Origin of the sequence: uncultured Campylobacter sp. (assembly GCF_938039245.1) — a bacterium.
Lineage (GTDB): Bacteria > Campylobacterota > Campylobacteria > Campylobacterales > Campylobacteraceae > Campylobacter_A.
Window position 1 is genome coordinate 1 of sequence record NZ_CALHVN010000002.1, and the last position, 113862, is coordinate 113862.

At 45.5% G+C, this 113862-nt stretch carries 113 protein-coding genes and 1 other RNA gene (1 of these 114 only partly in view); 77 read left to right on the forward strand and 37 right to left on the reverse strand.

Annotated features, from left to right (window positions below; genetic code table 11):
- Window positions 1–72: 72 nt before the first annotated feature.
- Genes Q0218_RS00295 through Q0218_RS00310 form a run of 4 tightly spaced genes read left to right on the forward strand, consistent with a single transcriptional unit; the run spans window position 73 to window position 3826 of the window.
- Window positions 73–1098 carry a hypothetical protein gene (locus Q0218_RS00295; protein ID WP_297965211.1) on the forward strand — a complete coding sequence of 342 codons (1026 nt, stop codon included), beginning with the start codon at window positions 73–75 and terminating at the stop codon, window positions 1096–1098.
- A gap of 9 nt (window positions 1099–1107) precedes the next feature.
- The gene (locus Q0218_RS00300) at window positions 1108–2310 is read left to right on the forward strand and encodes a Cj0814 family flagellar-dependent secreted protein (protein WP_297965213.1); all 1203 of its coding nucleotides are present in this window, start codon (window positions 1108–1110) and stop codon (window positions 2308–2310) included.
- 10 nt (window positions 2311–2320) lie between these two features.
- Window positions 2321–3418, forward strand: a complete 1098-nt coding sequence (locus Q0218_RS00305; protein ID WP_297965214.1) for a hypothetical protein — start codon at window positions 2321–2323, stop codon at window positions 3416–3418.
- A 9-nt stretch (window positions 3419–3427) separates the two neighbouring features.
- Entirely contained in the window at window positions 3428–3826 is a 399-nt protein-coding gene (locus Q0218_RS00310; protein ID WP_297965216.1) for a YbgC/FadM family acyl-CoA thioesterase, read from the forward strand.
- Here Q0218_RS00310 and Q0218_RS00315 read toward each other — a convergent pair.
- From Q0218_RS00315 to Q0218_RS00325, 3 genes are read right to left on the reverse strand one after another with little or no spacing between them, the layout of a single operon-like run.
- Entirely contained in the window at window positions 3814–5013 is a 1200-nt protein-coding gene (locus tag Q0218_RS00315) for a hypothetical protein (protein WP_297965217.1), read from the reverse strand. The genes Q0218_RS00310 and Q0218_RS00315 overlap by 13 nt on opposite strands.
- Entirely contained in the window at window positions 5010–5639 is a 630-nt protein-coding gene (locus Q0218_RS00320; protein WP_297965218.1) for a uracil-DNA glycosylase, read from the reverse strand. Before Q0218_RS00320 ends, Q0218_RS00315 begins: the two co-directional genes overlap by 4 nt.
- A gap of 39 nt (window positions 5640–5678) precedes the next feature.
- The gene (locus tag Q0218_RS00325; RefSeq protein WP_297965219.1) at window positions 5679–6155 is read right to left on the reverse strand and encodes a GNAT family N-acetyltransferase; all 477 of its coding nucleotides are present in this window, start codon (window positions 6153–6155) and stop codon (window positions 5679–5681) included.
- Window positions 6156–6291: 136 nt separating this feature from the next.
- Here Q0218_RS00325 and rpmH point away from each other — a divergent pair, with 136 nt between their 5' ends.
- From rpmH to Q0218_RS00415, 18 genes are all read left to right on the forward strand, one after another.
- A complete protein-coding gene (gene rpmH, locus Q0218_RS00330) occupies window positions 6292–6426 on the forward strand; it encodes a 50S ribosomal protein L34 (RefSeq protein ID WP_002946826.1) in 135 nt (44 codons plus the stop codon).
- Window positions 6414–6758 carry a ribonuclease P protein component gene (rnpA, locus tag Q0218_RS00335; protein ID WP_297965402.1) on the forward strand — a complete coding sequence of 115 codons (345 nt, stop codon included), beginning with the start codon at window positions 6414–6416 and terminating at the stop codon, window positions 6756–6758. The genes rpmH and rnpA overlap by 13 nt, the downstream gene beginning before the upstream one ends.
- A complete protein-coding gene (yidD, locus tag Q0218_RS00340; protein ID WP_122863591.1) occupies window positions 6737–7102 on the forward strand; it encodes a membrane protein insertion efficiency factor YidD in 366 nt (121 codons plus the stop codon). The genes rnpA and yidD overlap by 22 nt, the downstream gene beginning before the upstream one ends.
- An 11-nt stretch (window positions 7103–7113) precedes the next feature.
- Window positions 7114–8664: a membrane protein insertase YidC gene (gene yidC / locus Q0218_RS00345; RefSeq protein ID WP_297965403.1), complete on the forward strand. Its 1551-nt coding sequence runs from the start codon at window positions 7114–7116 to the stop codon at window positions 8662–8664.
- Entirely contained in the window at window positions 8664–9788 is a 1125-nt protein-coding gene (locus Q0218_RS00350) for a Jag N-terminal domain-containing protein (RefSeq protein ID WP_297965221.1), read from the forward strand. Before yidC ends, Q0218_RS00350 begins: the two co-directional genes overlap by 1 nt.
- Window positions 9785–11104: a tRNA uridine-5-carboxymethylaminomethyl(34) synthesis GTPase MnmE gene (mnmE, locus tag Q0218_RS00355; RefSeq protein WP_297965223.1), complete on the forward strand. Its 1320-nt coding sequence runs from the start codon at window positions 9785–9787 to the stop codon at window positions 11102–11104. Before Q0218_RS00350 ends, mnmE begins: the two co-directional genes overlap by 4 nt.
- Before the next feature lie 285 nt (window positions 11105–11389).
- Window positions 11390–11959 (forward strand): hypothetical protein, encoded by a 570-nt coding sequence (locus Q0218_RS00360; RefSeq protein WP_297965225.1) that lies wholly within the window; start codon window positions 11390–11392, stop codon window positions 11957–11959.
- A gap of 311 nt (window positions 11960–12270) precedes the next feature.
- Window positions 12271–14460, forward strand: a complete 2190-nt coding sequence (gene purL / locus Q0218_RS00365; RefSeq protein ID WP_297965227.1) for a phosphoribosylformylglycinamidine synthase subunit PurL — start codon at window positions 12271–12273, stop codon at window positions 14458–14460.
- On the forward strand, window positions 14461–15420 hold the full coding sequence (locus Q0218_RS00370) for a hypothetical protein (protein WP_297965229.1): 960 nt from the start codon (window positions 14461–14463) through the stop codon (window positions 15418–15420).
- A gap of 101 nt (window positions 15421–15521) precedes the next feature.
- A complete protein-coding gene (locus Q0218_RS00375; RefSeq protein WP_297965231.1) occupies window positions 15522–16313 on the forward strand; it encodes a hypothetical protein in 792 nt (263 codons plus the stop codon).
- Window positions 16314–16320: 7 nt separating this feature from the next.
- Window positions 16321–16629: a hypothetical protein gene (locus Q0218_RS00380; RefSeq protein WP_297965233.1), complete on the forward strand. Its 309-nt coding sequence runs from the start codon at window positions 16321–16323 to the stop codon at window positions 16627–16629.
- A 230-nt stretch (window positions 16630–16859) separates the two neighbouring features.
- Window positions 16860–17918 carry a hypothetical protein gene (locus Q0218_RS00385; RefSeq protein WP_297965235.1) on the forward strand — a complete coding sequence of 353 codons (1059 nt, stop codon included), beginning with the start codon at window positions 16860–16862 and terminating at the stop codon, window positions 17916–17918.
- 4 nt (window positions 17919–17922) lie between these two features.
- Window positions 17923–18678, forward strand: coding sequence for a TerB family tellurite resistance protein (locus tag Q0218_RS00390; protein ID WP_295143579.1), 756 nt, complete (start codon window positions 17923–17925; stop codon window positions 18676–18678).
- Between the two features lie 622 nt (window positions 18679–19300).
- The gene (gene purH / locus Q0218_RS00395) at window positions 19301–20839 is read left to right on the forward strand and encodes a bifunctional phosphoribosylaminoimidazolecarboxamide formyltransferase/IMP cyclohydrolase (protein WP_297965237.1); all 1539 of its coding nucleotides are present in this window, start codon (window positions 19301–19303) and stop codon (window positions 20837–20839) included.
- Window positions 20840–21229: 390 nt separating this feature from the next.
- Entirely contained in the window at window positions 21230–21406 is a 177-nt protein-coding gene (locus Q0218_RS00400) for a hypothetical protein (RefSeq protein ID WP_297965239.1), read from the forward strand.
- Window positions 21407–21619: 213 nt separating this feature from the next.
- Window positions 21620–22534, forward strand: coding sequence for an NTF2 fold immunity protein (locus Q0218_RS00405; protein WP_297965241.1), 915 nt, complete (start codon window positions 21620–21622; stop codon window positions 22532–22534).
- A 2-nt stretch (window positions 22535–22536) separates the two neighbouring features.
- Window positions 22537–22872 carry a hypothetical protein gene (locus tag Q0218_RS00410; protein ID WP_297965243.1) on the forward strand — a complete coding sequence of 112 codons (336 nt, stop codon included), beginning with the start codon at window positions 22537–22539 and terminating at the stop codon, window positions 22870–22872.
- Between the two features lie 264 nt (window positions 22873–23136).
- Window positions 23137–23418, forward strand: a complete 282-nt coding sequence (locus tag Q0218_RS00415; protein ID WP_297965245.1) for a hypothetical protein — start codon at window positions 23137–23139, stop codon at window positions 23416–23418.
- Between the two features lie 191 nt (window positions 23419–23609).
- Here the strand turns inward: Q0218_RS00415 and Q0218_RS00420 are convergent, their stop codons facing one another.
- Genes Q0218_RS00420 through Q0218_RS00430 form a run of 3 tightly spaced genes read right to left on the reverse strand, consistent with a single transcriptional unit; the run spans window position 23610 to window position 25449 of the window.
- Complete coding sequence (locus Q0218_RS00420) at window positions 23610–23903, reverse strand: metal-sulfur cluster assembly factor (protein ID WP_295142421.1); 294 nt, start codon at window positions 23901–23903, stop codon at window positions 23610–23612.
- Entirely contained in the window at window positions 23900–25102 is a 1203-nt protein-coding gene (locus tag Q0218_RS00425; protein ID WP_297965247.1) for a peptidase M50, read from the reverse strand. Before Q0218_RS00425 ends, Q0218_RS00420 begins: the two co-directional genes overlap by 4 nt.
- Before the next feature lie 8 nt (window positions 25103–25110).
- On the reverse strand, window positions 25111–25449 hold the full coding sequence (locus tag Q0218_RS00430) for a hypothetical protein (protein WP_297965249.1): 339 nt from the start codon (window positions 25447–25449) through the stop codon (window positions 25111–25113).
- Between the two features lie 172 nt (window positions 25450–25621).
- Here Q0218_RS00430 and Q0218_RS00435 point away from each other — a divergent pair, with 172 nt between their 5' ends.
- From Q0218_RS00435 to Q0218_RS00445, 3 genes are read left to right on the forward strand one after another with little or no spacing between them, the layout of a single operon-like run.
- Window positions 25622–25939 carry a TM2 domain-containing protein gene (locus tag Q0218_RS00435; protein ID WP_297965251.1) on the forward strand — a complete coding sequence of 106 codons (318 nt, stop codon included), beginning with the start codon at window positions 25622–25624 and terminating at the stop codon, window positions 25937–25939.
- A gap of 3 nt (window positions 25940–25942) precedes the next feature.
- Complete coding sequence (locus Q0218_RS00440; RefSeq protein WP_297965253.1) at window positions 25943–26353, forward strand: TM2 domain-containing protein; 411 nt, start codon at window positions 25943–25945, stop codon at window positions 26351–26353.
- Window positions 26343–26771 (forward strand): TM2 domain-containing protein, encoded by a 429-nt coding sequence (locus Q0218_RS00445; protein WP_297965255.1) that lies wholly within the window; start codon window positions 26343–26345, stop codon window positions 26769–26771. Before Q0218_RS00440 ends, Q0218_RS00445 begins: the two co-directional genes overlap by 11 nt.
- Window positions 26772–26896: 125 nt before the next feature.
- On the opposite strand, the gene Q0218_RS00450 is transcribed toward Q0218_RS00445, so the two are convergent.
- The 5 genes from Q0218_RS00450 to Q0218_RS00470 form a co-directional block, all read right to left on the reverse strand.
- A complete protein-coding gene (locus Q0218_RS00450) occupies window positions 26897–27079 on the reverse strand; it encodes a hypothetical protein (protein ID WP_297965257.1) in 183 nt (60 codons plus the stop codon).
- Between the two features lie 633 nt (window positions 27080–27712).
- A complete protein-coding gene (gene ftsZ / locus Q0218_RS00455) occupies window positions 27713–28867 on the reverse strand; it encodes a cell division protein FtsZ (RefSeq protein ID WP_297965259.1) in 1155 nt (384 codons plus the stop codon).
- Between the two features lie 15 nt (window positions 28868–28882).
- Complete coding sequence (ftsA, locus tag Q0218_RS00460) at window positions 28883–30313, reverse strand: cell division protein FtsA (protein WP_297965261.1); 1431 nt, start codon at window positions 30311–30313, stop codon at window positions 28883–28885.
- Window positions 30314–30325: 12 nt separating this feature from the next.
- The gene (locus tag Q0218_RS00465; protein WP_297965262.1) at window positions 30326–31789 is read right to left on the reverse strand and encodes a peptidylprolyl isomerase; all 1464 of its coding nucleotides are present in this window, start codon (window positions 31787–31789) and stop codon (window positions 30326–30328) included.
- A gap of 127 nt (window positions 31790–31916) precedes the next feature.
- Window positions 31917–32504: a class II aldolase and adducin N-terminal domain-containing protein gene (locus tag Q0218_RS00470; protein ID WP_295142398.1), complete on the reverse strand. Its 588-nt coding sequence runs from the start codon at window positions 32502–32504 to the stop codon at window positions 31917–31919.
- A 54-nt stretch (window positions 32505–32558) separates the two neighbouring features.
- Between Q0218_RS00470 and rsmH the strand changes: the two genes are divergently transcribed.
- Together rsmH and Q0218_RS00480 are read left to right on the forward strand one after the other, a co-directional pair.
- Window positions 32559–33491: a 16S rRNA (cytosine(1402)-N(4))-methyltransferase RsmH gene (rsmH, locus tag Q0218_RS00475; protein ID WP_297965264.1), complete on the forward strand. Its 933-nt coding sequence runs from the start codon at window positions 32559–32561 to the stop codon at window positions 33489–33491.
- Window positions 33481–33765 (forward strand): hypothetical protein, encoded by a 285-nt coding sequence (locus Q0218_RS00480; protein ID WP_297965266.1) that lies wholly within the window; start codon window positions 33481–33483, stop codon window positions 33763–33765. Before rsmH ends, Q0218_RS00480 begins: the two co-directional genes overlap by 11 nt.
- Here Q0218_RS00480 and Q0218_RS00485 read toward each other — a convergent pair whose 3' ends face one another.
- Entirely contained in the window at window positions 33766–34275 is a 510-nt protein-coding gene (locus Q0218_RS00485; RefSeq protein WP_297965267.1) for a hypothetical protein, read from the reverse strand. It lies immediately after the preceding gene.
- 130 nt (window positions 34276–34405) lie between these two features.
- On the opposite strand from Q0218_RS00485, the gene Q0218_RS00490 reads away from it, so the two are divergent.
- From Q0218_RS00490 to Q0218_RS00500, 3 genes are all read left to right on the forward strand, one after another.
- Window positions 34406–35260 carry an aminotransferase class IV gene (locus tag Q0218_RS00490; protein WP_297965269.1) on the forward strand — a complete coding sequence of 285 codons (855 nt, stop codon included), beginning with the start codon at window positions 34406–34408 and terminating at the stop codon, window positions 35258–35260.
- 151 nt (window positions 35261–35411) lie between these two features.
- Window positions 35412–35885: a DUF523 domain-containing protein gene (locus Q0218_RS00495; protein ID WP_297965404.1), complete on the forward strand. Its 474-nt coding sequence runs from the start codon at window positions 35412–35414 to the stop codon at window positions 35883–35885.
- A gap of 7 nt (window positions 35886–35892) precedes the next feature.
- The gene (locus Q0218_RS00500) at window positions 35893–36210 is read left to right on the forward strand and encodes a hypothetical protein (RefSeq protein WP_297965271.1); all 318 of its coding nucleotides are present in this window, start codon (window positions 35893–35895) and stop codon (window positions 36208–36210) included.
- Window positions 36211–36986: 776 nt separating this feature from the next.
- Here the strand turns inward: Q0218_RS00500 and Q0218_RS00505 are convergent.
- Window positions 36987–39056 carry a M15 family metallopeptidase gene (locus Q0218_RS00505; protein WP_297965273.1) on the reverse strand — a complete coding sequence of 690 codons (2070 nt, stop codon included), beginning with the start codon at window positions 39054–39056 and terminating at the stop codon, window positions 36987–36989.
- 50 nt (window positions 39057–39106) lie between these two features.
- Between Q0218_RS00505 and Q0218_RS00510 the strand changes: the two genes are divergently transcribed.
- The gene (locus Q0218_RS00510) at window positions 39107–40429 is read left to right on the forward strand and encodes an AAA family ATPase (RefSeq protein WP_297965275.1); all 1323 of its coding nucleotides are present in this window, start codon (window positions 39107–39109) and stop codon (window positions 40427–40429) included.
- Entirely contained in the window at window positions 40426–40929 is a 504-nt protein-coding gene (locus Q0218_RS00515; protein ID WP_297965277.1) for a hypothetical protein, read from the forward strand. The genes Q0218_RS00510 and Q0218_RS00515 overlap by 4 nt, the downstream gene beginning before the upstream one ends.
- Before the next feature lie 427 nt (window positions 40930–41356).
- Here the strand turns inward: Q0218_RS00515 and lolA are convergent, their stop codons facing one another.
- On the reverse strand, window positions 41357–41869 hold the full coding sequence (gene lolA, locus Q0218_RS00520; RefSeq protein ID WP_295142355.1) for a LolA-like outer membrane lipoprotein chaperone: 513 nt from the start codon (window positions 41867–41869) through the stop codon (window positions 41357–41359).
- A gap of 87 nt (window positions 41870–41956) precedes the next feature.
- On the opposite strand from lolA, the gene secA reads away from it, so the two are divergent.
- Together secA and Q0218_RS00530 are read left to right on the forward strand one after the other, a co-directional pair.
- Window positions 41957–44542 carry a preprotein translocase subunit SecA gene (secA, locus tag Q0218_RS00525; protein ID WP_297965279.1) on the forward strand — a complete coding sequence of 862 codons (2586 nt, stop codon included), beginning with the start codon at window positions 41957–41959 and terminating at the stop codon, window positions 44540–44542.
- Window positions 44543–44783: 241 nt separating this feature from the next.
- Window positions 44784–45980: an ABC transporter permease gene (locus Q0218_RS00530; RefSeq protein ID WP_297965281.1), complete on the forward strand. Its 1197-nt coding sequence runs from the start codon at window positions 44784–44786 to the stop codon at window positions 45978–45980.
- A gap of 492 nt (window positions 45981–46472) precedes the next feature.
- Here Q0218_RS00530 and Q0218_RS00535 read toward each other — a convergent pair whose 3' ends face one another.
- The 5 genes from Q0218_RS00535 to Q0218_RS00555 form a co-directional block, all read right to left on the reverse strand.
- On the reverse strand, window positions 46473–46904 hold the full coding sequence (locus Q0218_RS00535) for a hypothetical protein (protein WP_297965282.1): 432 nt from the start codon (window positions 46902–46904) through the stop codon (window positions 46473–46475).
- 319 nt (window positions 46905–47223) lie between these two features.
- Window positions 47224–48462, reverse strand: coding sequence for an ArsS family sensor histidine kinase (locus Q0218_RS00540; RefSeq protein ID WP_297965284.1), 1239 nt, complete (start codon window positions 48460–48462; stop codon window positions 47224–47226).
- Between the two features lie 16 nt (window positions 48463–48478).
- A complete protein-coding gene (locus Q0218_RS00545; RefSeq protein WP_295142339.1) occupies window positions 48479–49171 on the reverse strand; it encodes a response regulator transcription factor in 693 nt (230 codons plus the stop codon).
- A gap of 292 nt (window positions 49172–49463) precedes the next feature.
- Complete coding sequence (locus Q0218_RS00550; protein ID WP_297965286.1) at window positions 49464–51050, reverse strand: DUF6138 family protein; 1587 nt, start codon at window positions 51048–51050, stop codon at window positions 49464–49466.
- Window positions 51051–51369: 319 nt separating this feature from the next.
- Window positions 51370–52788 carry a Do family serine endopeptidase gene (locus Q0218_RS00555; protein ID WP_297965288.1) on the reverse strand — a complete coding sequence of 473 codons (1419 nt, stop codon included), beginning with the start codon at window positions 52786–52788 and terminating at the stop codon, window positions 51370–51372.
- 174 nt (window positions 52789–52962) lie between these two features.
- Between Q0218_RS00555 and Q0218_RS00560 the strand changes: the two genes are divergently transcribed.
- The 4 genes from Q0218_RS00560 (at window position 52963) to Q0218_RS00575 (ending at window position 56471) form a co-directional block, all read left to right on the forward strand.
- Entirely contained in the window at window positions 52963–53853 is an 891-nt protein-coding gene (locus Q0218_RS00560; protein ID WP_297965290.1) for a DnaJ C-terminal domain-containing protein, read from the forward strand.
- Between the two features lies 1 nt (window position 53854).
- The gene (locus Q0218_RS00565) at window positions 53855–54232 is read left to right on the forward strand and encodes a helix-turn-helix transcriptional regulator (RefSeq protein ID WP_297965292.1); all 378 of its coding nucleotides are present in this window, start codon (window positions 53855–53857) and stop codon (window positions 54230–54232) included.
- 124 nt (window positions 54233–54356) lie between these two features.
- Window positions 54357–55802: a potassium/proton antiporter gene (locus Q0218_RS00570; RefSeq protein WP_297965294.1), complete on the forward strand. Its 1446-nt coding sequence runs from the start codon at window positions 54357–54359 to the stop codon at window positions 55800–55802.
- A 156-nt stretch (window positions 55803–55958) separates the two neighbouring features.
- A complete protein-coding gene (locus Q0218_RS00575; RefSeq protein WP_297965295.1) occupies window positions 55959–56471 on the forward strand; it encodes a hypothetical protein in 513 nt (170 codons plus the stop codon).
- 162 nt (window positions 56472–56633) lie between these two features.
- Here the strand turns inward: Q0218_RS00575 and Q0218_RS00580 are convergent, their stop codons facing one another.
- On the reverse strand, window positions 56634–57905 hold the full coding sequence (locus Q0218_RS00580; protein ID WP_297965297.1) for an aminotransferase class I/II-fold pyridoxal phosphate-dependent enzyme: 1272 nt from the start codon (window positions 57903–57905) through the stop codon (window positions 56634–56636).
- Window positions 57906–57985: 80 nt separating this feature from the next.
- Here Q0218_RS00580 and Q0218_RS00585 point away from each other — a divergent pair, with 80 nt between their 5' ends.
- The 18 genes from Q0218_RS00585 to rnpB all read left to right on the forward strand — a co-directional run bounded on the left by Q0218_RS00585 (window position 57986) and on the right by rnpB (window position 72221).
- Window positions 57986–58318, forward strand: coding sequence for a hypothetical protein (locus tag Q0218_RS00585; protein WP_297965299.1), 333 nt, complete (start codon window positions 57986–57988; stop codon window positions 58316–58318).
- On the forward strand, window positions 58315–58938 hold the full coding sequence (locus Q0218_RS00590; RefSeq protein WP_297965301.1) for an HAD family hydrolase: 624 nt from the start codon (window positions 58315–58317) through the stop codon (window positions 58936–58938). Before Q0218_RS00585 ends, Q0218_RS00590 begins: the two co-directional genes overlap by 4 nt.
- A gap of 66 nt (window positions 58939–59004) precedes the next feature.
- Window positions 59005–59262, forward strand: coding sequence for a DUF2018 family protein (locus tag Q0218_RS00595; protein WP_297965303.1), 258 nt, complete (start codon window positions 59005–59007; stop codon window positions 59260–59262).
- Window positions 59255–59710: a hypothetical protein gene (locus Q0218_RS00600; RefSeq protein WP_297965305.1), complete on the forward strand. Its 456-nt coding sequence runs from the start codon at window positions 59255–59257 to the stop codon at window positions 59708–59710. Before Q0218_RS00595 ends, Q0218_RS00600 begins: the two co-directional genes overlap by 8 nt.
- Window positions 59711–59732: 22 nt before the next feature.
- The gene (locus Q0218_RS00605) at window positions 59733–60626 is read left to right on the forward strand and encodes a polyprenyl synthetase family protein (RefSeq protein ID WP_297965306.1); all 894 of its coding nucleotides are present in this window, start codon (window positions 59733–59735) and stop codon (window positions 60624–60626) included.
- Window positions 60626–61918, forward strand: coding sequence for a glutamyl-tRNA reductase (gene hemA / locus Q0218_RS00610; RefSeq protein ID WP_297965308.1), 1293 nt, complete (start codon window positions 60626–60628; stop codon window positions 61916–61918). Before Q0218_RS00605 ends, hemA begins: the two co-directional genes overlap by 1 nt.
- A complete protein-coding gene (locus Q0218_RS00615; RefSeq protein WP_297965405.1) occupies window positions 61915–63627 on the forward strand; it encodes a proline--tRNA ligase in 1713 nt (570 codons plus the stop codon). The genes hemA and Q0218_RS00615 overlap by 4 nt, the downstream gene beginning before the upstream one ends.
- Entirely contained in the window at window positions 63624–64061 is a 438-nt protein-coding gene (locus Q0218_RS00620) for an FxsA family protein (protein ID WP_297965310.1), read from the forward strand. Before Q0218_RS00615 ends, Q0218_RS00620 begins: the two co-directional genes overlap by 4 nt.
- Entirely contained in the window at window positions 64049–64984 is a 936-nt protein-coding gene (gene hemC / locus Q0218_RS00625; RefSeq protein ID WP_297965313.1) for a hydroxymethylbilane synthase, read from the forward strand. Before Q0218_RS00620 ends, hemC begins: the two co-directional genes overlap by 13 nt.
- Window positions 64981–65703 carry a hypothetical protein gene (locus Q0218_RS00630; RefSeq protein WP_297965315.1) on the forward strand — a complete coding sequence of 241 codons (723 nt, stop codon included), beginning with the start codon at window positions 64981–64983 and terminating at the stop codon, window positions 65701–65703. Before hemC ends, Q0218_RS00630 begins: the two co-directional genes overlap by 4 nt.
- 281 nt (window positions 65704–65984) lie before the next feature.
- Entirely contained in the window at window positions 65985–67793 is a 1809-nt protein-coding gene (locus Q0218_RS00635) for a menaquinone biosynthesis decarboxylase (RefSeq protein WP_297965317.1), read from the forward strand.
- 103 nt (window positions 67794–67896) lie between these two features.
- Window positions 67897–68730: a thiamine-phosphate kinase gene (locus tag Q0218_RS00640; protein WP_297965319.1), complete on the forward strand. Its 834-nt coding sequence runs from the start codon at window positions 67897–67899 to the stop codon at window positions 68728–68730.
- Window positions 68708–69832 (forward strand): tRNA pseudouridine(13) synthase TruD, encoded by a 1125-nt coding sequence (gene truD, locus Q0218_RS00645; RefSeq protein WP_297965320.1) that lies wholly within the window; start codon window positions 68708–68710, stop codon window positions 69830–69832. The genes Q0218_RS00640 and truD overlap by 23 nt, the downstream gene beginning before the upstream one ends.
- A gap of 185 nt (window positions 69833–70017) precedes the next feature.
- Window positions 70018–70173 carry a hypothetical protein gene (locus Q0218_RS00650; RefSeq protein WP_297965322.1) on the forward strand — a complete coding sequence of 52 codons (156 nt, stop codon included), beginning with the start codon at window positions 70018–70020 and terminating at the stop codon, window positions 70171–70173.
- Between the two features lie 51 nt (window positions 70174–70224).
- On the forward strand, window positions 70225–70842 hold the full coding sequence (locus Q0218_RS00655) for a Type 1 glutamine amidotransferase-like domain-containing protein (RefSeq protein ID WP_297965324.1): 618 nt from the start codon (window positions 70225–70227) through the stop codon (window positions 70840–70842).
- Window positions 70843–70914: 72 nt separating this feature from the next.
- Window positions 70915–71232, forward strand: coding sequence for a hypothetical protein (locus Q0218_RS00660; RefSeq protein ID WP_297965326.1), 318 nt, complete (start codon window positions 70915–70917; stop codon window positions 71230–71232).
- Between the two features lie 306 nt (window positions 71233–71538).
- Complete coding sequence (locus Q0218_RS00665; protein WP_185898507.1) at window positions 71539–71748, forward strand: alkylphosphonate utilization protein; 210 nt, start codon at window positions 71539–71541, stop codon at window positions 71746–71748.
- Window positions 71749–71895: 147 nt separating this feature from the next.
- Window positions 71896–72221, forward strand: an RNA gene (gene rnpB, locus Q0218_RS00670) — RNase P RNA component class A.
- 563 nt (window positions 72222–72784) lie between these two features.
- On the opposite strand, the gene Q0218_RS00675 is transcribed toward rnpB, so the two are convergent.
- From Q0218_RS00675 to Q0218_RS00695, 5 genes are all read right to left on the reverse strand, one after another.
- The gene (locus tag Q0218_RS00675; protein ID WP_297965327.1) at window positions 72785–73201 is read right to left on the reverse strand and encodes a hypothetical protein; all 417 of its coding nucleotides are present in this window, start codon (window positions 73199–73201) and stop codon (window positions 72785–72787) included.
- A 66-nt stretch (window positions 73202–73267) separates the two neighbouring features.
- On the reverse strand, window positions 73268–73486 hold the full coding sequence (locus tag Q0218_RS00680; protein ID WP_297965329.1) for a hypothetical protein: 219 nt from the start codon (window positions 73484–73486) through the stop codon (window positions 73268–73270).
- Window positions 73473–73859, reverse strand: a complete 387-nt coding sequence (gene fliS, locus Q0218_RS00685; protein WP_297965331.1) for a flagellar export chaperone FliS — start codon at window positions 73857–73859, stop codon at window positions 73473–73475. The genes Q0218_RS00680 and fliS overlap by 14 nt, the downstream gene beginning before the upstream one ends.
- 10 nt (window positions 73860–73869) lie before the next feature.
- Window positions 73870–75606: a flagellar filament capping protein FliD gene (gene fliD, locus Q0218_RS00690; RefSeq protein WP_297965333.1), complete on the reverse strand. Its 1737-nt coding sequence runs from the start codon at window positions 75604–75606 to the stop codon at window positions 73870–73872.
- 1 nt (window position 75607) lies between these two features.
- A complete protein-coding gene (locus tag Q0218_RS00695) occupies window positions 75608–75979 on the reverse strand; it encodes a FlaG family protein (protein WP_297965335.1) in 372 nt (123 codons plus the stop codon).
- Window positions 75980–76121: 142 nt separating this feature from the next.
- Between Q0218_RS00695 and Q0218_RS00700 the strand changes: the two genes are divergently transcribed.
- The 13 genes from Q0218_RS00700 to Q0218_RS00760 all read left to right on the forward strand — a co-directional run bounded on the left by Q0218_RS00700 (window position 76122) and on the right by Q0218_RS00760 (window position 87794).
- Complete coding sequence (locus Q0218_RS00700; RefSeq protein ID WP_297965337.1) at window positions 76122–76499, forward strand: hypothetical protein; 378 nt, start codon at window positions 76122–76124, stop codon at window positions 76497–76499.
- Window positions 76496–77062: a 16S rRNA (guanine(966)-N(2))-methyltransferase RsmD gene (gene rsmD / locus Q0218_RS00705; protein ID WP_297965339.1), complete on the forward strand. Its 567-nt coding sequence runs from the start codon at window positions 76496–76498 to the stop codon at window positions 77060–77062. The genes Q0218_RS00700 and rsmD overlap by 4 nt, the downstream gene beginning before the upstream one ends.
- A gap of 67 nt (window positions 77063–77129) precedes the next feature.
- A complete protein-coding gene (locus Q0218_RS00710; RefSeq protein WP_297965341.1) occupies window positions 77130–78191 on the forward strand; it encodes a flagellar basal body P-ring protein FlgI in 1062 nt (353 codons plus the stop codon).
- Complete coding sequence (locus Q0218_RS00715; RefSeq protein ID WP_297965343.1) at window positions 78191–78502, forward strand: rod-binding protein; 312 nt, start codon at window positions 78191–78193, stop codon at window positions 78500–78502. Before Q0218_RS00710 ends, Q0218_RS00715 begins: the two co-directional genes overlap by 1 nt.
- Before the next feature lie 53 nt (window positions 78503–78555).
- Window positions 78556–78759: a flagellar biosynthesis anti-sigma factor FlgM gene (locus tag Q0218_RS00720; RefSeq protein ID WP_122873807.1), complete on the forward strand. Its 204-nt coding sequence runs from the start codon at window positions 78556–78558 to the stop codon at window positions 78757–78759.
- A 35-nt stretch (window positions 78760–78794) separates the two neighbouring features.
- Window positions 78795–79223, forward strand: coding sequence for a flagellar export chaperone FlgN (flgN, locus tag Q0218_RS00725; RefSeq protein WP_297965345.1), 429 nt, complete (start codon window positions 78795–78797; stop codon window positions 79221–79223).
- Between the two features lie 2 nt (window positions 79224–79225).
- Window positions 79226–81079: a flagellar hook-associated protein FlgK gene (flgK, locus tag Q0218_RS00730; protein ID WP_297965346.1), complete on the forward strand. Its 1854-nt coding sequence runs from the start codon at window positions 79226–79228 to the stop codon at window positions 81077–81079.
- A 54-nt stretch (window positions 81080–81133) separates the two neighbouring features.
- Entirely contained in the window at window positions 81134–81895 is a 762-nt protein-coding gene (locus Q0218_RS00735) for a TIGR02757 family protein (RefSeq protein WP_297965348.1), read from the forward strand.
- Between the two features lie 284 nt (window positions 81896–82179).
- Complete coding sequence (locus tag Q0218_RS00740) at window positions 82180–82728, forward strand: superoxide dismutase family protein (protein WP_297965350.1); 549 nt, start codon at window positions 82180–82182, stop codon at window positions 82726–82728.
- 432 nt (window positions 82729–83160) lie between these two features.
- Complete coding sequence (locus tag Q0218_RS00745; protein ID WP_297965352.1) at window positions 83161–83928, forward strand: TSUP family transporter; 768 nt, start codon at window positions 83161–83163, stop codon at window positions 83926–83928.
- A 147-nt stretch (window positions 83929–84075) separates the two neighbouring features.
- Window positions 84076–84786 (forward strand): F0F1 ATP synthase subunit A, encoded by a 711-nt coding sequence (locus Q0218_RS00750; RefSeq protein WP_297965354.1) that lies wholly within the window; start codon window positions 84076–84078, stop codon window positions 84784–84786.
- 126 nt (window positions 84787–84912) lie between these two features.
- Window positions 84913–86334, forward strand: coding sequence for an Asp-tRNA(Asn)/Glu-tRNA(Gln) amidotransferase subunit GatB (gatB, locus tag Q0218_RS00755; RefSeq protein ID WP_297965356.1), 1422 nt, complete (start codon window positions 84913–84915; stop codon window positions 86332–86334).
- 569 nt (window positions 86335–86903) lie between these two features.
- On the forward strand, window positions 86904–87794 hold the full coding sequence (locus Q0218_RS00760) for an NAD(P)H-dependent glycerol-3-phosphate dehydrogenase (protein WP_297965358.1): 891 nt from the start codon (window positions 86904–86906) through the stop codon (window positions 87792–87794).
- Between the two features lie 1176 nt (window positions 87795–88970).
- Here the strand turns inward: Q0218_RS00760 and Q0218_RS00765 are convergent.
- The 10 genes from Q0218_RS00765 to Q0218_RS00810 form a co-directional block, all read right to left on the reverse strand.
- Entirely contained in the window at window positions 88971–89855 is an 885-nt protein-coding gene (locus tag Q0218_RS00765) for a Gfo/Idh/MocA family oxidoreductase (protein ID WP_297965360.1), read from the reverse strand.
- Window positions 89848–90936, reverse strand: a complete 1089-nt coding sequence (locus tag Q0218_RS00770) for a DegT/DnrJ/EryC1/StrS family aminotransferase (protein WP_297965362.1) — start codon at window positions 90934–90936, stop codon at window positions 89848–89850. The genes Q0218_RS00765 and Q0218_RS00770 overlap by 8 nt, the downstream gene beginning before the upstream one ends.
- Before the next feature lie 120 nt (window positions 90937–91056).
- The gene (locus Q0218_RS00775; RefSeq protein WP_297965364.1) at window positions 91057–93090 is read right to left on the reverse strand and encodes an ATP-dependent helicase; all 2034 of its coding nucleotides are present in this window, start codon (window positions 93088–93090) and stop codon (window positions 91057–91059) included.
- A 124-nt stretch (window positions 93091–93214) separates the two neighbouring features.
- Window positions 93215–94219: an ABC transporter substrate-binding protein gene (locus tag Q0218_RS00780; RefSeq protein WP_297965366.1), complete on the reverse strand. Its 1005-nt coding sequence runs from the start codon at window positions 94217–94219 to the stop codon at window positions 93215–93217.
- A gap of 9 nt (window positions 94220–94228) precedes the next feature.
- On the reverse strand, window positions 94229–95005 hold the full coding sequence (locus tag Q0218_RS00785) for an ABC transporter ATP-binding protein (protein ID WP_297965367.1): 777 nt from the start codon (window positions 95003–95005) through the stop codon (window positions 94229–94231).
- Window positions 95002–96012, reverse strand: a complete 1011-nt coding sequence (locus tag Q0218_RS00790; protein WP_297965369.1) for an iron ABC transporter permease — start codon at window positions 96010–96012, stop codon at window positions 95002–95004. Before Q0218_RS00790 ends, Q0218_RS00785 begins: the two co-directional genes overlap by 4 nt.
- Window positions 96005–96856, reverse strand: a complete 852-nt coding sequence (locus Q0218_RS00795; RefSeq protein ID WP_297965371.1) for a class I SAM-dependent methyltransferase — start codon at window positions 96854–96856, stop codon at window positions 96005–96007. The genes Q0218_RS00790 and Q0218_RS00795 overlap by 8 nt, the downstream gene beginning before the upstream one ends.
- 83 nt (window positions 96857–96939) lie before the next feature.
- Window positions 96940–99102: a TonB-dependent receptor gene (locus Q0218_RS00800; protein WP_297965373.1), complete on the reverse strand. Its 2163-nt coding sequence runs from the start codon at window positions 99100–99102 to the stop codon at window positions 96940–96942.
- 258 nt (window positions 99103–99360) lie between these two features.
- Window positions 99361–100380 (reverse strand): ABC transporter substrate-binding protein, encoded by a 1020-nt coding sequence (locus Q0218_RS00805; RefSeq protein ID WP_297965375.1) that lies wholly within the window; start codon window positions 100378–100380, stop codon window positions 99361–99363.
- Window positions 100381–100627: 247 nt separating this feature from the next.
- The gene (locus tag Q0218_RS00810) at window positions 100628–102913 is read right to left on the reverse strand and encodes a TonB-dependent siderophore receptor (RefSeq protein ID WP_297965377.1); all 2286 of its coding nucleotides are present in this window, start codon (window positions 102911–102913) and stop codon (window positions 100628–100630) included.
- Between the two features lie 276 nt (window positions 102914–103189).
- Between Q0218_RS00810 and Q0218_RS00815 the strand changes: the two genes are divergently transcribed.
- Both Q0218_RS00815 and Q0218_RS00820 read left to right on the forward strand, forming a co-directional pair.
- The gene (locus Q0218_RS00815) at window positions 103190–104350 is read left to right on the forward strand and encodes a putative peptidoglycan glycosyltransferase FtsW (protein WP_297965379.1); all 1161 of its coding nucleotides are present in this window, start codon (window positions 103190–103192) and stop codon (window positions 104348–104350) included.
- A gap of 438 nt (window positions 104351–104788) precedes the next feature.
- Window positions 104789–105865, forward strand: a complete 1077-nt coding sequence (locus tag Q0218_RS00820; RefSeq protein ID WP_297965381.1) for a UDP-N-acetylglucosamine--N-acetylmuramyl-(pentapeptide) pyrophosphoryl-undecaprenol N-acetylglucosamine transferase — start codon at window positions 104789–104791, stop codon at window positions 105863–105865.
- A 933-nt stretch (window positions 105866–106798) separates the two neighbouring features.
- Here Q0218_RS00820 and Q0218_RS00825 read toward each other — a convergent pair.
- Together Q0218_RS00825 and htpG are read right to left on the reverse strand one after the other, a co-directional pair.
- On the reverse strand, window positions 106799–107305 hold the full coding sequence (locus Q0218_RS00825; protein WP_297965383.1) for a PAS domain-containing protein: 507 nt from the start codon (window positions 107303–107305) through the stop codon (window positions 106799–106801).
- Between the two features lie 243 nt (window positions 107306–107548).
- Window positions 107549–109402: a molecular chaperone HtpG gene (htpG, locus tag Q0218_RS00830; RefSeq protein WP_297965385.1), complete on the reverse strand. Its 1854-nt coding sequence runs from the start codon at window positions 109400–109402 to the stop codon at window positions 107549–107551.
- Between the two features lie 366 nt (window positions 109403–109768).
- Between htpG and Q0218_RS00835 the strand changes: the two genes are divergently transcribed.
- From Q0218_RS00835 to Q0218_RS00860, 6 genes are all read left to right on the forward strand, one after another.
- Complete coding sequence (locus Q0218_RS00835) at window positions 109769–110581, forward strand: flagellar hook-basal body protein (RefSeq protein WP_297965387.1); 813 nt, start codon at window positions 109769–109771, stop codon at window positions 110579–110581.
- A gap of 359 nt (window positions 110582–110940) precedes the next feature.
- Window positions 110941–111063 (forward strand): hypothetical protein, encoded by a 123-nt coding sequence (locus Q0218_RS00840; RefSeq protein ID WP_297965389.1) that lies wholly within the window; start codon window positions 110941–110943, stop codon window positions 111061–111063.
- A gap of 58 nt (window positions 111064–111121) precedes the next feature.
- Window positions 111122–111910, forward strand: a complete 789-nt coding sequence (flgG, locus tag Q0218_RS00845) for a flagellar basal-body rod protein FlgG (protein ID WP_002948143.1) — start codon at window positions 111122–111124, stop codon at window positions 111908–111910.
- Between the two features lie 339 nt (window positions 111911–112249).
- Entirely contained in the window at window positions 112250–112912 is a 663-nt protein-coding gene (locus tag Q0218_RS00850) for an AzlC family ABC transporter permease (protein WP_297965391.1), read from the forward strand.
- A complete protein-coding gene (locus tag Q0218_RS00855) occupies window positions 112909–113247 on the forward strand; it encodes an AzlD domain-containing protein (protein ID WP_297965392.1) in 339 nt (112 codons plus the stop codon). The genes Q0218_RS00850 and Q0218_RS00855 overlap by 4 nt, the downstream gene beginning before the upstream one ends.
- An 11-nt stretch (window positions 113248–113258) precedes the next feature.
- Window positions 113259–113862, forward strand: partial view of a type II asparaginase gene (locus Q0218_RS00860; RefSeq protein ID WP_297965394.1) — the 5' portion only. The gene runs 383 nt beyond the window's last position; only the first 604 of its 987 coding nucleotides appear in the window; its start codon is at window positions 113259–113261; its stop codon lies off the right edge, out of view.

Sequence of the window (113862 nt, forward strand, 5' to 3'; positions counted from 1 at the left end):
ACGGATATAACTGAAATTTTAAATCAACTAGCAAAGCTAGGTAAATTTGACGTAAAAGCATAAAGGATTAATATGATAAGCGGCGTAAACGGATTTGGCGCAAACGTAAATTATGATTTTAGTAGCGCTCGCGGGCAAAATTTAAAAGCACGCGAGGAAAAAGAGGCTATAAATTTAACCTCAAATCAGGCTTCGAATATGGCGGTCGCGCAGCCGAATTCGACAAATCAAACGAATCCAAAAAATAGCGAAAACGTATCAAGCCTAAAAGGTGTCGACGTAGACTTTAACATCAAAGAGATGCAAGCGGCCGTTAGGGAGATAAAAAAGCTCCCGCCCGGCGCACCGGCTAATATACGAGGCGTTTTTTCTCTGAGCGGATATACTCTGGACGAAAAGATAAGCGTATGGGGTAAGATAAGCGGGTTAGACGGCTCTTTTAGTAGGAGCGAAGCTGAAAATCTGAAGAAATTTATAAATAGTAGCGGGGCGTTTGGTTTTGATAAACTTACTCGAGATTTGGCGGGATACGATACGACCGACGTCGATGAATTTGCGAAAAAATACATAAACCGCGATTATCCGTTTTTGGGCATAGAATATAATGCGGGGAATAAGGGGATGGAAATCCTCGACTCCGATATGAGCGTGGACGAGTTTAAGGATAGGTGGGCTGAATATACCGTGCTAAAGCGTTTGGGCGAGAGAGGCGCGGAAAGAATATACGTAGACGGCGAAAATATCGCGATAGTCATGAATAAAAACAAGGCTCCCGTGGAGTTTAGGGAGCTTGAGAGTATCGAGTATAAGGACGAGCAGAGTAAAAAGGCGTTTATAAAATTCGTACGAGATGCGATAGAAAAGGGTTTGGATATACAAAATCTGCTTGAGGGCAGGGCTGAATTTAAGGAAAATACAAGCGAGGCGACGGCGTTTAAACCCATCCAAGCCACAAGTGAAAGCAAAACATACGTAGATAAAGACATTAGACGCGAGTTTTTCGAGAATTTCCTGAAAGCCGAACGCGAAAAAGGAACGGATATAACTGAAATTTTAAATCAACTAGCAAAGCTAGGTAAATTTGACGTAAAAGCATAAAGGATTAATATGATAAACGCTCTTAACAACTATTCCGCTTTTTCTAGACAAAGTTTTTCCCTAAACGTAAATGTTAAGCATGGCTCAAAAACTGAGATTTTAAAACAAAATGAAATCTCGCAGCCGGATACGGTCGGGCACAAATTTAACGAAGTTTTAGGCTATAAAGTAGGTGCGGACGGATATTTTACGTCCGAATTTAACAAAGCTGCAGGTATTCCAAAGGACTACAAAATCCACTCAGATACCTTAAAATCGCTCGTGAACGTAAATGATAAAGCGATCGCATTTAATAAAATGTTTTCAAAAATCGACATAGCAAAAACAGTCGGCAATGCATATAAAATTTTATCCCAAGTAGTCGGCGAGGACGTTTTAAATTCTAAAGAAAGTTTTAACAAAGAAGACCTTGCCAAATTCCCTCAAGGATACGAGTACGAGAAATCAAGTCTAAAAGTAACTAAAGTAAATAAAAACATCTACGACTATGCGTCGGCACGTAGCGCCTTTGACGATAAGTCTGGGAAAACCAATATGGAAACGCTATTTTTTAATAGCTCATATCATGAGTTAACAACAACGCCGCAATATAAGCCGTCAACCAATATCTTTGATAACAATAACGGCGGCAAAGAGAGCGAAAATGTGAGCGTGTTTATAAATCCTCACGGCGAAAGATACACTAACCCTGACGGTAGTATAACCAAAGGAGGCTTGATAGCAGCCGTAATAAACTCAAATTTAGACGTACGAGAGGGCGAAACTACGGTTTGGGGCAAGATGCAAGGTTATGACAAAAGCATAAGTGGCAAAGAATACAGACAAAAGCTGGACGCCTTTATTGATTCGCGCAACATCTACGGCATCAAAGGAAGCGAGCTTGACGGGCTTAGCAAGGATTACCGAGAATATGTACTAACGTTTCAAAAAATGCAAGAGTCGCTTTTACCCGGTAGCACTGCCTTGGGCGGCAACTCTAACATAACTTCTGACGGCAAAGAATCAAAAAGCCTCTTTGAAATAATGCAAGAGGATATGAAAGAGGCGCAAAAACGCCTAGAAAAGCTAATAGAGCAAGAAAAGCGAATGCAAAAGATGCTGGATAAAAACAGAAAATACGACAAAGAGCTAGAGCAAAATACTAGAAAAAATTTAGAAGAACTTGAGGCGATGATTAAATTTAACGCTAAGAGCATGGATATAAAGGCTTAAAAGGATTAATATGATAAGCGGCGTAAACGGATTTAACGCAAACGTAAATTATGATTTTAGTAGCGCTCACGGGCAAAATTTAAAGATACATGAGGAAAAAGAGGCGGCAAATCAAGCTTTAAATTTGACTATCGCACAGCCGAATTTAACAGCACATATTGATTATGACGCTCTTGATCCAGGAAAACTAGACCGAGATCAGCTCAAAATTTGGGCGGAAAATGTTGATCCCGAGAAACTGACCGGTAAAAATTTAAGTATGTGGTTGGGTGCGAAAATGGGGTTTGAAAAGCTTGAAGATAGCTGGCGTAAAGAGCTTGGTCTAAATCCGAACGAGCCAGTAGCCGTAAGGAGGATATTTTCGCTAAGCGGCTACACGAGAGACGATAAAATAAGCGTCTGGGGCAAGATAAACGGGCTTGATCCAAGCGTGAATAAGAGCGAGATCGCCGAGCTAAAAAAGTTCATAGACAGCACTAAAGCTTTGGCGGCAAACGAGGGGCTAGCCGGATATAAAAACTTAAACGTCGACGATATTCGCACGGATTTAGGCGGCGTAGGAACTGGATTTATGCCGGGATTTGTTATGCTGCGTGAGATCACCGACTTGCTCGACTCCGATATGGACATAGATAAATTTAAAGATAAATGGCTAGAATTTGCCGCCGAAAAGATACTAGGGGATCACGCAAATGTCAAGATCTTACTCAAAGATGGAAAGTTAAATTTTGATCAAACGCCCGAAAAAGTCAGGTTAAGATCTCTTAATCGGCCGCTTGAAAAAAGAGTGAGCTACGCAGATGAAGCAACTAAAGAAGAGTTTTTAAATTTCTTAAAAGATGCGTTTAACAAAGGCGAGAGCATCGCAGACGTACTACAAAATATAGCTCTAAAAGAGGGCACGGTAAGCGATCAAGCTCCTAAAGAAACGCCCGAAGATAATAAATTTAAGCCTATCCAAGCCGTTAGCAAAAGCCAAACCTATGTTTATAAGGATATAAAGCGCGAGTTTTTCGAGAATTTCCTAAAAGCCGAACAGGAAAAGGGGACGGATATAATGGAGCTTTTAAGAAAACTAGGTAAAATGGGGCTTGATCTAAAAGCCTAAGGAGTGGCCGTGAAAATACGAATCTACTACGAAGACACCGACGCGGGCGGCATAGTCTATCACGCAAACTATATAAAATACTGCGAAAGGGCGCGCAGCCAGATATTTTTTGACTCTGAGGTTAAGCCTTTTAGCAAGGACGGATATTTTGTCGTGAGCGAGATTCGGGCGAAATTTAAAAAGCCCGCCGTCCTGGGCGATCTGCTCGAGGTAAAAACGAGCGTGGCAAGCCTAAAAAAAGCCTCCGCGCTCATAAATCAAAAAATTTATAAAATCGCAAATTTAAGCGGCGAATGCCAGCCTGAGCTCGTCTTTGAAGCCGATGTCGAAGTTGCGTTCGTTAGCAACCTAAGGCCGGCTAAGATGAGCGAGGAGATAGTGGATTTTCTCTCCTCTTATTGCTCGTAAAAGCCGTATTCGCCGGCTTTTAAAACCTTCGTATCATAGATAATCTGCGAGTCCTCGACGCTCTCGTTAAAAAGCCTCTGCGCGCCGCGGTTTAGGTAGGTCGCGTAGATGTAGTCAAGCCCAGCGCTAGCGGAGTACCCCACCCAGTTGAAGTTTAAATTTTGCCCCAAAATTTCGTTATTTGAGTCCAGCGCGCCGTCGGTTTTAGAAATCGAGTTGGCTATGTAGAGCTTTTCTCTATCTTGCGGTTGCGTGAGTTTAAAGATGCTCGGCGCGTAGTTTATCTGCGTGCTTAAAAGGGCGTTAAATTTGACGTCGTAAAGGCGCATTTGAGAGCTCACCATCGAGGCTTTTACGAGCGGAACGTTTAGGAAAACTGTCGCGCCGCTTAGCCTTGAGTTACCGGATAACATCGGCTTTAGGTCGGTAACGCCGCTTGCGATCTCGTTTTCGTAGACTAGCCCGCCGCTAAGCTCGTCCGCGTAGCGATTTAGCGCCGCTCCTAGCGCGCTGCCGTCAGAAAACGCCGCGACTTGGCCGTTTGAGAAATTTAGCAGCTTCTCGACTTGTCCTTTGTAGTCTATACCGCCGAATATCAAATTCTCCTGCGGCGAATCGACGCTAGAGATGTGCAGGGTCGGCACGAAAGCCGTCATGGCGGGGTCTAAAACCTCGTTTAGATATTTTGCGCCAACAGGCGTAAACGGCGCGATGATATAGGAGATATTTTCGCTTTTAGCGCGCGCTAGGGCGCCGTCGATAGCGTTCGGAGCTTCGTTGCCGATGTTGTAAAATTTAACGTCGATAGGGGCGTTTTGTCTGACGACATAGGCGATAACCGCGTTTGAGACGACGCCGGCATAGCTTTTTATGCTATCTTGAGGGATGATGACGGCGATTTTAAACTCGGCATTAGAATTTGACGTCAGACTTTCGTTGCCGGCGTTTGCGTAGGAGCCGCTTAGGGCGTTAATGGCTTGTAAAATTTCTTGGTTCGAGCTGTTTTCGTAGCGAGCCAACAAGCTGTGCAAAAGACCCTCTTTAACGAGATCAAGCAAGCAAGCATCGTCGCATTTTGCCGGTTCTAAATTTATATAAACTTCGCTGGCGGGCGGTATATCGGAGGCCTTTTCGCTCCTGGCAAACAGCGCCGAGCAGATCAGTAATGCGGTTAAAATTTTTCTCATAGGTACTCTTTTATCTTTTTTAAATCGCTGAAAAACAGCTCTTTTTTGCTTGGATTTTTCGCTACGACGCTTGGCGAATAAGTCGCCAGCAGAGCCGAGTGTTTAAATTTCATTATATTTCCCCTTATTGCCTCAAAGCTTTGCGCGCTTTGTTTTATCATTTTGTAAAAGACCTCTTCGCCTAGCGCTACGATGAGTTTTGGCGCGACTAGGCGGGTTTCCGCGCTAAAATACGGCTCGCAAAGCTCGTATGCGCTTGCCGGAGCTTTGGCGGCGGGTTTGCATTTTAGCAGGCTAGTGACGTAAATTTCGTTTTTTTCAAGACCCACTAAATCCTTTAAATTTTGCAAAAACTTATCGTCGCCAGCCAAAAACTCTCCGCTCGCGTCCTCGGCGGCGTTTGGCGCGTCAAATACGAAAACTACTTTAGCGCTTTTATCTCCAAGGCCCGTTAGCGCGTGGTTTGCGCTCTTGCAAAGCTCGCATAGATTGCACTCTTTGATGCTTGCGTTTAGCTCTGCAAGGCTACTTGGCAAGGCCGCGGACGAAGGCGAAAAATCGGCGAATTTATACCCGAACGCCCTCAGATAGTAAAGCTCTCTTAAAATTTCGTTTGCGTAACTCATCGCGCGATGATATCCAAAAGGGCGTTAAAAACAGATAAATCAAAGCGCTAGTTTGCTTAAATTTTCGCCGTCCAAGCGGTAGTTTCGCCACTGCTCGGACTGGTTTTTCGCGCCCATTTTTTCGTAAAATTTAATGCCGGGCTCGTTCCAGTGCAGGCACGCCCACTCGAGGCGTTGGAGGTTTTCGTCCTTGCAAATTTGAGCTAGATGCCTAAAAAACTCTTTTCCTACGCCTTTGTTACGATACTCTTTTTGGACGTACAAATCCTCCAAATACATCCCGCCAAGCCCCAAAAACGTGGAAAAGGTGTAAAAATATATCGCGTAGGCTATGATTTTGCCCTCTGCTATGCAGACTAAAATCTCGGCGTAGTTTTTCTCAAAAACAGACTCGGCAAAAATTCCCGGCGTAAATTTTACATCATCGCTCATTTTTTCGTATGCGGCCAGCTCTTTAACCAGCTCGCAAACGGCCGGGATGTCGGCCCTGGATGCTTTTCTAATAACGTAAGACAAAATTTTCTCCTAAATTTTAATGAGCGATTATATTTTTATTATTTTAAAACGAAGTTTAAAAATTTATTAAAAGGATTTTAAGCGATTTGTTGATAAAATCACCGACTTATATCAAAATCACCATAAGGAAAAATTTATGAAAAGAACATACCAACCTCATAAAACCCCTAGAAAACGCACTCACGGGTTTCGCGTCCGCATGAAAACTAAAAACGGTCGCAAAGTGCTAAACGCAAGACGCGCAAAAGGTAGAGCAAGATTGGCCGTTTAAGCAAATTTAGCTCTATAAGCAGCCAAAAGGAGTTTTCAAGCGTCTACAAAGAGGCCGTCAAATGGCACTGCGAGGAGGCGATAGTCTTTTTTAAGCCTTGCAATGAAAACAAATTAGCCGTCGTAGCCAGCAAAAAGGTGGGCAAAGCCGTCGTTCGCAACCGATGTAAAAGGCTTTTGCGAGCGGTCGTAGTCGAGGTTGCAAATGAGCTTGCAGACGGCATTTACGTGATAGTCGTTAAAAACGGGCTAGAGAAAAGCTCGTTTTTAAAGCTCAAAAAAAATATCTCTTGGGCTATGAAAAAACTCGGATGTATAAAATCAGGCATATGAAAATGATAAAACAAGCTATTTTATTTTTGATAAAAGCATATCAAGATTATATCTCCAAATTTACTCCGAAGTCTTGCAGATACTATCCCTCATGCTCGGAATTTGCCGTTTGGCAGTTTAAATTTAACGGCTTTTTCTCAGCGCTTTTTGCGGTTATTTTTAGAATTTTACGCTGTAATCAGCTCTTTAAAGGCGGCATCGACTACCCCGTCATCAGTAAAAATTTCGACTCTTTTTTTATATCCAATCAAAATTTAAAATCGCACATCGCATTTTGGTTCGTCCCGTATAAAAAAAATAAATTCTACGTTATTAAAAATTTAGACTTTCAAAAGGAAAAATAGTGTTAGACAATATGTCAGTTCAAAAACGCGTGATATTAGCGACCGTTTTATCTTTTATCTTTTTTATCGCTTACGATCATTTTTTTATTCCTAAAAATTTGCCGCTAGATCAAAACCAAACCGTGACGGCACGGCAATCGAGCCGAGCAAACGCCGCTCCGAGTGCAAATACCGCATCAGGCGCTAGCGCTCCGCAAGCCGTAGCGACGCAAAGCCGCGAGATCGCCGTGATAAAGGGCGAGCACTTTGAGGCGCGCATCGACGAGCTAGGCAGGATTTCTAAATTTTATCTAAACGACGAAAAATACAAAAACGCCGATGGCAATCGCATCGAGCTAGCCGGCGCCCAGCCGCTACCGCTTGAAGTACGCTTTAGCGACAAGGCCTTAAATGAGCAAGCTTTTAAAGTAGCCTACGCGAGCGACGTTAGCGAGATAAATTTAACTAGCGAGCCAAAAAGCATAGTTTTAACACAAAATTTGGAAGGCTCTAGCGTAACCAAGAAAATCACGTTTTATCCAAACGGAAGCTATGATCTAGACCTTAGCGTGAGCGCGGGCGAATATTACGTGACTCCGGGCTTTCGTCCAAGCGTCGCTATCGACAGCTACACCGTCCACGGTGCGTTACTTAAGCATAATGACGGCAAGCTAACTATCATCGAGGACGGCGACGTAGATGCAACCGAAAGCTTTAACAACGTAAACATAGCCGCAGCTAGCGACAGATACTACACGGCTTTGTTTTTTAAATTTGACGGACTTTTAAATCCCGTAGTTTCAAAAGACGGTGCGGGAAATGCGGTGATATTTGTAAAAGGCGAGCAAAATTTTAAAGCTAAAGGCTACATCGGTGCCAAAGACCACGCGACTCTAAGCCAGATAAACGAGGAGCTCGTGGACGTCATAGAGTATGGCTGGTTTACCTTTATTGCAAAACCGATGTTCGCGTTTTTAAATTGGCTTTACGGCTACATCGGCAACTGGGGCTGGGCGATCGTCGTGCTAACGCTAGCTATCAGGATCGTGCTTTTCCCTCTTACCTACAAAGGCATGCTATCGATGAATAAGCTAAAAGATCTGGCGCCAAAAGTAAAAGAGCTGCAAGCCAAATACAAAGGCGATCCGCAAAAGCTAAATATGCACATGATGGAGCTATATAAGAAAAACGGCGCAAATCCGATGGGCGGCTGCTTGCCGATACTTATGCAGATACCGATTTTCTTTGCGATTTACCGCGTTTTGCTAAACGCGATCGAGCTAAAAGCGGCGCCGTGGATACTATGGATACACGACCTTTCGGTGATGGATCCGTATTTCGTGCTGCCTATTTTGATGGGTGCGACGATGTTCCTTCAGCAAAAGCTCACGCCGACCACGTTTAGCGACCCGACGCAAGAAAAGATAATGAAATTTTTACCGCTTATCTTTACGTTTTTCTTCGTGACATTCCCTGCGGGACTTACGCTTTACTGGTTTGTAAACAACCTCTGCTCGGTCGTTCAACAAATTTTCGTAAATAAACTCTTTGAAAAGCATAAAAAAGCGGAGGTAAAGGTCTGATGCGAATAGAAGCCGAAAATTTGCAAGAAGCTTTTAAGAAGGCTGCCGAGGAGCTGAACTGCTCCGTTACCGAGCTTGATATCAAAATTTTGCAAAACCCGAGTGCCGGCTTTTTGGGATTTTTCAAAAAAACGGCGATCATCGAAGCCGTAAAAGAAGGAGCGCAAAAAGAAGCAAAAAAGGCTCCTCAAGCCGCTCGCAAAGAAAACGTAAATGAAAAAAAGAAGGAGTTTAAGAAAAAGGAAAGCTTAGGCGAGGAGCAAGGTTGTCAAGACGATAAAGAGAAGAAAAAAAATCATAAAAATCGGCACGAACATCACAAGCCCCAGACGATCAAACAAAATGAAACAAGTGTGGCAGACGAGCCGAAATTTGTCGAGCCGCACGTTGAACCGCAAGTAAATGAGCCTCACAAAAAAGAGCGACCAAAAAAAGAAAGCGGTAAAAATATCCTTGATCACTCAATCATTGATACCTTTAATAAAAACGATTTTTACGAGGGTGAGGATAAAGCGGGAAGCAGCGAAAAATTTGACTCGCCGGCTTCCGGCGGCGAGGCGAATTTGATGCAAAACGCGTCAAATTTAACCAAAAAAGAAAAACAAGACTCTCGCGCGGATCGTGGCTTGGCTCAAAAACAAAAAGAGCAAAAACAAAAAGCCGACATCGATAAAGCGCTACCTGAGATAAAGCAGGGCATAGAAAAGCTCTTTGGCGGAAATTTTTTTACGATAGATAAAATAGACGTGCGTAAATTTGACGACGATACCGTAATAGTCGAGCTTGACGGCGAGGATGCGGCGCTACTTATAGGCAAAGAGGGCTACCGCTACAAGGCGATCTCGTATCTGCTTTATAACTGGATAGGCTCTAAATACGGTCTTAGCGTACGCCTTGAGATAGCTCAGTTTTTGCAAAATCAAGAGGCCGCAATCGAGCAATATCTAAAAAGCGTAATCGAGCGCATCGAGGAGACGGGCAAGGCAAAAACAAAGCATCTAGACGGCGTTTTGGTTAAGATTGCCCTAGAAAAACTGCGCGAGAAATTCCCCGACAAGTACGTCGGCGTCAAGTCAAACAGCGACGGACAATACGTGGTCGTAAACGATTTTATAAAAAAATGAACGACACCATAGCCGCCGTTGCTACCGCACACGGCGTAGGCGCGATCTCTATCATCAGGCTAAGCGGCGCAAACGCCCTTAGCCTGGCTCTAAAACTCACTAAAATTTCTGCTCTCGTCCCGCGTTACGCGACCCTAACTAAAATTTACGCCGAAGACGAACTCATAGATGAAGCCTTGCTTATTTACTTCAAGGCTCCGCATAGCTTCACGGGCGAGGACGTGGTGGAGTTTCAACTCCACGGCGGGCTAGTGGTGGCAAATTTGATCCTAGGCGAACTTATCAAAAAAGGCGCCAGACTCGCGCGCGCAGGCGAGTTTAGCAAACGAGCGCTCATAAACGGTAAGATGGATTTTAGCAAGATTGAGGCGATAAACTCGCTCATAAACGCAAAAAGCGAGGACGGCGCAAAGATTATGGCTCGCACGATGAGGGGAGATTTGGCTAAATTTACGAACGAGATTCGCCGCGAACTCGTAAAAACTCTGGCATTCGTGGAGACTAGCATTGATTATGCCGACGATGATCTGCCCGCTGATCTGCTAGAGAGCATCAACCAAATGCTAAAACAAAACAGCGCCAAACTAGATAAAATCGTCGCTATAAGCCAGAGCAGAAAAGGGCTGCTCGAGGGCTTTAAAATCGCGATAGTAGGCAAGCCAAACGTCGGCAAAAGCTCGATCTTAAACTCGCTTTTGTCTTACGAGCGCGCGATCATCAGCGACGAGGCGGGCACGACTAGAGATAGTATCGAAGAAGCCCTAAAAATCGGCACTCATCTAGTACGTATCATAGATACCGCAGGTATCCGCAAAAACGCGGGTAAGATCGAGCAAATCGGCATTTCGTATTCTCTGCGAGCTATCGAGGAGGCCGACGTCATCTTGGCTGTTTTTGACGCTTCGCAGGAGGCTGATGAGCAGGATAACGAGATTCTGGAGCTTTTAAAAAACTCGCAAAAAAAGATTTTTTACGTTTTAAATAAATGCGACCTCGGCGTTAAATTTAGCGCTCCCGCAGGCGCGATACAAATTTGCGCCAAGCAAGGAACGGACGAGATAATAAATAGTCTAAAAACCTATCTAGATGCTCAGGAGACGAGCGAGATATTGCTAAACTCCGCTCGTCAAATTTCATGCTGCGAGGCGGCGAGCGAGGCGATAAAAAGAGCGTTAAATTTACTCGCCCAGTCCGAGCTTGAGCTTTTTGCTTATGAGCTAAATACGGCAATAGAGCAAATCTCGTCGATCACGAAGCCGTTTGAGAGAAGCGAAATTTTAGACGAAATGTTTAGCAACTTTTGTCTGGGCAAGTAGCGAGCTTATTTTGCAAAATCCGTAGCTTGCTAGAGCTTATCTAGCTTTAGCAGAGCCCGCGTTTCAGCCAAATACCAATCTTGCTAAAATGAAAGAGCGTAGCACGCCTAACGAATAAAATTAAGAAAAAGTAAAACGAAAAATGCGGTAAATTTGCTCGCCAAACTCGTCCTAAAACTACGGCTAATTTACCCTACGCTCATTTTTCGATTAAATTTGGCCGAGTGTCCGGCGCGAAACTCGTTAAAACTACTAAGCGCGAATAAGCGTATAAAAAGGAAAAATATGAATCCGTTTAAAATTTTGATTTTTGCGGTTGTCGTAAATTCGGCTTTTGCCGGCGACGCATCAAAGGATGTAAATTTGACCGCAAATGCCTCTCGCAACCAAAAAGAGGTAAAAATACTAGAGACGCTTTGCGGATCGATTTTGCCCTTTAGCATAGCTTCATGCGAGCAACTAGCGGACAAGCGTTTGGACGAAAGCAGCGCATTTTACGATAGACAAAAGGGTCTAGCGGCGCTGCAAAAAGTCTGCGACTCGAAGGACGAACGCGACTCAAAGTTGGCCTGCGCGGAGCTAGCGTGCGAGTCTGGCGATGGGCGCAAATGCCTAAACGCCGCTAAATACTATCAAACGCTACTTAGCGTTGACGAAAAAATGTCGGCGCTTTTTAAAAAAGACTGCGACGAGCGCGGCGGGACGGATTGTTTGTATGCTAAATTTTTTGATAAGGCGGACGAAATGGGTGTAACCAAAACGTATTCTTGCAAGATAAAAAAATATCTCAAAATGTCGTGCGATGCGGGCGAAAAAGAGGGCTGCAAGGAGTTTGAAAAACTGCGCGGGCTTTGAGCTGCGAGATAAAATTTAATGCAAAATGCGGTTTTTGCCTAAAATTTGAGCTACTTGCCAAGACCCGCACCCCAAAAATGCTAATTTTTATTCGGCTAAATTTAGAGCCGAATTTATTCTTAATTAAGGGTTAGGCGCTTTTAAATCGTTTAGTTTTGTAACGCGGCGAAAATATTACAAAAAGCGGTAGTATAAATTTGCATGCGGCGTCAAATTTTACCCGTCAAATTTGCCTCGTTTTCGTCCCTTTGGTTTATCAAGTTTTTATGCGAATTTAAGTAAAATCAACCAAAATTTTTTAAAGGCTAAAAATGGACAAAGCTACCGTAAAAGCGCACAAAATCAGCGACGACGAATACGAAAATATACTTAAAATCCTAGGCAGAGAGCCAAATTTGCTCGAGCTTGGGATATTTTCTGCGATGTGGAGCGAGCACTGCAGCTACAAGTCGAGTAAAAAGTACCTAAACGGCTTCCCGACTAAGGCGCCGTGGGTGATCCAGGGTCCGGGCGAGAACGCGGGCGTCATCGACGTCGGAGGCGGCGTCGCGGCGGTGTTTAAGATGGAGAGCCACAACCACCCAAGCTTCATCGAGCCTTTTCAGGGCGCGGCAACGGGCGTGGGCGGGATACTGCGCGACGTATTTACGATGGGCGCGCGAGTTGTGGCGAATATGAACTCGCTGAGATTTGGCGAGGTGCGCGGCGAGAGCGAAAACGCGAAAAAACAGCGCTACCTGCTAAAAGGCGCGGTCGCGGGCATCGCTCACTACGGCAACTGCATGGGCATACCTACTATCGGCGGCGAGACGACGTTTGATCCTAGCTTTAACGGCAACATCCTAGTAAACGCATTTGCGCTGGGGCTTTGTAAGGGCGACGAGATATTTTACGGAAGGGCCGAAGGTATCGGCAATCCCGTGATCTACGTCGGCTCAAAGACCGGCCGCGACGGACTTGGAGGCGCGGTGATGGCGAGCGATAGCTTTAACGACGCGAATAAATCCCTGCGTCCGACCGTGCAGGTGGGCGATCCGTTTGCAGAAAAGCTGCTGATGGAGGCGTGCTTGGAGCTATTTAACACGGGCTACGTCGTAGGCATCCAGGATATGGGCGCGGCGGGGCTAACGTCTAGTAGCTTTGAGATGGCCGGACGCAGCGGTAGCGGTATGAAGATGTATCTAGACCGCGTGCCTATGCGCGAGACTGGCATGACGCCTTATGAGCTAATGCTAAGCGAAAGCCAGGAGCGTATGCTCATCTGCGCCAAAAAGGGCTGCGAGCAAAAGATACTTGAAATATTTAAAAAATGGGATCTAGACGCCGAAATCATCGGCGAGGTAACAAACAGCGGCGTGATGGAGCTTTATTGGCACGGCGAGCTAGCGGGCGAGATACCCATAGCGCCGCTTAGCGAGGCCTCTCCAGTGCTTAACCGACCGACCGCGCGCCCAAAATACCTAGACGAAATCAAAAATTTACAAATTCCTGAGAGTGCGGATAATAAAACCGCGTTTTGGAAGCTGCTTGGCGAACCTGAGGTGCTAAACAAGTCGCTAATCTACGATCAATACGACGCAAATATCCAAACAAATACGATCAAACAACCGGGGCTTCTGGGAGCTGCGGTTATCCGCGTGAAAGAAACTGGTAGGGCGATCGCGATGGCGGCGCAGTGCGACCCGCGGGCGAATTTCGTCGATCCTAAAATCGGCGCGGCTAGAGCGGTCGCGGCGGCCGGACGAAAGGTCGCGATGAGCGGAGCGACGCCTCTAGCCATCACCGACTGCCTAAACTACGGCAATCCGCAAAATCCGGAGGTTATGTGGCAGTTCGCACAGGGCTGCGAGGGTATCAAAGAGGCTTGCCGCGAGCTAAATACGCCCGTCGTCAGCGGCAACGTGAGCCTATATAACGATACCGAGGGCGTGAGCGTCTATCCGACACCGGCGATCGTGACGGTGGGCGTAAACGAGGACGCAAATGCGAGCCTTCCGAGCGTCTTTACGCGCGCCGGCACGGCGATATACCTGCTTGGCGAGACGAAGGGCGAATTTGCCGCGTCGCTTTACGCTAAAGCACTATTTGACGCGGTGGGCGGCGAGCTAGCAGCGGTGGACTATAAAAAAGAGCGCGCGCTGTGGGATTTGGTCATCGAGGCAAATAAATCGGGCGCGCTAGAGTTTGCAAACAGCGTAGGCGTGGGCGGCGTAGCCATAACGCTAGCAAAAATGGCATGCCTAAGCGGGCTTGGCGCGGAGTGTAAATTTGACGTTAAAAAGCCAAATTTCATCTTTGACGAGAGCTTTTCGCGCGCGATCGTCGGCATAAAAGACGAGGCTAAATTTGAATCTCTAGCCGCTAAACACGGCGTCAAATTTGAAAAAATCGGCAGCGTGGGCGGAGATAAATTTAAGCTAAACGATATTGATGAAAAGCTAAGCGATGTGAGCGAGGTTTATTTTAGCGAGTTTGCCAAGATTATCAAGCAAGAAAGCTAAATGATAATCTTAAACGGCTTTAAAGAGATAAATTTTGATCCGCGCCTTATACCCGGCGCCGAAAAATTCGGCAAAAATCCGGATAAAATAGACTTCGATAAAAACGCGGCTTTACTCGGTTGTATCGGAGCTTGTAAATTTGAGCTGTTTAACGTCAAAAAGGAGCTTATTTGGGAGATAGGCGGCGATTTTTTACATTTTGCCTTTGTGCCAGGATGCGCGCAAATTTGGCTGGTTAAGAAAACTAGCGAGCTTGCGTGCGAGCTTTTAGTCTATGACTACGAGCGAAATTTGATCGCTAAAGAGGAGCTTGACGCGCTTAGATCCGGGGGCGCGTTAGTTTGGGTAAAGCCGCTAGGCACGGCGGTCGCGGTGGAGTTTGATTGCGGCCCGGACGGCTTTAGCGGATATTTAGCGCGGCTTGAAAACGGCAAGATAAAAGCGCTACCTTACGGCGAAAATGTTTTTTTATCGCTCTTGGACGGGGAGCAAGCGTTATTTATGAGCAGTTCAAAAAATCTCGCCTTCATCGCCCGCGCGTCCGACCTAAGGCGGCTAAGGGAGATAAATTTCGACGAAACGCAGCTTGCGCGGTCTTTAGACGGCGAGTTTTTGCTAAACGGCATTATCCCGCTTAGCCGGAGCGTCTGGCTGGTAACTAGCGTCAGTTTTGCGAGCGGTTATCGTCATTACGTATTTGACGCCCAAAATTTGCGTTTTATAGACGAGGCGGCGATAGAGGGATTTTTGCCTTATGCGCAGGAGTGGGGTTACGTGCGCAGCGAGATAACAGCGCTAAAGCTAATAGACGATAAAATCGCTGCATTTTGGGACAAAATCACGAAAAACGTTACGAAAAAAAACAAAGAAACGCAGATAATTAGGCGCTATTTTACGGCCGGTTTTGCGGACGTCGTAGCGCAAATTTTAGCCGCCGTAGAACTTGGAGACAAGAGATAAAATCTAGCGTTTGTGAGGCGTCCGGCTATTAGCGCATGGCATATAGCTTAAGCCGCGCCGCGCGATTTTAGCGGCTAATTTTACTAAATTTAAGGCGAAGTGTGATAGTAATTAGCGATTTTACCGAGCTTGACGGCGATCCCAGCTACGGCGGTATAAATGCTGCCGATTTTGGCGCGAGTAAATTTTGCTTTAGCGTAGGTGCGCTAGCAAAGCTGGTCGCAGTCTGGGGCGACGAATATGAGGACGAGGAGCCCGGTTTTAAACTCTACGGCTTTGATCGCAAGCTAAAATTTAGCCTAAATGAGCCGATAATCTATGCTAAATTTGAACCTCGCGCGGCTCAAATTTGGCTTGCCAGGCGAGATAGCGCAAAACGGATAGATATTTTGATTTACGGTTACGGCGGCGAGCTGAGGGCAAATTTAGCACTACCTGATGAACTTGAAAATTCAGGCGTCTGGATGGATGAGCTGCCGCAAACGGGCGGTATGGCCGTAGGTCTTGGCGCGGGGCAGGACGGCTCTAGGTCGTTTTTGTTGCAGGCAAACGAGAGCGGATTAAATTTAACCGCCAAGCTCGAGGACGATTTTAGTTTTTTGTTCGTTACGGCCGGCAAAAAGGACGAGCGCGGAGGAAACTACGCGCCTGATGATAAATTTGGCAAAGAGCTAGAAGACGCGTCAAAACGCAAATGCCAAAACGAGCAAATGCGCAGGCAAAAATGCATTTTGGGCGGCAACGCAAAAGAGCCCAAAAGTCAAATAAGCAATCAACCGCGCGATCTAAAAAATAACTTCGCGCGCGAAGCGGTGCTGCTAAATTTATACGAGCAAGAAATCGCCGTATCAAGCTATCCGCAGCTAGAGCAGCTACGTAAATTTAGCTTCTGACGAGATCGTGCTAGACGGCGAGGCTCGCGGATTTATGCTAGGCGGTATCGTGCCGCTTAACGACCGAATTTGGGTCGTGCGCGACGACGGATATTTTAGCCACTATCTTTTTGACGCGAGCAAATTTGAGTTTATCGCCGAGATCGCTCTGACGGGCTTTGAGCCTAAAATAGACGGCGCAGGCGAGATAACGTCGCAAATTTGCGATTTAGACTGCTTTGAGGGCAAATTGATATTTACGCGCTACGAGCTAGGTGAGCCGGATCGCTATTTTGAAGCGGACGCAGCAAAGGTGTCGGCGTTTATGCAAATTTAAAGCCGATTTCGTAAGCTTAAAGACTAAAATTTAAGCCGTTTTAACGTTTTTGAGGCGAACTTAAAATTTAATAAGTTTAAAAAGGCTAAAATTGAAGCTAGCCTAATGCTTTTAATCAAATTTAGCAAGCTAAATTTGGACGGCTCAAAGCCGAATAATCAAAAAAGGAGACGAAAAACAAAACGGCTTTAGGCGCAAACGAATTTATAAATCAACGAAAGGAAAAGTAGATGTCTTGGAAAGACTTTTTAAACAACAAAGAGGACGAGCAGCTGCAAAAGGAGGGCAGAGGAATGGATCAAAAAAGCGTAGCTAAGCCGCCGGTGCTATTTAGCGAGACGCAGCAGGTATTAAAAGAAGTCGAAGCTAAACTGGGCGGCACGCTCATCACATACTACAACTCAAACGCGGGCAGCGTCTGCGGCAACGACGCGAGTGCGATGTATGAAATTTTAAAGGGCAAAAAGATAGAAAACGCGTTTTTGTTTATCAAAAGCGACGGCGGCAGCGGTATCGCAGCGCTTCGTATCATCAGCACTCTGCGAAACTACTGCAAAAACATCACCGCCCTCATCCCCGCTAACTGCGCGTCGGCCGCGACGATGATGGCGCTTGGCGCAAACGAGATAGTGATGGGTCCGCTAGCGTATCTAACCGCCGTCGATACCTCGCTAAAGCACGCGATGAGCCCGATAGATAACGGCAACGAGCGCGTTAGCGTGTCGATGGACGAGTTAAACCGCGTGATAAAACTGTGGAAAATGCACGAGAAAGACAACGACGAAAACCCGTATAAATCGCTATACAACTACATCCATCCGCTGGTTTTCGGCGCAGTAGACCGCGCTAGCTCGCTCTCGCTAAAGATTTGCTGCGAGCTTTTGCGCTACCACATGAACGACGAGGCAAAGATCCAAAACATCTCCGAGCGCCTAAACAGCGACTATCCGGCGCATGATTATCCGATACTTTTCCGCGAGGCCGAGGAGATCGGACTGCACGTGCAAAAGATGGACAACGAGCTAAACGAGATGCTGCAAGAGCTTACGCTTCTTTACTCCGAGATGGGGCAGCGCGCCTTTACCGACTATGACGAGAATAGCTATCACGACAACAACATCGCAAACATCATCGAGGCAAACGGCAAGCAGATTTATTATCAGATCGACAAAGACTGGTTTTATCGCCCCGACGAGCGCCGCTGGAACGTGATGAACGACGAGAGCTCGTGGCGCAAGAACGAGCTAGTAGGCGGCAAACTCAAAAATACGATTTATCATTTATGGTGATATTTTGAGTTTCATTTTTTGGTTTTTGATATTTTACGGGATTTATTATCTGGTTTCAAATTTTAGTCAAAATCCCGTAAATTTAGGCGGCTCGCAAAAAAAGGCGATGTTTGAAGAGGCTAAATTTTTAGTTAGCTTGCTTGCTAAAGTCGCCAAAAGCGACGGCAGGGTAAACGAGCTAGAAGCTCGCCTCATCAGCGAGACGCTAGACGATATCACGCTACGGCTCGGTAACGACGCAGCGATGAGGGCGGAGCTAAAGCAGATCTATAACCGCGAAAAAGAGACGGTGCATAATGCTTATTTTATCGCGCGACAGTACAAAGATCGCTTCCGCCTTAGTCAAGACGCCGCGGCCGCGAAGCTATCTTTTTTACTAAATTTGGCCTATATAGACGGCGAATTTAGTAAAAGCGAGCATAACGTCATCGAGCAGATCGCTTTGGGATTTGGACTTAACGAGATCGATTTTTGGTCGATTTTAAAGAGATTTGACGATTTTTACGGGCAAAGGCGGCAAGATAGGGGAGGCCGAAGCGATCCGTACGTAAAACGCGCTAAAAGCCCTTACGACGTGCTTGGACTAAAAGAGGGTGCGCCGTTTGACGAGGTAAAGAAACGCTACCGCGAACTCGTAAAAAAATATCATCCCGATATCCTTATGGGGCGCGGCGAGAGCGAGGAGATGATAGAAAAGAGTACTCGTAAGCTACAAGAGATAAATGAGGCGTATGAAACTATAAAACAACGTGCGGCTTAGAGGCTTGTCTCGCGAGCGCTTTTGAACGAGCTTAAAATTTTCTCCCTCGATGAACTACGCGTTCTATCTTCGGTCGAAAATTTTGGCGCAACGTCCAAAATCGTCTCACGATACTTCGCCTTTTAAATTCGTAAATTTTAGCCAGGTTTTTGTAAAATTCAGCCAAATTCCGGTGCGGTATTTTCTACTTCGCTACGCTCGTAGCCGCGAGCGGACGAGATGGGTTTTGCAAAGTATCAAAAAAGCACCCAAAAAAAACAAATCGGGAATAATCGGGCGCATTATTTTTCGCTTTACTTCACGCTTCGCGTTCGTAACGAGACTTCGCTACGAGGATGCGAGGCGGGTTTTAAATTTTACTCGGTCATTACCAGCTCGGTAACTTCCGTCGTAAAATTGAAAACTGCTGCGTCTAAATCAAAAATATTTCGCCTTTAGGTTTTTAAAATTTAGACAAATTTCTGTAAAATTCAGCCAAATTTCGGTGCGGTATCTTGCGATGAATTTAAATGTTGCGACGAAATTTTCGACCGAAGATAGAACATATAATTCATCGAGGGAGAAAATTTCTAGCTCATTTAAAGGCGCGCAAGAGACAAGCCGGCAAAAGAAAGGAATATAAATGAGAGCACTAATCAGCGTCAGCGACAAAGAGGGTATCGTAGAGTTTGCAAAAGGACTTGAGCGACTCGGTTTTGAGATATTAAGCACGGGCGGCACGCACAAACTGCTAAAAGAACAGGGCGTAAAGGCGGCCGAAGTGAGCGAATACACGGGCTCGCCCGAGATGTTTGAGGGGCGCGTGAAAACCTTGCACCCAAAGATTCACGGCGGGATCTTGCACAAACGAAACGATACAAATCACGTGAGCCAAGCCGCACAACACGGCATCGGCGGCATCGATCTGGTCTGCGTAAATTTATATCCGTTTAAGCAAACCACCATCCGCACCGATGATTTTGACGAGATTATCGAAAACATCGACATCGGAGGTCCTGCGATGGTGCGATCGGCAGCTAAAAACTTCGCTAGCGTTTACATCGTCACTAGCCCGCTTGATTATGACGAGGTTCTGCGCGTCATAGGAGGCGCGGACGAGAGCGAGAAGGCTACTTTTAGGCGAAATTTGATGATAAAAGCCTACGAGCACACCGCGGCATACGACTCTATGATTGCAAACTACATGAACGAGCGCTTTAACGACGGTTTTGGCGAGATGAAATTTATCGCCGGCAGCAAAGTGTTTGATGCGCGCTACGGCGAGAACCCGCACCAAAAGGGCGCGCTATACGAGTTTGATTATTTTTTTAGCAACAACTTCACCGCGCTAAAAGGCGAAGCTAGCTTTAACAACATCACCGATATAAACGCCGCTTTGGCGCTAGCAAGCAGCTTTGACGCCGCGCCTGCGGTCGCCATCGTCAAGCACGCTAACGCTTGCGGTTTTGCCGTAAAATCAAACCTACTAGAAAGCTACGTCGAAGCGCTAAAATGCGATCCCGTCAGCGCATACGGCGGAGTCGTCGCGATAAACGGCACGCTAGACCGCGCTTTGGCCGAGAAAATCAACGAAATTTACGTCGAGGTCATCATCGCCGCAAACGTGGATGAGGACGCGCTTGCGGTATTTGAAGCCAAAAAACGCATCAAAATTTTTACCCAGGGCAATAAATTTTTACAACGCGCAAACGACAAATACGACTTCAAACACGTTGACGGCGGCTTTGTCTATCAGCAAAGTGACGAGGTGAAAGCTAGCGAGCTAGAAAATATGAAACCACAAACCGCGCGCGCAGCCAGCGAGGCCGAGCTAAAAGACCTCGAGATCGCGTGGAAGGTCGCGGCGCTTACGAAAAGCAACTGCGTCGTCTACGTGAAAAACAGCGCCGTGGTCGCCATCGGTATGGGTATGACTAGCCGCGTGGACGCCGCGCGTGCGGCCGTGGCTAAGGCGCGCGATATGGGGCTTGATTTGCGCGGTTGCGCGCTTGCTAGCGAGGCATTTTTCCCTTTTCGCGATAGCATCGATATCGCAAGCGAGGCGGGCGTGAAGGCCGTGATACAGCCTGGCGGCAGTATCCGCGACGACGAGGTCGTGCAGGCGGCAAACGAGCACGGCATGGCAATGTATTTTACGGGCGTACGCCACTTTTTACACTAAAATTTGATCGTTTTTGCGGCGGGCAATTAGCTACGCCGCTTTGTTTTATTTGCTTTATCAGGCTTAAATTTGCAAATAGCGGTAAAATTTACGGCTTCCATACTCTTTTAAATTTAGTTTATATAAACCCACGCAAATAGCTGCGCTAAGATGTAAAAAGAGAAAACTCATATGCTAAAAGAAAATATTAAAAACGAAACAGAAAAGCTAGCTCCAAATCCGTTTAGACAAAATACGGATGAGGTTGCGGAAATTTTAAACAAGCTAAATATAAATAAATAAAGTTGCTTCGCGCAGTTATATCTTACTTACACCGGGCCTTTTGACCCGATTTTTCAGGATGTAGAGATACTGGAAATCACGGACATCCCTAGCCCTAATATCATAGAAATGACGGAATATTTTCGCGAGCATTTTTTGCTACCTCAAAGGTATATAGCTCTTAGCGACGATGCTTTCGGGATAGTTTGCGTCTATGATATAAACAGCGATAGAGTGTTTGAAATAGATATGAACGAAGTGGATACTTTAGACGATTTTAGCGGCATCGCGAATTTAAAACGGTGAGATAGTTTTGAGCGATTTTTAGACGATTTTTTTACGCAGAAATAGCGGTAGCTTAAGCCTTGGCACGGGTACGGTAAATTTAAGCAGATTTTGATTAAAATTTAGGCTGATTTTTAAATTTTTGGGTTTGTCGGTAAATTTACGTTAAGCCAGACAAAGTCGCCGCACAGAGTAAACAAGCCGCTGCGGGATGAATTAAATTAAAGGAAAATTATGGTAGCTTATAATCGCCCTATTACCTTAGAAGCCGCGCTCAAGGAAGTAACCCAGGAGCGCTTTTGCAAGGGGCATCATTACAAGGATGTTGCCCTGACCGACGAGATGGTTGAACAGATCGTACAAGTAAAGTCGTTGGTCAATATGGGATTTATCAATACCGCGATTACCGATGAAGCCCTCCAATACTTAGCAACTTTGCCCAAACTAAAACTCCTTATCTTAGAGGATAATAAGCAAGTTACAGGCGAAGGCTTTAAGTACTTTACGGGCAAACCTATTGGTCATATCTCGCTGGACGGTTGTCCCGTAACTGATGAGACACTAAAAATCGTCTTGCAAGTACCACGCCTGAAGTCTCTTTCACTAAAGAGAACACGGGTTACTTTTGAGGGGCTAATGGCAGTAGCACACTACAACAAGGTGAGTTTCTACCTTGACAAACCTTTCACTGCCGAGCAGATAAAAGCCTTTGAGCAGGCGCAACGTACGGCAGGGAAAAAGAAACCAACGGCAACCCCTACCGATGATCTGCCCATCGTAAAGCAATTACTCTTAGATTTCTTTGCGGCAATGACTGAGTGGGAGGCCTTTGCTGCCAAGAATGATGATACAGAAGAGGGTGAGCTTTTGGTAGAGGAAAAATGCAAAGCCCTCTTCCAAAAGTATTGTACCGACAAGCGCAGGGCGGGCTATCGTCCTGAAGGAATTCATTTTTCACTAAATGAAGGCGGTACTTATGGAGCGCATCAAATCATTGATAGCGAGACATTGACCAAGAATAAAATATACCTCTATACCCAAGACAGACATAATTGTCAGTTTCGCTTTCTTATCATCAGAAAAGAGGGTGAGTGGAAGATTGACGAATGCCAAAGGCACGATGGGGGCTGGAGCAAATACGGACTATAATAATGAAAACAGCAAAACAACTTATAGAAGACGAACTTCAGAAAACAATTCATCAGCTTAAAGATATTTCTCTTTTGCAAGAGGAGAAACAAACACTTGTAAGCTATAAAAAGGAGTTAGAGCAGCTATTGTTTCTTAAAAAACTTTCAGATACGTATTATTTGGAACCTGCAGCTATAGAGAGGATTATTGTATTGCCTCCGCCTCGTACGGATTTTGCTAGTTTTCGCATAGTAGATGATGCCGAAACGGAAGAAAAACAATGGTGGGAGGAGTTAAAGATAGAAAATGAACCCCTTTGGCTTTGTGAAGGAGATATTTTGATTAAAAAAAGATAATCTAGCAAAATAAATACGATGAGAGATATATCCCAAGCGCCTCAGCATCAGCTGCTAGAAAATAGAGCCATTGCGGGATAATAAATTTTACAGAATCACCTTAGAAAAAGCAACTAAATGAACGCCTTATAAAAAAGATTAGAAGAAATAGGAACCAAGCCCCATGAAAACGGTTTGCATGACGCAATAGTATATAAAGACGCAAAAGACCAATGTTATTGGATTTACAACCGCTATTCTCATTGCGAATGGCTTAAGCACTATATGGTGCACTATGCGGTGGTTAGCCGGGAAGAGGCTATTGAGAAATTAGCTCAAAATAGCCTGTTTGCAGCCCCGCCTAAAGACCTTGAGAATTTATTTTTCATTACGCATGAGCTTACCTATCATTACGCAATGGAGATAGCCAAAGGGCGTATGTATTGGCAGGACGCAATACCCTGCGATACTAATGATTTTCAAGAAGAACACGATGCTTGGTACGAACAAACCAAAGAAAAATATCGCTTAAACGAAGAATACGAGACGATTAAATTTAAAGACTAGGTTTGGGGAAAATAAAAGCAAGCAAAGAATGCTAAATAAGCTAGGTAAATTTAAGCTCTCGTTTAAAATGCCGCCGTCCTCGCGCTAGTTCAAATTTTACGCCCGACGTTAGTCTAAACAAAACAAGCTTAAACGAACGGGCAGAGCGCAAAACTATCCCAGTAGGCTAAGACGGGGCAAGTAAGCCAAAACTACACTCCTAGCTGCGCCTTTACCTCGTCGCTAGCCATCTCGATACTCCACGCAGGCTCCCATACGAGGTCTATCTCGCACTCTTTTACGCCGTCGACATTCAGCACCGCCGTCTCTACCCAGCCCAGTATCATCTCGTGTAACGGGCACGAGCGCGTAGATAGCGTCATCGTGACTTTTGCTTTGCCGTTCTCGTCGCAAACTGCGTCGTAAATCAGCCCCAATGACACGATATCAAAGCCAACCTCGGGATCGACGATGTTTGAGAGCGCGTCGTAGATTTTTTCTTTCATTTTTCTTCCTTTACTCCAAATTTCGTAAATTTAAAAACATTTATCATATTTATAGCGACTAAAACGATACTAACGAGCAAGCTAGCCACGCCGCAGTGCGCGAGCGATTTTATCTCCAGCCAGACTCCAAGCTCGTAGAGCGCAAGCCCAACGGCGTTAAAGCCGATGCCGATATACGCGGGCTTTTTAAGGATCATCTGATCTAGCAGCGGCACCTTTGTTTTACCGACAAAGGGCGCCACGTAGTGATACCAGATGAGAAACGGCGCGATCTTGTAAAGATGAGCCGCGATGAAGGCGAACAAAAAGCCGTAAATCAGCATAAACACCGCCATATCGTATCTATCCGCCGCGATAAATGCGCAAAATAGCACGAAGGCCGCGAGCGAAAGAGCGATATTGACATTCCAGTAGTCATACGCTTTGCGAACGCGCTTTTTTAGGATATGTAGCGCCTCGGCGACAAAGCAAACGATCGCTGCTCCAAACGCAAAGTACGCATAAACTTCGCTAAAAAAGAGCAAAACGCCGGCAAAAATATAAAATCCAAAGGCAAATTTGCTAAGTGTAAATTTTAGATCGTGCGCTAGGGCAAACATCGGTAGCAGCACGGTCGCCACGCCTACGATGATGAAAAAAACAAAGCCGAGTACGAAATAGACGTGAAATTTAAGCGCAAACATAAAATCCATCGGCAAAGTGCCAGAAAGTATCATCAAAAGGCAAAATCCAAGCGAGATGCCCGCGAGTAAAAATATCGCCGAAACAAAAAGCATAAACGCCGCGAAGCTCTTTTTTTCATTATCCATAAAGCTAACGATATAGGTCGTGCCAAAAAACAGTAGTGCCAGGAAAAGCGCCATGCCGCCGCCATGTATAAAGCCCGTCTTGCCGCTGATCATCCCGTAGCCCATCGCAGCGATCCCTAAGCAGTAGACGGCTAAATTTAGCATCGCGCCTTTGATCGTCGAAAACGGCTTTTCTAAAATCACCGAAGTGAGCTGATAAAGCGCGCCGATGATGACGCTCATAACAAAGCCGACGAAAAACACGTGTAAAAACCCCGCCGTCTCAAGCCCCGCTATCATCTCAAAATCAGCCGCGAAAAAAGCGGGAATGCTCGCGATCAAAAAGCAAATGCCCGCGATAAAATAACCGCCCACTAGCTTAAAAGGCGGCGCAAAGGTGTTTAAAAGCATAGCCTATCTCAGTGGCAAAGGCTTGTGTCTACGTTTTTGACGTCCGCGCATTGCTTTAGGCTAAAGGTCATCTTAACCGCCCCACCCTCTAAATCCTCCCGCTCGACGTCAAACTGCTCCGCAATTTTAGGGATTAGTCCGGCTGGAAATTTGTGATTTACCATCACGATTTTGGTGTTTTGGTTTGCAAATTTGATCGCTACCAGCGCATTTACCATAGGCTCTGGCGGTACGCACGGACGGCTGTCAAAACCGACGAAATCCACGCCGCCTTGGCTATATCTATAAAACGGAACCGTCGCGCCTTCGGCGTTAAACTGCTCGGCACCTTTGAAAAAATCGCTCATTTTTTATCCTTGTTTTAAATTTGGATAATTATACTCTTATTTTACGCGCAGGCGTCTTGACCTTGCTTAAGTAGTTTGGATTAATATACTGCAACATAAAATAAATAAAATTTCAATTTATTTTAAGCGGGGGGGGTAAAATACGCCTACAAATTTAACGTAAAGGATAAAAATGAGTTTATATCTTGCTTTAAAAGATAAGCTTCCAAACGATGCTTTTTATATGAAGGATAAGCTAGACGACTTAAGCGACGACAAGGCAAGAGCCGTATCGATATTAAATTTAAAAAGCCCGGTAGTCGGCTTGGCGCTTGGACTTTGCTTTGGGACTTTTGGCGTGGATAGATTTTATAAAGGCGATATTTTGCTAGGCGCTTTAAAGCTTATAACGCTCGGCGGCCTCGGTTTTTGGGCGTTAGCGGATTTATATTTCGTCTATAACGGTATCAAAAAAGATAATCTAGAACTATTAAATTCAGCTATCATGTAAAAAATGAAAAATATACTGCTAATAAATGAATTAAAATCGAGGCTACCGTCAAATTTATATACCGAGCTCGTGATGAGTAAAAGGCTCGAGGAGCTAAACGATACCCAAAGCTCGCAGCTGGTAGCCGATGCGTCGTATATGAAAAAACCGACTTTAGTTTGGGTTTTTGCTTTGTTGTTCGGGTGTTTTGGAGGGCATAGATTTTACGTAAACAGCCCGGTAATCGGCATTGTTTTTATAGTGCTTACGTTTTTGGTATTTGCCGCAGCCGTTCCTCGTCCAGACTCTGGCATAGACAATTTATTTACGCTTATTTTGTTAGCCGCGATCATAGACGGCGTGCTGCTATCTAAAAAAATAGCGGCTAAAAACTACGAAAAAGTAGCGCATATACTAGAGAAAAATGCCCGTTAAGCAGCTTGGCAAATTTCCAAAATACAGTTTATATTTGGTAAAGGATAAATTTAACTCGCTAAACGAGAGACAGCAAGAAGCATTAAATTTAACCAACTTTAAAAATCCGTTCGTCACGCTTGCTTTGGGGCTATTTTTAGGAGTGATTGGAGCCGATAGATTTTATATCGGCTCTATCGGTATCGGCGCTTTAAAGGCGCTTGCGCTATTTTTTATATTTGCGGCAGTCGGCGTCATAGAGGCGGTTTATGAGGGCAAAGCGATGAGTGATAGCGAGTATATCGTCGCCCTAGGTATTGCCGGGTTTGTTTTAATGTTTTATTTTGTCTTAGCAGTCGTTGATGCATTTTTATCTTTTAAGGCTTACAAAGAGAAAAATTTACAAACTCTCGTCGAAATTTTGGAAATTTATAAATAAAATCTCGCCTAAAAATAAACCGAGTCCCCGCTAAGATAAAATCAAAAGTAGACCCAAGCGGTATAAGGCTCAAAAGATGCCGAATTTATCGCTGGGCGGTAGCGACGGTACAATCTCTTACCGCCTTAGCAGTACTGCTTGTAACCTTTATCGCAAAGCAGTTTTTTACCCTCTTGTTTTAGGATTTCGTTTTTACTCTCGCCCTTATAGGTCGAGTTTTGGTCGCTGCCGACCTTTTGTCCGTTTACATAGATGTCCGCTGCAAATAATCCCGTCAAAAACGCCAAAAAAATCAAAATTCGCTTCATAAATCGCTTTCAATCAAATTTAATCTCCAAGATGCAAGCAAATCGCAGTCCAAATTTAAGGACGAGAACGTAAAATTTAGGACTTTATCTTGCGATAAATTTTAAATCTTAGCATCATTTTTGAAAAACGACGTATGTAATTTAAATTTGCTACCGCCCGCAGTAGTTTATGTCTCTATGGTTTTAAATTTATAAATTTACGCGTCGCTCAAATTTGATATACTAGTATGTGCCGCAGACCGACTCGGTTACGCCTAGACCGCGCCGGCCTAAAAATCTCCTTCTATACTTTGTCGGCTCTTTAGTCACATTTTGCGTGCGTCAAGTAAGGTATATTTGCCGCCATATAAATTTAACTCGTTTGTCTTGATTTTGTATGCGTCTTATATTTGCCGTCTGGGTCGGTAAAGCTATGTTCGTAAAAATTTTAACTTTTAAAAAGCGTTTGCATTTGTTTAAGGCGGGCTTAGTAGGACTCTTGGTTTAAGGCATTTGGCATGCGCTTTCTTTTGGGTTTTGCAGATTACGGAATTTTATCAAGGAGCGTTAAATTTTAAGATTAATTATTTTTGATTTGCGCTACGCAATGCTGTATGATTAAATTTAGAAAGGATTGGAAGACCAATCCTTTTGTTAATCCATCTGATTTCTGATGTAAGTCGGAGCGTCCAATACCGCAGATGCTTCTTCGCTGTTGTAGCCACCGCTTACTTTTAGCTGACTTATTCTTTGCTCTAGGTATGGATTTCTAGAATTTAAAGACGTTTGACTGGGGGTAGGTGCCGGAGCAGGAGCTTTTTCCTCCTTGCCTTTAAAACCGGTTGCTATGATGGTAACTTGAACTTTATCCTCCATACTCTCGCTACTCGTAGTGCCTAGTATAATGTCGGCATCGTCATCTACGCATGCTCTAATGATGGCCATCGCATCGTCTATATCGCCAAACGGGCAGTCCGGATGAAATTTGAAGTGTACTAGGATGCCTACGGCTCCATTTATGGTAACGTCGCTTAATAACGGAGACTGGATAGCGTTTTTAACGGCTTCTTGAGCTGCGCCGTCGCCGTTTGATTCGCCTATACCTAGTAAAGCCATGCCGCGATGTTCCATGACTTTTTTTACGTCGGCAAAGTCGGAGTTTATGTCGCTATCGCCGGATTCTAGCACGATAGTACACATACCGCTGACTGCGCGCGCTAAAACGTCATCAACTATTTTAAAGCTTTCTTTGATACCGGCTCTTTTATCTATGATGCTTCTTAACTTTTGATTTGGTATTACGATTATAGAATCAGACTCTTTTTTTAGCTCATCAAGACCCTTTTGGGCTAGGTTATAGCGCTTTTTACCCTCGAAATCAAACGGCATCGTAACGACGGCGACCGTCAAAGCACCGATATCTTTAGCTATTCTAGCTATCACGGGAGCTGCGCCGGTACCGGTTCCCCCGCCTAAGCCGGCAGCTATGAAAACGATATCTGAATACTCTAAAATGCTGGTTATCTCTTCTTCGCTTTCTAATGCAGCTTTTTTGCCTACGTCAGGTTCCATGCCTGCGCCAAGCCCTTTGGTAATCTTTTCTCCAAGCTGCAGCTTAGTAAATGCAGATGAGCTACCCAGTGCCTTTATATCGGTATTTGCGACGATAAGATCTATATCCATCTCATCGCCTTTTTCTCTTATGATATGATTTATCATATTGCAACCGCCGCCGCCTACGCCTATAACCTTTATCTTTGCGCCGTATGAAGACTTTTTCTCTTCAACCGTGAAGTTACCCTTATCCATTTACCCAAATCTCCTTTAAAATAGTTGTGTTATTTTGTTCCAAAGTACGGAAAAAAAGCTAGGTTTCTTTTCTTTTTTGTCGTTTAAATCTTCGTTTAGTTCATCTTTTAGCGTTCTATCGTCGTCTATCCTTAAATCATCTATATAGCTATCATCTAGCGTCGTCCCTTTAAAAATTTTCTTATCTAACTCTTCTACGCTTTTTGCGCCGCTATCGCTTTGTGTAGCGATATCTTTAAAATTTTTGTTTTTAACTACTACCTCATCTTTATAGCGCATCTTTTTCTCGGAGTCTATCTCATAGGGCGTAAAATATCCCGCACCGTACATACAAAGCCCGATCGCGCAAGAATTTGCCGGATCTCTTAGTATCTCGTAAAGCCCCTCCATCTCTTTAGGCTTTGCTATGCGTACGGGCATATTTTTAAAAAAAACATCTGCAAATTCTTTAATGCCCTCAAATTTAGTCATACCCCCGGTTAGGACTACGCCTGCGGCTATGGACGACTTGTATCCGCTATCTTCTAGCATTTTGGCTAATATCATAAGCGTCTCTTCTATCCTTGCGTATATAACTTTTGAGATAACGTCAAGCGAAACCTCTTGAGTTTTGCCGTCATCGTTGATAGGCGGTATCTCTACTAATTCGTTAGCTTTGGCGGTATCTAGAAGCACGCCGTAGTTTAGCTTTATCTCCTCGGCTTTTAAGATCGGCGTGTGAAGCGCAGCCGAGAGGTCGTTGGTAATATTTGCCGAACCTATACCTAAAAACTCGTTGTATCTTATCGAATTTCCGGAATGTACTATCATATTGCAAGTAGCTCCGCCCATATCAATTAGAGCTACTCCTAGATCCTTTTCATCCTGATTTAAGGTAGCAATAGCCGAAGCGTAGCTGGAAAGTACGATATTATCAGGTTCGACGCCGGCTAAATTTAACGCTTTTCTAAGGTTGCTTAGAGATGATTTTTGCGCCATTATGATATGCGTTTGCACCTCAAGCCTGCTACCGTTCATACCCAAGGGATCTTCTATGTGCTCTTGGTCGTCTACTTTAAAATTATACGGCAGTATATGAAGCTTTTCGTAGTCGCTATGAATTTGCGCTCTTCGCTCGGATTCAGACATTGAGCGCTGTATCTCTTTTATACCTATTTCATACGTCGGGATATTTACCACCCCGTTGCTCTCTACGCTTTTGGTGTAGGCTCCCGATATCGATACTACCACCTTTTCATATCGAGTGCCGGCTATCCTCTGGGCATCGACTAAGGCGCTTTTTATTGATTTTGAAGCCAGTTCGATATTGGTTATCACGCCTTTTTTTATGCCCTGCGTTTTGGCATTTCCTATGCCGATTATCTTTAGACCCGTGTCGTCGTGTTGCGCTATTACGGCGCAAATTTGAACCGAGCCTACGTCAATACCTAAAATTTTAGTACTCAAATCAATACCTTTTTATTTTTTACTAACGTAATATTCTACTTTATATCTCTTGGCTAGCGCCGTACTCAAATCTCTCATCAGTTCGCTATTTTTTAGGTAGCTTGATTGCTGGGCGATGATGTCTTTATATTCGCTCTCTTTATCGCGATTTATTAAATTTTGCTCTAGTATTTCGTATACCACAGCTTTATTATCAATAATTACGTAGTCTTTTTTAGCGCTTTTGCCAAATAACTTGCTAACAAATACGTTAAATTCTCCTTCCGTTAGTCCGCCTTGAGCTTTTATGGCGTCTCTGCCGATAAAGCCTATGTCAATGCCTTTAAAGCCGTTTTTAAGTAGTTCTTTTGCTTTAGCTTCCACTATTTCTTTAGTTTTTTGTTCTTTGTAAAGCTCTAAAATTTGCTCCCTAGCTTCCTCGAAATTCATTACTCTTGGAGCTATTACCTCTTTTACTTTTACTATCATATACCCATCGTCGTATTCAAACGGTTTTAGCGTTTCGCCGGTTTTGACGAGTTTTAGTTCATCTATAGGTAGACTTGCGTTATCTTCCAGAGTCGAGATAGTCGTGCCTGCTTCGCTCTCGCCCTTTTTAATTTTTAAATACTCTTCTAGCGCGATTTTTTTAGTTTGCTTTAGGTTAAAGTCCTTTAAAACCTCGTCTTTAACCGCTTCAAAATCTTTTATTTTGTCGTCGCTACCTTTATACTCGTTTTTATTTTCGTCATAAAACGCTCTTAACTCCGTAGCATTTGCTTCGCTGGTTATGGCTGGGATAAATTTAGTATCGAGCTTAAACTCCGTCACGGTTTTATACTCGTTTTTATGTTCTTCCCAGAGCTTTTTTACGGCATCTTCGTCTACTTTTATCTCATCGGCGTCGGCCTCTACGACTTGCATGGAGATTCTATCTTGCATTAAATAACTCGCCAAAAGCATATCGGTATCTTGCTTTTTGGTCGGGATATTTAGCGCGTGTCTTAGCTTGTCTAGCAGGATTACGTTTTTTAGGCTTTCTTCGTATTCGCTCTGAGGTATTCTAGCTCTTTTTAGCGTATTTTTATACAGCTCTTTATCAAATTTGCCGTTAGTATGGAAATTTTGATCAGCGATGATATATTTTACTATATCTTCGTCGTTAACTCCAAGACCCAAATCATCGGCAAAATTTAAGAATAACGCGTCGTTTACTAACGATTCTAAAGCCAAATTTTCAAGCTTAAGATTAGCAGCTTCTTCTTCGCTTAAATGTCCGTCGGCGAGCTGGCTATAATATGCGTGAAATTGTCCGTATTTATTTTGAAACTCTTGGATGCTTATATTTCTGTGTCCTACTTTTGCGACGGAGCCGGAACGGCTTGCGTTGAGATCATAGGCTCCCCAGCCCACGAAACCCGCCCCGACGAAAGCTATCGTGCTTATCCATATCGTCACGACAAGGTATTTTCTGTGTTTTTGCATCCAAGTTATCATTTAAATTTCCCTTGTAAATTTCATAAAAATTTTATGCAATATTTTACTTAAATTTCGTAAATATCACCTTAAAAACGAGGTTTGAAGGCAAAATTTTTAAGTCGCGATAATACAAACTAAACTTTGCCTAATTATTTTGCGATTCGTAAGAATGCGCGATGCTTAGCAGTTTGCAAGTATTTTCAAGGATTGCGACGTCTTTTGCCAGCTGATAAGGTGTCCTACTATGCACGTATACGCCGTATCCTTTAATAACCATCACGTTAGTTTTGTTTTCTAGCATATAGCGATATATCTCGGTATCGGCGCGCTCGTACCAGTCCTCAAACTGCTTTGGATCGTATATGGGTATCTCGCTGCGTCTCATATAGCCAAAGTAATCCCTCGGTCGTATAAAGGCGTGCCCTAGGGTGTATGCTGTTAGATAGTGCGGCATGGCGTAGCAGACGTATTTGGCCTCGTTTATATTTTTATATATATTTAGATGGATATCCGCATCTATACTCGCGTCGTTCCAGCGGTAATCCCTTTTGGAATTTAGCATTATCAAGTCTTCTTCTCTAACGTTATCAAAAATCGTCGTTCTTTTATTTATCAAAAAAGAATCATGCTGAATTCTAGCCGAAATAGAGCCGTGAAAGACGCCGAAAAAGTTCTTTCTAAACATCGAAAGAGCGATATTGCTGATCTCGCTTGCGCAGTATTTTAAGTCCATTTTAACCTTTTATAAACTTTTTTTGTTATTATACACAAAAAATAAAGGCTAAATTTGAACTCCCCACACGTTCCAGTGCTACTTGATGAAGTTTTGCGAGCTTTTGAGGATATAAAAAGCGGCGTGATCGTCGATTGTACGCTCGGATACGGCGGGCATTCCGGCGCGATTTTAGAGCAAAATCAAAACGTAAATTTGATAGCCTGCGATCAAGACGAAGAAGCGATCAAATTTAGCTTTGAAAGACTGAAAAAATTCGGTCAAAGAGCGCAAATTTTTAAGAGTAAATTTTCAGAAATTTTAGGTAAAGTAGAGCAGGGTCAAATTCGCGGTATCCTAGCCGATATCGGCGTTTCGTCGCTACAGCTAGATAAAAACGAGCGAGGATTTGGCCTAAAAAGCGAAAATTTAGATATGCGCATGGACTCGCAGGCTAAATTTTCAGCTTACGACGTCGTAAATTCTTATAGCGCATGCGAGCTAGAGCGTATATTTGCTGACTACGGCGAGCTACCAAACCCTGCTAAATTTGCCGCTAAAATCGTAGAAGCCAGGCAAAACGGCGAGATAAAAAGCGCCGAGCGCCTCGCGCAAATAATCGGCCTAAAGGGTATAAACGGACGCAGCGTTAGCGCGGCGACGTTAGCTTTCCAGGCGATAAGGATAGAGGTAAATAACGAACTAGGCGAGCTGCAAAATTTGCTCCAAAGCATCGAAGATTCGCAGATCGACGAGTGCGTTGTGGCGATAATCAGCTTTCACTCGCTAGAAGATCGCATCGTGAAAAATAAATTTAGGCAGTGGGCGCAAAACTGCATTTGTCCGCTGCAAGCTCTAAAATGCACGTGTGGAGGGGATAATGCGCTGGGTAAAATCGTTAGCAAAAAAGCAGTAACGCCATGCGTTGCCGAGATCAAGGCAAATCCGCGCTCAAGCTGCGCGAAAATGAGGATTTTTAAAATTTCAAGAGGTAAAAATGCAAGATAAAAACGAGATTTCGGAGTTTAGCGGCGTCGAACCGAAAAAGGAGCAAAATTTAGACTTTAGAACGTTAGTATCGGCGTATGCGGCGCTTTTTATCGCGCTTGCTTTGTTTTTGCCTAAAATTTACATCACGAATCAAATTTATTACATCAGTCGCGAAATCGGCGATCTAAGCGGTAAACGCGACGTCTTGCTAGAAGAAAACAGAGAGCTTCGCCTAAAGCTTGAGAGGATGAAGTATAAAAATCAAATTTTAGACCCGCTTACCTTAAAATAGCTAATTCCCCGCCTCAGACTGCGCGACTAGGCGCTCTAGGACGTACTGCTCCAAGTCCTTGCGCGGGATTTCGTTTTTTACCGCTTCATTGTAGATCATCTCGACTTTCGTGGAGTATTTTTCGTAGCTAAAATACGGAAAATGTACGCTCCAAGCCTTTTTTATAAGCTCTTTGCTAACGGCTTTTCTCGCCCAAATTTTAAACATATCAAAGCCGATAAAAACGGCCGCAGTGCTTAGTACCGCGCTAAGTATAGAGAGATGAAAATCAAGCTTGGTAAAAAGACGGTGCGTCAAAATCAGCAAAACAAAAAAAATGGCAAAGCACAAAAGCCCGTAAACTAGGTACGTCCTGGCGTAGCGAAATTTAAAATTTAGCTTGGCAGGATCAATCAACATGCCTTCGTTAAAAAGGCAGTTTGCCTCGAGTAGATCGCGAAACAGCACGGGTTGTTTTGAGATAACGAAGATATTTTCTAGGATCAATTTTTTTAGCGCGTTATTTTTCATCTTTCTGATTGTCCTTAAATTTAGCCCCAATTATATCAAAAACTTCGTAATCCAAGCTAAAATTTGGACTTAAGGCAACGCTTTTTTAAGAGTATTTGAGCTAAAATTACTTAAATTTTAAGGAGAAAAAATGAACGGAATAGTATATCTAAACGGCGAATTTATAGACGCGGTGGCGGCGAAAGTTAGCGCATTTGACCGGGGGTTTATCTTTGGCGACGGCATATACGAGGTCGTGCCGGTGCTAAACGGACGGCTAGTAGATAGGGAGGATTTTTGGGAGAGATTTGAGAGAAGTCTAGCTGCGATCGAGCTAAGCTTACCGCTTTCAAAGAGCGATTTTGGGGGAGTTTTAGAGGAAGTAGTCTGGCGAAACAACCTAAAAGAAGGCGGCGTTTATATGCAGATCACCCGCGGCGTCGCCGATAGGGATTTTAAATTTATAAAAGGCTTAAAGCCGACTTGTTTCGTGTTTTGCTACGAAAAAGATATCGTCGCAAACCCTGACGCCGCGACCGGTATCGAGGTCGTTAGCGTCGAGGATATCCGCTGGAAGCGCCGCGACATCAAATCGATCTCGCTTTTGGCGCAGTGCTACGCCAAAGAACAAGCCGTAAAAGCCGGCGCCTACGAGGGTTTTATGGTCGAAAACGGCTTTGTGACCGAGGCGACTAGCTCGTCTGCATTTATCATAAAAGATAACGTCCTGATAACCAAACCGCTCTCAAACGAGATTTTGCCAGGCATCCGCCGCAAGGTGATCCTTGGTTTTGCCGAAAAGGCGGGGCTAGAGATCAGGCAGCGACCGTTTACGATGCAAGACGTTTACGAAGCCGACGAGGTGTTTATCTCGGCTGCGACGCTACCGCTACTGCCCGTCGTCAAGGCCGACGGCAAGCCGATAAACGGCGGCAAAGTCGGCAAATACGTGCCGATACTAAGGCAGATGTATATAGATAAGATCAAAAAAGAGGCCGGGCTTTAGGCTAAAATTGACGTTTCGGGTCGGCTTTGCGTTTTCGCGAGTCGGCTCAAATTCGGCTAAATTTGACGAAATTATTTAAATCTGCCGTCCGAAGCGTTAGTAAATTTAAGCCGAAATAACGATTGTCGGACTATTAAATTTGAAACTAATGATGAAAAATAAACCAAAAATTTTAATCAGCGCCTGTTTGCTCGGCGAAAACTGCAAATATAACGGCGGCAATAACACAGACGCGATTTGCGCGGGCGAACTTGCCAAACTTAGACAAATTTACGAGCTAATCGCCGTTTGTCCGGAGAGTATTGGCGGACTAACGACCCCGCGCGAACCTGCCGAAATTTGCCCAAACGGACGGGTTTTAACCAAATTTAGCGGCTGCGACGTGACGGATAAATTTCTTTTAGGCGCGCAAATTTGCGCCGATATCGCTAGCAAAAACGGTTGTAAAATCGCTATTTTAAAAGAGCGAAGCCCAAGCTGCGGAAGCGGCGAGATATATGACGGAAGCTTTACCGGGCGACTCGTTAGCGGCGACGGACTAACCGCAGCGGCGCTAAAAAAGCTGGGCGTTCGCATCGTCGGCGAGAGCGCGCTTGGGGAGCTAAATTTAGAAAAAGAGACGTAAAACGGCCGTGTGGATAAATCTTAAAGATATAGCGGACGGCGCGAAATTTTATGCCGGAGCGGCGATTAGAATAATGCCCGTGCCGCGCGGGCTGGAGGAGGGAAATTTTATCCCTGAAGGCGGGCTTGTTTACCTTGTCTCGCACAATGCTTCGGATAAGAGTTATTTTAACTGCGTCTGCCTAAGCCGTGGTGAAGAAGTAAACGTGATCTGCCGCCCCTGGCGAAAGGTTAACTGCGTGCTTGGAAGCGAGATCAAGCGGATGTTTGAAAGTGAGTCGCAAGAGGCGTTTGTAAGTAAAAGCATCGAGATCGCGGTAAATTAAGCAGCTGAGGCTTGTTGGCAAAATTTGCTAGCGAGCGGCGCAAAAGTTGTTGTAAATTTGGGCGTATCAAATTTCTAGCGTGACTTTAAAAAAATGCCGCTTGAAATTTTATCTAAATTTTACGGTAAGATTTTCGGAGCCTTTAGCCTTGGCGCAATCAAATCGTAGCCAAATTCGACAAGAAATTTGCAAGCGGCATAAAATTTGTAGAAACGGTAAAAGCAACGACGGCAAAACGGCAAATCGCCGCCCTAAGTTTAAAAATAGCGGGTCAAATTTTATCACTCTTTGCCACGCTCGCGCAAAATTTACGAACTATAAAAATTATAAAACGCAGGCCAAATCAAGACCTCGTCGTTTCAGTCTCAAATTTAACCGCCCAGCCTATGCCAAAGCTAAATTTAACAAACAGCAAAAAGGGTAGCAAGCCTCTTGCAATCGCTTGCAAATTTTTGCCAAATATTAAAAAGCACGTAAACGCGAAAATGCCACGCTCGCCAAAATCAAACCGCCGAATTTATCCCGCTTTTACTAAAAATTTAGCCGAATTTGACGGTAACTTTAAGTCCGGTTTAGCTCAAATTTGCCGCCGAAGCGATAGATTTTTCGTGTCGTTTGCCTTAAATTTTACGCCAAAAAGCGGCAAAGCAAAATTTATTCGCACCTTCTTGATCGGAGCTTAAATTTACGGACAGTGACGCCTCGCTACCAGCCAAAACATAGCGATAAATTGGGGCCCAATTTGCCCAAATTTATCGTTAAAACCGCAGTCAAATTTATCTTAGATGCCCAAATTCCGGCCTATACTCGAAGTGCATCGTATCAAAGCTAACCCAGCGCCCGCCCCAGATGAAGCCGTGTTTTTCAAAAACGCGCACGATTTCCTCGGGGATTTGATTGCGGTAGCTGCCGTCCTTGCTCCAGCGCCAGTAGTCGCTCTTGTCGGTATTTATGTCGATTGCGATGCCGTAGGAGTGCGCGCTCTTGCGCTTGGTGCCCTCGATCACGCGCCAGTTAAAGGTGCCAGACGGATTGTCAAGAAACTTTAGTAGCTCCGGTTTTTTCGCCGTTAGCGCGTCAAGCTCGTTTGAGACGGCTTGCAGAGCTGCTGCCGCGCCGTTTTTGGAGTTAAATTTAAACGTTTTACCGCCGTGATTTTTTAGCCAAACGACATCGGTTAAATTTGCCTTTACTTCCGCCTCGCTCGCGCCGTAAATTTTATCCAAAAGCTCGTAGTTTCGGTATCTGCCGGCATCATTGCTAGGTAGCGATAGAGGCTTAAATAGCGGATAAGGCTGCGCAAAAGTATCCTCGACGTCGGCTAGATTTAGCAGACGGGCGGTATCTTTTGTCTCGCCGTCGTCAAATATAACCTTGCTGCCGTCCGTAAAAATCACATCGTTGCCGACGATTTTCACGCCGTAGGCTTTTTCGATCGCCGATTTTTTCGCGCGCGACGCCTCCTCGCCGCTAGCCACTTCAAAGGTATTCATCGAATTTATCCGCGAGACTAGCAAACGTTTTGGATCAATTCCCGCTACGTCCGAGCCGATTTTTAGCGTCGTAATCGCTATACCGCCGATCATGGCTCTGCCGTTATCTTTCGTGCGGATGCCCCAGACGTCGTGCACGGCGAGCGGCTCGTTTCCGCGCATACCCGCATAAAGCATGATGTGCCCGTTCATGTGAAATAGCGTTCTATACGGCACGGCTTGCGTTTTGATGACGTGCAGTTTTTCTTCCGCGCTTAAATTTGCTAAGCTCACGACCTTGCCGATTTGACCTTGCGCCTTTGAGTTTCGCGGTAGCCACACGCCAAAGCTACCGAGGAAATCCTGCAAAAACAGCGAGCAGTCGCGCTTGCCGCCAAACCCGCCCCAGCCGTAGCTTTGCCCTAGCAGCGATGACGCCAGCGCCCTTACGTTTTCGTCGCTAAATTTAAGCGGAAAGCGACTTGCGCTTTGTTTTGAGATCTCGTAGTTTTTTAGCCCGCTTTGGGTTTGGATTTTGCCGTAAAATTTAAACTGATCCTCGCTTTGAAACGGCAAAATAGCGCCTATGCGTCCGTAAAATAAAAAGTTGCCGTTTTTGTCGTAGACGGGCTCTTCGTCTTTGATAACGCTTAAAAATTTAGAGTTTTTTAGCTCCCGCACGGCGTCTGCGCTTAAAATTTTGATTTCAGTCGATTTTATCCAGCCCCAGGCCGCATCGCTACCCACAAACGCCCACGCTCCGTCTGCCGAAAAGTGCGAAACGTAAAGCGGATAACCGATCGAAACGAAAGAGAGCTGAGCGTAGTCAAACGGCAGCCCTTCGCCTGCGCGCACGGGATTATAAAGCACGGCCTCGTCGGTTGGTAGGTTTCGCAGACTCGCGTTTGCCGTCGTTACCGCAGGCAAAGAAACCTTGCCGAAGCTCTCTACGCTCGCGTTTTTGCGCACTTTTTCAAACCACTCGTTTGGGACTTTGCGCATATTTGAGAAAAAGTACTGCCTTTTTGACGTGTTTTTATAGTAATCTAGCGCCCAAAAAGCCTCTTTTGCACTCGTCGCGGGCGCTTTTAGATCAAGCGCGTTAAAGCGTTTTTGCAGCAGAGTTTCGCCGCTACTTTGCGCTTCAAAAGGCAGTATCGGCAGCGCATTTGCGTTTTGATCGACGTCAAATTTTAGATAACTGATGTGGCCTAAATTCTCATCCGCGCTCTCCTCGGGCATATCGTATGCGGGCGCGGCGTTAGCGCCTTGATCAGGTAAATTTACCGCGCTTGGCGCGTCTTTTGGCGATGCGCAACCGCCTAGCATCGCTAGCGCCGTCGCTACGGAAAATATAAATTTGTAAAATTTCAATCTAGCTCCTTAAAAATAAGCTATAATTTTACAAAAAAATAGGGAAATTTGTGTTAAACCAGCTGCTAGACATCTTAAAAAAATCAAACGTTTTTCTCACCGGGCGCGGCGGCGTGGGCAAAAGCCACCTCACGCAATCGGTCATCAAGCACTATAAAAGCGAGCTAAAAAACGTCGTGGTGCTGGGTAGTACCGGCATCGCGGCGGTAAACGTCGGCGGAGTGAGCGTGCATAGTTTTTTTAAATTTGGCATTTGCTCAAACCTCGAGGAGCTGCGCGGCTACGACCGCAAACAACGCGGAAAGCTTGGCGAACTAAAAAAGATGCTCGACGTCTGCGATCTCATCGTGATAGACGAGATCTCGATGATCAGCGCAGGGCTGATGGATATGATTTATTACCGCTTGATGAGCTCGCGATTCGTCGGGCGCGTGATGCTCGTGGGCGACTTTTATCAGCTGCCGCCCGTGCGAAAAAACGGCGATGAGGGCAGCTCGCTGTTTAAATTTCTTTATGCTTTTAACTCTAGCTCGTGGCATGAATTTGAGTTTAAAAATATCGAGCTAGTCATCTCAAAACGCACGAAGGATAAGAAATTTTACGATATCTTATCCATGCTTCGCATCGGGCGGCTGAGCCCCGAGGTGTTTGCCTATATCGAAAATTTACGCGTGCCAAGCGTGCAGGTAGATGACGATACGAGCGTGCTTTTTGGGCGAAATTATGAAGCGGACGAGCTAAATAACAAGATGCTCTCTAAACTGTCCGCGCCGCTTGAAAGAGCCGAGGCGTTAGTAGAAATTTACGATGAAAATTTAAACGAAGACGCGCTGGATCGCTGGATCGCAAACCTCTACGCGCCTGAAATTTTAAACATAAAAATCGGCGCGAAAGTTATATTTACGGTAAATAAATGGGGCGAGTACTATAACGGCGAGCGCGGGCAGATAATGCAAATTTTAAAAGACGGCGGCGAGATAAAAAGCGTCATCGTACAAAAAGCTGACGGTGAGATCGTCGAGGTGGAGCGAGCGAGATTTGATATGAGCGAGTTCGTGATGGAGGGCGAGAATCTAAAAGAGCGCGCAAGGGCGTCTTTGACCCAGTTTCCGCTAAAGCTAGCCTACGCGATCACGATCCATAAATCCCAAGGTATGAGCATCGAAAATTTAGTGTGCGACCTAAATCATATCTTTGCCAACGGGCAGCTCTACGTCGCGCTATCGCGGGCTATAGATCCCAAAAAGCTGAGGATATTTTACGGCAAATCTCGGCCGTTTAGAGAGTATTTGCAAAGCGTCGTTAAAATAGACGAAGAGGTCGAGAAATTCTATCTTGAAAACAAATTTGAAAACATTAAGGAAGACGTATGAAAAAGATTTTTGCGCTGGTTTTTGCCGCGGTTATGGCCTTTGCCGAGACGTTAAATGTCGATAATTTTGAAACCGATCTATACTCCAGAGACGCTAAAAGCTCGATCAAAAAAGTAAGCGTGAGCCTGCGTCTAGAGGGGCGAGACGTCGCGGACAACGAAGCATACGTGCTTGACGCGCTAAACGTCGTTATAGGCAGCTTTTACGTCGAGGATCTGCTAACCTCGCTGGGCAAGGAAAAATTTAAAGAAACTCTTGTTAAATATACAGCTAAAAAGCACTCCATAGATATCGACGAGGTGCTCATCATCTCGCTAAAAACCGTGCGCGAACCAAACATCGAAGAGTTGCTTGAAGCGCTAAAAAACGTCAAGACCACAGGCTCTAAAAGATCGCAAAAAGAGCAAGTCGAGGATATACTTAGAGGAAATAAAAATCAGCTTAAACCGATGGATTTAAATCAGATAGATGATTTTGGCAAGGATTTTGGCGAGCAGTAAAATTTGGGATTAAATTTATAAATTTTACTCACTGAGACCCGCACCTTTAAGGTGCTAAATTTGGTTTGGTCAAATTTGGATTTTAGTCTTTATTGTTAAGGGGGAAGGGGCTTGAATTACGAAGTCGCTCCCTTCCCCCTTAAAAATCCCCCAACCCCTACGACGTGAGATGTGGCGATATAGCTTTGCTCTACTAGCAAAGCGTCGCGAGTTTAAATTTAGCATTTTTGCGGTGCGGGTCTCGGTGAGTCAAATTTACAAATTTGACTTCAAATTTGAATAGAGAACAATAAGGCGAAGTATCGCGAGATGATTTTAAATGATTTCGTAAATTTCGTCCAAAGATAAGGCATGTAGCCTGTCGCAGGGCGAAATTTACGAAATCATTTAAAAGCGCTCGCGAGACAAGCCGCTTTTTGCAAAGAGTTTATTGGTTTATGACGTCATAATACGACGGTATCACCGGCGTCAGCAAATCATCGCTTATTTTAAAATCCTTCTTAGTATTGCTTAGCGTGATTTTGATCTTGTTGCCGAGCTTATCCTCGTAGTCGATTCTTGTCGGGATGTAGTTTTTGACGGTGATTAGGTACTCCACGCCGTCGTATTTGGCCTTATAAAGCGTATCGGTGATCTTAACCGCGTTTCTAACGACGTCGATTAAATTCGGCGCCTTTTCAAATTTAGAGACGATAGCTTGCTCGAGTGCATCCTCGATCACGACGACGCGGTTTTTATCAAAGTAGATTTTTTTAGGCGTCGGGCGCTCGTAGATCCAGTAGGCGCGGTTGTTGCTTTTTGCGTAAAATTTACCGTAGTAATCGACCGTTTCGCTCTCGCTCGTGATGGTTTGCACGAAGTCGCTTTGAAGCGTGACGAAATTTAACGTAGCCGCAAAAGCCGAGGCGCAAAATAGTAAAAATGCTAAAATTTTCTTCATATATTTTCCTTTACCGGGCAAAATTCTAGCTAAGTTTAAATAATAAAATGTTAAAATCCAAACTTTAATAAAATTTAAAGGCTAGAAATGATAACGGCGTTTATGCAAAAGATATTCGGCACGAAAAACGACAGGGAAGTAAAAAAATATTTCAAACGAGTCGCCTACATAAACTCTCTTGAAAGCAAATATCAAGCGATGAGCGACGATGAGCTGAAGGCTAAATTTAACGAATTTAAAGCGCAGGTGCAAAACGGCGAAAAGAGCCAGGACGAGCTGCTAGACGATGTATTTGCTATCGTGCGCGAGGTCGGTAAAAGGACGCTAAATATGCGCCATTTCGATGTTCAGCTAATCGGCGGCATGGTGCTAAACGACGGCAAGATCGCCGAGATGAAAACGGGCGAAGGTAAAACCCTCGTAGCAAGCCTACCCGTCGTGCTAAACGCGATGAGCGGTAAGGGCGTGCACGTCGTGACGGTAAACGACTATCTCGCCAAACGCGACGCGACGCAAATGGGCGAAATTTATAAATTCCTAGGCCTTAGCGTCGGCGTGATACTAGGCGGCGAATATGACGACGAAGCGCGAAAAGCCGCATACGCCAGCGATATCACGTACGGTACGAATAACGAATTTGGCTTTGACTACCTGCGCGATAATATGAAAATGGATTTCAAAGACAAGGTGCAAAGAGAGCATAACTTCGTCATCGTGGATGAGGTCGATAGTATCCTCATCGATGAGGCCAGGACGCCGCTCATCATCTCTGGCCCTGCAAATCGCACGCTAGACGGCTACATCAAAGCAAACGAAGTCGCGCGCCAGATGAAGCGCGGCGAACCGCCTGCGACTCCGCAAGAAAAGGCCACGGGCGACTTTGTCGTCGATGAGAAAAACCGCACGATTGCAATCACCGAAGAAGGCATCTCAAAGGCTGAAAAGCTCTTTGGCGTGGCAAATCTATACGATATGGAAAACGCAATTTTAAGCCACCACCTAGACCAAGCTCTAAAAGCGCACAATCTCTTTGAAAAGGACGTACACTACGTCGTTCGCGATGGACAAGTCGTCATCGTCGACGAATTTACGGGGCGCCTTAGCGAAGGACGAAGATTTAGCGAGGGCTTGCACCAAGCGCTAGAGGCCAAAGAGGGCGTAAAGATCCAAGAAGAGAGCCAAACGCTAGCAGACATTACGTTTCAAAACTACTTTAGGCTTTACAAAAAACTATCGGGTATGACGGGTACGGCTCAGACGGAGGCGACCGAGTTTTCGCAAATTTACAAGCTTGACGTCGTATCGATACCGACAAACGTGCCTGTTATAAGAAAAGACAACAACGATCTCATCTATAAAACCGAAAACGAGAAATTTAAAGCCGTGATTGACGAGATAAAAAAAGCTCACGACCGCGGTCAGCCCGTACTCGTGGGTACCGCCTCGATCGAAAAGAGCGAAAAGCTGCACAACCTGCTGGTAAAAGAAAAGATCCCCCACTCCGTATTAAACGCTAAAAATCACGAAAAAGAGGCCGAGATCATCGCCCAGGCCGGCGCCCGCGGAGCGGTTACGATCGCTACGAACATGGCCGGACGCGGCGTAGATATCCGTATCGACGACGAGGTGCGGGCTCTGGGCGGTCTATACATCATCGGTACCGAAAGACACGAAAGCCGCCGTATCGACAACCAGCTAAGAGGCCGCGCTGGACGTCAGGGCGATCCGGGAGTTAGCCGATTTTATCTAAGCCTTGAGGATAATTTGCTTAGAATATTCGGTAGCGACCGCATAAAGGCGATAATGACGCGTCTAGGTATCGAAGAGGGCGAAAGCATCGACTCTAAAATGGTCACTAGAGCCGTCGAAAATGCGCAAAAAAAGGTCGAGAGTTTGCACTTTGAATCAAGAAAACATATCCTAGAATACGACGACGTCGCAAACGAGCAGCGAAAAACGGTATATAAATTTAGAAACGAGCTTCTTGATCCGAATTTTGAAGTCGGCGAAAAGATCAAGCAAAATCGCGCCGAATTCGTCGAGCACCTGCTAGCTCAAGCCGAAATTTACGCAGGCGAGCCAAAGAGCGAGTATAACCTCGAAAAACTAAGCTCCGTGATAATCTCAAACGGTGCATTCATGCAGCCTGACGAGCTAAAAGATCTCGACTATGCCGAGCTTGCTAAGAAAATAACGGCTAAATTTGAGGCTGACTACGAGGAAAAAATGGGCGTAATAGGCGAAGATCAGCGTAAATACCTAGAAAAGGTGCTTTGCCTACAAGTGCTAGATACCGCGTGGCGCGAGCATCTATACCAGATGGATATCCTAAAAACCGGCATCGGACTGCGCGGCTACAACCAAAAAGATCCGCTCACCGAATATAAAAAAGAGAGCTTTAACCTCTTTATGGAGCTCGTTAGCCGCATCAAATTTGAAAGCATCAAGCTGCTAACGGCCGTACGCCTAAGCTTCTCCGAGCCTACCGAGTCTGCGCCGCAAGAAGCGCAAGATACTGAGGCTGCTAGCGCGCCCGAGAGCGAAGAAAAGCCCGGCAAAAAAGTATCCAGAAACGATCCGTGCCCGTGCGGAAGCGGTAAAAAATACAAAGACTGCCACGGCAAGAGCGGACCTAAAAAAGGAGCTTTTGCGGAGGATTGGGATAAAATTTAGCTTTGGCGTTTTGGCGGCGGCTTGCTAAATTTAGCATTTAAATTCGCCGCCGTTTTTATAGCAGCGCGAAGTCGTAAATTTAAAGCGCCTAGCCTTTGTGAGCGGTTTAAAAATTTGACGTCAAATTTGCGTAGATAGACGATTTAAAATTTAACCTCGCCTCAGCGCAAATTTAAACAAGACAGAGCGACGCAAAAGTAGCGAGCAAACCAAAGCCCAAATTTAAACAACGGAAAATCAAATGAGCCTAACCAAATATCTACTTTTTAAATATCTACGGTTTGATAAAACCCAGCCATTTATCATGCTTTCAGCACTTCTGGCGTTTCTTGGCGTCGGCGTCGGGCTCATGGTGCTTATCGTCGCGATGGCTATCATGAACGGCTTTGACAAGGAGTTTGAGCGCAAACTTTTTACCATGAACTACCCGATCACGATCCTCTCCGCCATACGCGGCAATATCGACGAGAGCGACGTTAGCGAGCTCAAGCAGAAGTTTCCGAATCTCAAATTTAGCCCATATATCATGAGTCAAGTTATCATAAAGGGGGCAAATAGCTTTGAGGGCGGACTGCTTTTTGGCGTAAATTCAGCCGATGAAAAGCAGATAAACTCGGTCGTGGCGGCAGGCCTTGAGGACCGCGAGCTAGACGGATACGGCCTGCTCGTAGGGCAAGGCGTCAAAAACGAGATGATGATAAATGAAAACGACAAACTAACGCTCATTTTTACTAAAAACGACCCGAGCGGCTTCGCGCTAACGCCTAAAATGAAGCGCTTTGACGTGGTAAGCTCGTTTAGCTCGGGGCTCGTGGCCTACGACAAAAGCTACCTTTATACTAGTGTGGAAGCGCTACGCAAAATACTCGAGTACGACGAGGGCAAATTTGACGGTATACACGTGTTTTCAAACGATCCGTTTGCCGACATCGAAAAGATCTCGCGCGAGCTGAGGTTAGGACAAAAAGCTATCGGCTGGTGGCAGCAAAACGGCAACTTTTTCTCCGCCTTGGCGCTCGAAAAGCGCGCGCTTTTCATTGTTTTGATGCTCATCATTCTGGTTGCCTCGCTAAATATCATAAGCTCGCTACTTATGACTGTCATGAACCGCCGCCAAGAGATCGCGCTACTGCTCTCGCTGGGCGCCAGCAAGGCCGAGATCAAAAAGAGCTTTTTTGCTCTAGGGGCCACTATAGGCGGGGGCGGGATAGTGTTTGGGCTCGTGCTCGGACTCTTTGGCGTGTGGTTGCTCGGCAGCTTTGATATCGTAAATTTGCCGGCCGACGTCTACGGTAGCGCTAAGCTTCCTATGGAGCTATCCTTGCTAGATCTTGCTATGATCTTGGTCGGAGCTATCGTCATCGTAGCGTTTTCGTCGTTTTATCCGGCCAAAAAAGCCGCACAGATAAACGTGCTTGAGACGCTTAGGAATGAATAGACGCCCCGTGCCTTGTATGCGTGGTTACGGGGTTTTTGCGTCGCGAAACTAAAATCAAAGCAAATCCTTTATAGGCTAAAAATACCCTCCGCTACTATGCGGCATTTGGTTAAAGGCGCCGTTTTTAAGATGATAAAATTTTAGCTCTGCTCTTAGAACCTAAAGGCTTTTTGGGCTAAATTTACGTAAAATCATAGGCTTATTTTTTGAACCTAGATTGCACCCTAGAGTGGACGCACTAAAATTTATAAGCTTTTAATCTTGATTTTATCGCTAAAATTTACTTAAAATTACGTCTACCGTATTAATTCGCATTTTGCCAGCTTGGCTATTTACGCTAATTTTAAGGTTTGGTGGGCCCGAGAATTTATGCTTAATCTCTTTGCTTGTATTGCGCCTTTGAGACGATTTGCTTGATTTTATCGTAGGTTTTGAAATCATCGGCCCGTCTGCTTGAGTGTACAGATGGGCTATTTTTGTGCGGTGGCTAATTTAATCAATCTCCCGTATCTTTTTAGTCTGCTTTAAAAATATCCCTATCCGCTCAAGTTGCGCCGCATCTAGCGCTCTGCCCGAGTAAAAATACTCCACGCTGTTGCCGTTTGGATAGTAAATTTTGCCGCTTACGTCTGACACACTTGCGGCGTCGCTATCTTGGAGCGAGCTTTTTGCGTCGTTTGTCGCCAGGTAAAAGTCGTTTGAATTTTTAGCGCCGTCAAGATTTGAGCCGTCTGAGAGCTGCGGGCGTAAAATTTGACCCTCTCGCAAAAACGGCAAATCTGCTTTGTCTGCTTTGGTTTCCAAGCCTTGCGAACTCAATTTTTGCTTGCAGTCACTGTTTTTGCTACAAATTTTGCCTGCGCTCTCAAAACCAAAAGTGCCGATTTGGCTACCCGCGTCAAATTTAGCCGCCCGCGAGAGCAAATCCTCGCCGCGCGCAAGCTTTAGCCCTCCGCCCAGCTTGCTTGCAAGGCGGTTTAGCGTGCCGCCTATACCGTCGATGATGCGCCCGCAAGAAGACTAAATTCGCGCCCGTAAAGTCTTTTTATTATGAGTAGCGAGCAGTCGCTAAATTTGACTATAAATTTGAAACGAGCGCTAAATTTGCGGCTCAAATTTTGGCGTTTAGTTAGTCGCAAACGATACGCTGAATTTTAAAATTTAAGCAAATGTAACTCGGTTTAAATTTTGACTCAAATTTTATCCGCGCACCTCAAATTTAGCAAAATGCTCAAATCTACGTCTACGCCGCGATATTTTGCAGATTTTCAAAGCTAAATACGTTTAGTCCGTTTTTGTATTCGTAGCTTAGAGTTAGCTTGTGGGCTTTGATTATGTTTTCTACGATATAGAGCCCCAGACCGAAGCTCTTTTGCGCGTTTTCGCCCTTGGTAAAGGGCTCTACGTAGTGGCGCAGCTCCTTTGACAGCCGCTCGCCTTCGTTGATAAATTTGATCGACTCGCGCGTGATCGTGATATTTACGTGCTTGTTTGGGGAGTATTTTAGCGCGTTATCGATCATATTTTTGGCGGCGATCGCTAGTAGCTTAAAGTCCGCATTTAGGTTCACGTCTTCTAGCTTGCTAATAGTAACCTGCCCTGGATCAACCATCGCGATATCCAGAGCCTCGTCGATGATATCGTCGATACGGCAAATTTTAGTGTTATTTAGCGCGATGTTTGAGGTGACCTGCTCGACGGCGGCAAATTCGTTTATGAGATTTTCGAGCTTTATAAACACCGACACTAGTCGCTCTTGATTTTTGCTTTTTTCGATCATTTCGGCGGCTAGGCGGCCTTTGGTGATCGGGGTTTTTAGCTCGTGCATTATGTTTCTTAAAAACAGCTTGCGCGACGCGTTTAAATTTTTGATCTGACAAACCGCGTCGTAAAACGCCTCCGCAACCTCGGAAATTTCGTCGTTACCGCTGCTAACGTTTTGCACTTCGTCGATCTCGCCCGCGGCAAATTTAGCTATCTGGCGCTTTAGTTTTCTTAGCGGTTTTAGCTTCCTGATAACAAAAACGTAAGCGGCCAAAAGTATGATCGCCACTAGCGAAAAGATGATCTTGATGATGTCGTAGCGGTACGGCTGGTAGTCGTTATCCTTTAAAAGCAGGACTTTATCCACGTGCTGGACTTTTAGATAGTGGTGATTTTGATAGATCATGATAGCGCTGGAGCCGATGTCTGCTGATATCTCCTCAAGCACGGTTGCGTTTGCTAGGATCTCCTCTTTTTGCCGCTCGTTCGTGATCTCAGGCATCTTAAAGTCGCCCGTTTGGCGCTCGTACTCTTTTTCGTTTATGATACCGCTCATCAAAAAGAGCTGGTTTCTAGCGATCGTGGAGTACTTGGCGTTTAGCTCGCGCGCGTAGTTTTGCTTGTCGTAGTCCATCAGCCACAAAAATGCTAAAAATATGCTTGTTAGCGCCAAAGCGAAGATAAAAGTGATAGTGTAAAAAACCGATGAGCGTTTCATTTGCGGGCTTTAAAATTTACTGCATTAGCTTGTAGCCGATGCCGCGGATAGCGTGGATGTATCTTGGCTCTTTCGGATCGTCGCCTAGCTTGCCTCTGATGCGGCCGATGATGACGTCGATGCTCTTGTTCGTCGAGTCCTCGCTGATGCTCGCGCAGTTGTAGATAAACTCCTCGCGAGTGATGGCGCCGCCTTCTTTTTGAAGCATGTATTTTAGGATGTCGTACTCCGCGGCGGTCAAATTTAACGGCTCGCCTTTTAGCGTGATGACGTGTTTAAAGTCGTCTACCGCGATATCTTTCTCGCGCGCAGGCTCCTTTGTGCCGCTTAAATTTGCGCCCGCTACCGCGCTTTGGCGGCGCAGGTGGCTTTTGATACGAGCTAGCAGCTCTTGCGGGTCGTAGGGCTTTGGCAGGTAGTCGTCCGCGCCGTTATCTAGGGCGTTTACTTTGTCCGTGATGTCGTGGCGCGCGCTTGAGATAATGATGGGCACGTCGTGGCGCTTGCGGATCTCTTTGCATACCTCTAGGCCGTCAAGCCCCGGCAGCGTGAGGTCTAAGATCACGAGGTCGAATTTCTCGACATTTAGCGTCGAAAGGCCGATGTAGGGCTCCTCCGCCGTCTTTACGTCCATATCGCTTTTTGCTAAAAACTCGGTCAAAATTTCCGCCAGCTCTAAATCGTCTTCTATCATCAAAATTTTTATCATCGGCCATCCTTTTTTGCGGTAATTATAACGAGTTTTGGCTAAATTTTTAATGGCGGCCGCGGCTAGTTCCTTGCGCGTCTTTAAATGATTTTTGCTTCGCTTTGCTCTTAGCTGCAAGCAGAGCGTAATTCAAACCCCTTCCTTCTTAACATAAAAAATAGCATCAAATTTAACTCACTCAAATTTGGCGCTTTCAAGACTTGGGTCTAGGTTCGTCAAATTTAGTAAAATTGGCTCCAAATTTGAGCGTAAAAAGTCAATATGCGCAAGAGACAAGCCTATAAAATCGCAATCAACCAGAAATTTCCTTCTCCCAGCCCCGCCCCCAGGCCGCATACGCCGCATTTTCCTTTTTATAACCTTTTAGGTTCTCAAGAGCGCGCAAAAACAGGGCTTTATTTGCAGGTTCGTCCATTAGCGCACGTAAATTTTTATAAATTTTATCATCCTGATACGACGAGAAGGCGTCGACCAATACATCCAAGCTCTGCGCGCTAACGCCGTATCTATCGATAAAAGCCTCGATAAATTTTATATGCGCGCTTTGATGTTCGTCGTCTACGTTTTTAAAATACTGCTTAGCTAGCGCGAAATATTTCTCGCTTTTTAGCGCAAGGCCAAATACCGCGTAACTGCCCGTCATTAGGCACTTTTCGTCGTTTATATCGGCGTAAAATTCGTATTTATGCCTTAGAGCTTCTTTGGCGTAAAGCTCAAGCTCCGAGTCTACCTCATGCGCTAATGCAGTAGCGAAAAATCGTTGCGTCTGCGTCTTTTCAAGCCCTTTTACCGGCAGATAAATTTTATCCGCTTTTGAGCTAAATTTAACGGCGTAGCTAGCCGCAAAGCCCGCACGCAGCAGATTTACGATAAAGATTAGCACCTTTTTGTAAGCCTGAGGCGTTTCGTTTTTGATTTTTACGCTAATTTGCGCAAAAACATCGTTTGCGGCGCACTCTACGTCCGCGTCTTTAAAACTCGTTAGGCTTTCGTCTAGCTCGCCTGTGCCGCAGTCTAAATACTTCTGCGCCTGCGCCGAACCGAAAATCAGAGCCGCGCTTTCTAGGTCTTTGCGCGCAAATTTTACGTCCCAGCTAAAGCTTTTATATTTGATCCGCCAAAATGCCGCTCTCACGAAAAGCGCAAGCTCGCCGGCGCTTACGTTTTGGGGTTTAAAGTCCTTTTTAAGCTCATAAGTCCTCTCCCAATCATCGCCGCAAATATCGTAAAATTTAGGCATAAATTTATCGTCTCGCCAATCTTGCAGATAGCAAGTAAGCGCCTCTTTAAACTCATCGGTTAGATGTTTGCTTTTAGAATCCCGCACGGCTAGCTCAAACTTTTCTATCAGCTCTATAAGCGCAAATTCGTCATACTCCATAAGAGGCAGATCAAAAACGTGTCCCATAAATACGTAAAGCTCGCGTTCGTTCTTGACCTTTACCGTGCGTCTAGTAACTACCTCGTCCATATAGCCTTCTAGCCTGCGCTTTAGCTCAGCCTTTCTAGCCGCATTTTCAAAGTAAAATTTACGCGGCGAGTCCTCGCTTTCAAATTTGACCGATAAATTTAGCTTATACGCGAAAAACGGCATGTTATTTTCGTCTAAAAATTCCTCCTCTACGCCCTTTACGATGAGCGGCAAAACCTCTTTTAGCTCATCCTCGCTAAGCTTGCTCGCCTCATAATACGAGTCGCTATAAGACATGCTAAAACCGCATCTGCCGCACTCTAACGTAAAAGTGTCGTGATAACCTTCCTGCACGCGGCACCGCGAGTATGGAGCCTCGCCTTTGTAGCGCTCTTTTAGCTCCTTTTTTATCGTTAGATTTATCTCGTTTTTTATTTTGCCAGCCAGCGAGATTTGGTTTTCGTTCATGCTTTATCCTTTTTAGATAGATTTTGAAATTTAGCCTAAATTTGCTTAAGAGCAGGCATCTGGGCAAGCTTAGCGGAGGCTAAAATCAAATAAACCCTGCAGAGTAAATTTAAAATGCGGTTTATTTTTAGACGGCAAACGAGCGCGGGGTTTTAAAACGGTAAATTTAGACTGCGGGCAAGGATTTTAAATCAAGCAAAGGCATAAACCTGACGCTGCGATAAAATAGGGTAAATTTAAGCTTGCTTGATAGAGGCAAGCCGGCGAAAAAAAAGATAAATTTAGAAAAAGGCGCATTTTACCGCGCCTTAGTCTTAGATTATTTGATAACAAGACCTTGGAAAAGTCCGCCGCGATTGACCCAAACGAGAGTTTTTTTGCCTTTGGCGTTTGCTACGGCTTTGTTAAAGTCGTCTAAATTTTTGATATTTTCCTCGGCGACCTGGATGATGATATCGCCTTTTTCAAAGCCGAATTTTTCGGCATTTGAGCCTGATTTTACGTCTGTAACGAGCACGCCTGCGACGTCTGAGGCTAGTCTATACTTAAACCTCGCGTTATCGTCGATCGACGTTACGCTAAGGCCGTCTATCGCCGAGTCGCCTTTGGTCGCTTTGCCGCCGCTTGACTGGGCGTTGGCGTTGGCTAGTTTTATCTTGGCGGTCTCTAGTTTGCCCGAGCGCTCGTAGCTTAGCGTGATCTCTTTGTTTGGAGCTAGCGAGCCGATGAGATTTTTTAGGTCGTTTGCGTTTTTGATATCTTTATCGTCGATTTTTACGACCAGATCGCCTCGTTTAATGCCCGCGATATCGGCCGGCAATCCCTTTTCTACGCTGCTAATTAGCGCGCCTTCTTTATTTTTGTAGATCTCTTTTTGCTGCTCGTTGAGATTTGCTATCATCACGCCGATATATCCGCGCTCGATCTTGCCGTCTTCGATGAGTTTTTTGGCGATATCTTTGGTCATATTTGACGGGATGGCAAAGCCGATGCCGTTGTTTCCGCCGCTGCGGCTAAGGATAGCTGAGTTTATGCCCACTAGATAGCCGCGGCTATCGACTAGCGCGCCGCCTGAGTTGCCGGGATTTATCGAAGCGTCGGTTTGGATGAAATTTTCGTATTGATTTAGTCCAATGTTGTCTTTATTTAGGCCTGAGACTATGCCCTGAGTGATACTGCCGCCAACGCCGAAAGGATTTCCGATGGCAAAAACTATATCTCCTTCCATTAGCTTAGCCGAGTCGGCAAAAGGTATGGCTTTTAGCTCTTTAGCGTCGATTTTGATGATAGCTAGGTCGGTTTTGGGATCGGTGCCGATGATTTTAGCTTTGTACTCTTTGTCGCTATCTAGCAGCGTGACTACGATCTCGTCGCTATCTTCTACTACGTGGTTGTTGGTCACGATGTAGCCGTCGGAGGAGATGATGACGCCAGATCCTAAAGAACTGCTTTTTTGCTTTTCTTGAGGGATATTAAACTGAAATCCGAAGAAATCTTTAAAAAAAGGATCGTTAAACATATCGCCCATATCGGCTCCCGCGCCGTTTAGCGTTTTTGTAGTGGAGATATTTACGACCGATTTTTTAGCATCGGCGATGGAGCTATTGTAGGAGAGGACGACGTTTTTATTAAATTCGGGATTTATTCTAGTAAAATCCTCTGCCGGTTCGTTAAAATTTATGCTTGCGGCAAAGATTGCGCAAGACGTAGCCAAAGATAATACGGTTATCTTTTTCATTGCTTTTCCTTTTGGATAAAATTTTTCAAAGCGCGATTATATGGCGCTAAGCTCAATGTAAAGTTAATTATTCTTTAAGCCGTTTAAAATTATCTTATTTACTATACTTGATTGACATACGCTAAAGCTTTGTGCTATAATCGCTATAAAATTAATTGACTAAAAGGATATAATATGAGCAATAGTCTTTACGAAACGTTAGGCGTGTCCGAAAAGGCTTCCGCAGACGAGATAAAAAAGGCGTATAGGAGGCTGGCGCGCAAATATCACCCCGATATCAACAAAGATCCCGGCGCAGAGGATAAATTTAAAGAAATAAACGCCGCGTATGAAATTTTAAGCGACGAAAAAAAGCGCGCGCAGTACGACAGGCACGGCGACGCGATGTTTGGCGGACAGAATTTCCATGATTTTGCGAGCAGCTCGGGCATGGGAAATTTGGACGAAATTTTAAAAAATATCTTCGGCGGCGGCTTTAGCGGTAGCGCTAGCGGTTTTGGCGGTTTTTCTAGCAGGGGCGGTTTTGGCGGCTTTAGGCAGACGGGCGGATTTAGCGGCTTTGATGACGAGGAGGATATGGACTCGCGTGCAAAGGTAACTATCCCGTTTGACGTAGCGGTAAAGGGCGGCGAGCACTCGATAAATTTTAACGGCGAAAACATCAAAATAAAAATTCCAAACGGCATAAATAACGGCGAAAAGCTACGCATAAAAGGCAAAGGTAACGGCGGGCGCGGAGATCTGATACTAACCGTAAATATCGCGCCTAGCGACGAGTACGAAAGAGACGGCGACGATCTATATAAAGACGTACTAATTCCTCTAAAAACGATGATGTTTGGCGGCAAGATAGAGGTAAAAACGCCTAAAAAAGACGTCACGATAAAAATCGCCGAAAACTCAAAATCCGGGCAAAAAATCAGGCTCAAAGGGTACGGCGTGCAAAATAGAAAAAGCGGGATATTCGGCGATCTCTACCTGCGAGCGCGCGTGTCTTTGCCGGACGTAAATGCCTTAGACGGCGAGCTAGCCGAGCTTATGAAGCAAAAACTTCCGGAGGTATAAGATGAAGCAATACGAAGAACCGGTCTATCTAATCAGCGTCGTAGCAAAGGTCCTCTCCATACATCCGCAAACGCTGCGCCAATACGAACGCGAGGGGCTGCTGGAGCCCTCAAGAACCGAGGGTAAGATGCGCCTTTACTCGGAAAAAGATATGGACCGCATCAAGATGATACTGCGTCTAACGCGCGATCTGGGCGTAAATTTAGCGGGCGTTGATATCATCTTGCAGCTAAAAGATCAGATCGAGCAGTCTGAGGCCGTGATAAGGCAGATGAAAGAGGAGCTGGCTAAATTCGAACAAAGCGCCGTGCCGTCCAAAAAAGCTCTGGTAAAGCGTAAAAATAGCTTTGATCTCATCTTTTACGATGATAAAAATTAATCCTTTTTATCGTTAAAAAAGGTAAAATCGGGTAAAATTTACCTATAAAACGCGCCAAATTTGAGGCTATTTGAGCGCTAAATTTAGCCTAAAATTTGTCCGCTTTGAACCCAAATGAGGCACAATGTTAGAAACTTTTTTACTATTTTTCTCTATCCTGCTTATCGCTTGTATCGTCTCTAGCAAGGTTTCAGATAGATTCGGCGTTCCGTCCTTAGTCGTTTTTTTAGCAGTGGGCATGCTCGCGGGCTCGGACGGGCTGCTCGGACTTGCTTTCGATAATCGCCAAGTCGCCCAGGACGTCGGCACTATAGCGCTTATTTTTATACTTTACGCGGGCGGTCTTGATACGAATCTAAAATCTATCCGCCCCGTTATGGTAAACGGCATCATCCTAGCAACTCTTGGCGTCGTGCTTACTGCTGGCATGATAGCCGTGCTGGTAAAATACCTGCTAGGCCTTGACTGGCTAGAGGCTTTGCTCTTTGGCTCTATCATCTCCTCGACCGACGCTGCCGCGGTGTTTGCGATACTAGGAGCAAAGGAAATTTTGCTGCGAAATAATATTCGCCCGCTTTTAGAGCTAGAGTCCGGATCGAACGACCCGATGGCGATCTTTTTAACCGTCACGATACTGCAAATCATCTCTATAGCTACGATTCCTAGCGTTCCGGACGTCGCGCTTACGTTAGTAAAGCAGTTTTTGCTAGGCGGGCTGATGGGCTATATGTTTGGCGTCGCGCTGCCGGGGCTTTTTAACCGCCTTAGGCTTGAGTACTGGGGGCTTTACCCCGTGTTTTCGATGGCTTGGGTGATGCTTTTATACGTGCTGGCGGGCAAGGTCGGGGGCAACGGCTTTCTTGCCGTATATATCGCGGGAATGTTTATAAACAAAAAAGAGTTCGCGCATAAGAAAAATTTGATCGGTTTTCACGACGGTATCGCGTGGACGATGCAGATCGTCATCTTTTTGACGCTGGGACTTTTGGTGAATCCTTCCCAGTTGCCTGCCGTCGCGCTTGCGGGTGCCGTGGTTGCGTTTTGGATCATGTTCGTCGCGCGTCCTATGGGCGTTTTTCTCTCGCTCTTGCTTTCTAGGTATAATGTTAAAGAAAAGATATTTATCTCATGGGTCGGACTTCGCGGCGTCGTTCCTATCGTACTTGCGACCTATCCGTTCGGGGCAAATTTACCGAATTCCGAGCTAATCTTTAACACGATATTTTTCGTCGTATTCGTCTCGATCATCATCCAGGGCATGACCCTAGAAAAGGTCGCGCAAAAATGCGGCGTCAAAGAAGAAGTCGCGCCAAAAGAGGTCGAGATGTCGAATTTGCCGATCTTTTACCACACTTTACGCCAGCACACCATACGCTTTGACTCCGAAGTCGTGGGCAAAAACCTAGCCGAGCTTGAGCTGCCTAGCGACTTTTTGGTGCTACTCATCAAGCGCAAGGGCGAATACATCAAACCGACGGGCTCATCGGTGTTTGAAGAAGGCGACTTGCTACTGATCCAGTGCGAGGACGAAAACAAATACAACGAAACCTTAAAGACGTTTACGGCGTAAATTTACCGCCGTTTACGTAAAATTTAAAGAAAGGAAAAAGAAATGAAATTTGATGGAATGACTTTATCTACATTTTCAAGCGCGTTTAGAAGATTACGTAAGAAAAAAGGATTAGATAATTCGAAAAAACAAGACAAGAGTAAGGGAGAATAAGCAATGAAAAGTATATTATTTATTATAACATTATTTTTGAGTATGTTAAATTTGAATGCTTATGAAGTAAATCCTGATGTATTTCATAAAGAAAAAAATAATACAAATAAAGAAAAAGTAGATTGCTCTGACCCTAAAAATCGCCCTCGTGATATAGGAGGAATATTGAGGGGGGGGGGGGGGAAAAAAGAGTGTTTTGTTAATCGTGGCACGGCAGAGCGCGCTAAACGTGATTTGGATTTAACTATCGGTAGAAACCCAGTTACGGGCAAAGTAACGTCAAAAGCCGAGCTAGCGGGCGGCGATAAAGCGACTAATAACCTTGAGGCGGCGCAGATGAACTATGGCAAAAAGAAATTTGAGTTAGAAGAGGCAGAAAAGGCTTATTCAGAAGATATTAGCATAGAAAATTCTCGTCGTGTTAAAAAGGCTCGGAAAGCCTTTGAAAAAGCACAGTTAGACTTAGAGGCAGCGGAAGAGATAAAAGAAAAAGCCGATAAGAAAAAGGGCAAGTAGCCTGCTCAAATTTGAGCTTGGACGAGTTAAGGATCAAGAGGGCTTCCCTCTTGATCAAATTTAACAATCTAGCGTTTAGTCCCTAAGCGGCGAAGCCGCTTAGGGGTATATTTAAATCTAGCTTAAATCTAGCCGAATTTATCTTTCAAATTTAACCCTATTTTACTCCAAAGCCTGCGCCAGATCGGCGATGAGGTCGTCTGCGTTTTCTAGGCCGACGCTGATTCTGATTAGTTCTTTTGTTATGCCGGCTTTGATTAGCTCCTCGCTTGAGAGCTGCTGGTGTGTGGTGGATGCGGGGTGCGTGATGAGCGACTTTGAGTCGCCGATATTTACGACTATTTTAAAGAGCTTTACCTTGCTAAGCATCTTTACGGCGCGCTCATAGCTATCGGTTTCAAAGCACATTAGCCCGCTAGCCATGCCGTCCTCGAAGTATTTTTGCGCCTTTTCGTGCTCCGGATCGCTTTTTAGCGTCGGATAGGTTACGCGTTTTACGTATTTGTGCGAGTTTAAAAACTCGGCGATCTTGCGCGCATTTTGCGAGTGTCTCTCGATACGAACGCTTAACGTCTCAAGCCCCTGGATGAGCTGCCATGAGTTAAAAGGCGAGATCGTAGCGCCTATATCGCGCACCAAAGCTACCCTCATGCGCAGCGTATAGATGTCGAATTTATCCGCCATCTGGGCGTAAACCAGCCCGTGATAGCTCTCGTCTGGCACGTTAAAGTGCGCGTATCTGGCGTTGCCGACTAGTTTGGCGTTTAAATTTTTACTAGCGACGACTGCGCCCGCTAGGCTTAGGCCCTGACCGCAGATATATTTGCTCGCGCTATGCACGACGACGTCGATGCCGTGATTTAGCGGCTGGAAAATGATCGGCGTAGGCACGGTGTTATCAGCGATCGTTACGACGCCGTGCTTGTCTGCTATCTCGACGATTTTTTTAAAATTCGGGATTGCGATTTGCGGATTTGATAGCGTCTCGAAAAATATCGCGCGCGTTTTGTCGTCTATCAAATTTTCAAGATCGTCCGCCGTGTCGCTATCAAACACTCGCGCCTCGATGCCAAAACGCTTAAGCGTATGTATGAAAAGAACCATCGTGCCGCCGTAAATTTTCTTTGCTACGACGATGTTGTCGCCGACTGCGGCTAAATTTGCGATCGAGTAAAAGATCGCCGACTGGCCGCTAGCCGTCACGATAGAGGCCGAGCCCTCCTCGAGCGCGGCTATACGGCTCTCTAGCACGTCCGTCGTCGGGTTGCCCAGTCTCGTGTAGATGTGGCCCGGGTCTTCTAGCGCGAACCTCGCCGCAGCCGCCTCGGCGCTACCGAAATCATAAGCCGTAGTCTGGTAAATCGGCACCGCCATGGCACCAGGGCCAGCCTTAGTATCGTAGCCGTAGTGCGTGGCGATCGTCTCTTTTTGCATGTGTCTCTCCTTGTAAAATTTGCGCGCATTATAACCGCTAAAAGTTTAAATTGGTATAATTGAGCTTTTGAAAGGAAGAAATGGCTGAACAAAACGATAAATTTAAGCGCGTAAAATATCTGCGCGGTCTGGAAAAGTTTGTAAAATCCGCGATTAGCGGCTTAAAGCGCGAGGATTTCGACGACGCTCAGTTTCGCGCTAGAGCGGCTAAAAATGCCGAAATTTTACGAAAAATAGAACCGGTATTTTTAGATAGCCCGTATGCTAAATCTTTAGAAAATTTCGCGAATTTAGTGATAAATCAGATGCCGAGATGTCAGCTTATAGCCTTTGCCAACGCGCTAGAAAAGCTAAAAAACCAAAAAACCTACAAAAAAGAAAAACATAAAAAAAACTATAAGGACGAAGAGTGAAATGCGTGATATTTGACATGGACGGCACGCTCATAGATAGCGCAAAAGCTATCTGCGAGACAGTAAACGAGGTGCGGCGCGAGCTGGGGCTTCGTGGCGATCTAGCCGCGGAGTTTATCGTAAAGGCCATAAACGAGCCGGGGCGAAATTTGGGGCTTGATTTTTACGGTATAGATAAGCCCGATATGAAGCTGCGGGATAACTTTGAAGCTAAATTTAAGAAAAACTACCGCGAATACGCCGCGGCATACGAAGGCGTAGAGGAGCTGCTAGCCGGGCTAAAAGAGGCGGGGCATTTCGTCGCTCTAGCTAGCAATGCGCCGAGATATACTTTGGATGAAATTTTGCAAAGAAGCGGGATATTTAAATTTTTCGATCTCATCGTCGGAGCGGACGAAAACATACCTCAAAAACCCGATCCAGCGATGTTAAATTTGATATTAAAATCAGGCGAATTTGATAAAGCGATATTTGTCGGAGATAGTAAAAAAGATGAGCTTGCCGCACGTAATGCCGATATGAAATATTTAAACGTTTGTTGGGGTTTCGGTAGCCAAAGTCCAAGCTGCGACAATGTCTTTACGGTGGCGCAAGCAGCCCTATACATCGAGAAGTTATAAAAATTTAGCGCATTATTTTACGAGAAATAATGCGTATTTTAAGTTTTAAGAAAGGTTTTAAAATTTATGGATTATGATATATTTTCTCAAAGTCCTAGAGAAAAATTTTTTGATATTTTATTTAACGCGAACAAAAATTTAGTCGAAAACGAGCTTGAAAAGACCTTTGAAAAATTTATCGCGATGAGCGAATTTTGCGAAAAAAACGGCTTTGACGAAGCGGCGCAAAATTCGTTTATCTCTCAAAATCAGACGCTTATAAACGAGCGGCTAAACGACATTTATATCGGGCTTAGTGGGGATATTTTAAGTCAAAATGAGTAAAATGGCCGTTATATTTTCGTTGTTTTTATCGCTGGCTTTCGGCGCGGTAAATTTCGAGGAAGAGCATCTTTTTGAGCTTAAAAAAGACGAGTGGGCGCGGGTTTTCGTAACCAAAAAGGGCACAAACGAGCGCGAGAGTTTTGATTTTCGTTGGACGCTTTTTGATAATACGAACATTATCGTGCATTCGCGCTACCGAAACTATCCTCGCCAGCTTGTTATGTCGCTAAGACGCGGTCTTGAGACCTATAAACAGACTTTGATACCAGATCTCAAATACCCGCCTAGCGACCGCGTCGCGCTTTATCTGGTTTTTGAGGATTTTAAGCAAGGCGTGGCGAAATTTCGCGTGCTGATAAACGACGACGAACAGCGCGTAGACGTGGAGTTTTTGGACCCGCCAAGAAAGCAGAGCGGCGCTCAAAATAGCGCGCAAAACGCCAGATAAAAGCAAATTTAAGTGAGCATAAATGGAAAAAATCGATCTGATAATGAAAAATTTTATCGCAGAGCTTGGTTATGAGCCCGCAAATGCGATGTTTGCTCGGATAAATTCGGGCAAAAAGCTACGCTCTAAGCTGCTTTTAAAAATAGCGGGAGAAAGCGAGCAAAGTCTTAAAATTTGCGCGATTACCGAGCTTATTCACCTAGCTAGTTTGCTTCACGACGACGTGATAGATGACGCGGACACTAGGCGCGGAAGCCCGAGTATAAACGCGAGCTTTGGCGCTAAAAACGCCGTGATGTTGGGCGATATCCTCTACTCGAAGGGCTTTTACGAGCTGTCGAAATTCCCGCACGAGATCGCTGGCGAGATATCGGGCGCGGTTAGCAAGCTAAGCGTAGGCGAGATGATGGACGTGGATCTCTCGGTTAAATTTAACGACGATAAGTCTGCATACGAAACGATGATCTACTATAAAACCGCCGTTTTGATCGAGGCTGCGGCTGCGGTCGGAGCGATGCTAGCGGGGCTTGACGCATCGAATTTTAAAATTTACGGTAAAAATTTAGGCCTAGCATTTCAGATAATCGACGATATCCTAGACGTTACGCAAGATGCCGCGACGCTTGGAAAGCCCAATTTTAGCGACTTTAAAGAGGGCAAAACGACGCTGCCTTACATTTATCTTTACGAAAGCTTAAACGAATCGGACAAAGAGGAGCTAAAAAGCCTGTTTAAAAAAGATCTGAGCGAGGCCGAGCAAGGCTGGGTGAGGGCGAAGATGAACGAAACTGGCGCGATAAAAAAAAGCATAGAAGCGGCTAAAAATTTAGGCGAGCAGGCGATAAAATCGGTAGAAAAATTTAACGTAGACGGCCTAGAAAGTATCGTAAAATCAATGATAGACAGGGAATTTTAATGCATTACGCAAGCGTGAGCTTTACGCATAAAAACACCGATATCTCCGTGCGCGAAAAGCTCTCTTTTTCTAACATTGAGCGCAAAAACGAAATTTTACGCCTCATTAGCTCCAGCCAAAACATCAACGAGTGCATGGTGCTAAGCACCTGCAACCGCGTCGAGATCATCGCTAGCGTAAAGACCGTCGAAGGCGCTAGCAAGCATATCATCGCTTGTATGTCGCTCATCTGCGGCATCCCTTTTGAGGAGTTGCAAAGCAGAGCCGACGTCTACGAGGATAATGGCGCCGTGCATCATCTCTTTGCCGTGGCTAGCTCGCTAGATAGCCTTGTTATCGGCGAAACGCAGATCGCGGGGCAGCTAAAAGAGGCGTATAAATTCGCACGCGCTAACGGCAAATGCGGCGCAAAGCTCGGACGGGCGATGGAGTTTGCCTTTAAGTGCGCGGCGGAGGTGCGAAACAAAACCGAAATCTCCAAAAATCCGATCTCCGTTTCAAGCGTCGCGGTGGCGAAGGCAAAGGAAATTTTCGGCACGCTAAACGGTATGGTCGCCGTGATAGTGGGTGCGGGCGAGATGGCGGAGCTAGCCGCAAAACACCTAATCGCAAGCGGCGCGCGAACGATAATCATCAGCCGAAATAAAGAGCGCGCTAAAAATTTAGCCCTGACGCTGGGGGATAATAACGAGTACGACTCGCTTTCAAACGTAGCGCAGTACATAAATAAATATCAAATAATATTTTCCGCGACTGCCGCGCCGCATCCGGTTTTGATCGACGCGATGGTTGAGCCAAAGGAGTTTAAACGCTATTTTTTTGATATAGCCGTGCCGCGCGATATCGCAATCACGCAGAGCGAAAATATCAAAATTTACGCCGTGGACGACCTGCAAGAGATCGTAAATAAAAACCTCGCCCTACGCGAAGAGCAAGCCCAGATCGCATACGGCATCGTCGGGCGAAATACGGCGGCGTTTTTTAAAATGCTGCGCGAGCTAGCCGTCACGCCGCTAATCAAAGGCATCAGAGAGCAGGCCAAAGAGTGCGCCCAGAGGGAGCTAGCAAAAGCCCTAAAAAAGGGCTATCTAAAACATAGCGACAAAGAGGAGGCGTATCGCCTTATACATCAGGTTTTTAAGGCGTTTTTACACGCGCCGACGATAAATTTAAAAAACCTAGCTGGAGCCGCGGGAAGCGAAGCGCAGCTAAGGGCGATCGGGGAAATCTTTAACGTCGCGGAGCAAACGCCGCAAGAAGAAAATAACGAATTTGAATGGGAGAACGAATGAAATTTAGCAAACTTTACGCGCCGACGGCAAAAGAAGCGCCCAAAGACGCAACTCTGGCGAGTCATAAATTTTTGCTCCGAGCGGGCTACGCCGAGCAGGTGGGTAGCGGACTTTACAACTTTTTGCCGCTTGGCAAACGAGTGCTTGAAAATATAAAAAATATCGTCAAAGAGGAGCTTGACGAAGCGGGCGCGCAGGAGATCTCGATGAGCTTCGTCACGTCTGCGGATCTTTGGCGCGAGAGCGGACGCTTTGACGTCTATGGCAAGGAGCTTTTGCGCTTTAAGGACCGCAAAGAAAACGACTTTGTTTTAAGTCCGACAAACGAAGAGAGCGTGGTCGCGCTCGTGCGAGGCAAAGTAACGTCCTATAAGCAACTGCCGCTAAATTTATATCAGATAAATACTAAATTTAGAGACGAAGCAAGGCCGAGATTCGGGCTACTTAGAGGGCGCGAGTTTTTGATGAAGGACGGATATAGCTTCCACGCAAACGCCGAGGATCTGGACCGCGAATTTGACCTGATGGAAAAAACTTATAGCAAAATTTTCACTCGCCTCGGGTTAAATTTCCGCGCGGTTAGAGCCGATAGCGGCGCAATAGGTGGCAGCGAAAGCAAAGAGTTTATGGTGCTAGCTAGTAGCGGCGAGGACGATATCATCGTCTGCGAAAACTGCGACTACGCCGCAAACGTAGAGGCTGCAACCCGCGCAAAACGAACGACGCAAGCCGAAAGGCCCGAGGCCGATGCGGCTAAATTTTTTACGCCAAACGCCAAAACCATCAAAGACGTGGCGGAGTTTTTTAGAGTCGATGAGTTTTACTGCATAAAAGCTGTGATAAAAAAGGCGATTTTTATCGACGCCAAAGGCGAAAAGAGCGAGAAAATCGTAGTATTTTTCGTGCGCGGCGAGGACGAACTACAAGAGGTCAAAGCTCAGAACGCGTGCGCGGCGGTTGAGCTAGCGGACGCAACCGAGGCCGAGATTACGGCGGCCGGGCTTGTGGGCGGATTTTGCGGGCCGATCGGGCTAAAGGGCGTGGAGTTTTATATCGATAATGAGCTTCAGGGTGAATCGCAGATGATCTGCGGCGCAAACGAGCGAGATTATCACTTCGTCGGCGTTAGCGTTAGCAGCTTTAACTCTGAGCGCTTCAAAGACTTAACCGCCGTAAAAGCGGGCGATAAATGCCCTTGCTGCGGCGGAAATTTAAGCGTTAGCAAAGGTATCGAGGTCGGACATATATTTAAGCTAGGCACCAAGTACTCAGAGCCGATGGGTGCGACTTTTTTGGATGAAAACGGCAAGGCAAAACCGTTTATCATGGGATGTTACGGCATCGGCGTTAGCCGCCTGGTAGCCGTCGCCGTCGAGGCTAGCCACGACGAAAAAGGCATAATCTGGAACGAAACCCTGACTCCGTTTAAATTTGAAATCATCGTCTCAAATTTAAAGGACGAAGAGGGCGTTAAATTTGCGCAGGGGCTTTACGAGGACTTACGCGAGGCGGGCGTTTCGGTGCTGCTTGACGATAGAAACGAGCGCTTTGGCGTAAAGATGAGCGAATTTGAGCTGATGGGATTTCCTTATGCCGTGATCGTGGGCAAGGGGCTAGCAGAGGGCACGGTAGAGCTTGTTACGCGCTGCGGTCTGGTTAAAGAAACCGTCAAATCGGGCGAAATTTTAGCGCGTCTAAAGAGCCTATGATAAAGCATTTTTTTACGCCCTACGTCGTTTTGGAGATCGTGGCGGCGTATTTTTTTATCCACGCGTACGGATTTTTAAATTTGGTCCTAGAGGTCATCGCATCGGCTATTTTGGGGCTATTTTTTATGTTTCGCGTCGGATTTTTTCAGCTAACTAGCAACATCGCGTTTTTTAAGCCCGCAGACGTCTTTAGTAGCGTAGGTATGGCGATCGGGGGCTTTTTTATGTTTATCCCGGGGCTTATCACCGACGTTTTGGGCGCGGCAATCATAGCGGTCGCGTTTTTTGCAAATTTAAAAAATGGCGGCGAGCGGGCGAGAGCGGGCGAATTTTACCGCGAAAAATTTGAAAGCAGACAGAGCAAACCGCGCGATGACGGCGAGATCATTGACGTCGAAGTCGTAGAAGAAAAGAGGCAAATATGGAAAAACTAAAAATCGCAACGAGAAAAAGCGTGCTGGCGATGTGGCAGAGCGAGCATATCAGGGATAAAATTCTATCACGCCATCCGAAAATCGCGGTCGAGCTAACAGGCATGAAAACCAAAGGCGACGTGATCCTTGACACCCCGCTGGCTAAAATCGGCGGCAAGGGACTGTTTACAAAAGAGCTAGAAGACAGCATGCTAAGCGGCGAAACGCATATCGCCGTGCATAGCCTAAAAGACGTGCCCGTCGTTTTCCCAGAGGGGCTGGTGCTGGCCGCGATCTGCTCGCGCGAGGACGTGAGAGATGCGATGCTGAGCGAAAAATACGCTAAATTTGAGGATCTGCCCCAGGGCGCGCGCGTGGGCACGACGAGTCTGCGCCGCAAAATGCAGCTTTTAGCGATGCGCCCCGATCTTGAGATAATCTCGCTGCGAGGCAACGTCCAAACTCGTTTGCGCAAGCTAAAAGAGGGCGAATTTGACGCCATTATCCTAGCGATGGCGGGCGTGAACCGATTAAATTTACGCTCCGAAGTCGCGCATATAGTGCCGTTTGAGCTAGATCAGATGATACCTGCGATGGGGCAGGGGGCGCTTGGTATCGAGGCCAGAGAGGACGCTGAAATTTTAAATTTGATAGAGTTTTTAAAAGACGAAAAAGCCGTGATAGAGACGACCGTGGAGCGCGATTTCGTCGCGATGCTAGAGGGCGGCTGCCAGGTGCCTATCGGCGTAAATGCAAATTTAAACGGCGACAAGATCGAGATACGTGCAGTCGTGGGACTACCCGACGGTAGCGAGAGTATACGCGAAAATATCGTCGCGCAAAAAAGCCAGTGGAAGAGCGTGGGCGCTGAGCTTGGACGAATATTTATCGGCAGGGGCGCAAAAGAGCTGCTAAAACGCGCCGAGGAGATGGCGAATATATGAAAAAAGCGCTTATTTTGGCGCTCTTGGCATCCGCGCTTTTTGCACAGGTAGATTTAGAGCTTATTTATTCGCTCTTTACCGATAAAAATTTCGATAAAAACGCCTATTTTAAAGGCGAGATGCGAGATCGTCTAAAAAATAATTTTTACTCGCCCGACAAATTTGACGAAATCAAAGTCGCCAAACTCGGCCACAGCAGCGAATTTAGCGGGATATTTCGCGTTTGGCTCGCTTCTAAAAACGGCGCATCCCTTGATCTATACATTTTTGCTAAAGAAGACGGCATTTATGCGCTTAGATCGCTCGCTCAAACCGGCATCATAGAGGCGATGATAAGGGGCTATGGGGCTGCGAGCGAGGCGGAAAAGGCGCAACTTAGAGCAATGGGCGGGGATATAGAAAATTTAAGGCTGATTTTGGCAAGCGATAATGCATTGCTAAAATTCGGACGCGAAAACGAGGCGAAATTTGAAGAGCTGTTTGCGCTATATCAAAAGGACGAAGCGGCGTCAAACGAAGCCGTAAAGCGATTACACCTATCTCATGCGGCGTACGACGGCGGGGTTTTTGAGCTTATTATCGGCGGCGTAACGGATAACGTAGTGGGTTTTATGCGCGTGGAAAACGAACCCGATCTGCCGCAGATGAGTCCGAGCGAGTTTATAATGCTAGAACGGCTCTCTCCAAACTCAAAATGGTATCTTTTTAAGACGACTTAGACCGATGGAGGCAACCCTAGCCGATTTTCACTTTTTGCTTGCCTTAACGCTGCAAATTTAGCGCCATGCGCTTTTGGTTAGAGGTTGTAAGAGATCAAATTTTTGCTAAGTCGGCGTTAAATTAGCGTATCCGCCAAAACCGATAATTTTTACGATTTTACTAATTTTTCGGCAGTTAAAGTCGTGTTTTTGGCTCAAAATGTTTACAAATTTAACTCAAACGCAGCCAAAATTTTAGCTTCAAAAACGGCTTGTTCGGATATAAATTATTAAGGAAAAATATGGACTACATCAAGCTTCTAAAAGATAACGGCCTGCTGCGCGTCATCGACGAGCCTGCGGATATCGATCTAGAGATCGCGCACGCAAGCTACATCGAGGTCAAGCGCGAAAACTCGCAGGCGCTACTTTTTACAAATCCTATCTGCAAAAAAACGGGGCGCAAATTTGCCCCCGTACTAACAAATATCTACGGCTCAGAGCGCGCTTTAGAGCTTATCTTTGGACGCGATCCCGACGAGATCGCGGGCGAGATCGAGCGGCTTTTAAAGCCTAAAAAGCCTAAAAGCTTTGGCGAAAAGCTAAATTTTGCCGCATATTTGTTTGAGATGAGAAAAATTTTCACGAAAAGATTAAAAGGTGAGGGCGAGTGTCAGCAGGTCAAATTTATGGGCAATGAGGTCGATCTGTTCTCGCTTCCCGCGCTAAAAACATGGCCGCTTGACGGCGGCGCTTTTATCACGATGGGACAGGTTTATACGCAGAGCCTAGATGGCGAACTGCAAAACGTCGGCATGTACCGATTGCAAATTTACGGTAAAAATCGCCTCGGCATGCACTGGCAGATACACAAAGACGGCGCGAATTTCTTTAACGAATACAAGCGCGCGGGCCGCAAGATGCCCGTATCCGTGGCAATAGGGGGCGATCCGCTCTATATCTGGTGCGGCCAGGCGCCGCTGCCAAAGGGCGTGTTTGAGCTGCTGCTTTACGGCTTTATCCGCAAAGAGCCCGCCCGCCTCGTAAAGTCGCTAATGAACGAAATTTACGTCCCGCACGACGCGGACTACGTGATCGAGGGCTTTGTGGATACGGATAAATTTGAGCTTGAAGGGCCGTTTGGCGATCACACGGGCTTTTATACGCCGGTGGAGCCGTTTCCGGTGATGGAGGTTACGGCGATCACGAGCAAGCGTGAGCCTGTATTTCACGCGACCGTAGTCGGCAAGCCGCCGCTTGAGGATAAGTACATGGGCTGGGCGACGGAGCGCATTTTTTTGCCGCTTTTGCGCACGACGGTGCCCGAGCTTTTGGATTATAACATGCCTGAAAACGGCGTCTTTCACAACCTGATTTTAGCTAAAATCAACGCCCTTTATCCAGCGCACGCCAAACAGGCGATGCACGCGTTTTGGGGCGTGGGGCAGATGAGTTTCGTCAAACACGCGGTTTTCGTTGGCGAGGATGCGCCTGATTTGAGCGATTATGACGCGCTTACGGAGCATATTTTAAACCGTTTTGGCAAAGATGCTCTGCTAATCAGCGAAGGCGTATGCGATCAGCTAGATCACGCCAGCCCAAACTCGTGCTTCGGCGGTAAGCTAGGAATCGACGCTACGCAGGATTTTTCGGCGCCTGCGCCAGCGCTTTTGGACGACGCCGCGCTGCTAGCTAAATTTAAAGAAGTGGAGTCAAATTTAACGCAGCTAGCGCAGTTTAAAACAAATACCAAAACTCCGATTTGCGTCGTCAAATTTGATAAAAACCGCCTCGTAAAAGAGGTTTTTGAAGAGCTTTTGAAATTTAAAGAGCACTTTAAACTACTCGTTTTCGTTGGCTGCGAAAACCGCCTAGAAAACCCATACATGCTACTTTGGCGCGTGACGAATAACATCGACGCTCTGCGCGATATCTACGTGCGCGAGGGTGCGGTCTGCATCGACGCCACCGCAAAAGGCGACGCCGAGGGCTATACGCGCGGCTGGCCGCTACAAACCGACTGCAACCGCGACGTCGTGGCTGATCTCGTTAAGCGCGGCATAGTAAAAGACGAACCGGAACTATTTAGCAAATTTGAGATTTTCGGATAGATTTTTAAACTCGTCAAATTTAAAAGCGGCTAAATTTGCCGAGCCGCTTAAATAAATTCGTTTTTCAAGCGCCTTTTTAGCCCGAATTTTATAAAATCGCAAAATGGATAAAGAACGCCTAATAATCGATAAATTTAGCAACTCCTTCATCGGCGACGACGGCGCCGTCGTCGCGCATGAGCACGGCCGGTGGGTGTATAGCAAGGACCTTTTTTGCGAGGGGACGCACTTCCTAGCAGGCTGGCTTAGTATGGAGGAGATCGCGCGCAAGGCGATGCTGGTAAACCTCTCCGACGCCGTCGCGATGAACGCCAAGCCTAAATTTGCGCTTTTAGGACTTGGGCTGCCCAAAAACACGAGCGCGGCGCAGATCTCGGCGCTACGCAAGGGATTTGCCGACGTTTGCGACGAGTACGGCGTGACTATCATCGGCGGCGACACGATCGGCAGCGATAAAATTTTACTTAGCGTTACCGTTATCTCGCGGCTTTGCGGTAAGGCGGTTTTGCGAAGCGGAGCGAAAAAGGGCGATCTGGTTGCTTTTACGGGCGAGCTTGGAGGCAGTCTAAAAGGGCTTAGGACGCTTTTAAACGGCGGACGGGTCGCGTCAAATTCTCGTTTTAAAAAGCCTGTTTTAAAGGATAAATTTTTCTACGCCGCAGCAAGCAAAATAAACGCCGCCATGGACGTTTCAGACGGGCTTGGCGCAGATCTAGCCAAGCTTTGCGCGCAGAGTCGGTGTGGGGCAAAATTTAGCAAACGGCTAAGCAAACTCGAGCTAAATAGCGGCGAAGAATACGAGATTTTATTTACGTTTAGTCCGAAAAATCGCGCCAAAATTTTAAGCCTAGCTCGCAAAACACGCACGAAAATCACGATCTTTGCCAAAATCACGAAAGGAAAATTTAAAAGCAATGCAAGAAACCACCATTTTTAAGCCTCTTTACGCGCTCACTCATGCGCCCATTAACGCGTATTTTAGTAAAAACTCGGACGATTTTGTGGTGCGCGAGATCCCGCTTTACGCATTTAGCGGGCAGGGCGAGCACCTGATAATCGAAATTTGCAAAAAAGACATGACGACGCAGGAGGCCTTGCAAGCGCTTAGCGAAATAAGCGGCGTAAAGATGCGGGATTTCGGCTACGCGGGGCTAAAAGACAAGCAGGGTATGACAACGCAGTTTATCTCGATGCCTCGTAAATTTGAGTCTATGCTAGCAAATTTTAGCCACGAAAAGATGAAAATTTTAAGCCTTAGCGCGCATGATAATAAGCTTCGCATCGGGCACCTAAAAGGCAACAGTTTTTTTATCCGCCTAAAAAAAGTGATGCCTAGCGAAGCGGCCAAGCTAGAACAAGCCGTGCGAAATATTGACGAGGCAGGATATGCTAACTACTTTGGTTATCAGCGTTTCGGCAAATACGGCGACAACGCGCAAAGCGGGCTGGAACTACTAAAATCAGGCACCGTAAACGGCAAAAAGAGCAAAAATCCAAAGCTAAACGACTTTTTGATCTCGGCATATCAAAGCGATCTTTTTAACCGCTGGCTTAGCAAACGCGTTGAGATTTCGAGGTTCGCGCAGGATTTTAGCCTTTCTGAGCTAGCTCAAATTTACCCGTATCTTGATGGCGCGATTTTGAAAAATTTAAAATCGCAAAAGAGATTTTTTAAGCTGATAGAGGGCGAAGTCTTGGGGCACTACCCGCACGGCAAGTGCTTTTTGTGCGAGGATTTGCACGCGGAGGGCGCGCGCTTTGATGCTAGAAATATCACTAGCTGCGGGCTGATCGCGGGCTTGAAGGCGTATGAGGCGCAGGGCGCGGCGAGAATGGTCGAGGATCAAATTTTCGCGCAGGTAAATGAATATAAAGCTAAAATGACGGGATCTAGGCGCTTTGCGTGGTGTTATTTGGAGGATACGAGCTACAAATACAACGAGGAAAAGGCGCACTTTACGATAAATTTCACGCTGCAAAAAGGAAGCTACGCGACGGTGGTGTTAGAAGAAATCTTACACAAAAATATCTTTGAGTAGGGCGGCTCGGCTTTTCCGCTATACGTCGCCGCCGGCCAGGCTTTGGTCGCGGATGACTAGCTTGCTTCCTCGCCTCGTTCGCCTGCGCCTCGTCTTATAAAAATGCTTTTGCCTTAACTTTTAGGTTTAAATTTCGCAAATCAAAATCCGCCTCGCCTAACGCTCTTTAAAAGCTACAAACTAAAGTGGCGCATTATAATTTTAAGCTTAAATTTGAGGCTAAATTTATCGGATTTTCGCGCCAAGACCCGTATCTAAAAATCGCTAAATTTTTAAGCCGCAAGACAAGGCATGCGGGCGGCTTGCAGGTAGCGTGGAGATGCGAAATACGAACGTTTTAGGCTCGTTTGGATATAATGGATTTGCGAATTTATATTTTAAAAGGATTAAAAATGGCGAATATTTTTCTTTGTTCTTACTTTGCGCAGGTTGCGGCTAGGATTAACGAACGGGTAAATTTTAGCGGCAAAAACGTCGTTTTCATAGATACCGCGGCGAAATTTGAAGAGGTAAATTTCTACGTCGGCGAAGCGGTGGAGATTTTAGAAAAATTAGGCGCGAAGCTAATACGCCTCGACGTCTCTTGCACCCAGAATTCGGCAGCGCTAGTATCCGAGCAGGACGAACCGTTTTGCGACGATGAAATTTTAGCCGCTATTAGTCGGTGCGACGTCATTTACGTTAGTGGCGGAAATACGTTTTATCTGCTTAACGAGCTGCGAAAATCGCACGCCGCCCAAGCCATAAAAGACGCGGTCAAAGCGGGCAAAATTTACGTCGGCGAGTCGGCGGGAGCGATCGCGGCGGCTCCGGATACGAAATATGCTACGCTGATGGATGAAAATAGCGCAAAAACGAGCGATTTTACGGGGTTAAATTTGGTTGATTTTTGCGTCGTGCCGCACTTTGGCTGCGAGCCTTTTACGGAGGCTACGCGCGAGATTATGGCGAAATTCGGCGATGTTTGCGACTTGCGCGCGATAAATAACGACGAATTTATCGAGGCTTAAAGCCTTTTACGGCGCGGGTTGCAAAGTGCGGCGCGGAGTTTTCATAGCATAAAATTTAAATAAGGATGAGCGATGAAGAAAATTTTGATTTTTACGCTTGCGGCTATTTGCGCGTTTGCGGGCGATTTTGGGTTGCCAAGTCCCGGCGAGACGGCGCGCGGCCTGCCTTTTAGCGCGCTTTTTGATAAAAAAGACGGTAAATATTCGCCCAAAAACGGTATCCGCGTAAAGCTACTTTTAGCAGGAGGCAAATTTAAGATGAATGTAGGCGATAAAAGCGCTACGCCTGGCAAGGTAAAGATAAATGGCAAGAGTTTTGACGAGATAGCAAAGCAAAAATTTGACGTAACGAACGAAGGCGGCGTCTATACGATGCGGGAGAGTAGGTAAGCGGGCAGGAATTGCGCTTGGTTTAACCGACGCAAAAGGCGCGTGAGGCTTTAGCTTAACAAATTTAAAAACGGCGTAAAAATAAAAAGAAAGAGGGCAGATAGAGATCGCGGCTTAGCTTGATGCGCGGAGTTAATTTAGCTTTGCGTTATTATTTTAGCTTGCGGCGGGCTTTTGGGTCGTCTGCAACGAGACTAGTTTATTTTATGACGGCAAAATTTACTATCCGTATTTAAATTTAGCGCGCCGGGCTTTGTTTTTTGATGATTTTTTAGTAAAATGGGCGCTAAATTTAAAGGAGAAAATATGCCAAAAGACGCAAACGGAACCGAACTAAACGCGGGAGATAACGTAACTCTGATCAAAGATCTAAAAGTAAAAGGCGCGGGCGCGACGCTAAAGCGCGGAACTATGGTAAAAAACATCAAGCTCACGGACGACGACAAAGAAATTGAAGGCAAGATCGATAAAATGGGCGTCATCGTGCTAAAGACGGAGTTTTTAAAGAAGGCTTAATCTCGTCTATGAAAAACGCAAATTTGACGCGAGATCGTTAAATTTGCGTGCTTATGAACTTTGATATACGCGTATTTTTACTTGTATCAAAAGTTGTAAAATCTAGCCCAAGCTATCCTTAAACACGAAAAAGCTATAATCGCGCCCAAGGTATGGCAAGTGATTGCTTTTGCGTAGGCAAAAGAGGAAAGTCCGAGCTGCAATAAGACGGAGTTCCATCTAACGGATGGCTGGGGTAACCCAAGGGATAGTGTAACAGAAAGCAAACTGCCGCTTCGGCGGTAAAGGTGAAACGGCGGGGTAAGAGCCCGCCAGCGCGGCGTGCAAGCGCGGCGGCTATATAAACCCAACTCGCAGCAAGGAGGGATGGTTTTGAGTCTTATGTCAAACCCTTCGCTAGAGCCAAATTGTAAAATTTGGAGTAGATAAATAATCACTCACGACAGAACTCGGCTTATCGCCATGCCTTGCCTTTTACTTCTTTTTCTACTTTCGGTTTTTTGATTTCGGCGACGACGCGCGTAAAACTTGCAAATAATCTAAAATCCGCCCGTAAATTTGCGGCTTTGGCCGATATTTTTGCGAGATTTGGCGAAGACGCGATTAAATTAAACGGCGTAAATTCGCTTCGGCTAGTTTTTAAATTTAAGCGTAAATTTTTATCGGCGCAAGGCATAAATTTAACAGGCTAAAATTACGAAAAAGGGCGCAGAGGTTTTTGTTCTGACGCCGTAAAATTTGGCCGAGTTTCCAAAATAGAAACGTTTGGTAAATTTAAAATTTATCGGCGATTTTTTGTCGTTTGTATAAAAACGCAAAGTGCCGCGCTAATTTAACGCTCGATGTTTTGCATTTTGGCGGTTTTTAGAATTTAGGATTTTTATCCGGGCCGCAAAAGCTGTACGGGCAAAAGGTAGAAGCATCGGCGTTAGGCGAGTGTTTTGGGTAGACTTCAAATTTGCTCGGATCTAGCAGCATCAAAATTTGCAATATTTATTTAAATTTGAGCGCATTAAACGGCTGCGCATTTGCGGTTTTAAATATCCCAAATATCTAAAATTTGCGAACAAACGGCGCTCACGGTTCGTTTAAATTCGGCGGTTTGCTCTGCGTTTGGCTCGTCTATGTTTTCAAATTTTTTAAACGTCTGGGCGATCTCAAGCCAGCCTGCGATATCTAGATCAAATTTAACCAAATTTGACGCACAAAGATTGCCATCGTCATGATCGTAAAAGGCGACTTTGCCGTCTTTTAGGCTTGCAAGCCACAAGTCGCCCGCAACCGTATCGGCAAATATATAAAACTCGCGCAGTATCTCGCTCTCGCCCTCGAAATCAAACTGCGCTTCGTCGTTAAATCGGGCTAGCTCGCGCTCTTTTAGCACTCTAAAACCGCTTGCTATCTCCAAGCCGAAGCTATTTTGCAAAGCGTCTTTTATATCGTTTTTCGTCATTTTTTGCCTTTGTGCGGATAAATTTGAGAGAGAGGTTTAAAAAGCGCCATAAATTTAAGAAATTATTTACGACGCCATATATTTTTTTACGTTTTTTAGCTTTTCTAGCTCTTTGCCTAGCTTTGCTTTATTTTCTTGGATCAAATTTATCGCCGCGCCGAGGAGCTCTTTGGCTTGCAGGGCATCCTCTAGGCTGTCAAATTTACTAGGCGCCTCGTTTGCTAGCGCTGCGATAGCTTCCGCGTCATCGTTAGCGACGGCGATTTTTAGCTCATCCAGCCACATCGGCTTGTCCGGTCGCTTCTTTCCAAGCTTCTAGTAGCTGCTTTGTGACGCTTACGACCTCGTTTAGGCTTTGTTCGTCGTTGTTTATATTTGCCATGGCTAGTAGCTGGATCTGCCTGGTATAAAGGCCGCTTAGATAGTGCGCGACGTTGCCTTGGTCGTAGTCTAGCGAGTTTAGAAGCTCGACGAAGATCGCATTCGTGCGGTTTATAAAATATACTTTTTTCTCCACGTCGTTTTCTTGCATCGCTTTTTTGGCTCTAAAGACAAATCTCAAAACGCCCTCGTAAAGCATCTCGATGAGCTTAGTAGGCGACTCGATGCCGCCTACGGCATTTTGCGAATACGCAGCGTGTGCAGTGTTGTATTGCATAAATTTACCTTTATTTTTTATTATATTCGGCTTCGATCATCGATTTTAGCGACGAAAATTCGCTATTTAGCTTGCTGATGATCTTGTCGTATGCTAAAAATCGCTCTTCCATCGTGGCGTACTTCGCGTCTAGCGACTTTTGCGTCCTTTCTTTTTCGGCATCGAGCGTTTTTTTCTCCTCGATCAGGCTTTGTCCGTATTTGGTTAAAGAGCCGTTTTTTGAGTTGATTAGCCCGTCTACAGTCTTTTTCGCCGAGGAAAAGATGCCGCTTACGGTCGTGCTTTTAGGTGTTATCGTAGATTCGCTTAGGCCTACCGCGTTTAGCGTGGCGGGCGAGCCTTTTATGCTTATTGCCGTACCGTTCGTGGTTTTTAGCGTTATTTTATCTTCGCTTGAGGCTATGGTAGCTTGCACGCCAGCGATACCTGCGTCGTTTATGGCTTTTAGTAGAGCTAGTGCATTTTGCTTTGAGGTATTCGTAGCCGCAGTAGCCGGTAAATTTATCTTTTTGCCGTTTATGACTAGATCTTCGTTTGCGATAGTTAGCGAGCCGGCGTCTACGGCTTTAGAGCTAAAAGCCTGAGCCGTGCCGTAGGTCGTGCCTCCTGCGAATATCTTTTGCACGCTTTGCAAATCCTCGTCTAGCTTTCTACCCAGTTTTGAGCTATCAAGCTCTAGCAAGCCCTCTTTATTTAAGCTTAGCCCGTAGTCGGCTAAATTTGCGGTTTTGGTTACGCCGTTTTTATCGGTGTAGGTTTGATTGGCGAATAAAATTTTATTTAGCGTCGATTTTATGCCAGTTATCTCGCTCACGCCTTGAAAAGTTCCCGATTTTTTCGTATCGCTATCGTAGTCGGTGGCGACTTTTAGGTTGTTGGTAAGATTATTGTACGCCGTAACTAGACTTTGCATGCTCTCTTTTATGGCGCTTGCGTCCTCTTTGATACTAAAGGTCGTCTTGCCCGTATCTTTTAGCTTTATCGTCATTCCTAAATTTAAATCTTTTACCTCGTTGCCGCTTCGTTTTATCGTGATACCGTTGTAGACGAACTCGGCATCTTGCGCGGTCGAAATTTTATTACTAGCGATATTTGCGCTATCCCAGCCGAGCTTTTGCAAGACGTCCGATGCGCCGCTTAGAGCCGATCCGTCGCTATCTACGTCGGTGATTTCGATCTTGTTTTCAGCACCCGTTTCTTTTGATTGCAGTATAAGCTGATACGGATCTTCGCCGCCTACTTTCATCGCTTTTGCCGAAACGGCGCCGTTTGTGACTTCGTTGATCTTATCGGCTAGCTCTTCAAGCGTAGTGGAGCTTCTTACTTCTATTTTATGCGTCGTGCCTCCGACTTTTATGCCAAATGTTCCGTTTTTGCCGATAAATGAGCTTGAGGTGGCAAATTTGGTGCTTTGATAAACGTCTTTTTTTGCTAGCTGCCTTACGTCTATTTCGATATCTTGTACCGCTACGCCTGCGCTTGCGGTTACCTCCGCGCTTTTGCCGTCTGCGGTGGTGGTTCTTTTTTGATACGAGCTATCGTCTGCTAGGGTAGAAACCGAGGAGCGAAAAGTACCGATGAGCGTCTTTAGAGCGGTTAGATCCTTTTGCTTCGTCGCATTTGCCGTGATTTTAGAGGTTACGGGTTTTATCTGACCCGCTTCGTCGGCAGCTTTTAGCTTATCTATAACGTCTTGAGTTAGAACTTGGCTTCCAAAGCCGAGTGAAGAAACTTTACCTAGCGCCATTTTAGCTCTCCTTGTCAAATAATACGCCGACGGCTTCTTTGAAATACTCGCTTAGTTTCATCGCCTGCTCGGTCGGGATTTTGCGAATAACTTCGCCCGTTTTCATCTCCATTACGTTTACGTACATCGCGCCTATTTTATCGTTATAGCCAAAGCGTATGCTGGTACCTAGATCTTCCATTTGTTTATTTAGTTTTTCGGTGGCTTCTTTTACTTCTTTGCTTAGCGTTTCGTTATTTTGCTCGGTTAAATTACGCGTTGCGTCATGCTGGATGTGAGTTTGCTCGACCTCTCTAGTTTGAGTAGAGCTTTGCGCATGCGAGCTTGTAATCGCGTTTGCCATCGGCTGGCTTGCCGCTTTGAAAATTTCCATATTTTCTCCTTTAAATGTTTGCTAGCTTCTATATCGTCAAATTTGCAAATTTTTTTAGCCCCGCCGCTCAAATTTTTCTTAATTTAAATTTTCGTATAAATTTGTTAAAATCCAGCCTAAATCAAGGCAGAAAGGAGAATTTGTGAAAATTTCGTTTGAGTGCGACTGCATTTTGCTGGGGGAGTCACTAAGGCTGTTTTTAAGAGATTTTATCTCGCCTAAAAAAGATTGCGATTTTATCGTGGCGGATAAAAAGATAGAATCCAAAAAGCCCGTTTTCGTGATCGCCGAGCACTCGCCTCATCTAAAAATACCTTTTAGCAAAGAAGCTCTTATCTCCGCGCTTGAGGAGTTTTACTCGGCGATCCAGTTTTCAGAACCAGTCGCGCCTTCTCGCGCGGCCGCGCCCGCAAAAGAAAAAGCCGCACCGCAAAACGGTTCAAATTTGGAGCTTGAGGTTTCAAATTTAATAGATAAATTTAAAGAAGAGCTGCTTGCGGTTCTAAGGAAAGCTCGTTGAAAAATCTATACGCTACGATTTCAAGCGGTAAATTTAAAGGTAAAAAGCTGCTTTTGCCATCGCTTCAAACCACAAGAAGCACCAAAAGCATCGTCAAGGGCTCGTTTTTTGATTCGTTTCGCTACGAGCTAGCGGGCAAGGTTTTTATCGAGGCTTTCGGCGGTAGCGCGCTGATGGCCGCAGAGGCGCTAAGTAACGGCGCGGCAAAGGTCTACGCGGTAGAAATCGACAAAAATGCCTATAAAATCGCGATACAAAACGCTAAACTTATCGGAGACGAGCTAGAAATCATAAACGGCGATACTTTTGACGCTACTCCCGCCATTGTCTCGAGGCAAAATTTGCCCGTTATCTTGTATCTTGACCCGCCTTTTGATATCAGGGAAGGCTTTGCTGACGTTTATGAAAAGTGCGTAAATTTAGCAAGAAATTTGCCAAAAGATAAAATTTATCTGATCGCTTTTGAGCACGCCAGCCATCTAAATTTACCTGAAAGCATCGGTGCCTTTATGCTTTTAAAATCTAAAAAATTCGGAAATACTTCGCTTAGCTACTATTCTTAAACTTCTTGCGTCAAATTTGGAATGCTAATTGCTTTTCGTCTTTGAAAATATAAATTTAAGGACGAAAATGAAACTAGCGGCATGCTTGCTAACCCTTGCTATATCGGCTTTTGCGGCGCAGATAAAAGACATCGCAAACGTCGTTGGCGTGAGGGAAAATCAGCTGATCGGATACGGTCTGGTCGTCGGTCTAAACGGCTCTGGCGACGGCAGTAGCTCTGAGTTTACGATACAGTCTCTTTCAAATATGCTTCAAAGCGTAAACGTAAAAATCAAGCCCGACGACATCAAGTCAAAAAACACCGCCGCGGTAATGGTTATCGCAAAGCTGCCGCCGTTTGCTAGGCAGGGCGATAAGCTTGATGTCGTGATATCATCTATCGGCGATGCAAAGAGCCTGCAGGGCGGAACGCTTTTGATGACTCCGCTTAAGGGCGTGGACGGCGACATCTACGCTTTAGCGCAAGGCTCGCTAACCATAGGCGGCAAGACGGCGTCTCGCGGCGGAGCAAGCAAGGACGGCAACCACGTAACCGCGGGTACGATCCCAAGCGGCGCGATCGTGGAACGCGAGATAGCATACGATATCTATAATCAAGAAGCGATATTTTTAAGCTTAAAAGAGTCGAATTTCGACACCGCTTCAAATATCCAAAGAGCGGTAAATTTAAATCTAGGCGGCGAAACTGCGACGGCTATCGACTCTAGAACCATCAAAGTATCAAAACCGGAAGGCTCAAACGCGGTTGAGTTTATCGCTAAGGTGTTAAATTTAGACGTGGATTATAAAGCGCTAGATAAAATCGTAATCGACGAGCGCACCGGCACGATAGTAAGCGGTATAAATATCACGGTCGATCCAGTCGTTATCACGCACAGAGATATCACGATAAAGATAGAGCCTAGTTCTTACGACGATATGGCTGCAAACGGGCAAACAATCGACTTGCAAGACGGCGCAGCGATCGATCCGCTAACTAATATGCTAAAAATCAGCGGCGAAAAAACTACCGTAGCTAGCGTCGCAAGGGCGTTAAGCAAGATGGGCGCGACTCCTAGCGACATCATCGCGATAATGGAAAATCTAAAGCGCGTGGGCGCCATACACGTAAATTTGGAGATAATATAATGTTAAACGTAGATACTTCGGCGGCTTTAAGCTCTTATAATAAATTTGCTACGAGCTCTATCGAAAATAGGCGCGCTAATAAGCCTCAAAGCGAACAAGACGCGCTTCTAAAAGAGCAAACCGATGCTTTTGAGGCGTTTTTGGTTAAAAGCGTGCTAGATATCGCGCTAAAGGACGAAAATCCGTTATTCGGCAAAGACGCCGGAGACGAGATATATCACTCGATGTATAACGATACGATGAGCAAGGCTCTGAGCGGAAATTTGGGCTTTAGCGAACTTTTATTCAATTATTTGAAAGAAAGGGCTTAAGAAATTTCAGATTTTGCCGATTTAGTTTCTAACAAATCTAAAAAGGCTTGAAAATGATAGGAACTTTGGGAGCTAAACTGGGCATGAGCCCGCAGCAAATCACTCGCTCAAACGACGTAAAAAAGAGCGAAAACATGGAAAAAACACAAGGCAAAGAAGAAAGCAAGGTCGCAAAGATAGCCGAGCAGATCGCAAACGGAACATATAAACTAGATATGTCTAAGACTGCAAAAGCCGTTGCCGATACGCTTTTATAAAATTTTTTGTCCTTGCGTAAAAAGAAAGGACAAAAATGCTTAAAAGATATTTGGATGAGGCGATGGGCGTGCTAGACGAACTCATCGCCCAAACTACGGAAGATATAGAAAAGATAAAACTAGCCGACCACAGCAGGGTCGATGATAGCGTTAGACGCAAAAACGAGCTGGTTAAAAAATTCGAATCTATAAAATCGCTACTAGATAAAGAGCTTTTAAGAGTCTCGAGGGAAAACGGCGGGGCAAATTTAAGCTCTATCCTTGACGATGAGGTTAAGTCATCGCTAACGCTCATGCGTTCAAAGCTTGAAGAGCTCTACTCAAAAAACAAAGAATACGCAAAATACGTCGTCGGAGTAAAAGAATTTTTTGATAGCTTGCTAAAAAATATGTTTAAAAGCGAGCCCGGCAACTACGACAAAGAAGGCTTGACGCCTGAAAGTTTATTTAAAACGAGGGTTTAAAAATGGCTAATATTTTTTCGTCTTTACATATCGGAATGAGCGGCCTAGACGCCGCGCAAACGCAAATCACCACGACCGGACACAACATCACAAACGCCGATAGCGAGCACTACACGAGGCAGCGCGTCGTGCAGTCTGCCAGAGAGCCTTTTCACGATATGCCCGGCGACATCGGTACGGGCACTAAGGTCGATACGGTCGTGCGCGTGCATGACGAGTTTACTTTCGCTAGACTTCGTACTTCAAATATAAATTTAGAATCAAGCGAATATAAAAAGCAAATTTTAGAAGAGATTTCGCAGCGCTTCCCCGATCTGCAAAGCGTAGGCATAGGCAGAGATTTACAAAATTATTTTAACGCGTGGAACAACCTCGCCTCAAACCCGACGGAAGGCTCGCAGAAAGTAAATTTGCTAAATTCGGCAGCAACGCTATCAAATAGCATAAATAAAGCCCACGATATGCTAACAAAGATACAAAAAGACGTGGACTCGCAGGTAGAGGTTTCCGTAAACGAAATCAACAAATACGCCAAGCAAATCGCGCAGATAAATAAAGAGATCGTCCGCGTAGAATCAGTCGGCAGCACTAGAGCAAACGACCTGCGAGATAAGCGCGATCAGCTCGAGCTTGCGATGTCAAAGCTCGTAGGTATCAGCGTATTTAAAGGGCAACTACAAAGCAGTAATGTTGATCCAACCGTAACCGATATGGGTACGAAGCATCAGATAAATATATCCGGATTTAACATCGTAGACGGCACGACATATCATCCGCTAACAGTCGATAGGATAAGCGATAAGAGCGATTTTAAAGGCGTATTTTTCGAGAGGGACGACGGTAAAAAGGTCGATCTAAACGGACGAATCTCGGGCGGTAAACTAGGCGCTGCGCTGGATCTACGCGGACGCAGAGTGGATGATAGCGGAGAGTTTCAAGACGGAACTATACAAAAATATATAGACAACCTAAATACGTTTGCTAAAGGCATCATCAACGAGACAAATAACATCTACGCCAAATCAGCCGTAGAAAACGCCGTGACGGACGAACTAGACGGCTTAAGCAACTCTAGGACGCTGATGAATTTTAATAACGACATCAAACACGGTAGCTTTGACGTCGTAGTTTACAATAACCAAGGCCAAGAGGTTGCACGCAAGACGATAAACATAAACGCAACTACGTCTATGAATGACAACGCGCGCGGCAACTCTATCGTGAGAGATTTTAACTCCGATACCGACGATAACGGCGATAATAACTCGCTAAACGACGTGGATGATTATTTTCAGGCAAACTATCAATACGATGCGGCAACGGGCAAAGGTACGTTTGGCGTAACAGCTAAAAGAAATGCCGGCGAATACAGCGTCGCTTTTGTAGATCGCGGTACGAATTTCCCGGGTATTATCGGGATAAATAGGGTCTTTGAGGGCGGAAACGCAAAAAATATGAGCGTAAAAAGCGAGCTAACCGAAAATCCGCACAAGCTAAAAGCCTACTCAAATCCGACCCCTGGCAACAACGAAGTCGCAAACGATATGGTGCAAATGCAGTATAAAAAAATAATATTTTACTCCGACAAGCATGCGGATAAAGAAGAGAGCGTCGAGGGATACTACCGTTATATCACCACCGATTTAGCCAGCCAGACTCAGGCAAATAACGATCTAAACGACGCAAATACAGCCATCCATAAGGTTGCGATGTCCGAGTATCAGTCCGTTAGCGGCGTAAATTTAAACGAAGAGCTGACAAATCTCATACGATTTCAAAGCAGCTACGGTGCGGCGGCCAAAATTATCACGACCGTGGAAAAGATGCTCGATACCTTGCTCACGCTAAAACAGTAAATTTAAATTTCTTTTAGCCTTTTTGGTTTAAAATCTCAGCCAAAAAGGCTAAAAATGGACTTAAAAACCCTCCTGGATCAAAACGTAATCTCTAAAAATACCCATGCGGACTTGTTTGCCGCCGCCGATCCGCTGCAAGTCGCGAGCAAATTTAAAACGCCCGAGATTGCTCTCATCTGCGCTCTTTTTGCCTACGGTAATGCAAAACTCATCGTAAATTTTCTAAATTCGCTTGATTTTTCGCTACTGGATAAAAGCGAGGAGCAAATCATTTCAAATTTGACGCGGCACAAATACCGCTTTCAAAGCTGCGAGGATGTGCGGCAGATTTTTATCACCGTTTCGCGCCTAAAAAAGCACGGCGATATCGAAAGCGCGGTGAGATCGGGTTTTGAAAAAAGCGGCTCGATGATAGAGGGCGTAAACAAACTAATCAAATTTATCTATTCGCTAAACCCTTACCGCTCGGAGGGGTATGAGTTTTTCTTCGGCAAGCCGTACGAAAAAGCGCCGCAAAGCCCGTATAAACGTTACAATATGTTCCTGCGCTGGATGGTGCGAGATAGCGACATCGACCTTGGACTTTTTAAAAGCCTGCCAAAAAGCAAGCTCCTCATACCTCTTGACGTGCATACGCACCGAGTTTCGCTAAATTTGGGCCTAATCTCTCGCAAAAGCTATGATTTTAAAGCCGTGCGCGAGCTAACGGACAAGCTTTGCGAATTTGACCCCGCCGATCCGATCAAATACGACTTTGCGCTCTACCGCATCGGTCAAAGCGGCGAGCTGGCGCAAATTTTAGACCGGATAAAATAAATTTCGCGCTTTTGATTTTTGGCTATTTGTTTTATTAGTGTTTAGCGACTATCGCAGACAAAATCGCTAAATTTGCTTGCGTAAGACCTGGTGCGGGCAGCAAGTTTTTGTATCGTCGCGATAAATCGGGCTTACGCGGTTTTAGGTTTTTACGGCGGTAAATCAAGCCCCAAATCGGTGGCAAATTTTAACTTTAGCGGTATCCTAAAATCGTCTAAATTTAAAGCGCAAATTTATTAAATTTAGGCTATAGTTACCTTGCAATTACATTTTAAGGAGAAAAAATGAAAAAAATCGTTTTAGCTAGCGCGGCTCTAGGCTGTATGCTTGCTACTAGTGCTCTTGCGCACGAAGAAAAAGCCTTTGATCCAAAGGCGGGCAAGCACCTAGTAGTCACCATGGAGCAACTAAGCGAAAAGGGCAACACGGTCGTTGGCGAGGTAGTAGCGGTCGAGACCAACTACGGCGTGGCGCTATTTCCGAATCTTAAAGGCCTTGAGGGCGGCGCGCACGGATTTCACGTGCATCAAAATGCCGACTGCGGCGCGAATGAAAAAGGTCTAGGCATGAAAGCGGGCGGCCACTGGGACCCAAGCGACGCCAAAAAACACTCGTTTGCATGGGACGACAATGGCCACAAGGGCGATTTGCCTGCGCTTTTCGTCGATGCTGAGGGCAATGCGGTTTATCCGGTCCTAGCTCCGAAAATAAAGAGCTTAGATGAGCTAAAAGGCCACTCGCTAATGATCCACGTCGGCGGCGATAACCACAGCGACCATCCAAAGCCTCTTGGCGGCGGCGGCGCTAGAATGGTTTGCGGCGTTATAAAATAATCCCGCTTTCGCCGATTTGCCGCACTCGGCGGTCGGCGAATTTTTTTCTTACTCGGTCAAATTTAACGCGGCTTTAAATTTAGCGCCTCGTATATTTTTAAACCCGCATCTCGAAAATGCGAAATCTCAATAAATTTTCTAAAATATCCAAATTTGTCCGCGCGGTTTTGCAAACTAAATTTTAAAAACTATATCAAATTTGCCGCCGTTAAATGGAACTCAAATTTGCAAAATTTGTCTAAAACTCCAAAAATTGCCGAACTTGCCCGCAAAATTTACAAAATGCGCCGCAACTCAAGTTGTTAAATTTAACCCTGCTGGTCAAAATTTACTCGCCGTTTTATTAAATTTTAACCGCAGTAAAACAAAAAGCCGAATTTTATAAATTTTTAAATTTTTCGTAGTATGATTTTGCTATTTAAAGGGGCGAAAATGGACTTTGACTTCGGCGTTACGGCGTATTTGATATTTTTCACGGCGGCCTTTGCGGCGGGTTTTGTAGATGCGATCGCGGGCGGCGGCGGACTGATCGCGCTGCCGACGATCATGGCGATGGGCGTGCCGCCTCACATGGCGCTAGCGACGAACAAGCTTCAAGGTACTTTCGGTAGCTTTACTGCTGCGCTAAATTTCGCCCGAAAAGGGATGATAAATTTCCGCGAAGTGTTTATCGGCATCGTTTTTACATTTATAGGCGCGTGCGTCGGCACGGTGCTTATACTGTTTTTGAGCGCCGAGTTTTTACGCGTTATTATCCCGTTTTGTTTGATAGCGATTTTCATCTATACGCTTTTGATGCCAAAGGTCGGTGACGAGGATAGGGCCGCTCGTATGAATGCGCGAGCTTTTTACGTGATATTTGGCCTAATTTTAGGCTTTTACGACGGATTTTTCGGGCCGGGAGCGGGCAGTTTTTGGACGTTTGCGATGGTTGCGCTCATCGGGCTAAATATGAAAAAAGCCGTCGCGCATACGAAAATCCTAAATTTTACCAGCAACATCGTCTCTCTTGCCGTCTTTATCGCAGGCGGACAGATACTTTGGGCGGTCGGGCTTTTGATGGGCGCGGGACAGGTTTTGGGCGCGTATTTCGGTTCAAATATGGTCATGAAAAAGGACGTTAAATTTGTTAGAATTGTGTTTCTAGCCGTCGTGGGCGCGACGATATTAAAGCTCGTTTACGATAGATTTTTCGCGTGAACGCTGATTTTAAAAAACGACGTAGAAATTTGAGCTAAATTTGACAAAAAAGCTAAAATTCGGGCGAAATTTGAGGTAATCTTAAAAAACTTTTAACGTTTATTTGGATAAAATTGCGTCTAAAATTTATAAATTCAAGGTTAATCTATGCAAGAAAATTTGTTTTTATTTACGGGTTGGATCGCTTCTTTTTTTACAGCTAACGACCATGTTATTCATGCGGTAAATTATGCGGGACATCTTGCTATTGTCGCTCTTATCGTAGTGCTTTTTGCTAAACTTGCTACAAAAAATATGCAGCTAGTGCCTCGCGGCTCTCAAAATTTGCTTGAGGCATATCTGGAGGGCGTCGTATCTATGGGTAAGGACGTGCTAGGTAGCGAAGCGCTGTCTAGAAAATATCTGCCGCTAGTCGCCACTATCGGTTTGATCGTATTCGTGAGTAACATAATAGGCATAATACCTGGATTTGAGGCTCCGACTTCGAGCCTAAATTTGACCCTTACTTTGGCGCTCGTTGTTTTTATATTTTACAACTTTGAGGGTATTAGACAAAACGGCATCATTAAGTATTTTGCGCACTTTATGGGACCGAACAAATGGCTAGCTCCGATAATGTTTATCGTTGAGGTCGTTTCGCATCTATCTCGCGTAGTATCGCTTTCTTTCAGGCTTTTTGGCAACATCAAGGGTGATGATTTGTTTCTTTTGGTCGTGCTTGCGCTAGCTCCTTGGGTAGCTCCGCTTCCTGCGTTTGTTTTGCTTACATTTATGGCGTGCTTGCAGACATTTATCTTTATGATTCTTACTTACGTGTATCTTGCCGGCGCAATTTTGATCAGCCACGAGGAACACTAAAATTTAAATTTACGCGTCCGCTAGCTAAAATACGCTAAAAACCGGCGGGCGCAACCCTTTCTTTTTATCTAACTTAAATAAAAATCCTGCTAAAATAAGCCCTAAATTTTAAATAAAAGGCAAATTATGTTTGAAGTCGTTATCGGGCTAGAGGTTCATACTCAGCTTAATACAAAAACCAAGATTTTCTGCTCTTGCTCCACGAGCTTCGGCGATGAGGCAAATACTCACGTTTGTCCGACCTGTCTGGCGCTACCGGGTGCTTTACCGGTATTAAATAAAGAAGCCGTAAGAAAGGCGATAAGCTTTGGCGCGGCGGTAAATGCAACCATAAATAAACGCTCGGTTTTTAACCGTAAAAACTACTTTTATCCGGACCTTCCAAAGGCTTATCAAATTTCGCAGTTTGAGATACCGATAGTAGAAAAAGGCGAGCTTTTTATCGACGTAAACGGCGAGAAAAAGCGCATCGGCATCACACGTGCGCACCTTGAAGAAGACGCGGGCAAAAATATCCACGAGAGCGGACAGAGTCTAGTCGATCTAAACCGCGCCGGCACGCCTCTGCTTGAGATCGTGAGCGAGCCTGATCTGCGCAGCTCCGACGAGGCGGTCGCGTATCTAAAAAAACTGCACTCGATTTTGAGGTTTTTAAACATCAGCGACGCTAATATGCAAGAGGGAAGCTTTCGCTGCGACGCCAACGTCAGCATCCGCCCAAAAGGCGACAGCAAGCTTTATACGCGCGTCGAGATTAAAAATTTAAACTCGTTTAGATTTATCCAAAAGGCGATCGATTACGAGGTCGAGCGTCAAAGCGCGGCGTGGGAAGACGGCAAATACGATGAGGAAGTTTATCAAGAGACCCGCCTTTTTGATACCGTAAATTTGGTCACGCGCTCAATGCGAGGCAAGGAAGATAGCGCCGAGTATAGATATTTCCCCGATCCTGATCTGCTACCAGTCGAGATCCCTAGGGAGATGTATAACGAAGCGATCAAAATTCCCGAGCTTGCCGAGCAAAAGGTCGCTAGATACGAGCGCGAGCTTGGCGTGAAAGAGGACGACGCGCTGATTTTAACTAGTAGCGTGGAGACGGCGAGGTATTTTGAAGAGCTAATCGCCGCTAATATCTCGCCTAAGCTTGCCGTAACGTGGCTCATCGTCGAGCTTTTGGGTCGTCTAAAAAACGGCGCTACGATCGAGACTTCACCCGTAAATTCGGCTAAGATGATAGAGCTTTTGCGCCGCATCGAAGACGGCACGATAAGCGCCAAGGCGGCAAAAGAGGTGCTTGACTATCTTATGGAAAACGAGGGTAGCGTAGACGCCGTCATCGAAAAATTGGGATTAAAGCAGGTCAGCGACGACTCGGCCATCATAGCGATAATAGATCAAATTTTAAGCACGAACGCCGACAAGGTTGCCGAGTATAAAAGCGGCAAGGACAAGCTTTTTGGATTTTTCGTCGGACAAACGATGAAGGAAGGCAAAGGCGCGTTTAATCCCGCAAAAGTAAATGAGCTTTTGAAGACTAAGTTAGGATAAATTTGGTTCTATTTCGTCATTTCGGCGCTTAAATTTTGTTTTTTCCGACGTGACCGTTTTGCGCCAAATTTGACCTAAACAAGCTTTCAGAATTAAATTTTGCTTATTTTTGGTTAAATTTATAGGTTTTGCAGGAGCCAGAAAGGTTAAATCTGACAAAAACGGATCAAATTTGTCCCTCAAATTTATCCTTGCGCGGTTTTAAAACCCAAGTACGGCGCCGCAAAGCTGCCTGAGTCGATAAAAACGTAAATATTAAGTGCGTTTTATTTTGCATAAAATCGGCACCGACAAAATTTGAACTCTTAAACCGAGTTTAAATTTCACAAGCTTTGCAAGGCTGCGAGCAGCGTGAATAAATAGGGTAAATTTGGCATTTTAGTAGTTAAATTTGCTTTGCGATAGTTTTAAATTTTGACTTTCTTTAACGTCGGTAGCGATAAATTTAAAACGTTTTCGGCGAGCATGGGATTAATTTTTACAAAAAAGTTAGCGATAAATTTCGCTAAAAGCGAAGTAAGCCGAGCAAATTTAGCTAAAATAAACGTAAATCACAAAAAAGAGAAAAAATGAAAATAGCCATCATCGGAGCAGGGAAGTGGGGTAGCGCGCTCTTTCATGCGCTTTCGCAAAAAAACGACTGCGTCATCAGCTCTCGCAGACAGCTTGAAGGCGCGCATTTCGTGGACCTAGAGGAGGCGCTAAAGCGCGATCTGCTAGTCGTTGCCATACCTTCTCAGTCTGTTAGCGGCTGGCTAAAAGAGCATTTTAAAAACTTTGGACAAAAAATTTTAGTCGCCTCAAAAGGCATCGAAACTTCAAGCCTTCGTTTTTTAGACGAGATTTACGAACAGCACGTAGATGCGGCAAATTTAGCCTTTTTGTCGGGCCCGAGTTTTGCTAAAGAGATACAAAACGACCTTCCATGCGCGCTAGTTATAAATTCCAAAAACGAAGCCCTTGCTCGCGAGATTTCAGCGCTTTTTCCGCGAAATATCAAAGCATACGCCAGTAGCGACGTTATCGGCGCCGAGATCGCAGGTGCCTATAAAAACGTCATCGCTATTGCGGGCGGTATCTGTGACGGACTAGGGCTTGGCAACAGCGCTAGAGCTAGCCTCATCTCGCGTGGGCTTGTCGAGATGGCGAGGTTTGGCGAGTATTTCGGCGCGCAGCAGCAGACCTTTTTGGGGCTTAGCGGGGCGGGCGATCTCTTTCTCACGGCTTCATCTGTACTCTCGCGCAACTACCGCGTGGGCTTGGGGCTTGCTAAAAACGAGAGCCTTAACAAAATCCTAAACGATCTAGGCGAGGTCGCAGAGGGCGTAGACACCTCCTACGCGATAGAAAAGATTGCCGCTAGCAAGGGCATCTATACGCCGATAGTAAACGAGGTCGCGGCAATGCTGCGCGGCAAAGACGTGCAGGAGAGCTTAAAAGATCTGCTTAGCAAAAAGTAAGATTTAGGCTTACTCGTTTTTCGTTAAAATCCGGGATGCAGTTTTTGGCGTTTGCATCCATGGCTAAACCGGCGCAAAGAGTGCGGGCATGTAAAACGTGCTTAGCGGTAAATGAAGTTTTAGAACTTTTTTGGCGGCAGCATGCCGCATTGCCCGTTAGTTTGCGATATCTACGGTGCAAAATCCGTATAAAAGCTACATTAGATAAATAAAATTTCGTTGCTAAATTTAAAAATCATCCGTTTACTAAGCCTGAGTAAAAGCAAAATACGGCGCAAAAATATACGCATAATCCACGGTAAATCTCAAAGCAAATTTAGAAAATCTTAAATTATTTGTCGCAAGAAAGGTATTAAGCTCATAAATTTAAATTTTAGCTTTATAAAAACTGCCCTCATTATCACTTAATTTACTCTAAAGATACGATGCGGGCCGTAGGAGGGCTTTAGGGCAGGCGGCTAAATATGAGCAAACCTTGTTTATAAAAGCTAAGACCAATGGATTTTAAATATACTTTCACAAAAGGCTTGCGTAAAGACGGCGAAGCTAAACCGTTATAGAGCAAAAGCGCCGTAAAAACCGTACTATTTCGCCTAAATTTTGCGCGTTATCCATAAAAATTAAAGGCTGCCGCAATCACCGCAAGTGCCGTAAAAATATAGTTGTCTAGCTGTTTTAAGAGCGCATAAATAGTACAAAACGGCCTAGTGCATATTTTTGATGCGGCGATACGGTGCGTTTAGGGAAAATTTAGTAGACTGCTTGCAAGAAGCCGTAGTTGTTTTTAGCTTTGCCACATTGCGGGACAGGATGATAAGCGCGCCGTAGCCATTAGCTCTGGCACAAAGGAATCAAGCCAGTAAAATCGCACGGCTTAGCGGAATTTGCCAAGCTTGCGTTTGAGTTGGCTAGCTTGCCTAGTTTGCGGTTAGGGCTTTGGGCTTAGCGATATTTGGAGCAAGAATCGGGAGAAAATTACCGCGCCTTTGCTTTGGGCAAACGGCAACCAAAAATACGGCAAAAACGTTGCGCTCTAGTTTGACTGATGGGTCTAAAACTAAGGCAAGTTTTAAGATAAGCCTAAATTTAGCGTTTGCGGCAGAAAAATTTGTGCCGAATTTAGCCAAATTTTATCATACAAATTCGTCGCTAAATTTAAGTTTTTAATACTTAAATCTACGAGATAACCTCAAGCGTTCTAATGCCGTCTTTAAGCGTCGCGATATCGCTATTTTGACCTTTTAGTAGGCTGGTAAAGGCATTTAGCTCGCCGCTTAGCGCTTCGCTTTTTTTGACGAAGCAGCTTTTTTGCGAAAAAGAGTTTGCGTCTAAATTTGCATAAAATTTAAGCTCCTGCGAGATCAAATCTGCCTCGAAAACTCCGTCCTCGCAGACGACTTCGATGGTTCGCTTTTTAAACGGCGATAGCCACGAAACTCTAGCGCAGGCCGTAGCGCCGCCGCTAAGCTCGAAGCTTAAATTTGCGCTATCCTCGCAGCTAGCGTGGATGCGGCGGGATTTTAGGATATGCGAGCTCAAAATCTCCTCGTCGCTAATAAATCTAATCAAATCTATATCGTGTACGGCAAGGTCGGCTAGCACGCCCACGTCGCCGATACGAGTCGGAAACGGCGAAATCCTGGTCATGTGAATCTCGTAAATTCGCCTTTGGACTAGTTCGTTTTTTAGCGCGCAGACTGCGGGGTTAAATCTCTCTACATGTCCGACTGCCGCTTTTATGCCTAGCTTTTTAGCCGCGTCTGCTATCTCGCGCGCTTGCGGGACGCTAGAGGCTAAGGGCTTTTCTATGAGTAAATTTACGCCTTTTTGCGCGCATTTTATCGCGGCGTCTTTGTGCGCGAAAGTGGGCGTCGCGATGACGGCGGCGTCCAAATCCTCACTCTCTAGCATCCTATCTAAGTCGCCGTAATGCTTGCAGCAAAAATCCCCGCCGGCAAATGGATCGCACGTAGCGACTAGCTTTGCGTCCGCTACGTTTTGCAAGGCTCGGGCGTGATTTTTACCCATTACGCCAAGGCCGATAACGGCAAATTTAAGCATTATTTATAACCTCTATCACGTAGTCTTGCTCTTGCTCGCTCAAAAACGCCGACATCGGCAGCGCCATGATATCTTCGCTCACGCGCTCGCTAACGGCAAAATCGCCTTTTTTATAGCCAAGATCCTTAAAAACCTCTTGTAAATGTAACGGTAGCGGGTAATAAACTCCCGTCGGCACGCCTTTTTGCGCGCAGATTTCTAGCATCCTAGCTCTATCTTTTACGCGGATGCAGTACTGAGCCCAGACGCTCGTATTTCCGCGCTCTACAAAGGGCGTTACGACGTTTTTTAGGTTTTGGCCGTATCGTTCGGCGATCTCTTGGCGGCGCGCGATTTCGTCGTCGAAGTATTTTAGCTTTACGTTTAAAACGCCCGCTTGGATGGCGTCTAGCCTGCCGTTTATGCCGATAGCGCTATGGAAATACCGCTCTTTTGAGCCATGATTTAGTAAAATTTTTATCTTTTGCGCTAGCTCGTCGTCGCTCGTAAATATCGCTCCGCCGTCGCCGTAGCAGCCAAGCGGTTTAGCTGGGAAAAACGAAGTCGTGGCTAGCTTTGAGAGGCTGCACGACCTTGCGCCATCTTGCGTCGCGCCAAAGCTTTGCGCCGCGTCCTCGATGACGGTTAGGCCGTGTTTTGCGGCGATTTGGTTGATGCGTTTCATATCGGCGATTTGACCAAAAAGCGAGACGGGCATTATAGCTTTGGTTTTTGGCGTGATTGCGGCTTGGATTAGGCTTGGGTCAATGTTGTAGGTTTTTTCATCTATATCGACGAACACGGGCTTAGCTCCCGTTAAAGCTATCATCTCGGCGGTCGCAAAAAAGGTAAAAGGAGACGTGATGACCTCGTCGCCGCGCCCGATACCAAGAGCTAAAAGCGAGACAAATATCGCGCTAGAGCCGTTGCTGCAGGCTATGGTGTGCTTTGCGCCGCTAAAGCGAGCTAAATTTTCCTCTAGCAGCGCGACCTTTTGGCCGCCGATATACGCGCTAGAATCTAGCGTCTGCGCGATTTGCTCGTCGATTTCGTTTTTGTATTTTCGGTATTGTCCTTGCAAATCTATAAAATTTATTTTCATTTATTTTCCTTGATTTAAGATTAAAAATTATACTACTAAATTTATTAAATTTATCAAAATACTCGTATTTTAGGGCTTTTTGGGCTTAAATTTAGGCAAAAGCCCGCAGCAAAAACGAGTCTAAACCCCCTCGCTAGCCATCCCGGCCTCTATCAAAAAACGACTCGGCTGGTAGTTTATCTTTTTGATTTTGTCGTATTTGGCGTAGCTTAAAATCAGCTCGTCGCGCGCCCTCGTGACCGCGACGTAAAAGAGTCGCCGCTCCTCCTCGAGCGAGCCGCCCATGCTCATTAGCTTTAGGTTCGGGAAGCGATTTTGCGCGAGATCGACTACGAAAACCAGGTCAAACTCAAGCCCCTTTGAGGCGTGCACGCTTAGCAGATTTACCCCTTCGCCGCTACTCATCTCGCTGCTGCCTAGCGTGATAAAGTTATAAAATTTCTCCGCCTCCGAGTAGTTTTTGGCTAGTTCGCCAAGTACCTCTAGCTTGCCCGCAATGCGCTCCAGAGCCTCTTTTTTTAGCATTTCGTTTATACTGCCGTTTTTTTGCGTGGCGCGCTTTGTGGCGAGGTTATCGGCGATGAGGGCGTAAATTTTGCTATTTTTTAGATCCTCTATCAGCGAGGTCGGGCGCGAGTGGCGTTTGGCGGCGCTTAAAAAGTTGTAAATTTCATACAAAAACTGCCCGCCGCTCTCGCTTAGTTTTTGCATTTTTAAAATCGGGTGCGCGAAAAAATCCTCGCAAAAGTTAAATTTAGCAAATCGCGACTTCTCCCCGACCTCGTCAAGCTCGTCAAAAAGCCCTAGTTGGTAGTTTTTGGTTTTTTTAGTAAAGGCCTCCACGCTTTCATCAGGCTGTAAAAATCCGCGCACGACGTCGCCGTGCCCGACCTTGCTTAGCACTTCAAAAATCTCCTTGCTAAGCGCCGCACCGACGCCTTTTGCGTATTCGCACACGTGGATAAAGGCCATAATGTCTTTTGGATTTATAAGGATGCCTAACAGATCCATCGCCGCGCGCACCTCGCGGCTCTCAAAAAAGCTCACGCCACCCTTTCGCTTGGAGCCGATACCAAGCTCTCGCAGCGCGACTTCCAGACCGTCGGCGCTTGAGTTGTTGCGAAAGATTACGGCGATGTTTTCTTTTTTGTATTTTGAAACGGCGATGATCTGCGCGATGTTTGCGTACTGGTCGAAAAGCTCGTTGTAAACTAGCAGCTTTGGCGAGGTAAATTTACCCTCGCGGCCGACGACTAGCTTTTTTTCGTAAAGGCGCGGGTTGTTTGCGATCACCTTGTTGGCAAGGGCCAGGATGGCGGAGCTGCTGCGGTAGTTGATGTTTAGCGCGTAGATTTTAGCGTCTGCGAAGCGGTCCTTAAACGAGCCGATGATCTCGATGTTTGCGCCGTTAAAGGCGTAAATACTCTGGTCAAAATCCCCGACGCAAAAGAGGCTTTTCGTCTCAAAAGCGCTGATTAGCGAGCCTTGCAGGGAGTTTGTATCCTGGTACTCGTCGACTAAAATTTCCTCAAATCTTAGCGGCGCGCCTTTTCTTAGTTCGTTACGCATTTTGATAAGCAAGTCGTTAAAATCCGCATAGCCGAATTTGCTCTTTTCCTCCTCAAATTCGCGCAAAACGTCCTCGTAAATCTCGGCATATACGCCTTGCTCGTCGCTTCGCTCTTTTAACCATTCGCCAAAAGTTTGCTTTAAGGCTAAATTTTGATACAGCGAATATGCGTCGTAAAGATAAGCGCCCCCGTAAGGCTTAACGTCGCTTAGGTGGTTAAATTTGCGCCTCTCGACGAGCGATTTTAGCAGCGTTTTTAGCTCGCTGGGTTGCTTTAGCGTGACCGGTTTTTCTAGAAATTTAAGCAGCGAATAAGAAACCGAGTGAAAGGTGCCCGCCGTGATGCGCGAGGTGATTTTTTTATCAAAATGTCGGTTTAATCGCTCTATCATCTCGGCCGCAGCCTTGTTGGTGAAGGTTAGCAGTAGTATTTTTTCGGGTTTTACGCCTAAATTTAGCAGATGAGCGATGCGCGCGACGATGGTGCTGGTTTTGCCGGTGCCCGCACTTGCTATGACTAGATTGTGTCCAGCAGGAGCGGTTGCGGCGGCGTATTGTTCTTGATTTAGTTTTGAAAGGGGCATATTTTCCTCGCGTTTAAAAGGGCAGATTATACCCAAACGGGCTTAAATTTATAAAAACGCAAAAGCGGCGTGGGCTAAATTTATTCGCCCCGCGTTTGCCGAGCGAGGCGAAAATTTAGCGGTTTTATTTTGGATTTAGTATTTGTTCTACTTCCTCGTCGCTTAGTTCGTAGCGGTAAAATTTAAGGTAAAATTTCTTTACCTCTTCTTCCAAATTTACATCTGCGAAAATTTGCGGATAAAATGTCTTGGCTAGCCAAAGCGGCTGCAAGGCGCCCTCGGCGCTTCTAACCGACCACAGATAAACGCCGCTAGGCACGACGAAAACGGCGTCCTCTTTGACCGCTTTTAGTTGTTTAAACGCGGGATTATTTAGGATTTTGTCCTTGCCTTCGCGAGAATTCGTTATTATGACGTCAGGGTTAAAGATAATAACTTGCTCCTCGTTTATCGTCTTTGAGATCTTAAAATCCGTCTCGTTATCTTGGGAGCTTAAATTTATGCCGCCGGCGATTTTTATGTACTCTGCGCCGATATCTTTGCCGCTGATCGTGCTAAAATTTCCCGAGTTAAAATTTAGAGCCAAAACCCGCTTTTTATCCTTGATATTTTGAACTTTTTGGTTTACGTATTTTATATTTTTGTCAAAATACTCGTTAAATTCTTCCGCCTTTTTTACCGCGTCGCCGCCTAAAATCTCGGCTATCTTGCTAACCGCGCCTTTTATCTCGCTAGCGTTGCTAAATTTATTTATATTTACGACCGCGATGCCGGCGGCTTCTAGCTGCGCTCTTTGATTTTCGTCAAATATCATGCCAACGGGCCCAAAAACCACCTGCGTGTTTGAAGCGATGATGCTTTCGGCACTGCTTGTTAGCGAGCCGCTTACGTTATTCATCGTTTTTATTTTAGGGAAAATTTTACTCATCATTTTAGGTAGCCGCGCCGCGCCCGAGATGATTTTATCTTCGCCAGTTAGCATCGCGCTCATCTGCGTAAATGCTCCTATCATCGGCGTTACGCGCTCTACGTTATCAGGTATTTGCACCTCTTTGCCGCCGTCGTCTACTATGATACGCGCTTGCAAAAGACAAGCCGCAAGTATCAAAACCGTCAAAATTTTTCTCATTTTTTCTCCTTAAATAATCGGAACGCAGGAATAAACTCTCCTGCCTTCGATCTCGTTTTTTACTACTCTTATATCGGCGCCGTAAGCAAGTTTTAAATTTTCATCCGTTATCGCTTCGCTCGCGCTGCCGTAGATGATGCTTTGATCTCTTTTTAAAAGAGCGACCTTGGCGTCTATATAAAAAGCATGCTCGGCAAAGTGCGAGGTCATGATGATTTTATGCCCGTTTGCCACTAGTTCTTTCACGGCTTTTAGGATTTTTACTTGGTTGCCGAAGTCCAAATTTGAAGCGGGCTCGTCAAGCATCACGGCGCTTGCTTCTTGCGCTAAGGCTCTTGCTATTAGGACCATTTGCCTCTCGCCGCCGCTAATATCGGTGTAAATTTTATCCGCAAATTCGCTCATTGCTAGCATATCAAGCTTTTGCATGGCGATATTTACGTCATTTGCGCTTGGGTTTTCAAAAGCTCCGATATAGGGCGAGCGTCCCATCAAAACTACGTCTAAAACCTTAAAAGCAAAGGGCGGGGTGTGAGCCTGAGGCACGTAGCTAACGATCTTTGCTCGCTCTTTATCGCTTAAAGAGAAAAAATCTCGCCCATCTGCTAAAATTTCTCCGCCAAATGGCTTTAAAAAACCCAAAATCGTCTTAAAAACAGTCGTCTTACCCACGCCGTTTGGCCCGAGTAAGCATAAAATTTCTCCGTCTTCTAACTCGGCGCTAAATTCCTTCACGACTAGCTTTTTGCCGTATCCGCAGCTTAAATTTTTTATCTCGAATTTCACAGCCAGCCCTTTTTGCTCTGATAAAGCAGGTAGATAAAAACGGGCGCGCCTATGAGCGAGGTAATGATACCAAGGGGTATCTCGCTAGCCATCGCGCACCTTGCGATAGTATCGACTACCAGCAAAAATAGCGCGCCTAATAGCATAGAAACGGGCAGCAAGACGTTAAAATTCGCCCCGACGATAGAGCGGGCGATGTGCGGCACGATGAGTCCGACCCAGCCCACTATACCGCAAAAAGCCACGCTAGAAGCCGTCAGCAAGGTAGAAGCGCAGATGATGATAAAGCTATAAAATTTGACGTTTACGCCCATGGCCTTTGCCTCTTCTTCGCCAAAGGCTAAGATATTTAGCCTAAATCTAAGCAAAAACAGAGGCACCGAGCAAAACGCCGTGACGCCTAACATATAAACGACGTTTTGATATCCTCCCGTGCGAGCGAGGCTACCCATAAGCCAAAATGTGATCTCGGGTAGCTTATTTTCGCTATCTGCTAGAAATTTTAAAAGCGAGCTAAAAGCTCCAAAAAGCGATGAAATGACGACGCCGGAAAGTACCATTATGATAACGTTTAGCTTGCCTCTGGCTATGAGTTGGCTTAAAAAAACTACCGCAAAGACGGCGGCTAGTCCAAAGCCAAAGGCCGTTAGCGAGACGTAAAATACAGGCAATGAAAGGATAATAGCTATACTAGCCCCCACCGCCGCGCCGCTAGATACGCCTAGGATATCGGGCGATACCAAGGGATTTTTAAAAAGCCCCTGATAGACCGCTCCGGATGCGGAAAGGGCGGCTCCTACAAGCACCGCAAAGGCGATACGAGGAAGCCTGATCTGCGTTATCACGGCGTAAATTTGCTCATCGCTAGCTTGCTCGCCTAAAATAGCGGCTTTTAAATACTCGAAAATTTGAGCGTAACTAATCTCGTAACGCCCGGCTCCAAGAGCCAAAAACATCGCTAGCAAAAGCATTATGATTAAAAACGGTACCGTCTTTTTGTTACTCAAATTTATCCTTTATCTCCCGCACGTCCCACCAGATGAGATAGCTCTTCGTCGCTCTTTTAAATTTATATCCGTCATTTGTTTTAGTAAGATATTTTTTTACGTTTCGTTTGTAAATTTCTTCTTTTTGGGGCGCTATCTCGCCGACGAATCTAAAATAAGAAAACGCCTCTTCAAGACTAGCAAAATCCTTTTCATAAACGGTATCTACTATCCTTAAATTCGGGTTTGCGCCCATATCGTAGACGATGTTAAAGATAAGGTTGTAGCTAAAATTTCTATCGTTTAAACCGTGTTCGTCTTCGTTTTCTTTTATATCTTCTAAAAAGTCTTGCCAGAACGTTTTTAGGCTTGGATGATCCATTAAAAACGAGGTCATGACTACGTATTTTTTAGCGAATTTACAAAGCTTTTTTATATCAAAAAGCCCGAGCGAACGAGACGCGATAACGACGTCGTGTTTTGGCAGGTCTTTTACCGCTTCTTCGTCGCTCCAGCTTTTTTGGATAAAATTTATATTATCTACGCCGGCTTGTTTTGCGTTTTGCCTAGCGTATTCAAGCATTTTTGCGAAAGGATCGAGCGCGCTTACGCTTTTTACCTTTTTAGCAAGCGGCACGCTAAGCCTTGCCGGACCGCAGCCCACGTCAAGCACACTATCTTCTTTGCTAAGCGGCAAAAGCGAGAGTAAATTTAGCGTCGAGTCAGCCTCCATACCCGTCATCTCGTTATACATATTTGCCACCGTATCCCAATCCACGCCGCTTTTTTGGCCGCCTTTTACTTTTTGTAAAGTAGAGGCAAAAGCTCTTTCAAAAATGGCTTGATAATTAACCAGTCCTTGCATTTTTCTCCCTTAGTTACTTAAATTTGCTCTAAAAAAGAGCAAATTTAAACAGCTAAAGCCGAAATAAATTCGGCTTTTAAGACTTAAAATTTAACTTCAGCCGAGAGCATAAACGTTCTGCTCTGTCCCAAAAATAAGCTAGCGCCCGTGCCATTGCTCGTTCCGTCGATATTTGACGGGAACATTCCGACCCAGTATCTTTTATCAAATACGTTATTTACGTTAAATCTTAGCGTAGTTTGCTTGCCTAGCCACTCTTTGGTCACGTAGCGGATGCCAAGATCGGTCGTAAAGTATGCAGGCACGGCATTTACGTTGCGCTGATCGGCGTAGCGTTTGCCCGTGTAGTGTAAATTTGCGCTTAGGGCTAGCTTGTCGGTATTTGGCACGACGTAGTCAAAGAGTAAATTTGACTGAACTTTGGGTTCGCCCACCACGATCTTGCCCTGCGCGTAGGCTTGTTTTGCCTTTTTTAGCTTCGGCTGTATTAGCGCGACGCCGCCCATTACGCTAAGATCGTTTGTTATCTTGCCTCCCGCGGTAAATTCTAGGCCTCTATTTACCTGCTCGCCTTGGATGCTATACTCGTTGTTGTCGCCTAGATAGGCTATCGGGCGTTTTATCTCAAAAAGCGCCGTAGATAGGTCGATATCCTCTATCCTGGCTTTTGCGCCGATTTCATATTGTTTGCTTCTAAACGGCTTTAAAACGACCGTTTCGCCGTATCTTGGATTGGTTCTTTCGTAGGTATAGCTTGAGCCTGCTTGCAAGCTGTCTGCATACGTGAAGTATAGGCTTACGTTTTCTACCGGGCGGTAAATAAAGCTCGCCGCATAGCTAGTGCCGCTCTCGTCGTACGTTTTTACGCCCGTTTGCTTGTTTTTGTTCTCAAAGTTGCTTCTAGCCGCGCTTAAAATGACGCTAAAGTAGTCGTTTAGCTTTATATCGTCGGCGATAGTTAGGTTTTTCATAGTGCCTTGACTGCTTTTATAAGCTCCGCTGCCTTTTGCTACGTGCGGATTTGAAAAAGTTTTTGGATTATATAAATTCGAGTTGCCCAAATTTGCTCTTCCGCCTGCGGTTTTAGCGCCGTATATCGTCCATATGTATCCGTTTGCCTGCACGCCGAAGTTATGCTCTATACCGAACGTCTCAAACTCGGTCGTAGCTTTAGCAAACCAGCTTTGTACGTCAAACCTGCTTGCCGCGCCGTTTCCTCCGCTAGCCGCTACGCTAAAATCTCCGTTTTGATTCGTAAAAGTTTTGCTCGTACCGTACATATCGCGGATGGCTTTTTGCCACTGATAGCCACCCTCGAAATACCAACGCTCGGTCGGAGCGTATTTAAATTTAACGCTAGCGGTCGTAGTTTTTAGGTCGCTTCCCGCCCACTCTTGCTCTAGGCCCGCTTTCGTATTTTTTGTAGCGTCCGGTATAGCAAAGTTTAAAACACCGTTTCTACCCGGCACCGAAAAGCCGCCGGGTATTCCTAGCATTTTGTGTTTGTAGTAGCTAAAATTCGTCTCGATAGTAAAATTTTCGGTTAGATAAAAATCAAGCCCTAGGCTAGCTAAATTTCTTCCGTAGTCGCTATTTTTAGCTTGCTTTGCGCCGCCTGATTTATAAAATACGCCTCGGTAGCCGACGTACTGAAATCTATCCGAAGTATCCCAGCCTACGCCGAAATTCGACCTGCTCGTATAATCGGCCCAAAACGTATTTGAAAACGGTATCGGACGCTTTCTAGTGTAGTTAAAGATGCCTGCCGGATCTTGTCCGCCGTAAAGCGAGCCTGCAAGACCGTTTTGTATCTGAAGCCCCTCAAACATATACATAGGTATGGCCGTAGTAGAGACCGAGTAAAAGCCGTCCCAAAGTACGTTACCGACGACTGAGCCCTGAAAGCCGCGAGTTTGCGGACGACCGACCTCGACGCCGCCTCTTGCTTGAATTTGCGCCGAAGGGAAGTATTTTACCGCGTCCTCAAAACCGGCCACGCCTTGGTGGTTCATCGCCTCAATCGACATCGTATTTACCTGATAAGGCATATCAAGCACCTTTTTGCCCGCTAGCGGACCGCTGGCGACGCCTTTGTTTAGTATGCCTTCGCTGATGCCGCTCTCGCTTATGTTATCGCCGACGCTATTTACCTCGACGCCTTCTAGCTTGACGGTCTCGGCCGCGTTTGCTTGCACCGAAAGTAGCGCTAAAACCGTACACGCGGCGACTGAAATTTTAACTTTCATTTAAGCTCCTTTGTAAAGTGTTAAAATATTTATTTCTATATTTAAATCGTAGAATATTACAAATAATTAGCTTAATAGGCGATTATGCTCGATATATTTTTCTAACTTTATATAAATTTACGTTTATAGTTTAGCGGCCTAAAATCGTAGCAGGCGCTAGATTTTAGAATAAGTAAAAAAAATTAAAACGGATTTTTGAGAGCAAATTTGGGGCGAAAGCGTTTATACGTTCGCCCTCTAAGTGCGGTTTAGTCGGTTTTATTTTCCGTTTGGATCTAAACCGTTTAAAATATAGTTAAATTCATCGTCGCTTAAATCGTAATGTAAAAACTCTTTATAAAATTTCTTCGTCTCCGCACGCAAATCTAAATCCTCAAAAAGCTCTGGATGCAAGGTCTTAGCCGCCCATAAAATTTGCAATGCTCCCTCGGCGCCGTATCTATCCCAGCTAAAAACGCCGGTAGGATTTACGTAAACTCTTTTATTTTTGACGGCTTTGGTGCCCGCGTAGATAGGATTTTCGTATATCTTTTTTAAAATATCCGGCGTAGTTCTGCCTACGATGATGACGTCGGGATCCGCGTTAGGTATCTCTTCGGCATTGATTTCTAGCATGTTTCCAGCTTTTTGAACCGCGTTTTGGCCGCCTGCGACTCTTATCCACTCGTCTATGATCGTATTTACGCCGTCAACTTTAAATAAATTCTTGCCGTCTGCTATGTGAAGCACTTTTGGTCTATCTGGTGTAGCGATCTTATCCGTTTTACTTAGCACTTTTTTAAGGTTGCCGTCAAAATACTCGTTAAATTTTTGAGCGATATTCGGCGCATCGCCTCCTATGACCTCAGCCATTATAGATACGCTCTTTTTCATATCCGCATGATTCGTAAATAACGGATAAAGCACGGTAAAGCCGTTTTTGGTTAGCTCTTCTTTGTTCTTTTTATCGGCGGCTATGACGACGTCGGGACTTAGTTTGATTAACTCTTCTACCTGTAAGTCTTTGCCGTTTACGCCGTTTGGGATGCTTGAAATTCTAGGATAAATATGCGCAAACCATTTGTTGTTTTTGATTAGATCGGTAGTAGCTACTATCTTGTCCGCGCCGCCTAGCATTAATATGATTTGATTGTTCGCATACCAAAGCGTAGCGATTTTTTCTACTTTTGCGGGAACTTTTACGACGTCGCCGGATGCGTCGGTTACGTCTTTAAATCCAGCAGCGTTAAGGGTGAAAGCGGACAACAAAGCCGCTAGAAGGGTAAATATTTTTTTCATTTTTTTCCTTTTTTATAAAATTTACTCGTTTTAAAGCATAAAACCAAAAACGCCTCATTTTGCTAGCGCTAAATTTGGAGCCGAAATTTGCAAATTCGACTTCAAATTCGAACGTAAAACGGCAAGGCGAAGCATTTTTGTGTTTAGACGAGGCGATTTTAAATTTGGCGACGGGAGCTACCTTGTCGGTAGTGACCGAGCCGAATTTAAAAGCAACAAAGTATAGCGGAAAAAGACGAGCCGCTAATTAAAATTTAACCTCGGCCGAAAGCATAAACGTCCTACTCTCTCCCAGCGTCAGTCCGTTTGCCGATCCGAGCACTCCGCTAGCTCCTACGCCGCCCGCTCCGTCCGCGCTTGCTGGATACATCCCCGCCCAGTATTTTTTATTAAATACGTTATTTACGTTAAACCTTAGCGTCGTTTGCTTGCCTAGCATCGCGCGACTCGTGTAGCGCACGCCAAGATCGGTCGTAAAAAAGCTAGGAATAGCGGCGGTGTTTAGATCGTCTACGTACATCTTGCTCGTGTAGTGGAAATTTGCGCTAAACGCGAGCTTTTGGGTGCCGGGCACCGCGTAGTCAAAGAGCATGTTGGCATTCACTTTCGGTACGCCGTTTACGTATTTGCCTTCGGCCTCTTTTAGGCGCGGATTTTTAAATTTGGCGTCTATCAGCGTTACGCCGCCTAACACGCTTAGATCGCTAGTTAGCTTGCCGCCGGCCATGAGTTCTAGGCCGTGATTTACCTGATCGCCTTGGACGTCGTAAACCCCGTTAGCCTGATAGGCGATCGGACGCGAAATTTTAAACAGCGCCGCGCTCATATCGGTTTCGCCCACGCGGGCTTTGGCGCCGATTTCGTATTGTTTAGAGCGGTAAGGCTTTAAAACCACGGCCGAACCGTCGGCATTCGTGCCGCTGCCGCCTTGCTGCAAGCTATCGGCGTAAGTAAAGTATAAGCTTACGTCCTGCGCCGGATGATAAACTAGGCTGCCCGCCCAGCTAAGCCCGCTCTCGTTATATCTCGTAGTTATCGGCCTTAGAGTAGGCGGTGTGCCGCTTGCTACCGGACGGCCGCGCTCTTTTATCCATGCGTTTGAGAGGCTTAGCATGAGGCTAAATTGATCGTTTATCGTGATGTCGTCTAGCACGGAGATATTAAACATATCAGTCGTGCTTAGCTTGTATAGATCCGAGCCGCGCTTTGCGTTTGAGCCTGAATAAACGCGCGGGCTATATAAATTTCCGCCGCCTATCCAGGGCTGCGTAGAGACGTTTTTATAGCGATACTGCACGTATCGGTAGCCGTTTGCCTGCACGCTAAAATCGTGATTTAGCCCCAAAGTATCAAAGTCGGTGACCGCTTTTAGATAGCCGCTAGGCAGATCAAATCTATACGCCGCGGTCGCTCCGCCGCTATGGCGCGTGACGTAGTCGCCGTCTCTTTGATAGGTCACGCCCTGAAAGGTTCTACCGCGCGGTATGAGGTAGTTTACGACGCCGTGAGTGTGACGGTCGGCGCGCTGAAACTGCATGCCTCCCTCAAAATACCAATGCTCAAGCGGTGCGTATTTAAATTTCGCGCTTGCCGTCGTGGTTTTTAGAGTCATGCCGCCAAAACTCTGCCCCAAGCCCTTAGCCTTGCTATCCACGGCCTTTGGTACGTAAAGTCCGCTTGATAGCTTGCCGTTTGTTACGCCAAGGGCTAATTGCCCCGCAAAGCCCGCGGTGTTGTGCTCGTAATAGCTAGCCGCCGTCTCAAAAGTAAGCGCATCGGTCGGATAAAACTCCAAAACCACGCTAGCTAGGTGGCGCTGATGATTGCTGTCTTTTACCTGCTTCGCGCCGTCGCTACCGTAAAAAACGGCTCGGTAGCCGAATTTATCAAATTTCATAGAGCTATCAAAACCTAGGCCGAAATTTGCGCGGCTAGTGTAGTCCGCCCAAACGGTTTGCTGATTTTCGGTCGGGCGCTTTCTGGTGTAGCTAAAAATGCCGACCGGATTTTGCGCTCCGTAAAGCGAGCCCGCGATGCCGTTTTGCACCTGGAAACTCTCAAACATCGCCATAGGTATCGCAGTCGTCGAGATAGTATAAAAGCCGTCCCAGAAGCTATTACCCACGACGCTGCCCTCAAATCCGCGCGTTTGCGGGCGTCCAACCGTCGCGCCGCCTCGCATCTGAATTTGCGCTGACGGGAAAAATTTAACCGCCTCTTCGTAGCCCGTTACGCCTTGGTGGTTCATTATCTCCTTGCTTACGGTGTTGATTTGGTAGGGTAAATTTATGACCTTTTTGCCCGCTAGCATGCCTTGCTGGACGTTTTTGGTCAAAAATCCTTCGCTGATGCCGCTTTCGCTGATGTTGTCGCCGACGCTGTTTATCTCGACGCCGCCAAGCTCGACGTTTCCTGCGGCGCTTGCTTGATTTGCGCTTTTAGAAGCGGGCGCCGCGCTAGCCTCGGCGGCGTTTGCCTGCGCGGAAAATACCGCCAATACGGCGCACGCAGCAAGGGAAATTTTACCTTTCATTTAAGCTCCTTATTAAAATTTTATAAAAATATTCTATTTTATATTTTTATATGCGGAATATTATATTTTATTTGCTTAATACGCGTTTATAAACGATATAATTTTAAAATTTATATAAATTTACATTTATCTTTTAGCGGCAAATGCGACTAAAATTTAAATATAAAAATAAAATAGGACGAAAACGGCGACGGCTAAATTTGAGCTTATGAATTAACTTATTTGTAAGCGGCGATTAAGTAAAATCACCGCTTAAATTTTACGAAAAGGACGGCGGTGCAAGTAGATAAGTGCATATTTTTTTCCTGCGTCGCGCTGATTGCGGTTAGCGCGGTGTTTTCGCTCTCCTTGCCGGTTTTTACGGTGCTTTACTTTAACTACGAGCCTTATCATTTTTTCGTTAGACAGCTAGCAGTCGGCGTCATAGGGATATTTTTGATGTGGGGCATTTCGCGCCTAGATCCCGATAAATCTTTGGTTTGGATAGGATTTTGCCTTTTTGGTTTTTGCGCTATAGCTATGGGCGCGATGCATGCCCTGCCTAGCTCGCTAGTTACCGATGCCGGCGGTGCTAAGCGCTGGATACGCTTGCCTGGATTTTCTCTAGCGCCGGTGGAGTTTTTTAAGATCGGCTTTGTTTATTTTCTAGCGTGGAGTTTTACGCGAAAGATTGACGGCACGAAAAAGAGCCTGAAGGAAGAATTCGGGCTTATCTTGCCCTATCTTTTTTTATTTTTGGTGGCCGTTTATCTCATCGCCATACTTCAAAACGACCTAGGCCAAGTCGTAGTTTTGGCTCTCACGCTTGCGGTGATGATGTTTTTTGCCGGTACCAGTTTTAGATTATTTGCCATCGGTATAGGGCTTGCTGTTATGCTGGCTAGTATCGCTATCGTCACGTCAGAACACAGGATAGCTCGTATAAAATCATGGTGGGGAACGATACAAAATATGGTCTTATCCATCTTGCCAGATGGAATGGCTGCGGCCCTGCGCGTCGAGGATACGGGCGAGGCGTATCAAATTTCGCACTCGTTAAATGCGATAAAGCACGGCGGATTTTTCGGCGAGGGGCTGGGCGCGGGCGTGTTTAAGCTGGGATTTTTGAGCGAGGTTCACACCGACTTCGTGCTAGCCGGTATCGCCGAGGAGATCGGGGTGCTTGGGATTTTTGTCATAACGGGAGTGATAGTATTTTTGCTTTATAGGATATTTCGCGTATCTGCTAAGGTAGAAAATAAAGTCTATCATCTTTTTACGTTAGGCGTGGGGCTTCTCATCTCATTTTCGTTTTTGATGAACTCCTACGGCATCACCTCTATCACGCCGATCAAAGGCATCGCCGTACCGTTTCTAAGCTACGGCGGAAGCTCCATTTTAGCGCTTTGCATCGGTATCGGTATGGTGCTGTCGGTTAGTAAAAAGGTCAAAGACTAGGTTTTAGCCTAAATTTAGCTTGGCGATAAAACGGGAGATTTGCCCACTTTGCCGGTAGGTTTTCTAGCTAGACTCGGCTTTTGGCTAGACGGTTTGTTTGCGGCTAAATTTAGCTGCAAAAGCGGCTTTTACCTCGGAAAATCTAGTAAATTTACGCGGCGTCCTAGCAAAAGATCTAAAACCTAGGCTTTAAAGAGCAAACTCGGATAGCGGGCAACCGTCCGGTTTTTAGATTGTAAACGCCTGCCGCATCTAGCGGGTCAGGCGAGTTTAAACGGGCGATTTGCGTTTAAATTTAGCCGAAACTGCGCTGCCTAAATCCGTCGCCGTATATTTACCGTGGCAAATCGCTGCTAGGCGGCAGTAAAATTTACGCTACTTTGGGGCGAAATTTAAACGGCCTTTGCGCCGATTTTACTTAAATTTATTAGGCAAAAAATGAAAAACGAAAACTTAAATTTAACCGTCGGCAATACGCGCAGTAGCGCCGTAGTGGTCTGCGGCGGCGGTACCGGCGGACATCTAGCCATCGCAAAAGCCCTAAACGAGGAGCTCGTAGCGCGGGGCGAGAGAACGATATTTATCGGGTCTAGCAGCGGGCAGGATAAGATGTGGTTTGAAAAAGACGCGAGCTTTAGCGAGAAAATTTTCTTACCGAGCGGCGGAGTGGTAAATAAAAAGGGATTGGGTAAATTTTCGGCATTATTAAATATTTTTAAACTAGCGTTTAAATGCCGTAAAATTTTTAAAGAACATGGCGTAAAAGCCGTGGTAAGCGTAGGCGGATATAGCGCTGCGCCTGCGGCATTTGCGGCGATCATCTCGCGAAAGCCGCTTTTTATCCACGAGCAAAACGCCGTGATCGGCAGTTTAAATAAGCTTTTAAAACCGTTTGCAAAGGGCTTTTTTAGCTCTTATTTTAAGCCTATTTTTAGTTATCCCGTCTCGCAAAGGTTTTTTGATACGGCTCGCATTAGGGAAAATTTAAAAACTATTATATTTCTAGGCGGTTCGCAAGGCGCGGCTGCTATAAATAATCTAGCGTTAAATTTGGCTCCAAACCTACGCCAAAAAGGTATAAAAATCATACATCAATGCGGTAAAAACTCGCTAGAAAGTCTGCGCGCCCAATACGATAAACTCGGCTTCATCGGCGATGAGCTAGAGCTTTTTGCTTTTGATCCTAAGATCGAGCTAAAGATGCGCGAGGCCGATATCGCCGTGAGCCGAGCGGGAGCCAGCACGCTGTGGGAACTCGCGGCAAACGCGCTGCCTAGCGTATTTGTGCCCTATCCGTACGCCGCAAACAACCATCAGGTTTATAACGCTAAATTTCTCGTGGATCAAAATTTAGCTAAATTTTGTTTTCAAAAAGGCGGAGAGATAGATGCTAGCGAGGCCTTAGGTCTAATAGAGAGCATGAATATAAATGCCGTCTCAAGCGCGCTTGGCGGACAAATAGTAAATGGCGGCGCACGAGAAATCATAAATGAAATATTAAAAAATATAAAATAAATCGGGACATAAAGCCTGAAATATAAACCAAGCGTCTAGGGCGGCTATGCTTAGGTTTGATGCGCAAAACGGTGCAAATACGGCAAAAGTCTAAATCCGTAGCTTGGCGGTCGTCAAAAATAACTGCGCCGATTAGCGCGGCGGAATAGCTTTGCTGCTTTGTTTTATCAGATCAAAACTCGGCTAGCAAAACGTCAAAATCCAGACTAAACAAAATGAGTCTGCCGGACGAGCAAGAAGCCCCAAAACCTCGCAAATACGGTAAAAATCCGTGGTAAAATCTAAATTTGCGGCTTGTAGCGCGTCTAAAATATCTTTATAGCTAGAAGCGAAATTCGGTGTTTTTGCTCGCGGAAAATTTTAAGCAAATACGTAAAACGTAATCTTAGGCGCTATCAAAACCTGCTTTTGCGAGTCGGCAAATTTCTAAAAATGGCGAGGCTGACGGCGACTTACCTTAGTAGCGGCAAAACGGCGCTTGCTTAGTCTGTGTTTTGCCTATTTTTATTAACGGCGGCATCCTTGCATAGCTTATCTTGCTATCTGCAAATGCGGTAAATTTATGCTTTGTTTAGGCGCTATTTTGAGCGCGGGCATGGTTAGGTAAAATGTCTAGGATTAGCCGTTTAGGCTCATATAAGCCTATAAAATCGGTGCCAGTAGAGCGTGGCTCAGGTGTTTTGAATCTACGGTAAGGGCGGTAAAATTTCACGTTTGCGCTAATAGGCAAAAGCATAACTTAACGCCTAGTCTTAGTTCTTTTTTGCGCTTTGATTTTATAGACTGACAAAATGCATCTTATGCCTATTTTTGCCGCAATAGACAGCAAAGGCGTTTGAGAAATTTACGCGTAAATCATGCGTGGCGAGCTAGCGTTACCGATTTTCATGCCTTTATGAAATCTCGTAAATTCCATAAAAATAGCTCCACGCGCTAGAGCAAACCTCGCTGAAGTTTATGCACTAGCTCGTCGTAGCCGATATCCGCATCGGCTAAAATTTGCCCCAGCAGCTTGCCTGAAGCCTCCATGTCGCCGCTTTTTTCAGCCTCAAGTAGCTGCCTATATACGCCTTCGATAAATTTGACGCCCTCAGGGTTTGGTTTACGGCGGACGGAGTAGTAGCCGATGATCTCGCCGTTAGCGTCTAGCGAAGCCGTAATGTTAGCAAATACCCAGTAAAATCCGCCGTCAAAGCTCTTGTTCTTAACGAATGCAAAGATTTCATGCTTTGCCTTGATACGCTCCCACAGCAGCTTAAACACGATGCGCGGCATATCGGGGTGCCTGATGATGTTGTGCGGCTTGTGTAAAAGCTGCTCTTGCGTAGCGCCGACGATCTTTAAAAACGGCTGATTGCAGTAGGTTATTCTGCCCTTTAGATCGGTTTTTGATACGATAAAATCTTCTTCTTTTACGAAATATTCTTTACTCTCGTTCACTTTATACCTTAAATTTTTTGGCAATTATAACCAAATATTACGCAAATGTAGCTTACTAGCCTTTTCAAATTTAGCATTCGGCGAGCATGACAAGCGTCTTTTAGGTCAAATTTGACGCCGTAAATTTAAGGGTAGGGCGAGCGGATTTTACTATGTAGATTGGAGTGATATCTTAAAAACTCGGCGGCAAATTTAACTCCGCCGCCGAACCGAAATAAAATTTAAGCCCAAAAAGGCTTAAATTTAGATCGCTTTTAGCAAGACTTTAGTTAGTTTTTTGCTAAATGCCGATGGATCGTCTATCGAGACGCCTTCGTTTAGCTTGGCCATATCTAAAAGCAGCTCCGCCGCGTCATAAATCATCGCCTCGTTTTGAGATAGCTTTTCAAAGAGTTCGTGCTTTGGATTTATCTCCAGTATCGGCAAAATTTTACCCGCACTATGCCCCATCTGCTTTAGCATCATCTGCGTAGCGTAGTCGGGATCGTTTTTATCGTAAACTATGACGGCGGCACTTTCGCTTAAGCGCGAGCTTAGCTTCACGTCCTTGACTTCGTCTTTTAGTATCTCTTTCATCTTAGCTAGCAGCGCGGCGAATTTACCCTCGTCGGCTTCGTCTTTTTCAGGCTTGATCTCGGCGTCGATATCGGTGTGATTTACCGCTTTTATCGGCGTTTTGTCGTAGTCTTGGACCATCGGCATGACGATAGAGTCTATCTCCTCGTCCATGATGAGCACTTCTATGCCTTCAGCCTTAAAGCTCTCTAAAAGCGGCGAATTTCTTAGCATCGTTTCGTTGTTTCCGCTGATGTAGTAGATAGATTTTTGACCTTCTTTCATCGCGTCTTTATACTCTTTTAGACTGACTAGTCCCTCGCGCTTGCTTGATTTAAAGAGGCAAAGGTCTAAAATTTGCTCCTTTTCGCTGCTAAATCCGTAAAGCCCCTCTTTGATCACCTTGCCGAATATTTTATAAAATTTAATGTATTTTTCTCTATCTTTTTCTTTTAGCTTAGCTAGTTCGCCCAGGATTTTCTTGACGCTTTGCTCTTTGACGCTGCGCATTATGCTGTTTTCTTGCAGGATTTCGCGGCTGACGTTTAGCGGTAGGTCCTCAACGTCGATGATACCGCGTACGAATCTAAGATAAGGCGGCAGCATCTCTTTGGCGTCGTCGCTGATAAATACGCTTTTGACGTAGAGTTTCACGCCGCTTTGATAATCCACGCGAAATAGATCAAACGGCTCTGACGCCGGCACGAAAAATAGGGTAGTGTACTCGATCTTACCCTCGGCCTTTGTGTGTACGCAAAGTAGCGGATCTTCGCTGTCGTGCGAGATTTGCTTATAAAAGTCGTTGTAGTCGGCGTCTTTTAGCGCGCTTTTACTCATTTTCCAAAGCGCGGAGGCTTTATTTATCTGCACGTTTTTGGTCTCGTACGAGCCCTCTTTTTCGCCCTCTTTAGGCGGCACGTACTCTTCTTTATCCGCAAATATCGGATACGGGATATGGTTGGAGTATTTTTTGACGATGTTTTCTATGCGGTAGGACTCGGCAAACTCGTCGTCCTTTAGATAAAGCGTGATCGAGGTGCCGTGGCTATCTTTTTGCGCGGGCGAGATTTCGTAGGTTTTCGCATCCGAGCTCCACATAAAGGCTTCCTCGCCAAGCGCTTTTTTACTCACGACCTCGATCTTATCCGCAACCATAAACGCCGAATAAAACCCGACGCCAAACTGCCCAATGAGCGCGCTATCTTTTTTAGCTTGGCCGCTTAGTTTATCCAAAAAGCCCTTTGTACCGCTTCTAGCGATGGTGCCGAGGTTGTTTATTAGCTCCTCTTTGTCCATGCCGATGCCGTTATCGCTGATGGTTAGCGTCTTTTTTTCTTTGTTTATTTTGATATCGATTCGCGGGGAGTAGCTTAGGCTTTTGTACGCGTCGTCCGTGAGGCATAGGTAGTTTAGCTTATCTAGCGCGTCGCTTGCGTTTGAGATGAGCTCGCGCAAAAATATCTCTTTGTTCGAGTAAAGCGAGTGTATCATCAAATTTAACAGCTCGTTTACCTCGGTTTGAAATTCAAATTTTTCGCTCATTTTTTCGTCCTTTGTTTAAAATTTTTGGCAGATTATAGCACAAAGTGCTAAGAATATCTTTAAACTTGATACGATTACTATCAACTTACCTAAATCATTGTCCTAAATTTAGTTATAAAGACGGCATAAATACGAAAGCTGAATTTAAATTTGGAACGATAGTTGCTAAATCGCTTACGAATAGACAAAACGGCTTTACCGCCATAAGCGCTTAGATTTTTTTGGGTAGCAAATGCGGTAAAACGAGGCGGATTTGGACGCGCGAGGCTAAAATTTATGTAAGCTAGGCGCGCGGCTTGCTAAGCTAAATTTAGCAAGCCTATCCAAAGATGCTTGCCGAACAAACAGACTAATAAGGAAAAGTAAATGAATAACGGCTACTACCAAGCAACCGGCGCCATGGTGACGCAGTTTAACCGCCTAGACGTCATCGCAAACAATCTTGCCAACATAAACACTATCGGCTTTAAGCGCGACGACGTCGTGGTGGGGGATTTTGAGAGGATTTTTAAAGAGTACCGCGACGAGTTGCCGATAGAAAATCACACGAAAGACGCGGCGAAATTTCTAAACAGAACCATAGACAGAGTACCGCAAATTTCGGAGCAATACGTGGATTTTAGTCAGGGCGGGCTTAAATTTTCAAACAACGACCTTGACTTTGCGATGAAGCGAGAGGATCTGTTTTTCCTAGTCGAGGTAAAACCAGGCGACGTGCGCCTAACTAAAAACGGCTCGTTTAATCTCGACGAGGACGGATTTTTGGTAACTAAAGAGGGCTACAAGGTGCTGCCGAGCGATTATTTTACGAATAATTTTCAAGGCATCCAAATCCCGCAGGGCGAGCGCTTTTCCGCCGATAAAAACGGCAATCTCTACTCAAATGAGGAGCCGCTAGCTAGGCTTTATATCGCGCAGCCAAAAGAGATACGAAATCTAACCAAAGAGGGCGACAATCTCTACGTTTTGCCGAATTTAAAAGAGCTTGAAGACGTGGGCGGCAAGATAGACGCGGTCGCGTGGAAATACACCCAAATATCTAACGTAAACGCCGTGACCGAGATGGTCGGACTCATCGAGACGCAGCGCTTTGTCGAGATGTATCAAAAGGTGATGACGTCGCATATGGATGATCTAAATCAGGAAGCTATAAGCAAGCTTGCCAATACGAAAGTCTAAATTTAGCGTTATCTCTTTGGCATATTTGCGAGAGATTTGATTTTTACTCGCGGCGACAGGCTACGTGCCTAGTCTTGCTCATAAAAATTTGCACAGCTCGCAAATCCGCTCAAAGATATTTCCGCTAAGGTTTTTAAATTTTAATAAACATAAATCGCTATACATTAAAATCCTTGCCGCTAATATAAATTTAAAACACTTCCGCCAAAATATTTTCAAATTTCCCCAAATTTGCAAATTTGGAACGCCTTTTGCTACATACCTAAGAAATGCAAGAAATTGCGCCGAATTTGTAAATTTTAGACGGTTTTATGCAAAAGCGTAAAATTTAAGACCGCAAATTTGGAATATATTTTGCAATGGTAAAAGACGATGAGCCGCTTATTAGATACATAAAGATAAGCGGCAGTAGCTTGAGATGGAGACTAGGCGGTTTTTTGCGAGGCGAGGGCGCATATATTCGATACGTAACCGAAGCCTAGAAAAAACCAACGAAGTATACGCTCAAGATACAACGCGCTAAGAAAGGAAAACACGAAAATGATGAGGTCTATTTATTCTGCCGCCACCGGCATGATCGCCCAACAAACCCAGATTGACGTTACGTCGCACAATATCGCAAACGTAAACACCATCGGCTATAAGAAAAACCGCGCCGAGTTTGCCGATCTGATGTATCAGGTCATGGAGTATGCGGGTACGGCAACCAGCGCCACGACGAAAAGCCCGACGGGTATCGAGGTGGGTCTGGGCGCGCGTCCGACGGCGATAACGAAGATATTTTCGCAAGGGTATTTTAAAGAAACGAGTAACAACCTCGATATGGTTATCGCGGGTAACGGCTTTTTCCAGGTGCAGCTTCCAGACGGTACGACGGCGTATACTAGAAACGGCGCCTTTAAGCTAGATAGTGAGGGCACGATCGTAAACTCCGACGGCTATGTGCTTCAGCCGCAGATGACTATCCCGGCTGATGCCACGCAGGTTTCAGTCGGCACCGACGGCACCGTCTCCGTGCTGCAGCCGGGCAATACCGAGATGACGCAGGTGGGCCGCATCGAGCTAGCAAATTTTATCAACCCTGCAGGCCTGCACTCTATGGGTGACAACCTCTATCTGCCGACTGGCTCTAGCGGCGAGGTCGTAGTCGGTACGGCGGGTCTTGACGGTCTGGGTACGATTAGGCAGGGGTTTGTCGAGATGAGTAACGTACAACTGGTCGAAGAGATGACCGACCTCATCACGGGTCAGCGCGCGTACGAAGCAAACTCAAAGGCGATAACTACGAGCGATGATATGCTCTCTATAGTAAATAGCCTAAAGAGATAGCCTAAAATAGGCTAAATTTGACGCCGCTTGGTCTTTCAAATTTCCAAATTTGGGACTAGGCGGCTTTTTAAATTTACGGTAAAAAACGGCTAAAATTTATCTCAAATTTAGCCGTTTTATGGCAGTTCTTGCTTATAACTATTGATTTTTGGTTATGGTAATCAAGCATTTAAATCTAAGCTAAACGCCAAGCACGGACGGCTTAAATTTGATCGTTTGTCGATTATGCTAAAAATCTGCTTATCGTCAGCCAGTCTTTCAAAATTTGCTCAAAACTCCGGCCTTTATCCAAATTTTTTAAAATTTTAGCTATCATCGCGCTTTTATTAAGGAAAAAATTTGCATTTTAGTTACGTTTTTAAGCTTAGCATTCCGATATTTATGGGCTATTTTCCCCTCGGCGTCGCCTTTGGGATACTAGCTAAAAGCATGGGCGTTAGCGCTTTTATCGCCATAGCGCTTAGCACGCTAGCTTACGGCGGCGCGGCGCAGTTTATGATGCTATCGCTTTTTAGCGTCGGCACTGGGCTTTTAGAGGTTTTTATCGTGAGCTATCTGGTAAATTTACGCCATACTTTTTACGGGCTGGCGCTTTTAAAAGAGTACAAAGACCTAAAATACCGCCTTTTAAATATCGCGACTCTCACGGACGAAACTTTTGCGATATTTAAGGCGCTTAAGATCACGGACGCGGCGGAGCGCAGTTATATTTTTACGCGTTTAAATTTGATCTCGTGGTTTTACTGGGCGGCGGGAACGGCGGTCGGATGCCTAGCCGGTGGGCTGATAAAAGTCGATACGAGCGGACTTGAGTTTAGCCTCACGGCGCTTTTTATCGTTATCGTGATGGAGATGTTTAAAAACGATAAAAACTACAAGGTGCTAGGCGCGGCGTGCTTGTTTGGAGTCGCCGGCGTAGCGCTCATGCCTGCTAAAGCGATACTGGTAGGCTCGATGGCGCTTTGCTTTATTTTTATTTTAGTTTTTAAGGACAAGCTTTGATAAGCGTGAATTCTAGCGAGTGGGCGATATTTATGGCCGTTTTGCTAAGCGCGTTTGCGACCTTTTTGACGCGCGCCGCGCCGTTTTACGTCATTAAAAACTATAAGCCTAGCCCGTGGCTTAGCGCCGTGGAGCGACACATGGGGCTGATGATAATGGTTATTTTGGTGTGCTACGGACTAAGAGACGTCAAATTTGACGTTTATCCGTACGGACTAAACGAAGCGCTAGCCGTTTTTAGTGCGGTTTTGATTCATCTAAAATTTAAAAATACCCTGCTTAGCATCGCGGCTTCGACGGGCATTTATATGGCGCTAATCAGGCTTACGGCTTAAACGGAGGTTTTATGAAAAGAGTTACTATACTAGCAGTGGGCGGCACGGTAGCGGGAAGCGGCCCCGGATCGCTTGATGCGAGCTATACTTCTGGAACCGTTGCGGTGGATAAACTGATCGCGGCCGTACCTGAAATCAACAAGATAGCAACGATAAAAGGCGAGCAAATTTCAAACATCGGCTCGCAGGAGATGAACAACGAAGTTTGGCTAAAGCTGGCAAACAGAGTAAACGAGCTGCTAACTAGCGACGAGGCCGACGGCGTCGTCATCACGCACGGAACCGATACTATGGAGGAGACGGCGTATTTTTTAAATTTAGTCGTCAAAAGCGATAAACCTATCGTGTTTACGGGCGCGATGAGAAACAGCGGCTCGCTAAGCGCGGACGGCCCGCTAAATATCTATAACGCCCTAAACGTCGCGGTAAGCCAAGAAGCCGTAGGCAAGGGCGTAGTAGTCGTGATGAACGACGAGATCCACGCGGCTAGAGAAGTAACTAAAAGCGATACTACCGCGGTAGATACATTTAAATCTCCAAACAGCGGCAAGATCGGCACGGCGTATTACGGCAACGTCAAATTTTATATGAATCCGACGCGCAAACATACGCTAA

What these genes read in the sequence shown, in the direction of transcription:
- Q0218_RS00295 (WP_297965211.1), top strand. Translation starts at nt 73, where the DNA reads ATGATAAGCGGCGTAAACGGATTTGGCGCAAACGTAAATTATGATTTT.
- Q0218_RS00300 (WP_297965213.1), top strand. Translation starts at nt 1,108, where the DNA reads ATGATAAACGCTCTTAACAACTATTCCGCTTTTTCTAGACAAAGTTTT.
- Q0218_RS00305 (WP_297965214.1), top strand. Translation starts at nt 2,321, where the DNA reads ATGATAAGCGGCGTAAACGGATTTAACGCAAACGTAAATTATGATTTT.
- Q0218_RS00315 (WP_297965217.1), bottom strand. Translation starts at nt 5,013, where the DNA reads ATGAGAAAAATTTTAACCGCATTACTGATCTGCTCGGCGCTGTTTGCC.
- Q0218_RS00320 (WP_297965218.1), bottom strand. Translation starts at nt 5,639, where the DNA reads ATGAGTTACGCAAACGAAATTTTAAGAGAGCTTTACTATCTGAGGGCG.
- rpmH (WP_002946826.1), top strand. Translation starts at nt 6,292, where the DNA reads ATGAAAAGAACATACCAACCTCATAAAACCCCTAGAAAACGCACTCAC.
- yidD (WP_122863591.1), top strand. Translation starts at nt 6,737, where the DNA reads ATGTATAAAATCAGGCATATGAAAATGATAAAACAAGCTATTTTATTT.
- yidC (WP_297965403.1), top strand. Translation starts at nt 7,114, where the DNA reads ATGTCAGTTCAAAAACGCGTGATATTAGCGACCGTTTTATCTTTTATC.
- Q0218_RS00350 (WP_297965221.1), top strand. Translation starts at nt 8,664, where the DNA reads ATGCGAATAGAAGCCGAAAATTTGCAAGAAGCTTTTAAGAAGGCTGCC.
- mnmE (WP_297965223.1), top strand. Translation starts at nt 9,785, where the DNA reads ATGAACGACACCATAGCCGCCGTTGCTACCGCACACGGCGTAGGCGCG.
- Q0218_RS00360 (WP_297965225.1), top strand. Translation starts at nt 11,390, where the DNA reads ATGAATCCGTTTAAAATTTTGATTTTTGCGGTTGTCGTAAATTCGGCT.
- purL (WP_297965227.1), top strand. Translation starts at nt 12,271, where the DNA reads ATGGACAAAGCTACCGTAAAAGCGCACAAAATCAGCGACGACGAATAC.
- Q0218_RS00370 (WP_297965229.1), top strand. Translation starts at nt 14,461, where the DNA reads ATGATAATCTTAAACGGCTTTAAAGAGATAAATTTTGATCCGCGCCTT.
- Q0218_RS00385 (WP_297965235.1), top strand. Translation starts at nt 16,860, where the DNA reads ATGTCTTGGAAAGACTTTTTAAACAACAAAGAGGACGAGCAGCTGCAA.
- purH (WP_297965237.1), top strand. Translation starts at nt 19,301, where the DNA reads ATGAGAGCACTAATCAGCGTCAGCGACAAAGAGGGTATCGTAGAGTTT.
- Q0218_RS00400 (WP_297965239.1), top strand. Translation starts at nt 21,230, where the DNA reads ATGACGGAATATTTTCGCGAGCATTTTTTGCTACCTCAAAGGTATATA.
- Q0218_RS00405 (WP_297965241.1), top strand. Translation starts at nt 21,620, where the DNA reads ATGGTAGCTTATAATCGCCCTATTACCTTAGAAGCCGCGCTCAAGGAA.
- Q0218_RS00410 (WP_297965243.1), top strand. Translation starts at nt 22,537, where the DNA reads ATGAAAACAGCAAAACAACTTATAGAAGACGAACTTCAGAAAACAATT.
- Q0218_RS00415 (WP_297965245.1), top strand. Translation starts at nt 23,137, where the DNA reads ATGGTGCACTATGCGGTGGTTAGCCGGGAAGAGGCTATTGAGAAATTA.
- Q0218_RS00420 (WP_295142421.1), bottom strand. Translation starts at nt 23,903, where the DNA reads ATGAAAGAAAAAATCTACGACGCGCTCTCAAACATCGTCGATCCCGAG.
- Q0218_RS00425 (WP_297965247.1), bottom strand. Translation starts at nt 25,102, where the DNA reads ATGCTTTTAAACACCTTTGCGCCGCCTTTTAAGCTAGTGGGCGGTTAT.
- Q0218_RS00430 (WP_297965249.1), bottom strand. Translation starts at nt 25,449, where the DNA reads ATGAGCGATTTTTTCAAAGGTGCCGAGCAGTTTAACGCCGAAGGCGCG.
- Q0218_RS00435 (WP_297965251.1), top strand. Translation starts at nt 25,622, where the DNA reads ATGAGTTTATATCTTGCTTTAAAAGATAAGCTTCCAAACGATGCTTTT.
- Q0218_RS00440 (WP_297965253.1), top strand. Translation starts at nt 25,943, where the DNA reads ATGAAAAATATACTGCTAATAAATGAATTAAAATCGAGGCTACCGTCA.
- Q0218_RS00445 (WP_297965255.1), top strand. Translation starts at nt 26,343, where the DNA reads ATGCCCGTTAAGCAGCTTGGCAAATTTCCAAAATACAGTTTATATTTG.
- Q0218_RS00450 (WP_297965257.1), bottom strand. Translation starts at nt 27,079, where the DNA reads ATGAAGCGAATTTTGATTTTTTTGGCGTTTTTGACGGGATTATTTGCA.
- ftsZ (WP_297965259.1), bottom strand. Translation starts at nt 28,867, where the DNA reads ATGGATAAGGGTAACTTCACGGTTGAAGAGAAAAAGTCTTCATACGGC.
- Q0218_RS00465 (WP_297965262.1), bottom strand. Translation starts at nt 31,789, where the DNA reads ATGATAACTTGGATGCAAAAACACAGAAAATACCTTGTCGTGACGATA.
- Q0218_RS00470 (WP_295142398.1), bottom strand. Translation starts at nt 32,504, where the DNA reads ATGGACTTAAAATACTGCGCAAGCGAGATCAGCAATATCGCTCTTTCG.
- Q0218_RS00480 (WP_297965266.1), top strand. Translation starts at nt 33,481, where the DNA reads ATGCAAGATAAAAACGAGATTTCGGAGTTTAGCGGCGTCGAACCGAAA.
- Q0218_RS00485 (WP_297965267.1), bottom strand. Translation starts at nt 34,275, where the DNA reads ATGAAAAATAACGCGCTAAAAAAATTGATCCTAGAAAATATCTTCGTT.
- Q0218_RS00490 (WP_297965269.1), top strand. Translation starts at nt 34,406, where the DNA reads ATGAACGGAATAGTATATCTAAACGGCGAATTTATAGACGCGGTGGCG.
- Q0218_RS00495 (WP_297965404.1), top strand. Translation starts at nt 35,412, where the DNA reads ATGAAAAATAAACCAAAAATTTTAATCAGCGCCTGTTTGCTCGGCGAA.
- Q0218_RS00515 (WP_297965277.1), top strand. Translation starts at nt 40,426, where the DNA reads ATGAAAAAGATTTTTGCGCTGGTTTTTGCCGCGGTTATGGCCTTTGCC.
- lolA (WP_295142355.1), bottom strand. Translation starts at nt 41,869, where the DNA reads ATGAAGAAAATTTTAGCATTTTTACTATTTTGCGCCTCGGCTTTTGCG.
- secA (WP_297965279.1), top strand. Translation starts at nt 41,957, where the DNA reads ATGATAACGGCGTTTATGCAAAAGATATTCGGCACGAAAAACGACAGG.
- Q0218_RS00530 (WP_297965281.1), top strand. Translation starts at nt 44,784, where the DNA reads ATGAGCCTAACCAAATATCTACTTTTTAAATATCTACGGTTTGATAAA.
- Q0218_RS00540 (WP_297965284.1), bottom strand. Translation starts at nt 48,462, where the DNA reads ATGAAACGCTCATCGGTTTTTTACACTATCACTTTTATCTTCGCTTTG.
- Q0218_RS00545 (WP_295142339.1), bottom strand. Translation starts at nt 49,171, where the DNA reads ATGATAAAAATTTTGATGATAGAAGACGATTTAGAGCTGGCGGAAATT.
- Q0218_RS00550 (WP_297965286.1), bottom strand. Translation starts at nt 51,050, where the DNA reads ATGAACGAAAACCAAATCTCGCTGGCTGGCAAAATAAAAAACGAGATA.
- Q0218_RS00555 (WP_297965288.1), bottom strand. Translation starts at nt 52,788, where the DNA reads ATGAAAAAGATAACCGTATTATCTTTGGCTACGTCTTGCGCAATCTTT.
- Q0218_RS00560 (WP_297965290.1), top strand. Translation starts at nt 52,963, where the DNA reads ATGAGCAATAGTCTTTACGAAACGTTAGGCGTGTCCGAAAAGGCTTCC.
- Q0218_RS00565 (WP_297965292.1), top strand. Translation starts at nt 53,855, where the DNA reads ATGAAGCAATACGAAGAACCGGTCTATCTAATCAGCGTCGTAGCAAAG.
- Q0218_RS00570 (WP_297965294.1), top strand. Translation starts at nt 54,357, where the DNA reads ATGTTAGAAACTTTTTTACTATTTTTCTCTATCCTGCTTATCGCTTGT.
- Q0218_RS00575 (WP_297965295.1), top strand. Translation starts at nt 55,959, where the DNA reads ATGAAAAGTATATTATTTATTATAACATTATTTTTGAGTATGTTAAAT.
- Q0218_RS00580 (WP_297965297.1), bottom strand. Translation starts at nt 57,905, where the DNA reads ATGCAAAAAGAGACGATCGCCACGCACTACGGCTACGATACTAAGGCT.
- Q0218_RS00585 (WP_297965299.1), top strand. Translation starts at nt 57,986, where the DNA reads ATGGCTGAACAAAACGATAAATTTAAGCGCGTAAAATATCTGCGCGGT.
- Q0218_RS00595 (WP_297965303.1), top strand. Translation starts at nt 59,005, where the DNA reads ATGGATTATGATATATTTTCTCAAAGTCCTAGAGAAAAATTTTTTGAT.
- Q0218_RS00600 (WP_297965305.1), top strand. Translation starts at nt 59,255, where the DNA reads ATGAGTAAAATGGCCGTTATATTTTCGTTGTTTTTATCGCTGGCTTTC.
- Q0218_RS00605 (WP_297965306.1), top strand. Translation starts at nt 59,733, where the DNA reads ATGGAAAAAATCGATCTGATAATGAAAAATTTTATCGCAGAGCTTGGT.
- hemA (WP_297965308.1), top strand. Translation starts at nt 60,626, where the DNA reads ATGCATTACGCAAGCGTGAGCTTTACGCATAAAAACACCGATATCTCC.
- Q0218_RS00615 (WP_297965405.1), top strand. Translation starts at nt 61,915, where the DNA reads ATGAAATTTAGCAAACTTTACGCGCCGACGGCAAAAGAAGCGCCCAAA.
- Q0218_RS00620 (WP_297965310.1), top strand. Translation starts at nt 63,624, where the DNA reads ATGATAAAGCATTTTTTTACGCCCTACGTCGTTTTGGAGATCGTGGCG.
- hemC (WP_297965313.1), top strand. Translation starts at nt 64,049, where the DNA reads ATGGAAAAACTAAAAATCGCAACGAGAAAAAGCGTGCTGGCGATGTGG.
- Q0218_RS00630 (WP_297965315.1), top strand. Translation starts at nt 64,981, where the DNA reads ATGAAAAAAGCGCTTATTTTGGCGCTCTTGGCATCCGCGCTTTTTGCA.
- Q0218_RS00635 (WP_297965317.1), top strand. Translation starts at nt 65,985, where the DNA reads ATGGACTACATCAAGCTTCTAAAAGATAACGGCCTGCTGCGCGTCATC.
- Q0218_RS00640 (WP_297965319.1), top strand. Translation starts at nt 67,897, where the DNA reads ATGGATAAAGAACGCCTAATAATCGATAAATTTAGCAACTCCTTCATC.
- truD (WP_297965320.1), top strand. Translation starts at nt 68,708, where the DNA reads ATGCAAGAAACCACCATTTTTAAGCCTCTTTACGCGCTCACTCATGCG.
- Q0218_RS00655 (WP_297965324.1), top strand. Translation starts at nt 70,225, where the DNA reads ATGGCGAATATTTTTCTTTGTTCTTACTTTGCGCAGGTTGCGGCTAGG.
- Q0218_RS00660 (WP_297965326.1), top strand. Translation starts at nt 70,915, where the DNA reads ATGAAGAAAATTTTGATTTTTACGCTTGCGGCTATTTGCGCGTTTGCG.
- Q0218_RS00665 (WP_185898507.1), top strand. Translation starts at nt 71,539, where the DNA reads ATGCCAAAAGACGCAAACGGAACCGAACTAAACGCGGGAGATAACGTA.
- Q0218_RS00675 (WP_297965327.1), bottom strand. Translation starts at nt 73,201, where the DNA reads ATGACGAAAAACGATATAAAAGACGCTTTGCAAAATAGCTTCGGCTTG.
- Q0218_RS00680 (WP_297965329.1), bottom strand. Translation starts at nt 73,486, where the DNA reads ATGTGGCTGGATGAGCTAAAAATCGCCGTCGCTAACGATGACGCGGAA.
- fliS (WP_297965331.1), bottom strand. Translation starts at nt 73,859, where the DNA reads ATGCAATACAACACTGCACACGCTGCGTATTCGCAAAATGCCGTAGGC.
- fliD (WP_297965333.1), bottom strand. Translation starts at nt 75,606, where the DNA reads ATGGCGCTAGGTAAAGTTTCTTCACTCGGCTTTGGAAGCCAAGTTCTA.
- Q0218_RS00695 (WP_297965335.1), bottom strand. Translation starts at nt 75,979, where the DNA reads ATGGAAATTTTCAAAGCGGCAAGCCAGCCGATGGCAAACGCGATTACA.
- Q0218_RS00710 (WP_297965341.1), top strand. Translation starts at nt 77,130, where the DNA reads ATGAAACTAGCGGCATGCTTGCTAACCCTTGCTATATCGGCTTTTGCG.
- Q0218_RS00715 (WP_297965343.1), top strand. Translation starts at nt 78,191, where the DNA reads ATGTTAAACGTAGATACTTCGGCGGCTTTAAGCTCTTATAATAAATTT.
- Q0218_RS00720 (WP_122873807.1), top strand. Translation starts at nt 78,556, where the DNA reads ATGATAGGAACTTTGGGAGCTAAACTGGGCATGAGCCCGCAGCAAATC.
- flgN (WP_297965345.1), top strand. Translation starts at nt 78,795, where the DNA reads ATGCTTAAAAGATATTTGGATGAGGCGATGGGCGTGCTAGACGAACTC.
- flgK (WP_297965346.1), top strand. Translation starts at nt 79,226, where the DNA reads ATGGCTAATATTTTTTCGTCTTTACATATCGGAATGAGCGGCCTAGAC.
- Q0218_RS00735 (WP_297965348.1), top strand. Translation starts at nt 81,134, where the DNA reads ATGGACTTAAAAACCCTCCTGGATCAAAACGTAATCTCTAAAAATACC.
- Q0218_RS00740 (WP_297965350.1), top strand. Translation starts at nt 82,180, where the DNA reads ATGAAAAAAATCGTTTTAGCTAGCGCGGCTCTAGGCTGTATGCTTGCT.
- Q0218_RS00745 (WP_297965352.1), top strand. Translation starts at nt 83,161, where the DNA reads ATGGACTTTGACTTCGGCGTTACGGCGTATTTGATATTTTTCACGGCG.
- Q0218_RS00750 (WP_297965354.1), top strand. Translation starts at nt 84,076, where the DNA reads ATGCAAGAAAATTTGTTTTTATTTACGGGTTGGATCGCTTCTTTTTTT.
- gatB (WP_297965356.1), top strand. Translation starts at nt 84,913, where the DNA reads ATGTTTGAAGTCGTTATCGGGCTAGAGGTTCATACTCAGCTTAATACA.
- Q0218_RS00760 (WP_297965358.1), top strand. Translation starts at nt 86,904, where the DNA reads ATGAAAATAGCCATCATCGGAGCAGGGAAGTGGGGTAGCGCGCTCTTT.
- Q0218_RS00765 (WP_297965360.1), bottom strand. Translation starts at nt 89,855, where the DNA reads ATGCTTAAATTTGCCGTTATCGGCCTTGGCGTAATGGGTAAAAATCAC.
- Q0218_RS00770 (WP_297965362.1), bottom strand. Translation starts at nt 90,936, where the DNA reads ATGAAAATAAATTTTATAGATTTGCAAGGACAATACCGAAAATACAAA.
- Q0218_RS00775 (WP_297965364.1), bottom strand. Translation starts at nt 93,090, where the DNA reads ATGCCCCTTTCAAAACTAAATCAAGAACAATACGCCGCCGCAACCGCT.
- Q0218_RS00780 (WP_297965366.1), bottom strand. Translation starts at nt 94,219, where the DNA reads ATGAGAAAAATTTTGACGGTTTTGATACTTGCGGCTTGTCTTTTGCAA.
- Q0218_RS00795 (WP_297965371.1), bottom strand. Translation starts at nt 96,856, where the DNA reads ATGCAAGGACTGGTTAATTATCAAGCCATTTTTGAAAGAGCTTTTGCC.
- Q0218_RS00800 (WP_297965373.1), bottom strand. Translation starts at nt 99,102, where the DNA reads ATGAAAGTTAAAATTTCAGTCGCCGCGTGTACGGTTTTAGCGCTACTT.
- Q0218_RS00805 (WP_297965375.1), bottom strand. Translation starts at nt 100,380, where the DNA reads ATGAAAAAAATATTTACCCTTCTAGCGGCTTTGTTGTCCGCTTTCACC.
- Q0218_RS00810 (WP_297965377.1), bottom strand. Translation starts at nt 102,913, where the DNA reads ATGAAAGGTAAAATTTCCCTTGCTGCGTGCGCCGTATTGGCGGTATTT.
- Q0218_RS00820 (WP_297965381.1), top strand. Translation starts at nt 104,789, where the DNA reads ATGAAAAACGAAAACTTAAATTTAACCGTCGGCAATACGCGCAGTAGC.
- htpG (WP_297965385.1), bottom strand. Translation starts at nt 109,402, where the DNA reads ATGAGCGAAAAATTTGAATTTCAAACCGAGGTAAACGAGCTGTTAAAT.
- Q0218_RS00835 (WP_297965387.1), top strand. Translation starts at nt 109,769, where the DNA reads ATGAATAACGGCTACTACCAAGCAACCGGCGCCATGGTGACGCAGTTT.
- Q0218_RS00840 (WP_297965389.1), top strand. Translation starts at nt 110,941, where the DNA reads ATGGTAAAAGACGATGAGCCGCTTATTAGATACATAAAGATAAGCGGC.
- flgG (WP_002948143.1), top strand. Translation starts at nt 111,122, where the DNA reads ATGATGAGGTCTATTTATTCTGCCGCCACCGGCATGATCGCCCAACAA.